The organism is Nonlabens sp. (assembly GCF_051251825.1).
GTDB lineage: Bacteria > Bacteroidota > Bacteroidia > Flavobacteriales > Flavobacteriaceae > Nonlabens.
Genome location: NZ_JBPOGG010000004.1, coordinates 173,015 through 281,267, shown reverse-complemented (window position 1 = coordinate 281,267; position 108,253 = coordinate 173,015). Strand labels below are relative to the sequence as shown.

Below are 108,253 nucleotides of genomic sequence, written 5' to 3'. Positions count from 1 at the left end.
GTAGCGTAGCCCGGTCATCGCGCCTCGTTTGGGACGAGGAGGTCGCAGGTTCGAATCCTGCCACCCCGACAAAAAGCCTTTTAACTTCATTGTTAAGAGGCTTTTTTTATTACTTTTATTTAATATTATGAAAATTGGTTTAGCTCTTTCTGGTGGTGGCGCAAAAGGTATTGCTCACGCAGGCCTAATTAAAGCTTTAAATGAACGCAAAATTCAAGTGGATAAAGTCGCAGGTACTAGTGCAGGTGCATTAATAGGGGCTCTTTTTGCGGCAGGTATAGAAGTTGAAGTTATTTTTGATTTTTTTAAAAGTTCTAACTTATTCCATCCTAGTAAATTTGCTTTTGGACAGCCTGGTTTTATCAAATCAAACGTATTCATTGAGCATATAAGTTCTTACATACCTTTAGATTCCTTTGAATCCTTAAAGATTCCATTAATTGTCACCGCAACAGATCTCAATAATGCTAGATTAAAAGTCTTTGATTCTGGAGAACTATATTATCCTATACTTGCTAGCGCAGCATTTCCAGGTGTATTTACTCCGGTTAGTATTGAGGATAATACTTATATCGATGGTGGCGTTATAAATAATTTTCCTATAGACTTATTAGATGATTGTGATATAAAATTAGGTAGTTACGTTAACAAAGTTGAATTAGTGGATAAAAAAATGAAGCATTCCTATGATGTTGCTGGTAGAGCTTATTCGATAAGTCAATATCATCGTGATTCTTCTAAGTTTCATGTTACTGATTTACTTTTCGAACCAGATAATTTGCACAATTTTGGTCTTTTTAGTTTTCGTTCACTGCGTAAGATTTATGATATAGGATATGAAAATGCGTGTAAAGTATTAGATTCTTCTAATTTACTTAAATAATTTTATCATATCGCTTTCGCGAAAGCGATCAATAAAGTCTCACTAGAATTAATCATTGCAACTATACTTTAATTCCATTATTCCGTAACTTGCGGTAAAGCTTTATGGAATGCAAAGAGATCTGCAAAATTTGAGGAAAAACTATGTAAAAGGAGCCCTTGTTGATGATAAGGTTCCCATGGATCCGTTCCAATTATTTGATCAATGGTTTATAGAAGCCAAAGAACACTTATCGATTGACGAGGCTAACGCAATGAGCTTGTGTACTATTGGGCTTGATGGGTATCCTAAAAATAGAATTGTATTACTAAAAGAAATTGAAAAAGGATGTTTTCTTTTCTACACTAACTATAATTCTGAAAAGGCAATAGCTATGGAAAAAAACCCATCAGTCTCTCTACATTTTTTCTGGCCAGCTCTTGAAAGACAAGTTATTATTAAGGGAGATGTTTCTAAAGTTTCAAGAGAAAAATCTGCAAATTATTTTAAAAGTAGACCACGAGGTAGTCAACTAGGTGCTTGGGCAAGTGATCAGAGCAGTAAAGTACCTTCAAGAGAATTTCTAGAGCAAAAATTATTATCATTTGAGCAAAAATTTGATAATAAAGAAATTCCTCTTCCAGAGCATTGGGGTGGATATTCAGTAACTCCTATTTCATTTGAGTTTTGGCAAGGAAGACCCAATAGGTTACATGATAGGTACTTATTTGAAATTAAAGCTGATAAATGGATTTCTAAACGCCTAGCTCCATAATTTTATGAAAAGACTTATTCTAATAAGACATGGTAAATCCAGTTGGGAACTTAACGTGCGAGATCATGATAGAGTGTTACTAGAAAGAGGAATTAATGATGCACACTTGATAGGTAAGCACCTTGAGACAGTTTCAGTAATCCCAAATGAAATATGGAGCAGTACGGCTGCTAGAGCGCTGCAAACGGCAATTCTAGTTTCAGAATATGTTAATTATAAATTAGACAGATTTAAGTTGAAAAGAGAACTGTATACCTTTGACAGTTCTGAGTTAATTCAACAAATTAAATCTTGTACTAATGATATAGAGTCATTAATGTTATTTTCTCATAACCATGGACTCACTGACGCTGCAAATATCTTAGGTTCTCAATATTTTGATAATGTGCCTACAACTGGGGTAGTCATTATTGAATTTCCAGTTGATAACTGGTCCCAAATTAAAAAAGGTCAGACAATCACCCATTTTTTCCCTAAAAATTTAAAATGATCCAAAAATATTTTAATAGAGAGTTAAGCTGGTTAAGGTTTAATAATCGTGTATTACAAGAAGCAGCAGACGTAAATGTTCCTTTAATTGAAAGGTTACGTTTTCTGGGAATATTCTCAAATAACCTTGATGAATTTTTTAGAGTACGATATGCAACTATTCAACGTATTCTAAGAGCAGGAAAGAACGCCACTAAGTCTTTAGGTGGAATTACTGCAGCAGAACTACTGGATAAAATAACAAGAGAAGTTATCCTAGATCAAACGAAGAGTTTCGAAATTCTCAACCAGTTAGAAGAAGAATTAAGAAATGAAAACATCATCGTTGTAGATGAAACTGAGATTCTACCAGAACATGAGGATTACATTAGAAGTTATTTTAATAATGAAGTCAGTCCAGCACTAGCAACGATAATGCTTAACGATCATACTGAATTCCCAACACTTAGAGATGGATTAGGATACCTAGCAGTACGTATGGTGATGAAGGACAAGAGTCTTCCCGTGAAGTATGCACTCATTGAAAAACCTAAATCCCTTAATCGTTTCATTGAGTTGCCAGCTCTTGAAAATGATGATAAACAATATATCATTCTCCTCGATGATTTGATTAGAGATAGAATGCATTACATTTTCAATATATTTGATTATGAGCACCTTGAAGCTCACATGATTAAAGTAACTCTAGATGCAGAGCTAGATATAGACATAGATCTCAAAAAGAGTTTGATTGAAAAAATAAGTCGTGGTGTAAAGGATCGTAAAGATGGTGATCCAGTGCGATTTGTTTACGATAAATCCATACATAAGGACACGCTGGAGTTTATCATGAAGAAAGTAGAAATCGACGATACTGATTCTATAATTCCTGGTGGACGCTATCATAATAGAAGAGATTATTTAAAATTTCCGTCGTTAGGAAGGAAGGATTTACTTTATGAAAAAAGAATTCCTTTACCTATAAAGGGAATCTCAATGCGAGGTAGTTTACTTGAGATGATTTCTCAGCGCGACATTTTACAATATGCTCCATATCATACTTTTTCAAATACCATTAAATTTTTAAGAGAAGCAGCTCTTGACCCTAAAGTTCAATCGGTGAAAATTACAATTTACCGACTTGCTGAAGTTTCTCAAATAGCTGCATCCCTTATAAATGCTGCTAAAAACGGAAAAGAAGTTACAGTGTCCATCGAGCTGCAAGCACGATTTGATGAACAGGCAAATATTAATTATGCAGAGTTGATGCAGGAAGAAGGCGTAAAACTCATATTTGGCGTGCCAGGTCTCAAGGTTCATTGTAAGGCTTGTGTTATAAATAGGGAAGAAGATGGGAAGTTAGTGCGTTACGGATTTATATCAACCGGTAACTTTAACGAGGCAACGGCCGGAATTTATACAGATTATACTTTATTCACTGCAAACAAGAAGATTCTTAAAGAAGTTGATAAAGTCTTTGATTTCTTTGAAGTGAATTATAAATTGTACAGATACAAGCACTTACTCGTTTCTCCTCATACCTTGAGAAATGGTTTAGAGAAGAAGGTTCGTCGTGAGATCGCTTTCGCGAAAGCGGGAAAAAAAGCACATCTCAGAATGAAATTAAATAGCTTCTCTGATTTTAAAATGATTGATTTATTCTATGAAGCCTCAAACGCAGGAGTTCAAATCGAATTGATCGTGCGCGGAATTTGTTGTTTAATTCCAGGAGTAAAAGGAATGAGTGAGAATATTACAGTCATCAGTATAGTGGATAAATATCTTGAGCATCCACGAGTGTATCAATTTCATAACGATGGTGCTACTGAAGTTTATATTTCAAGCGCAGATATGATGGGAAGAAATCTAGATAGCCGTGTGGAGATTGCCTGTCCTATATACGATGAGGCAGTGAAAAAGGAAATTCTTGAAACCTTAGATATATGCTGGAATGATAATGTAAAGGCGAGAGAAATATGCTCAAATCAAGCAAACTTATACGTCTCTAATGAAAATAAACCAGTAAGATCGCAATTTGCGACTTATGATTATTATAAAAACCAATTGTAATATATGAGCTTTAAAATTCATAAATATGCCGCTATAGATATAGGTTCCAATGCGATACGATTATTAGTAGCATCAGTTACTCTATTTGATAATGAACCACCGGTTTTTAAAAAAACAAGTCTTGTACGTGTGCCTATTAGACTAGGTCAGGATGTTTTTACTACTAAAAATATAGGAGAAGTGAATATAGGAAGAATGCTAGACAGCATGAAATCCTATTCTTTACTCATGGATGTACATAAAGTAGAGAAGTATAAGGCTTATGCCACAAGTGCCATGCGCGAGGCAGATAATGGAAAAGAAGTGGTCAAGCTCATTAAGAAGAAAACGGGAATTGAAATAGAAATTATAGATGGTTCGCACGAGGCTGCCATTATTGCTATGACTGATTTACATTCTATAATAGACAGTAATAAAGTCTATTTATATGTAGATGTAGGTGGTGGAAGTACTGAGTTTACACTTTTTGCAAATGGTGAAGCGCTAGCATCTCGCTCTTTTAAAATAGGAACTGTAAGGTTGCTTAACGATATGGTTACTAAGAAACTATGGTCTGAGGCAGAGGAATGGATTAAAGAAGTCTGTAAGCCATTTCCAAAAATTGAACTCATAGGTTCTGGTGGAAATATCAACAATATCTATAAGTCTAGTGAAAAAGCTACAGGTAAACCTTTATCCTATTTATACCTGTCTAGTTATTATGAAAAACTTCAATCATATACTTATGAAGAACGTGTATATTTCTTAAGCCTTAATCAAGATAGGGCAGACGTTATCATACCGGCATGTCGTATTTATTTAAGTGCCATGAAGTGGAGTAGAGCAAAAAACATACTTGTTCCTAAAATAGGACTTACGGATGGAATCATAAAATCTATTTTTAATGCCGATAATCGATAAAAGCAGAAGTTTTGCTTAAATTTGATTTCTAAATGAATAACTCTGTTAACTTTGTTAACTTAATAAATACAAAATGAACAAATTTTTACTTTTAATCGTTTTTATCACAGCATCAACGATGTCATTTGCACAATCTGGTGATAACGTGCATTACGGATTTAGAACAGGTTTAAATTATTCTTCTCTTGAAGGTGATAATATCGATCTAGACAGCCGTATAGGTTTTCACGCAAGTTTCTTTGGTGACATCGCTGTAAGTTCTAACTTTTCTTTAGTTCCTGAAATAGGAGTATCTGCGCTAGGTGCAAAAGCTGACGAAATTAGATTAGAATCTGGTGATAACGTAAAACTTAAGACCAACTGGTTACAAGTAACTGTTCTTGCAAAAATCAATCTAGGAGATCGTTTGTTTATTCAATTAGGACCACAAGCTGGTGTTAATGTAGGAGAACGTGATAATAATGATTACTATAATTATGACTTTGCTGCCGTTGCAGGATTAGGTTATAATTTTAATGAGAACTTTGCGGTTGATTTAAGATACGGTTATGGTTTATCAAATATTTTTGATAGAGAATTTGGTGAGGTTAACGAAGCGAATAATAGATATTTCCAAGTAGGTATCGCTTACAAACTATAATAACTAATTACATATTATATAAAAAAAAGACCTCAATTGAGGTCTTTTTTTATGCTTATAATTCTAGGTCAAAACCTCTACGCAATAAATCTATCGCAGGATTCTTCTCTACTAGCTTGAGAAATTTCTCATGATCAGTGTAAGCATATTTTTTCTCAACTGCTTTATCTACGTGGATTTCAAGCTCTATGTTATAATTACTTAATGCAGCTTTTACATGCTCTAGAACTTGCCCTTGAGCTTTTTCAAGATCTTCCTTCATAGAAAGATTAGGATAACGTAGGACTAATTTTTCTCCTTCAAGTTTAGGAGTGTCTGCTTCCATTATGGATGCTAGAATTAATTGACCTCTTTCACGCAAATGCGCTGCATAAGAAGACCAAGTGGCTTGTGCTTCTTCCTCAGTAAATTTCTCTTCGGGTAATGACGCTGCATCTACTTCTTTATCTGAATGTTTAACAACATGTGCCTTTTTAGCACTAATGGCCTGTAAGGATAGTCCACTTACTTGGTTTTTACGTTTCTCTAATAAAGCTCTTCGAGCTTCTTCAAGATTTTTAGAACCATTTGAACTTACAGGAGCCGGATTTACAATCACCTTCTCATTAATGGCAGGCGCCGCAGTCTCTATATTCTGTTTCTTATCTACAGGTTGTGCTACAATTTCTTCAGGCTTAACAGCTACAGGAATTTCCTTTTCAGAAATTTCAGGAATTGATGTCGGTGTTTCAGCCTCTTGACTTTGTTGAGGCGTTGTTGCCACTGGACTATTTTCGGCTTTAACAGGTGCTTGATAAGTGCTCGCTTGCTCAGCGGCTTGAGGAACTTGAGTAAAACTAGCCGCGGGAATGATGTAGTTTACATCATTTTTTTTTTCTCCATCGCTAAGGATAGAGGCAAGTTGCATTAAGCAAAGCTCAATGTGTAGTCTAGGATTGCGACTGCCTCGATATTTAAAATCGGCATCATTACTTAGGTTGATGGCTTCTCTTAGGAATTTTAAATCTACTTTGCGAGATTGCTCAGCATATTTAATTTTTACATTATCAGACACGTCTAGTAAATGAAGCGTGCGCTCATCTTTACAAACCATAAGGTCTCTAAAGTGAGATGCAAGACCAGCAATGAAATGATGACCGTCAAAACCTTTAGACATGATCACATCATAGTCCACAAGTAACTGCGGTATATTGCCTTCAATAATTAAATCTGATATATTGAAATATGTTTCTCTATCGAGAACATTTAAATTTTCTGTAACCGCTTGAACCGTTAAGTCTTTACCAGAAAAACTAACCACTCTATCAAATATAGACAACGAATCTCTCAATGCACCATCTGCCTTTTGAGCGATAATGTGCAGTGCCTCATCATCTGCAGTGATTCCTTCTATAGCTGCGATGCGTTTTAAATGACCTCGCATATCTGCCACCGTAATGCGTTTAAAGTCAAAAATCTGACAACGCGATAGGATGGTAGGTATAATTTTATGCTTCTCAGTAGTTGCTAATATAAAAATAGCATGTGCTGGTGGCTCTTCAAGAGTCTTTAAAAAAGCATTAAAGGCAGCCGTGGAAAGCATGTGCACCTCATCAATAATATAAACCTTGAATTTCCCTACTTGTGGTGGAATACGCACTTGTTCAGTAAGACTACGTATATCATCTACAGAGTTGTTTGAGGCCGCATCAAGTTCAAAAATGTTAAAAGCAAAATCCTCATCAGGATCGACCTCTTCATTTTGTTGATTGATTTTTTTGGCTAGAATACGGGCGCAAGTTGTTTTACCTACACCGCGTGGTCCCGTAAATAGAAGTGCTTGTGCCAGGTGATTGCTCGCAATGGCGTTCTCCAGCGTCTTTGTAATAGAGCTTTGTCCTACTACATCTTCAAAAGTCTCGGGTCTATATTTTCTAGCAGATACTATAAATGGCTCCATCGATTCAAAGATAAACGCCTCATTAATTTTGGCACTTATTTATCGCATATTATTTCACAGAATTATCAACAGGGATCTCATAAATTAAAGTAGTTTTGCAATAGCAGGTCGCTCTATCGTTCCGATTTAATCGGGAAGGAAAGTCCGGGCACCATAGGATAGTATAACGGTTAACGGCCGTCATTTTGTTTTCGCTTTCGCGAAAGCGAGATAGGACCAGTGCAACAGAAAGAATGTACAGGTAATGCTGTAGTGAAACCAGGTAAACTCTATACGGTGAAATGTTGCGTATATCAGAGCTTGAGCACGATCCGTGCGATTCTGAAGGGTAAACAGATGGAGGTTGCAAGTAATTGTAATCCTAGATAAATGATAGAGAGTCCCGATCTAATCGGGATTACAGAATCCGGCTTATAGACCTGCTTTTTTACCTTACCCATTGAATCATACCAGGATCGAAGAAATATACGGCAGATCCAGGATAATGGTTGTCTAAGTCCATAGTTAATGTGTCTCCCGAAATTGTAATTCTACTGGCTATAGGTTCCAACATTTGCTGTTGAGTCCACGGATAATAATCAATCAATAGATATTCAGCATTGTTATTAGTACTATCCGTAAAGATTTTATAGTCTAAATTTTCGTTACAATGCCAATCGTAAATCCAACCAGGTTGGTTACCAGGAGTTATACTATTAAAATTAGGTACACATGTCGTAAAGACGCTATCAGCTGTTATAGTCATAACTTGATCACCACGATGATAGTAAAACTCTTCAATATGAACTCTATTTTTATATAAGTGCCATACTCCTTGAATAGGGTGAACTGGTACATTGTTATTTTGTAATCCTGGATCTATAGATTCACTATCACAAGCTATAATGGCCATTAAAATTGGGATGATTAATAAATACTTTTTCATGGTAAATTATTTATATAATGTGAAAGAATCCGGCTTATAGACCTGCTTTTTTATCTTACCCATTGCAGAACTCCAGGATTAATCGCGTAAGACCATTGCGCTGGATATTGATCTATAAGAGTCATAGTTAAAGTATCTCCTGAGATTTCAAATCTTCGTCCGTTTAGAAAATAGGGACCAAGCTGATTGAGTCTATCAAAATCGAATAAAAAATATTCCACATTATTATTGTCTGTAAAAATTTTATAATCTACTTTTTGATCACACCGACCACTATATATTGTATTGAACCCAGTATTAGTACTACTATAAATATTATGAAAGTTGGGAATACAAATTGTAAATACACTATCAGCAGTTATATTCATGACTTGATCTCCTCGATTATAATAATTAATATCATCTAATAATTCATTTTTATATAAGTGCCATTGTCCCTGAATAGGATGAACGACGATATTATTATTTTGCAGTAATCCAGAATCAATCGTTTCATTATCACAAGCTATAATTGCCATTAAAATTGGGATGATTAATAAATACTTTTTCATAATACCGTAATTTCTTATAAAAATAGGATATAACAAATTCATCAACAAGTATTTAATAAAAAATCTCATACCTCATCCCATATCCCTCATATTGTAGACTAAAGACCTATGAAATGTACGCTCACAAAAGTCTTCATACTTTCTACTCAAAACTTAATACTTAATATGATACTTTTGCCACCGCAAAAACTCCATCATGATTACAGTAGAAAATATAGCCGTAGAATTTAGTGGAACCACTCTTTTTAGTGACGTTTCATTTGTGATTAACCCAACAGATAAAATCGCACTGATGGGGAAAAACGGTGCTGGAAAATCTACGATGATGAAGATCATCGCTGGTGAGCAAAAAGCCACTCGAGGTCATGTGCGTACTCCAGGAGACACAGTAATTGCTTACTTACCACAACATCTACTTACTGAAGATGATTGTACCGTTTTTGATGAAACTGCCAAAGCTTTCAAACACGTCTTCTCCATGAAAAAGGAAATGGATGAGCTCAACGAGGCACTAACGGTGCGCACAGATTATGAAAGTGCCGAGTATATGGGAATCATTGAACGAGTTTCAGATCTAGGTGAAAAATTCTATGCACTAGAAGACGTAAACTATGATGCCGAGGTTGAAAAAGCACTCAAAGGTTTAGGGTTTAAACAAGAAGATTTCACGAGACAAACCAGTGAATTCAGTGGTGGATGGCGCATGCGCATTGAACTTGCCAAAATTTTATTGCAAAAACCAGATTTGATATTACTAGATGAGCCTACAAACCATATCGATATAGAATCTGTGATTTGGTTAGAAGATTTTCTTGTCAATAAAGCCGACGCTGTAATGGTGATCTCACACGATAAAGCATTTATCGATAATATCACTAACCGCACTATTGAGGTGACCATGGGACAAATCCATGATTATAAAGCGACGTACTCGCATTACCTAGTATTGAGAGCAGATCGCCGTTCTCACCAGATTAAAGCCTATCAAGAACAACAAAAATTCATAGCCGATACTAAAGATTTCATAGAACGCTTCAAAGGAACTTATTCTAAGACTAATCAAGTAAACTCGAGAGAGAAGATGCTGGAAAAGCTTAAAATCATAGAGATTGATGAAGTAGATACGAGTGCTTTAAAGTTACGTTTTCCGCCATCACCACGTTCTGGAGATTATCCAGTAACGGTTAAAGATGTGTCAAAATCTTATGGAGATAAAGTTGTTTTTCAAGATGCAAATATGTCTATCGCTCGAGGCGAAAAGGTATCCTTTGTAGGCCGTAATGGTGAAGGAAAATCTACGATGATAAAAGCAATTCTCAATGAGATTGAAGTAGAAGGAACTTGTCAACTAGGTCATAATGTAAAGGTTGGTTACTTTGCTCAAAATCAAGCAGCCTTGCTGGACACAGAGCTTACCATATGGCAAACGGTTGACGAAGTTGCTCAAGGTGACGTGCGCACACAGCTTAAAAATATCCTAGGTCGTTTTATGTTTAGTGGTGATGACCTTGAAAAAAAAGTAGGAGTTCTTTCTGGTGGAGAAAAAACTAGACTAGCGATGGTGAAGTTATTGCTGGAACCAGTAAACTTATTGATTCTTGATGAGCCTACAAATCACCTGGATATCAAGTCTAAAGATGTTTTAAAAGAAGCCCTATCTACTTATGATGGAACGTTAATCTTAGTTTCTCACGATAGAGATTTCTTGCAAGGATTATCTGAAAAAGTATTTGAGTTTAAAAATCAGCGTGTGATTGAGCATTTTGAAACTATCGACGCGTTCTTAGAAAGAAATAGAATTAAAAATATCGCCGATATTAATTTGATGGGATAATTAAGTTGTTACTATTCTTCCTCATCAGGATTTTCAAAGAAACTAAACACTGTTCCTCCATACCTACGTGAACTTTCTAACCACTCGTGGCTAGACATATCAGTATGTTTAGAATGTTCCATGATGAAGATACCACCAGGAACTAGAAACTCGCCATTCATGACAAGCGTTGCTATATTGTGAAATTCTTCTTCTTCTAAGCCATAAGGTGGATCAGCAAAAATAAGATCGTAGCTTCCTTTATGCTTCTCAAGAAAACTAAAAACGTCTGCTTTATTAGTGTCTATGGGAAGACTTAATGTAGTTGCTGTTTTTTTAATAAAATCAAGACATGGTTTGTGTTGATCTACAGCAAGAATACTTTTTGCTCCACGACTACCAAATTCATAACTCATATTTCCGCTACCGGCAAATAGCTCTAGTACTTTCATTCCTGGAATATGCGTGCGATGCCTTAGGATATTGAATAAGGCTTCTTTAGACATATCTGTCGTAGGTCTAACGGGTAAGTTTTTAGGCGCTTGTATGCGTCTTCCTTTATGTATTCCAGATATTATACGCATAAGATTTTTTCTGTGTAAGCTTTAGAATCCAGCACATAACTTACATTACGTACATAAGTATAGAGTAGATCATAAAGTGCCTCATCCTTAGATGCTGCGATGAGTTGTAAATCCATTAATTCTGGATCTAGGTTATTATGTTGAGCTGTGAAAAGTGTGTAGTATAAAATATCCTCTGCAGCTTGATGAGGATAGCAATTGTGTAATTTTAAAGTACCTTTTTCAAAAATGGTAATGTAGAAATGACTTTGTTTTATATCTAGTATAATATGGGACTTATCTATAGATGCTTTTTGAGAGTGTTGCAGCAAAGCAAGTGTAGAGTAGTGGTAGTAATTAAAATCTCCATACTTATCAAAAAAGTAATTATTGATATTACTGTAAGCAATATAAACTGTTTTATAATCTAATGCCTCAATAACATCATCTGTACTGATTACATCAGTTTCAAGAATGCGTGTATTGTACTTTAAATAATCGGAGTGGTGATTCTCATCATATATAGATGCTGGAACTCCTGTGAATATGGAATGATGATATACTACGTTTACTTCATCAAATGAATCAGTAAGTAAAGAGTTTTGCTCATAAACCATTTCTATCTCATGCAAAATTTCAATAGGATTAGACTCGTGTTTAAAAGACTTTACTATAGTATGATCGACACCACTTGAGGTATAGATAAAAAAAGAAAGTCCATCTTGATGAATCAAGACGGACATTTTTTTATTATTAACGGACATGTTACTTTTCGTTAAGGGCATATTGTCTAGGCCAGTTACCACTAGTGGTTACTTCACTTAAACTACCTACTACTATTACTTCTCCAGTAACACCTTCAACAGCTTTAGTTCTTAATTCTTGAGCAACTAATCGTTCCGGTTGATCAAATAGAATATCTTCCTTTTTTGCAATTGCTTCAAAAACACTGATAGGATTCTCGTCATCATAGAAAGTTCCTGTTTCAAGAGAGATCTTCCCAGGAGCGTCTATTTTTTCACCTTCGGCATTTTTGAAATCGTAATCTAATAAAGTAGCAATGTTCACTTTACTAAATAAAGAATCTTTTACAGATTTATAACCTAAAGTGTCTGTGATTACTATTTCTTTATAATATCCACCAGACTTAGGGTTAAGACCAAATCTTTTGTTCTTTACTTCATCTGCAACAGAGCTGTCTCTTCTTTGAACAAGGGCAAATTTAGCAGTATCAATAAATTTAGATAGCCTATTGATATCATTAGTATATTTTCCAGTAATTGTTTTATGAGCATTCTCTGCAGTACGCAAGTGAATCAATTGAGTAATCACTTTCTTGTATCGTTCTTCCTTAACTTTTTCAAATTTTACAGGAGCAGCAATAGAATTTACCAGTTTATAACTGAAAAAACCTATTAGAGCCAAAAGTCCCGCAATTACGATAATGTGGAATTTCTTAGGTAGCTTGTTGATTAAAAAAGCTAAACCTACTAATCCTATAATACCTAATACTATAGATGAAATGAGAGCTGTCATATTTCTTTTTAAATTATCTTAGTGTCAAAGCTAACAAATCTACAAAAATTTTTCGCTCATTCTAGCGTCACATTTCAAATTTGCGTTAAGTTTATCATCAGGTTTTCACCATTGATTCATGACGGCAGCAGCATATTACAAAATTATACGTACAGATTTTCCCTTTCAGCCTACGGTTGAGCAAGATAGAGCGCTAGAAAAACTCTCTGAGTTTATTATTGAAAAAGATAAAGACCGTTTGTTTTTATTAAAAGGATATGCAGGTACGGGAAAAACAACCTTAATAAGTGCCATAGTTAAGAATATATGGAAGGCAAAAATGACTTGTGTCCTTCTTGCACCTACAGGTCGAGCTGCAAAAGTGATCAGTAGCTATAGTAATAAAACTGCAAGTACAATTCACCGCGAGATTTATTATCCCAAAGCTCAGGGAAAAGGTGGAAACGTAGAGTTTACTCTTAAACAAAATAAACATCGTAACGCTCTATTTATAGTAGATGAATCCTCCATGATTCCAGACGTAGCGAGCGAGAATAAAATGTTTGGTGGGAATGGATCATTACTTGATGATTTAATTGAATTTGTGTATTCAGGAGTGAATTGTATTCTACTAATAGTAGGTGATACGGCACAATTACCACCTGTTAAGCTTGATGTTTCTCCAGCACTGGAGCAAGACTTACTAGAACAGCGTTATTTAAAAGAAGTTACTTGCATAGAACTGGATGAAGTAAAAAGGCAGGATAAAGATTCTGGAATATTATTGAATGCGACTCGCATAAGAAATCATATTGAGGAGCTGGATTATAATTTTAAATTTGATGTAGAACCATTCATTGATATCAATAGATTGATAGATGGTCATGAGATTATGGACGCTATTCAAACGGCTTATGATACTCAAGGTCATGAAGAAACTGCCATAATCGTACGTTCTAACAAACGAGCAAATTTGTATAATCAACAAATCAGGTCGCGTATCCTTTTTCGCGAAAGCGAACTCGCCTCAGGAGATTATCTTATGGTCGTGAAAAATAATTATCACTGGTTGAAACCTAATAGTGCAGCTGGTTTTATCGCAAATGGAGACATTGTAGAGATACTGGAAATCTATAATTTTAAAAATATTTATGGCTTTAAATTTGCTGAAGTTAAAGTGCGCATGGTAGATTATCCAGATGAAAAACCTTTTGAAACCGTACTCTTACTCGATACGCTCGAGTCTGAGTCGCCTTCACTTACTTATGATGAGTCTAATAAACTCTATCAAGAAGTGCGCATGGATTATCTCAAATTACCTAAATGGAAACAGTATAAGGAGATTAAAGAAAACCCATTCTTTAATGCGTTACAAGTCAAGTTTTCTTATGCCATTACCTGTCACAAATCGCAAGGTGGACAGTGGGAAAATGTGATTGTGGAGCAGCCATATTTGCCAGACGGACCATCTAAGGATTACTTGCGATGGTTATATACTGCTGTGACGCGTGCCAAAACAAATTTGTATCTTATAGGCTTCAACAAAGACTTTTTTATAGAATAATATGGACTGGATTACATCAAATTTTGAAATTTTCGTAAGCATTTGTTTAGGAATAGGACTTTCTGCAAGTGCTGGATTTAGAGTATTTGTCCCGTTACTTTTTTTAAGTATTGCTGCATACATGGATCTCGTACCACTTAATGAATCTTGGGCTTGGGCAGGAAGTTTAACATCAGTAATCATACTAGGAGTAGCCGCGTTTGTGGAACTTATCGCTTATTATATTCCTTATGTAGATAATATGCTGGATACCATAACCGTTCCACTGGCGGCAATCGCAGGAACAGCCGTTATGGTAAGTGTTGTGGGCGATCTCGATCCAGTATATACGTGGACACTCGCGATAATTGCCGGTGGAGGAACCGCTGCAAGTGTAGCCAGTACCGCTGGTGCAGCACGATTAACTAGTACAGCAACCACAGGTGGAATAGGTAACCCTATAATCAGTACTGCAGAGGCTGGTTTCAGTGGTATATTAAGTATTCTCTCGCTCGTAGCACCAGTTTTTGCTGCTATAATAGTAGTCTTGATATTTGTCGCAATTAGAAAACTCTACAAGAAATTATTTAAAAAGAAACCGCTTGCGCGAAAAGAGATAGAATAAAATCACTGCTCAATATTAATATTATGTCTTTAAAAACTATTGCCGTTATTCCAGCTCGATATGAAGCCAGTCGTTTCCCGGCAAAATTAATGCAAGACCTTTGTGGTAAGCCGGTCATAGTGAGAACTTATGAGGCTGCTGTAAATACGCAACTTTTTGAACAAGTCATCGTCGCTACAGATAGTGACATTATATATAATGAAATCATAGCGCACGGTGGTAATGCCGTCATGAGTGTAAAAGAACACGATTGTGGCAGTGACCGCATCGCAGAGGCCGTTGAAAACTTAGAAGCAGACATTATCATTAATGTACAAGGAGACGAGCCTTTCACTAATCAGGCCGACTTACAACAACTTCTAGCTGTTTTTGAAAAGGATGTTAATCAGGAGATAGCTCTAGCTTCATTAATGCATAAACTTGAGGAAGAAGAAGATATTCTGAATCCTAATAATGTAAAAGTAATTACAGATCTTTCTGGAAATGCGATTTACTTCTCACGCAGTCCATTGCCATGTAATAGAGATCGAGAAGTAGATGTTCCCGTTTATAAACATATAGGAATATATGCTTTTAGGAAAGCTGCTTTAATGGATTTTTATAATTCTAGTGCCACACCACTTGAGTTAAAAGAGAAAATAGAATGTTTAAGATATCTTGAACATGGCAAAAAAATAAGCATGATCGTCACAGATCAAGCAAGCATAGGTATAGACACACCAGCAGATCTAGAAGCTGCACGTGAGATGTGGAATAAATAAGGTTTTGGATAATTAAATACTAATCCCTACAGGAAGCATTTCTTTAAATTCGTTACGGTTTTTGCGAACAAAACCTGCAATTTTAGGATGAGTAGGAACCACTTTTATTTCCTTCACGTCTCTTATATCAATAAAAACAGCTCTTAAAAATTCGTTTTGAAAATCCTTATCATCTTCTAGAGATTCAGGAAGTATAAATTTAGTTAAGAAGATTTTACGTTCTTGTTGAGAGTATTCAATTTTTGCAAATTGTCCGTCCTTAGTACATTCATACTGGCGTAAAAATGCGTTGTCAGTAATTTCAATCGTTGTTGTTGATTCCATTTTCATTCTTTTTAACTCCTAAAAAATCATTAGGTTAATTCACTAATAAGATAAGTTTATTGCAACTTTGTGGTTGATTAGCGAAAGCGTAAAAATTGCTCTTTTAACACTGCAAAGGTAACTCTAAATTGTGTTTTACTTAACATTTGTTTTGTTAAAACATTGATACTAAATATATTCTTACAATGATTCCAGTTTATTTCATGCCGGGAATGGCAGCATCTGATTTGATTTTTGAGAATATTAAATTGGATGAAACGCAATTTGATGTTCATTTTTTACACTGGCTTATACCAGAAAAAAAAGAATCACTTGAAGACTATTCTAAAAGATTGATTGAACAAATCCAACATGAAAATCCAGTAATCATAGGAATTTCATTTGGTGGTATTATTGTGCAAGAGATTGCAAAAATTATACAAGTTCGCAAGATTATTATCATATCTAGCGTTAAAAATAATAAGGAATTCCCGCGACGCATGCGATGGAGTAAAGCTACAGGACTTCATAAAATAGTTCCTACTCGTCTTTTTGAAAATTTAGAATCGGTTATGAAATATAGTTATGGAATGGCTCCAAAGCGATTAGATCTTTATAAAAAATACTTAGACGTTAACGATAGGAGATACTTAGACTGGGCGATAGATACTATAATCAATTGGGATCAAAAGAAATCACTAGAAGGTATCGTTCATATCCATGGCAATAAGGACTTAATTTTCCCTTTGAAATATATAAAAGACGCTACGATAGTTAATGGTGGAACCCATATTATGATTATTAATAGATTCCGCTGGTTTAATGATAACTTACCTCAAATCATTTTGCAATAACTGTTTTACACTCAGTTAGATTCATTTATCTTTATAAAAAATATAGAACGCATGAAAAAGATATTATTGGGAGCAGGAATAGTAGTCGTTTTATTGCTAGGCGTGAGTGCTGTGCAACAAAATTCTGGACCAGCAGAACAAGAGCAAAAATCAACTCCAGAACTCAAAGATCCATCACGAGTAGGAGATTACAGTGTTTATGCACTTCAATTGCCTAAAACACTAGATTTTGCAGGAGAATCTGTGCCACTGCACAATCCAGATATTAAAGAACGAGCTGACCGTGAATTTCTAGTAAATACATACTGGCAATCAAACGGAATCATGCTCATTAAAAAGTCTAAAAAGTATTTTCCTATTATAGAACCTATCCTTGCAGAGGAAGGAATTCCAGACGATTTCAAATACCTAGCGGTTATAGAAAGTGGTCTTGATAATGTAAAGTCACCTGCTGGTGCGAGTGGTTTCTGGCAAATTATGAGCGCCACTGGAAAAGAACTCGATCTAGAGGTAAATAGTAACGTAGATGAACGTTATCATCTTGAAAAGGCAACTCGTGCCGCATGTAAATACTTGAAAGATAGTAAAGAGAGAATGGGAACATGGACACTTGCTGCGGCGGCTTATAATGCAGGAAATGCTGGTGTAAATAGAGAACTGGAGCGTCAACAGGCGACTAGTTATTATGACCTATTGTTAGGTCAGGAAACTGGTAGGTATGTTTTCAGAATTTTAGCTTTAAAAGAGATTTTAAGAAGTCCTGAAAGCTTTGGTTTTAATGTAGATCCAGCTCAATATTATTATCAAGTGCCTACAAAAAAGGTTAATGTGGACTATGAGATTGATGATTTAGCTGCTTTCGCGAAAGCGAACTCCATCAACTATAAAATTTTAAAAATTCACAATCCGTGGTTGAGAGAAAATAAACTCAACAATAAATCAGGGAAATTATACCAAATTGAGATTCCTGAAACGGGTTACTACGACTAGAAATGATCAATTGGATTACTGGCAACTGGTTTTTAAGCCTACTGATAGTTAACTATATAGTAGCGATTAGTGCCGCTTTTTTTCTTATAAAAAGTAATCAGAATCCACGTAAAACAGTTTCATCACTACTGTTTCTAGTTGCGTTACCATTTTTAGGTTTAGGGATTTATTACTTCTTTGGACTAGAATATCGCAAATCCAAAATCTTTAAACGTAAAGACCTTAATGCAAACGAGCTGATCCAAAATTGGAATAAACGCCTGCATATCTCTGAAGATGACTTAGATAAGTATGAAGAGACTTTTCTAGTCGATCGATTGAAAATGGTGAAGTTATTGAGGCACAATCAAACGGCACCATTAACATTGCGTAACAATCTTAAAGTTTTATTCAATGGTCGCAATAAGTTTGATGAATTGTTTAAAGACATTAAAAATGCTACTAATCACATTCATCTTGAGTATTTTATAATATGTGATGATCACATAGGGCTTGAGGTCATTAATTTGTTAATTGAAGCAGCTAATCGTGGTGTAGAGGTGAGGATTATCTATGACTCTGTAGGAAGTGACATTTCAAGGAAAACTAAACGTAAAATGACCGATGCTGGGATTGAATATCAATCGTTTATGCCTGTGTTGTTTTCTAAATTCACTCGTAAAGCAAATTATCGCAACCACCGCAAAATCTTTATCATCGATGGATCTATAGGTTATATAGGTGGAGTTAATATCAGTGATGATTATGTAAATGAACCTATCAATTATAATGATACTTACTGGCGCGACACGCATTTACGTATTGAAGGTCATGCCGTTAAAAGTTTACAAGCGCAGTGGTTACTAAATTGGTACTTTGTTAAAAACCAGAAGGATGATTATGAAGTTCCTAAAGCATATTTTCCTGAAATAGACATCGCAGAAAATAAAGCAGTTCAAATTGCTGCTAGCGGTCCAGATACGGACTGGGCAAATATCATGGAAGCTCTTTTTATAGCTATTAATACTGCAGAGGAATGTGTTTACATTACCACACCATATTTTATTCCTAATGAAGCTATTCTAACCAGTTTGAAAAGTGCAGCACGCAGTGGTGTTGAGATTCATATTATGGTTCCTAAAAAAGGTGATAGTTGGGCAGCACGTTATGCTTCTAGATCCTATTTTGAAGAATTACTAGAAAGTGGTATTCACGTTCACTGGTACTGCCGTGGAATGTTGCATGCAAAAACAATGGTAGTGGATCAATTATTTGCAACTATCGGTACTTCAAATATGGATTATCGTAGTTTTGACATTAATTTTGAAATAAACGCGCTCATTTATGATGATGATATTGCCATAGAGTTAAATGAGCAATTTCAAAAAGATTTGGAATATTGTGAAGAAGTATTACCTGATTTGTGGTTTAAACGCGACAAAATGAACAAATTTAAAGAGTCTTTTTGTAGATTGTGGGCTCCTTTATTATAATTATGAAACCTAAGAAAATGACCATAGAAACTATATTACTCCTTTTACTTTTAGGATTACTCGCCGGATTTTTAAGTGGTAGTGTAGGAGTCGGTGGTGGAGTGATTATGGTGCCGCTAGCTATTTGGTTTTTAGGATATAGTCAGCACCAGGCACAAGGAATGAGTCTTGCGGTGCTTGCAGTACCTGTAACATTCCTCGCTGCATATACTTATCATAAAAGCGGTCTAGAGACTAATCAAGGTTTGGACTGGAAGTACGTTCCTTTTATTGCCGTAGCGTTTGTAATAGGTGGTTACTTTGGTTCTAAGCTAGCATTAAGTATTAACCAGCAATTATTGAAAAAGATATTTGGAGTCATTCTTATTATCGTCGCTATAAAAATGATCTTCTTTTCTAGTGCAAAAGCTTAAGTTATTGTGAAAATCATAACAGATAGTTTTATTTAAAAACCTTTATTTTACATAATCATAAATCATTAAAATTAAAATCATGAAATATACATTACTACTTTTTATGTCATTATTTGTAGCTACAAGTGTTAATGCTCAAATAGACGCACCACAACCTAGCCCTAGTGCTATGGCAAAACAAACAGTTGGACTTACCGAAGTTACTTTAGAGTATTCACGCCCAGCGATGAGAGATAGAGATATCTTTGGAGACTTAGTTCCATTTGATAAGATGTGGCGAACTGGAGCAAACGGTAATTCTACCATTACATTTTCTGACGATGTTATGGTCGCTGGTAAAGAATTAAAAAAAGGAACTTATGCGGTTTTTACTAAACCTGGAAAGAGTCAGTGGGACGTTTATTTCTATACAGACTACTCAAACTGGGGAACTCCTAGAGAATGGGATGACGCAAAAGTTGCTGCAATGGTAACTGTACCAGTAAATAAATTAAAAAATGCTCAGGAAAGCTTTACAATGGCAATCAACGAAATTACCATGGACAGTGCACATTTACAAATGATGTGGGATAAAACAATGGTAGCAGTTCCATTTACAGTTCCTACTAAAATGAAGACTCAAGCAAGTATCGATAAAGTGATGGCTGGTCCTGCAGCAAACGATTATTATCAAGCAGCTTCATTTTACATGGATGCCGATGGTGACATGAAAAAAGCACACGACTGGATTACTAAAGCAACTGAAATGCGTCCAGAGGCATTCTGGATGTTCCGTAAAAAGTCTCTTATTGAGGCAAAAATGGGGAACACTAAAGCAGCTATCGCAACAGCAAAGCAATCACTTGCACTTGCTGAAAAAGCTGGTAACGCAGACTACGTTAAAATGAACATGGACAGCCTTAAAGAATGGGGCGTTAAGATGTAATCATTTATATGAATAACGCTTTCGCGAAAGCGTAACTTTAAAAACCACTTAGGAAACTAAGTGGTTTTTTTATGCCTTTCACGCAACCTTCTTACTTTTTTAATACTATTAGAAAAGAACTCATAGTTATGAAGAATTACGTTTTATATTTCGCAGCCTCATTATTTATGCTAACATCTTGTTCTCCAGATGAGATAGAGGACACATCTACTCCAGTGCCTAGTGCTACTTTATCCAAATATGTCAAGTATAATATTGACCTTACAGTAAATCCACCTGTGGCATTAGACTCTACAGTGTATACTATTGTAAATGATCGTTATCAAGAAATAAAAATTCACAATAATTCTGGTTCCACTAAAAGCGCTATTTTCAATTACGTTAATAATAAATTAGATCATATCGATTATTATAACGATGGTGTTCTAGCAGTTAATGATAGAGAAAGGTTCACTTACGGTTTAAATGGATTAGTTTCTGAAAGGATATCTCACAATAGTGTTTTCAATATTTATACTAAAAGTACTTATCAAAAAATAGCTGACACTACCTATGTTGACGTTTTTGAAAGTAATGATGGAATTAACTTTATACAATTGCCTATTTCTAGTAAAGCAGTTACAGATTCTCAAGATAAAGTAACTTATCTAGAACGTAATGATATAAATGGTAATGATCCTTCTTCTTATATTACCTACACTTATGATGCGATGGATAACTTAATTGTTGAAAGTAAGGATAGAGATTATGATGGAAATGGCAATTTGATAAACGATATTACTTTTACAATGACTTATTCAAACATTGATAATCCTATAGCAAGCTTGAGAAATAATACCTATTCCAAATACTTTAATAATATTAATTATTATACTAGAAGCGGCAGTGTGAATTTAACCATAGGACCTGCCATGATATCACCACAACAATTAAATACGTACAGCTATAGTTTATTTGCTGATTTTCCAACTACCATTACTAATCAAACTAATACAGACGGTAACATAGATACAGTTACCTACGTAACAGTAGATCCTGGCGGTGTACCTTACACTTCATTCTCTCAAAAATTCTTTTATCAATAATTAATGAGCTTAGAAAATCTCATAAAAGCTTGTAAAAAGCAGGATAGAAAGGCGCAGGCGCAACTATATCATCATTTTAAGGATACGATGATGGTGCAGTCGCTCAAGTATAGCCGTAATAGAGAACAAGCGCAGGATAATTTACATGATGCTTTCATAGCTATTTTTCAAAACATAGATCGATATAAAGGAAAAGGATCATTTGAAGGCTGGATGAAACGCATAGTAATTAATAAAGCCATCACGCTTTATAAGAAAGAATCATTTATGAATGTTCTCGTAAATGAAGAGATCACTGAGGACGTTACCGTTGATACTGAGGTGCTTGATGAAATAAAATTGCCAGAACTTTTAAAACTCATTCAAGAATTACCAGATCGTTATCGATTAGTATTTAGTTTATATGAGCTAGATGACTATTCTCATCAAGAAATTGCAACGATCATGAACATCTCCATAGGAACATCTAAGTCAAATTTACACAGAGCAAAAGTACTGCTTAAACAAAGTATTAATGATGTGCGACAAGCACGTTTATCAAATTCAAGGATCAATGGGAACTCATAAAAACATAGGAAAAGCAGTAAAGGAAAAGCTCTCAGCTTATACCGATTCTCCAGATGATGCATTATGGGCAAGCATAGAACAATCACTAGGCCCAGAGAAAAAGAAACGTAGAGTTCTCATATGGTGGTGGCTCGCTGGTGGGATTCTGTTAGGGATTATGGGTAGTGTCGGTTATATATCTTTTATAGAAATTAATGAGGAAAATCATTTTATTCCCATAAATGAGATTGTGAATGATCAAAACGACATCACAAATCCATTAAATAATAAAAAATCGTCCACACCTGTTCATGTTGATGAGAATACAGAGTCGTCAGTCATTTCAAATTCTAATTTAGTGGATCATGAAAAGGTCATGAATCCAAATGATGTTGAGAAAGTAAGTAAGAAGACCAGAGCTCAATATCTGACTTCTAATAATAAAACAATTAGCAATGTTTTTAACTCTAAAGAATCCATTGAAAAAGAGTCAATAGATACATTGAAAGCCGGTAATGAGTTAAATGATACTGTAGTGAAGCAAATTGAATCTAGAGAAGTTGCTTTCATAAATAAAACTACAGAATCGTCAACTTCAATATCTGAAAAAACGATACTGAAAAATAGAAGAGATAGTATTAAATCTGTAAACGAAAAGAAACGAGAATTACGTATTGAGGAAAGAAAATTACTAGCTGACCTTAAAAAAGATCTTCCTCAAGACTCTACTGAACTTAAGGACACTAAACAAAAGAAATCAGAATCATCTTGGAGCGTAACTGCAATGGGAATAGTTACGCACTATCAAAATGTGAATAATGGTAATTCCCTTGATAAAGACTTTGATGATTTATTAATTGAAGATCGTGTTAGTCTTAATTACGGTGGATCATTAAACTTCATCACAAATGATTATCTACAATTAAGAATAGGAATTAATCATATGAGATTTAATCAAACTACTAAATCTGTACCAGCAGATTTTAATATAATTAATAACCTTCAATATGTTTCTTACGAAGTAGAAGAAACCGATATAGCAGCCTTTTTAGGGTCTGATAGTGCGAGTACCATTGAAATAGACCACGATTTGAATTATGTTGAAATCCCTTTAGAAGTGCGCCTGCGATTGAATGATGGAGATCTAGAGGTAAGCACCATTTTTGGTATGAGCTATATGATACTTATTGATCAGTATTTTACAGCCCGTAATTCAAATAGCCAACTTAGATTCGGCCGTGCGACCTTTATCAATGATGCAAACTTCAACGTAAACGCAGGTTTTGGACTTAGATACAATCTTTATAAGCGATTTTATCTAAACACCGATTTCATGTTCAAGTATCAAATCAAGACTTATTCACAAACTCGAGATATAGATCCAGCTTACTTTAATATACAAATGGGTATTGAGTATAAATTATAGCTTTTAGCTTACGCTTTCGCAAAAGCGTAACTTTAAAAACCACTTAGTTTCCTAAGTGGTTTTTTTATATTTAAAATATCGAGAACGTCATCAATTGTATTGCTCCAAAAACAAATCTCAAGGTTAGAATAACTGCAATGACTATACCTATCACTTTAAGATTTTTATCTTTAATGCTTAATGCTACAAGCAAAGGAAGTGCGGCAGATAATAAGTTCACGATTCCTAAAAAGACATAGTGATAATCTGAAGAGAAACTATTTCTAAAAATGAAACTAATAAGTCCATTCAGTAATAATGTTGAGAGCCAAATGATTAATGCTGTAATCAACAACTTATCACTTTTAGACTTTTCACCTACTTCAGGTTGAACGTACTGTGGTTGTTGATAAGCGATATTTTGTGATGGAGTAGGTGCTGGTTCAAACAAAGAATCCAATTCTGGAATATTTGATGCAGTACCTGTAAATGTGGTTGCTTCAGTTCTTATTTTAAAGTCAGGACGTAATTTTTTTGTCTTGAGTTCATTTAAAGTAAATGGCCCAAATTCACCGATGCCGTCTGAGAAGTAATATTGTATCATGATTTTATATATAACGTAATTTCTGAATAACAAAATAAAGGAAAAGCAATCCAATAAAACGCTTGAACCGTTTTAATAATTCCTACCTGATGGATAACTATCTTATTTACATATGGTTTTAAAAATTCAAATTCTTCTCGTCTAATTTTGAGATTCTTATTTATAAAGCTTTGAATCAATGGTTTCATCAGGAACTTATTCCAAACGAATAAAAAAAGAAAAGCAATTAATAATTTACCAATTAGGACAATCATTCACTTTCAATAGTTTTTAAATTGTCCGTATTCTTCCCGCCACTAAACTCAATCATCCATGCCAGTCCTACAGTAATAAGCGCTCCTAACGGATTTAACCATAAGAATGGTAACAATTTCACGTCTGGTACAAACTCGTCCACACAGTAGAAAGCAATTACAATAGCCTCAGAAATTATAGCAGCTATGAAAATAGAACGACCACGTACTTTTTTCAAATAGAAAGCCACTAAGAAAATCCCCAAAATAGTTCCATAAAATAATGATCCTATAATATTCACTAACTGGATCAAATTATCAAATAACGAAACCACACTCGCAAAGCAAATCGCAATAATTCCCCACATGAGTGTGAACCATTTACTCATGCGCACATAATGATCATCATCTTTAGAATCGTTGTGATTAAATCTTTTATAGATATCTACAGCAGTAGTAGAACTCAATGCATTTAACTCTGATGCCGTGGAACTCATCGCGGCACTTAAAATCACAGCAAGTAAAAGTCCTATCAAACCTTTGGGTAAATGATGCAGTATGAAATGAATAAATACAAAATCTTTATCGTTAGTCTCTATGCCATCGTCTGCTTTGGCAATTAATTGTCTTGCAGCTTCTCTGTTTTCCTCTTCAGACTGGCGGAAGTAATTCAATCGCGTCTCCAATTTATCTTCAGGAGCGATATACTCATTATTCAGCTTCTTGGCATAATTCTCTTGTATAGCCTGCTTTTCATGCATGATCGAGTAGTGGCGTTCTTGTAGCGCTTCATATTCTCCAGCATACTCACTTTCCATCACTGCTTTCTCAGCAGCTGGATTAAAGTTTAGTGGCGTATCGTTAAACTGATAGAATACAAAAACCATTACACCTACCATGAGTATGAAAAACTGCATCGGTACTTTTAGTAATCCATTGAATAATAAACCTATACGCATTTGTTTAATAGACTTACCAGAAAGATATCGTTGCACTTGTGACTGATCGGTCCCAAAATAACTCAGCATCAAAAAACTAGCTCCAAAAATCGCACTCCACACATTATAACGATCATTCAGCGAGAAATCAAAATCAAGAATCTTCATCTTATCGGCACTTCCTGCCATAGTCAAGGCATTATCAAAAGTGACGTTATCAGGCAATTGAGTAACAATTAATACAAAAGCGGTAATCATACCAGCCATGATCACAATCATTTGTTGTTTTTGAGTGACGTTAACCGCTTTAGTTCCACCAGAAACCGTGTAGATAATTACCAGAATACCTATAATAATATTCAAGTATTTTAATTCCCAATCCAGTACCGCACTTAATATAATCGCTGGTGCATAAATGGTAATTCCCGCTGCAAGTCCACGCTGTATTAAGAATAGGATAGAAGCTAGAGATCTAGTTTCTACATTAAATCTCTTTTCAAGAAACTCATAAGCAGTGTAAACCTTAAGCTTGTGATAAATAGGAATAAATGTCACACAAATAATTACAATCGCAATGGGCAACCCAAAATAGAATTGCACAAATTCTAGTCCATCTGTATAGGCTTGTCCAGGTGTACTTAAAAAAGTAATCGCACTGGCCTGTGTTGCCATAACAGATAAACCTACAGTCCACCATCGAGCGTCTCCACCTTTTATATACTCCTCACTAGTTTGTTTTCCACGAGTTTTATAAACTCCGTAGAGCACTATAAAAGCTAGTGTGGAGACCAGTATGGTCCAATCAATTATTTCCATAAACGGCTGTAATTAAATAAAATATAGCCGCAAAAACGAGATTTGCAACAATGACCAGAACGTAAACACGATTCCACTTTTTAGAACTTTTCACGACGCTTTTTTTTAACAGATTTCTCTTCAACACCTATGCTTATCATATTTGCTAGCAATTTGTATGCACCGCTCACACCAGCTGGTAATTCTCTAAATAGACTCAACCCAGTATAAATAACATGACCTTTTCCATGACGCGCCACGATTAAACTTCCGTTAGTCATTTCCTCGCCTACATCATTCATTCCCAGAATAGGAGTGAAGGCGTTATCCCATTTTTCTGGAAAATACAATCCACGTTCCTGAACCCAATTTTCAAAATCTGTTTGGGTAATTTTGTTTGGATAATTTAGGACAGGATGTTCAGGTACGAGAAATGTTACAGCAGCGTTTTCGTCGGTAACACGCTTTCGCGAAAGCGTTATAGACAGCGGCCCAAGTGCATCTTTATCAATTCTTCTACTCGTATTATATTGCATCATTAACGTTCCTCCATTTTTAACGTAAGTATCTAGACGTTCTTGAAGCGCAGCCATTTCTACAGGAGCCACATTATAAGCACGTATTCCCACCACAACGGCATCATATTTAGATAAATCGGTAGGTACTTCACTAGGTTCAAAACGAAATACTTTACTTCCTATGGCTTCAATAGCGGTTCCTACGTCATCTCCAGCTCCATTGATATAAGCGACAGTTGTAGCTGTGTTTTTAAGATCTGGCTTTACGATTTGTGCTTCGTTATTACGCACCAACTGCTGGTCTGGGATGTGATCGTAATCTATAGAAATAACCTCTTGAGTATAACTCGCATCACCTATTTTAACTAATCCGCTGACTAGTCCACGTGATGCTTTTTTAGGCGGTTTTACTTCAAATTCATAAGTGCGCACGGTGCCCGATTGCATATCATCAAACTTTATTTTAGACGGCTTTATTTTCCAGTCATTAGGTCCACATAATTCTATAGTTCCGGCTTTTAAATCAGCATTTGCGGTCATGCTTACTTGAACCATTTGAGAGTCATTATTAAAAATGTAAACAGGATTTTGTACACTTACTGATACTACTGGCACAATATTCAATGGTTCATGAATTTCTCCACGTACAGGATCATTTGACTTAAAATGAATTTTTAAGTCTCTATACATTTTGATTCCGTTGATGTTGAGTTGGGCTTGTAATCCTATCGGAACTTCGGCTTCGGGTTTTCCTCGTTCATTTTCTGACTTTACCTCATACATTCCTAGTGTTCCTTTTTCCTGTAAATAATATGGAGAAGTAGGTTGAAAATATTGTGGGATAGTAAGTGAGCCTTCAACATTGACACTAGAGTTAGGAGTAGCATCTATAGTTGTGTTATCTATACTAATCATAGTATAGCCAGTTAATGAGACAGAAATACTATTTCTAGAACGATTGGTTACTTCTATATTTAATGGCATAGTCTCACCATCAGTCACGTGCTGATTTCTCGTAGTCGCTTCTAGATAAACTCCAGTAATTTGAAGCATGATGTCTTCTAACTCTTGCAGCTTGATTTTTTTCCAGTGTTCTTCTTTTAGTTTAGAAATGGATTGATGTAAAGATGCTAATGCTGGTAAACTAGCTTCGGGATTTTTAAAGTCATAGCTAGAAAGTATTTTATTAAGTTGTGTTTGAATGGTGGTTCCTCCAGCAACTCGTGACCATGTGGTGTTTATTCCAGAGAATAAATCAGATTTATCCATAGGGAAAGAACCATCTAAGAATTCTAAATATTCAGTCTGCGTACCACGAGATCCACTACTACCGAATCCTTGTGATTTATGTTCACTACGACTAAGCGCTGCAATTTCACTATTTGATAATCCAGACCACGGATAGTAAGTTCCGGCATCGATCTCGAGTAAGTTGGTTTTATCTGCCTTTTCAAATGCTTCTTGGCTGCCATAAAACCACCAGCTGGTATTAAAAAATATACGTTCTGGTTTCCAAGTGTCCAGTTTGTCTAACTGACTTGCATAAATAGTGTTACTTCCTGAGTTTTCAAAAGCGGCCATACTCAACATGGCACTTGTAGTGTGATGTCCATGAGTCGTTCCAGGAGTGCGATGATTAAATCTGTTGATGATTACGTCTGGTTTAAATTGTCTGATTATTAAAACCATGTCTTCAAGAACTTCCTGCTTATTCCATATTTCTAAAGTTTCATCAGGATGTTTTGAATAACCAAAATCATTTGCACGAGTGAAAAATTGCTCGCCGCCATCACGATTTCGTGCCTCAAGTAATTCTTGAGTACGTATCATTCCTAGTTGTTCACGCAATTCTGGACCTATAAGATTTTGACCACCATCACCACGTGTTAAAGAAAGATATCCTGTGCGTGCCATTTTATCGTTGGATAACCAGGAAATTAATCGTGTGTTTTCATCATCAGGATGTGCTGCGATGTATAGAGCTGTTCCTAGAAATCCTAACTTTTCAAGATTGTGATAAATCTCTGCACTGTTTGGCTGTTTAGGGTATAATCGGTTTTCTTGAGCCGTTGCTTTTAAAATTAAAAATAAAGCAAGTATGGATGTAAAAATCTGTTTCTTCATATTGTGTGTGAAGATATAATTTTCAAATCTTAATTTTCTGTAAAGATTTATATCGTTTGTAGGGTTGAACTAATATTCTTAGTTCATCATTGGATTACTTCCTGATAAGCGATATAGTCAGAGTAAGTTCCTCTTCCTTGTATATAAGTAGAAAGCTTTTTGATTTGAAATTCTTTATTTCTGCAACTTCCCAACTATCCAATAATTTATCCAAGACTTCTATGTTGTTATCCTTAGTGAATCGGTAGCTGACTGTTTCAGATTGTAACACATCGCATTCATCACCGGAATACAAGTTAGAAGTTATCTCATCCTCTGTAAATACAAATAAAGACTGTTCTAGGCATGGTATTTTTTTATCTTCATCATCCATACGATCAGCCGTTGGTCCAGAGAAAGTTACGTTATCTAGTTTCCAATCACCTTTTAGATCTGCCAGAGATTGGGCAGTGGTGATGTGAGCCATAAATAGTAATGCAAATGAGAATATGTATATCAGTTTTTTCATTGTAAAAGTGAAGATATAAATTTTATATGAATGTTGATTAAAGATTACATTTTCGCGAAAGCGTAATCACATATCTTAAAAGTTAATAAGTGCCATTTTAATGATCAACTAATCGGAATATTGCGATGTCTCGCACTGAGCAATAAGAATAATCCATAACAACTCAACCCAGCAGCAACGATTCCCATAATAATGGCTCCGTATTCTGCGCTCATGAACTGGAAGGCATCATCTGCTCCTTTAGGCAAATTTTTGAGTCCGTAATAAATGGATCGAAACATCACATAAGAAAAAACTCCAAACACAATTCCACGGCTAAATCTCCCTATACGACCTAAAAGCATCAAATATTTATATTGACGATCTGTTAAATCATCTTTATGTGTCATTTTATCCATCATTACTGAAAAGGAAATCCACCATTCATTAATGGCGCTAACCGCAAGACCTGTGGCAATTATACCTACAATGATTTTTCCCCATATAGATTGTAACAGCATTAGCTTCCATTGAGAATCGCCGTTGTCACTGGATATTCCCAATAAGAATTTTAAACAACTATAAAATAGCAGGCAATATCCTAAGCCATTGATCAAATATGCTAATCGACGGAATGTAGGTTTACCATCGCTTCCATCATAATCTCCATTATTAAAAGTCAAATAGAATCTAGAATATATATAGCCGGCGAGTCCTATAGTCATGAGTAGTAATAGAAACCACCCAAAACTTAAGTGTGAAATCCACTCGAGTACATCATTTCCACCTTTTAATGTATATGTGAGTTGGAATGCTGTAATTAAAGCCATGAAGCCCATTAAAAAAAAGACAGCACCTTTTGTGGCGATACCTATTCTAGCAAATCTTCTGTAATTTTTCAATGAGTTGTTTTTACTCATTCAAAGATAATTCCTGTAAGAGAACTCGTAAAGGAAGTAGTTGAATTATAACAAAACTTTAGTTCTCTATCAACTGTGTGATTTTATTCCACATCTCATCATGAAATAATACAGGAACAGGCTCTTGAGCAGACGTGTCGCCCATGCGTATCACAACCATATTCAAGCTAGGAACTACATCTATAAATTGACCGTTTTTGCCGAGTGCACTTATCATATCATCTGGTCCAGATGGCGTTACAGATGAGGCAACAGGACTTGTAAAACCAGGAAAAACAACAGAGTTCTTTCCATTCAACCACCATAGGTAACCATAAGATTCATTAATATTTTGCGAAGTAGTGGTCATTTCATTAAAGTAAGTGGCATTACCGAGAACTGCATTTCCATCCCAATTTCCTTTATTTAAAGTAAGTAATCCAAATCGTGCAGCGTCTCGAGCAGTGCTAATGTACAGGTTGTCAAAAAGCGCAGTGTCTGTCCACTGACCATTCATGCCTATCTTATTTTCTATAGCAATATCTGTATAAACATTTTTATCCATTCCGGTGGAAATTTCTATGATACTGTGAAGAATTTGATAGGTGCCATTATGGTAGTACCATTGATTACCAGCATCAGTTAAGTAATTGAAACATTCTGCAGAGAAACAATTCTCGTTAGTCACATTATAATCTATTCCGGTAGTTTGAGTGAGATGGTTTTTTATGGTGATAAGATCTTCTTTATCTTGTGGCATATTGGTCCAGCCATTTCCTAGATAGTCAGAGGTTTTACTATTAATGTCTATAAAACCATCTTCTTGAGCTATTCCTATCACAGTTGCCGCCAGCGATTTTCCAGCGCTTGCCCAGTACCAGTTGCTATTCATATCAAAGGGTTGTCCAGCAAGATCGTCGTTCCAATATTCTTCTATCACTATTTTACCATCTACTAGAACTATAAAAGCGCGAGTTTCATTTTGCTCTAGAAAGTTTTTAAGATCAGTTACACGCAACTCGTCCCATTCTAAAGAAGTTGGATTTGTGGTTTCCCATGTGTTTCCTGTGATGGGTGGAAAATACATTTCAACTGCAGCTGTAGTATCATCATCGGTTGAAGAACAAGCTGTTAGAATAGTGAGCGAAAAAACAAGGAGTAAAACTGACTTTATCATATCAAATAATTTCTAATTACAAGGATAAGCTTTTGACTATAAATAAATGTAAAAGTTTAATAGGTGATTATCAAACTCCGCTATCGATTTCGTAATTTTGCAATCCATAAAATGAGAAAATCATAATGCAAGATCAGACTCCATATATTCCAGTAAATAAAGTACGTATTGTAACGGCTGCCAGCCTTTTTGACGGGCATGATGCTGCTATAAATATTATGCGTCGCATCATTCAATCTACCGGTTGTGAAGTAATTCATTTAGGTCACGATAGAAGTGTGGAGGAAGTGGTAAACACTGCTATTCAAGAAGATGCAAATGGAATCGCACTTACTTCTTATCAAGGTGGACACAACGAGTACTTCAAGTACATGCGTGATTTGCTAGTTGAAAAAGGAGCAGAGCACATCAAGATTTTTGGTGGTGGTGGTGGCGTGATTCTTCCTTCTGAGATTCAGGAGTTGATGGATTATGGAATCACTCGCATTTATTCACCAGATGATGGTCGTGCCATGGGATTGCAGGGAATGATTAATGATTTGGTGCAACGATGTGATGTTGCCGTTCCCGCTTTCGCGAAAGCGTTAAAAAGTTCAGAGTTAGGAGTTCAGAGTGATGAGTCTGACCTTAACAAACAAGTAGCTGCTGCTTTAAAGCAAAAACATGTTCCAACAATAGCTCGTTTAATTTCCCTTGCTGAAAATAGACATGAGGAATTTAAGGAGCTTTTTAATTCTGAATTCATAACTCAAAACTCTGAACTTGAAACTCCAGTTCTAGGAATCACAGGAACTGGTGGATCTGGAAAATCATCACTAGTAGATGAATTAATCCGTAGATTTTTAATCGATTTTCCAGAAAAAACCATCGGAGTTATTTCTGTAGATCCGTCGAAGCGTAAGACTGGTGGAGCATTGTTAGGAGACAGAATACGTATGAATGCGATCAACAATGATCGTGTTTACATGAGATCGCTTGCAACTAGACAATCTAACCTTGCTCTTTCTAAACACGTGCAAGAAGCGGTAGATGTGTTGAAAGCAGCAAAATATGACCTGATTATTCTTGAAACCAGCGGAATAGGGCAGAGCGACACCGAAATTCTAGAACACAGCGATGTGTCTTTATATGTAATGACACCAGAATTTGGTGCAGCAACGCAACTGGAAAAAATTGACATGCTCGATTTTGCAGATGTGGTAGCGATTAATAAATTTGACAAACGTGGTTCACTCGATGCACTACGTGATGTGAAAAAACAATACCAGCGCAATCATAATCTTTGGGAAGCAGATCCTGAAACCTTACCAGTGCATGGAACCATAGCAAGCCAATTCAACGATCCAGGAATGAATGCGTTGTATGAAGCATTAATGACTGAGGTGACTGAAAAAACTAAAGTAGATTTCAGTTCCACCAATAGCTTAAACACAGAGCAAAGCGAGAAAATATTTGTAATCCCACCAGCGAGAACACGTTACTTAAGTGAGATTGCAGAGAGTAATAGAGCTTATGATAACACTGCCGCTGCACAATCGGCAGTGGCGCAGAAATTATATGGTGTTTATCAAACGATACTTACGGTACTAGACACTTCGAGTGCCTCAGCGTCCGGACTTAATGCGCATTTCGAGAGCCTCAATGCTCGCACTAATGCGAGGTCTGAGGCTCTCGAAGACCGACTACTCACCGACAAAGGTCTTGACGAAGAAAAAATCAATTCCTTATCCGCTGGAGAAGGCAGGGATGAGGCTGACGGCGACTTTATAAAACTATTAATCGCCCAATTCAACAAATCACTTAAAGATCTTGATCCCTACAACTGGGAAGTGATCACCACTTGGGTTGATAAAGTAAATAAGTACAAACAACCTATTTATGAGTTTCAGGTACGTGATAAAGTCATTAAAATTGAAACTCATACAGAATCACTTTCTCATAAAATGATTCCTAAAGTGGCGCTGCCTAAATACAGCGCTTGGGGCGATATTTTAAAATGGTGTTTGCAAGAAAATGTACCAGGAGAATTTCCATATACCGCAGGATTGTATCCGTTTAAAAGAACTGGAGAAGATCCTACCAGAATGTTTGCTGGTGAAGGTGGACCAGAACGTACTAATAAGCGTTTTCACTACGTGAGTCTGGGAATGCCTGCAAAGCGTTTGAGTACCGCATTTGATTCTGTTACTTTATACGGTAACGATCCAGGATTGCGTCCAGATATTTATGGAAAGATTGGTAATGCTGGTGTGAGCATTTGCTGTCTGGATGATGCAAAGAAATTGTATTCTGGATTTGATTTATCACACGCGATGACATCGGTTTCTATGACTATTAATGGTCCGGCACCTATGTTATTAGGATTCTTTATGAACGCTGCGATTGATCAGAACTGTGAGCGATTCATTTCTGAAAACGGTTTAGGTGATAAAGTAGAGGCAAAGCTCAAAGAAGTTTATGATGATAAAGGTGTAGAACGACCTTCTTATTTAAACGCTCAAGGCGAAAAAGTATATTCTAAAAACGGTACGGTAGACACGAGCAAACTGCCAGAAGGAAATGACGGTCTTGGTTTGATGCTTTTAGGATTAACCGGAGATCAAATTCTAGATCCAGCAGACTATGCTCGTATCAAGCAAGAAACACTAGCTCAAGTACGTGGAACCGTTCAAGCAGATATCTTAAAAGAAGATCAAGCACAAAACACTTGTATTTTCTCTACAGAATTTGCGCTGCGATTAATGGGTGATGTACAACAGTATTTCATTGAAGAGAAAGTTCGTAATTTTTATAGTGTGTCTATCTCTGGATATCACATCGCAGAGGCTGGAGCAAATCCTATCACACAATTGGCCTTTACACTAGCTAACGGATTCACTTATGTAGAGTACTATTTAAGTCGCGGAATGGACATCAATAAATTCGGTCCTAACCTGAGTTTCTTCTTCTCTAATGGAATAGATCCCGAATATTCTGTAATAGGTCGTGTGGCGAGAAAGATTTGGGCCAAAGCCATGAAAAACAAATACGGCGCTAACTCTCGTGCGCAAATGTTGAAATACCACATACAAACCAGTGGTCGTTCACTACATGCACAAGAAATAGACTTTAACGATATACGTACGACTCTGCAAGCGCTTTATGCGATTAATGATAACTGTAATTCGCTACACACCAATGCCTATGACGAGGCGATTACTACGCCTACAGAAGAATCTGTAAGACGTGCGATGGCGATTCAGTTGATTATCAATAAAGAATTAGGACTTGCTAAAAATGAGAATCCTATCCAAGGAGCATTCATCATTGAAGAACTCACAGATCTTGTAGAAACAGCCGTTCTAGAAGAATTTGACCGTATTACAGAACGTGGTGGAGTTTTAGGAGCGATGGAAACTATGTATCAACGCAGTAAGATTCAAGAAGAATCTATGCATTATGAAATGTTGAAACACACAGGCGAATTCCCTATCATAGGAGTAAATACGTTCTTAAGTTCTAAAGGAAGCCCAACCGTTCTTCCAGCAGAGGTCATCCGTGCGACAGAAGAAGAAAAACAAGCTCAAATTGCCACTAAGGATAATCTGCATTCCGCTCACGCGAAAGCACAGCAAGAACAACTTTCAAAAATTCAAGAAGCTGCCGTACAACAAGGCAACATCTTTGAACACTTAATGGAAGCCACAAAGATTTGTACACTAGGACAGATTACTGATGCGTTGTTTGAGGTAGGAGGACAGTACCGCCGTAATATGTAAAATGGCTTTGCCATTTTACATATTAAGGAAATTCCAATTTTTTAAATTCCAAGCTCCAAGTTTGGAACTTCAAAAAGCGCAAATCAATAGGTTTGCGCTTTTTTTGTTTCTCTATTTAAAAAATGATTATTTTTAATATGTACTAAACCAACTTATTATGAATAAAATATTACTTGTCTCATTAATCATTTGTGCTTCTTTCTTTTCACAAGCACAAATTTATCAAGGTGCTCATACTTTTGGTGTCGGTTCTTTTGATTTACCACAAACATCAGCTATTGACGCTGCTGGTAATATTTATTCTGCTGGAAATATCTCAGGTGGTGCTTCATTTGGAACTGCTACGTTTCCATTTAGAGGTGGGAATTTAGATGGTTACTTAGCAAAATATGACCCTATGGGAAATCCGCTGTGGATCAAACCGTTAGCAAGTGGATTTGATGATAATGTTATTGCAATGACGATTTCATCTAGTGGAGATATTTTTCTGACTGGGTATTTTCAGGGAGCAGGAACGCAATCATTTGACGCAGATCCTGGTCCTGGAGTTTTTACTCTATCTCAGCCAGCTCCTATATTAAGTAGAGATTGTTTTATTATTAAATTAAATAGTAATGGTGATTTTGTTTGGGCTAAGCAAATTAGTAACCCAAGCGGTGGAGCAGCCCAAGAAGATAGTTATGATATAGAAGTAAATGAACAAGGCGAAGTATTTGTTGCCGGTAGATTTATATATGCAGATTTTGATCCAGGACCAGGTTCTCAAACTATTTTAACTCCATCAAATGGATTTGAAGGATTTATTGTAAAACTTGACGCAAACGGTGATTTTCTATGGGTCAACCATTTAAAAAACTCTCAAAATGTTGTCAGAGATATTGACTTTGATAGTAATGGTAATATTGTTGCCGTAGGTGAATATAGCGGTACCATAGACGTTTCAGGAGCAACAGCTACCGCGGTAAATTTAACAGCAACCAGTAGCTCAAGTATGTTTATGGTAAAATATGACACTAATGGAAATCACTTGTGGTCACAAAGTACTGGTGGAACAGGAACAACCTTAGTAAATGTACTAGAAAAAACTACTAATGATCGATTTTTAATAGGTGGTTCATTCAATGGCACGATAGATATCAATCCAGACCCAACCATTGCAGTTAACATAACTTCTGCTGGTTCATCTGATGGATTTGTTATGGAAATAGCAACAAATGGTAGATTAAATAGACAGTTCCATTTAGGAGCATCTAGCAGTGACGCAGTGACTGACATTAATGTAGATGTGCCTGGAAAAGTTTTAGTTTCTGGTACGTTCAGTAATGTCGTAGATTTTGATTCAGGTATGACTACAGCGACCAGTACATCATCAGGTGGAACAGACGCTTTCGTGCTATCGGTAACAGATGGTTCTCTAGCTTATGAAACGCATTTCACTTATGGAGGAACTGCAAATTTAAAAAAGACGAGAGCAGAGTTTAATTCAACACTTAGTTTGTTGAGTTTTATAGGTGGATTTAATTTAACTGTGAATTTTGATCCTTTCTCAGGCGTTGATAATAAATCAAGTATGGGATTAGATGATATTTATTTGATGCAATTAAATAGTTCGGTTTTAAGTAATGACCATGTAAACACAGACATATCTATAAACATGTATCCTAATCCTGCAAGCAACTTTATCAACTTAACCGCTGCAAATCGTTTAGAAAGTGCTACTATAATGGATATGAATGGAAGAATGTTATCACAAACTAATTTTACGGGTAACGCTACCGAGCAACGTGTTTCTTTGGAACATCTAAGCTCTGGAATTTACTTTATGACCATAAAAAGTGAAGTAGGGCAAAAGGTAGAAAAGTTAATTGTGGAGTAAACCCAAATTATCTCATTATTTCCAAAAGCGCAAACCACAGGTTTGCGCTTTTTTAATTCATATAATCCACTAAGATTAGAGTATAACACATTTTTATCTTAAAAAATGCTTCAATATTTTTCTATTATATTCTTAACACAACTTTATCGCAATAAATTCTGTTAATAGATTGGTATTTTGTCAATTTGCATTACAAGTAAGTATTATAAAACTTACCATTTAAATTGGCTGAAAAAGAAGAACAACATCAACCTCAGAAAAGAGGAACTAAATTCAGATGGCTGCGCAGGATAGCGCGTGTCATGCTGGGCATTCTTATATTTCTCATTTTGCTGCTGCTTTTTATTCGCAGCCCATGGGGACAAAGCATCATCGTGGATTACGCGGTATCTTATGTACAAGATAAAACTGGAACCGAAGTTCAACTTAAAAAAGCCTTTATCACCTTTGATGGTGATGTAAAGCTAGAAGGACTTTATCTGGCAGATACTCAAAACGACACACTCATTTATTCCAAAAGTCTAGAGGCAAACATCGCATTAATGCCGCTCATAAATGGAACTGGCTTTGAAATAGATGACGTAGAATGGGATGGATTTACCGCAAGAATTAAAAGAGAAGATTCCATAAGTGGTTTCAACTATAAATTTCTAGTGGACGCATTTGCCACTGCGCCAGACACCACTACGTCAGCGCCCATGGATATTAAAATAGGAGATATTCAATTGACTAATTTTGATATCGTTTATCAAGATCAAGTGGATGAGATGGATGCTTCTGCGACTTTTGATGATCTTTTTCTAGAAATGAATGCTATCGACCTTGATAAAATGATTGTTGATGTAGAGGAATTTACTCTTAAAAATGCAGTCATTAATTATGAGAAAGATGTGGTTACCGCTTTCGCGAAAGCAGAACCAGATAAAAATCCTAACAAAGACACTAACCTCGCAGAGGCCATAACCGACAGTGCCGACGACTCGCCATTACCATTTCTCAAAGCTGGAAAAATAAGACTCGATAATGTCGTCTTAAATTATAATTCTGAGCCCGATGGGATAGTTATTAAAACTAATTTGAAAGTCCTTGAAACCGTAATTCCCAAAGCAGATATTCAAAATAATGATATGGAAGTGTCTTATTTCACTCTCGATAATAGCAAGATTGAGGTTAACATGATGGATTCAAATGCTGTCACGACAGATGTTGCAGCAGAATCTACGGTCTTTGAATGGCCAGATATGAATGTAGCGCTCCATCAGTTGAACTTCAATAATAATCATTTCGTTTATACTCTTAATGGCGAGCAACCATCACGTAAGGAGCTCAACCCAAATGCAATCTCACTTTCAAACATTGATATTGATCTTCAGGATTTTAAATTAGGTAACCAGCAAGCGGCAGTTCAAATTAATGAGCTAAAACTAAAAGAGTACTCTGGATTGCGATTGAATAATTTAAAAGGAAACATCTCAGTTACAAATTCTCAAATCGATGTGAATCAGCTACTAGCAAGTGTGAATAATAGTTCTTTAAATGGAGCTATTCAGTTAAGATACAGCAGCATTGATGCATTAATAAACAATCCTGAAACTCTTAAGGTTCAAGCCAATATTCCTCAGTACAATTTTGTACTCAGTGATTTATATGCATTCCAGCCCGACCTGGCACAAAATGAATATGTAGCAAAACTGGCTCAACAACCTTTAAGAGGAACCACTAAAACCAGCGGAAGCACAGCAAATCTTAATCTTGATTCGTTTATTTTAAATTGGGGAAATAATACTTCTATTACAGCTAGTGGCCAATTAAAAAACGTAACTGATGTAGATCAATTATATTTCAATTTACCTAAAATCAACGCAGTAACTACTAGAAATACCATTCTCAACTTTATAAAAGAAGAAGATCTAGGAATCACGTTACCTGAAAACGCACGATTACAAGCAAGTGCGAGCGGTACTCTAGAAAATGTAAAGACAAATGCAAAACTACTGACCAGTTATGGAGCTCTTGCCGTGAATGGTTCTTTTAAAAACGCAGCATCGATTCAGTTTGATGCTCGAGTGAAACTAGATACATTGAATCTCAGTAAAATGCTGACTATGCAAGGAATAGGAGATTTAAGTCTAGAATTAAATGCAAAAGGAAGCGGCAGCGACCTTAAATCGCTTAACGCAACCATAGATGGAACCATCAATAAGTTTTCTTATAATGAGTATCCGCTAGAAGGGATACCTATTAACGGTTCTATGAAAAATGGAGTAGGAGCATTGAATTCAAAATTTAAAGATGATAACATCAATATTGTTCTAGATGCGACTGCAAATCTGGCTAGTGAGTTAACTAAAGCATCTGCAACTATAGATGTGGTAGGTGTGGATTTAAGAGCATTTGGAATCACTTCACAAAATGTGAAAGCCGCAGGAAAAATAGGCGTTACGTATGAAGGAGATGCCAGTAATTATAAGATTAAATCAAACATTGATGATGGGATTGCTGTATTTGATAATCAATCCTATTTATTAGGAAACCTTACGGTGGACGCATTTGTACAACCAGACTCGACGTCGCTAGATATTCATAATAAAATGCTCGATCTTGAGTTACGTTCAAATACAGATCCAGAGAATCTTGCTGGTGCCTTACAACGTCACATCGATCGATACTTGACCACCAGTAAGGCGATGGACACCACTAGACCAGTAGTGATGAAGATTAAAGGAAATGTAAGTCCTGCGCCTATTTTACGTGATGTGATTTTACCAGGTCTTCAAGCATTAGATACTATTAACATTGCAGTCGATTTTAATGAAAAAGATAGAAAGTTAGACAGCGACATCAGCGTTGCTTATCTTAAGTATGCAGACAGTGAGGTTGATAGTCTCGTCATTTCCTCAAGGTCTGATGCTGATAATCTCAAATTCCAATTAGGTTTTAAAAACATTATCGCTGGTCCTGTAAACATACAGCGCACCGCGATGACTGGAACTGTCGCGGGAAATATATTGAATCTAGATTTCACCTCATATGATGATGAGGAACGTTTAATTCACTTTGCGAGCACGCTTTCGCGAAAGCGTGATGAACAAGGCATAGAAGACCTTATTTTTAATCTATCCCTAGAGGATTTAATTCTCAATAAGCAACCATGGACCATACCTGCAAATAATCAAATTGCGGTGCGTGAGAATAGAATACGTTTTACAGATTTTAAACTTACCAATGGAGTGCAAAGTCTAGAGTTGAGAGCAGATCGACCGAATACTGATAAGGATCACATCGCGCTGTTAATTGATAATTTTAGATTGCAAGGATTTTTAAGTTTCTTAAATGCTGATGATAAACTCGCAACTGGAGAAGTAAACGGAGAATTCATAGTGGATGATATCTATGGAGCTACAGGTTTCCTTGCCGATCTTGAAATTAAGGATTTTCATGCCATGGAAACGCCGCTAGGAACCTTAAAACTAGATGCAAAAACTCTTGATGATTCTCGATATGATATGACATTGAGTGTAAAAGGTGATGATGTGGACCTAGTTCTGGATGGTGATTATGAGGCAAATGAGGTTGCGGCGCTATTGAATCTAGATCTGGATATTAATAAAATATCTATGAGCACACTAGCTGGATTATCTGATGGATTTTTAAAAGATGGTAATGGTTCTTTAAATGGAAACTTTAAAGTTACAGGAACAACTCTCGAGCCTAAATATGATGGTGCTTTAAGATTTGATAATGCGAGTGTAAATGTATCCATGCTAGACACCAGCTTTACGCTTAAAAATGAGGAAATTAAAGTTGATAATGCTGGGATTTACATGAATCAACTAGCCATTATAGACGCAAATGGTAATCCGTTTACGATAGATGGTAAGGTAGGAACAGAAGATATTTTTACGCCAACTTTTGATTTAAAATTAAAAGCAAAAAACTTTACAGCACTTAATAGTACTGAGAAAGATAACGAGTTGTATTATGGTAAAGCGACGTTTGATGCACAAGCTAGAATCACTGGAAATTTAGATATTCCTGTCATAGATCTGGAAGTTACGGTTAAAGATGTAACTGATGTTACTTATGTGGTACCAGCAACCGAGTTAGATATCGTACAGCGTGATGGAATTGTTCAATTTGTCAATAAAGAAAATCCAGACGCTATTCTCACACAAACCGAAGAGGAATCTGCTACGTTAACTGGATTTGATGTAACCGCAAATATTAAAGTTAAAAAAGACGCTACGGTCCATATCATACTTGATCCTGCAACTAATAGTGAATTACAAGTTCAAGGTAATGGTGATCTAAAGTTTAGAATGACTCCTAACGGTAGAATGACCTTAACCGGACGCTATGAAATAGCAGATGGTTTTTACAAACTGGATTTATATGAAATTGTTTCTAGGAAATTTGATTTAGTAAAAGGTGGAAGTGTTACTTGGTCAGGAGATCCGTTTGATGCAACTCTAGATGTGAGAGCGCTCTATAAAGTAGAAACCAGTGCAAGCGCATTAATGGCGAGTCAAACCAGTGGAGCAGATATTTCTACTAAAAATAGATTCCGCCAGAAGTTGCCATTTCTAGTGTACTTAAATGTAGATGGAGAATTAATGCAGCCTGAAATCAGTTTTAAAATCGATATGCCTGAGGATGAGCAAGGAGCTGTAGGTGGACAAGTTTTTGGAAGGTTGCAGCAGTTGAATAGTCAGGATCAGGAATTAAATAAACAAGTATTCTCATTACTCGTTTTAAATAAATTTTTCCCAACCAGTGGTGCCGATGGTAGTGATGGAGGAACAGCTACGATTGCTAGAGATAATTTAAATCAAGCGTTGAGCGATCAGTTGAATCAATTTGGTGGTAAATTATTAGGTAATTCTGGTATTGATTTAAATTTTGGTCTCGATAGCTTTACAGATTATCAAGGTGCAAATCCGCAGGAGCGCACACAGCTGGATGTGACAGCAAGCAAGAAATTACTCGATGATCGATTGATAGTAAGTGTAGGTAGTGAGATAGATGTTCAAGGATCTGCTCAAGATGGTCAGCAAACTCCAGTGATAGGAAATGTAAGTTTAGAATATTTATTAACTCAGGCTGGTCAGTGGCGATTGAGAGGTTTCCGTCGCAACCAGTATGATAATGTGGTAGATGGACAGTTAATAGTAAGTGGTATTTCTCTAATTTTCACTAAAGAGTTTAATGAATTTAAAAGCTTATTTGCTAAAACGGTTCAAGAAGAGGTTGATAAACAGAAGAAAAATCAAAACGAAAATCAAAATCAAGAAGAAGAAGAGATAGAGCAAGATCAAAAGCAAAACAAGAAATAAAGATAAAGGACTTACGCATAAGCTGCGATAGGAGATTATAAATAAAAAGTATAAACTAATTGAAATTTAAAAATTACATATCGTCATTCATCATACTGAGCATGTTGCTCATGGTGAGTTCTTGTGCCGTAAAAAAGTATATTCCTGAGGATGAATTGCTTTATACTGGAGCAGATCTTGATATAAAATTAGATACCTTAAGTGATGTAAAACAATTAGACGCCTTACGACTAGAATTGCAACAGGCAATGTCACCACAGCCTAATTCCACGTTCTTAGGAATGCGACCAGGTTTACATTATCATTATAAAGTAAATAAAGATAGTGCAGGATTTATTGCTCGTTTTATGAATAAAAGAATAGGCGAGAAGCCTGTTTATTTATCTGACGTTGAGGAAGAAGCAACTAGAGATTTATTACGTAACAGATTAGAGAATCGTGGTTTTTTCTTCAGCAATATTACTTCCAGAGCTTTTAGAGATGAAGAGGCTAAGGTAGGAAGCGTTACTTATGACATACAGTTGCCCAATCCATATAGAATGAAAACCTATCAAGTAGATAAAGACTCGATACCATTTTATACAGTGTTAGAAAACCAAATCAAGGATTCTCCTATAAATGTAGGATCTAGATTTGATCTCTCAGCTTTAAAATTAGAAAGAGAACGTATCGATAATAACTTGAAGAATAAAGGATATTATAATTTCAATTCTGGTTTTCTCATCTTTCAAGCAGATACAAATCAATATGATAATAGAAGATTTGATTTGTTTTTGAAATTGAAACAAGACGTTCCTTCTAAAGCTGTCAAACCTTATCAGATTCAAAAAGTAAACGTGTTTCCATATAACGTAACTGGTAGTGATTCTACTAAAATGGATACCACGAGGTTTGAAGGTAAAAATTTTATCCAGGAAGATGATTTTTTCAGACCTGATCGACTGGATCCTTTTATAGTTATAGAACCAGGCGATTTATATAATCCTACTAAATCTAAAGCCACCAGCCGTAGATTAGGTTCCATAGGCGCTTACAAGTTTGTAAATATTGAATACAATGAAATAGAAAGTGAGGAGAATGATTCACTTAATTTCCTCGAAGCAAACATTTATTTATCGCCACTGAACAAGCGAGCGATAAGAGCAGAATTACAAGCCGTGACTAAGTCCAATGATTTTACAGGACCAAGCCTAGGATTAACATTTTCTAATCGTAATCTATTTAAAGGTGGAGAAATTTTAAACTTAAAAGCAAATGCTACTTATGAAGTGCAAATCGCAGGAAACAGCGATGCAGGACAGACCAGTACAGAATTTGGTCTAGGAGCAGATTTGATTTTTCCTAGAATGATTGCGCCTTTTAAAGTGGATAGTGATGTGTTTGAATATGCCATTCCTAAGACTAAGGCTAGTTTAAGTGCCGATATTTTAAATAGAAGCAAACTGTATAGTTTACTCACTTTTTCGGGAAGTTTTGGGTATGTGTGGCAAGCAAATAGATATGTGACACATGAGTTAAATCCGGTATCTATCAATTATGTAAACCTTTTAAATCAGTCTGAAGAGTTTGATGCGATTCTAGCAAGTAATGAATTTTTACAAAGCAGTTTTGACCAGCAATTCATATCTGGATTGACATATTCCTTCACCTATAATGAGTTGATTGACGAGCGTAAAAAAGCCTTGTTTTATGTCAACAGTACGCTAGATGTAGCTGGTAACAGCATCAGTTTATTAAGTAAAGAGAATGATGAAGGTAACAATGAATTTCTAGGTCTAGAATATGCTCAATACGCAAAAGCCGATGTTGATTTTAGATTCCATTACTTACTAGGTAAAGAATCCCGTCTAGCAACTCGTTTCTTTGCCGGTTATGGGCTGCCGTATGGAAATAGTGATGTGCTGCCATTCAGCAAGCAGTATTTCTCAGGTGGAGCTTACAGCGTGAGAGCTTTTAGAACGAGATCCTTAGGACCTGGAACCTACACACCAGAGGATACTGACGATCGCTCGTTCTTTGACCAATCTGGTAACGTGCGACTTGAGGCAAACGTGGAGTATCGTTTCCCTATTTACAGCTATTTTAAAGGAGCATTGTTTATAGATGCTGGAAACGTATGGACGACCGCGGGAAATGGACTAGAAGGTGGCGAGTTCAGCAATAACTTCTATAATGAGTTTGGGATAGGCGCTGGACTAGGTATGCGTGTGGACGTTCAGGGATTTGTAATCCGTTTTGATCTCGCAGCGCCATGGCATGATCCGTCTCAACCTGTGAATCAACGATGGAATTTTGATGTCGAGAATCCAGTGTTTAATTTTGGAATAGGATATCCTTTCTAGAATGTGTTGTTAAATCACGCTTTCGCGAAAGCGTAAAAACCACAATTTATCTCATAAAAAGTAGCATAGAATTTTTCCTTACTTATCGGGTTTGATATATTTGCCTTTAATGCAAAAATAGCAGGTTTGAGGTTCTACATTTTCCTTATATTTTTTTCTTTAACGAGTAATCTTCTCACGGCTCAAGACTCTATTCCTGAGGCAAAACCTTCCAACTGGGCATCTTGGGGACGAGTTAGTTTTATTTTTAATCAGAGTGCGTTTAATCCAGAGTGGCAAGGTGGTGGAGTGACAAATATTTCTGGAGATATAGGCTTGAGTTATGACCTGCAATTCAAGCGCAAGAAATTCTCGTGGGATTCACGATTTATTACTGATTTTGGACTTTCTCAAGTAAAGGACCAGCGTTACCTGCGCAAAACGACTGATAGAATTGAGCTCAACAGTATTTTAGGAAATCAAATCAATCAAAGTAACTGGAATTATAGTACGATTTTTAACTTCAAGTCTCAGTATATTTCTGGTTACGAATTTAAGAATGTAGAAGTCACAAATGCTGATGGAACCACGAGTACAGAACAGACGCGTCGTGAAACCTCAGGCGGATTCTCTCCAGCATACTTTCAGGTAGGTATAGGATTGTTGTGGAAAAAGTCTAAAAGCTTTAATATTAATCTAGCACCTGCCACGACTAGATTGATAACTGTTTCTTCAAATTTTACAGATGTTGATGAGACTGATGCAGCTGCCGTGGAGAGCTATAAACCGTTCTTTGGGGTTGAAGCAAATAAAACGGCTCGATGGGAAGTAGGAGCTGCGGTGCGCGGTTATAATAAAGTAGAAGTCGCAAAGAATATTCAAATGGAAAACATTTTAAGTTTATACAGTGACTACTTAGATAACCCAGAAAATATAGATATAGATTTTGCCTTTAATTTATACTTAAAAGTGAATAAGCACATCAGTGGAAATTTTGCTTTTCAAGCTATTTATGATGATAATGCAATTAAAGGATTTCAAGTTCGTCAGGTGATAGGTCTAGGGTTTAAATATGATATAGGAGAAAAACCTAAGAAGAAAGCTTAGGTGTAATAGAGGACTTTTTTTAAATACGCTTTCGCGAAAGCGTATTTATCTCAACTTATTACTTCTTCATTTTATCAAGGATTATCGTTAATTACTTTTAAAAGATTGAATTAAAACCTATTTAATAACTTCTTAAATTACCGGTCTAAATATATAACATGGAAAACACCAACCAACCACAAAACACAGAAGTACGTTCACGTCGCGACAGAGAACCATTCATGCCTGAAACCAATGAACTAGGAATGATGGATGCCGTTAAAAAAGTCTTCAATAATTATGCGAATTTCTCTGGCAGAGCAAGAAGATCTGAATACTGGTACTGGCAACTTTTTAATTTTATAGTTGGGATGATACTTTATGTACCGATGATCATTGGATCAGCTTCAAGAAATCAAGATCTTGCGCTGCCATTTGGAATTCTCTTTTTACTTTATGCTTTAGCAACTTTTATTCCTACTCTCGCAGTATCAGTAAGAAGGTTACATGACACTGGAAGAAGTGGATGGAATTATCTATTTGGTATGATACCGTTTGTTGGCGTTGTTATTTTGATAATATTTTATGTAGAAGATAGTAAGCATGGCGCTAATCAATGGGGCGCAAATCCTAAAGGAATAGGAAATGATGATTTTAATGCAAATCAGTTTTAAATAAAATTGCTTAATAGTTTTAAGTTCTCCAATTTATTGTCTTAATTTTTTGTCAATGATGAAGCGTTTTATGTTAATGCTTTATATCTTGAGAAAAAAATATAATGAATTGGAGAATTATTTTTCAAGTACTTGGATTTATAGCAGCTTTACTAAGCTTGCTTCCACTAATAGCTGCAGATTATTGGTGGATTAGAATCTTTGATTTTCCTCATATTCAGTTAACGGCTTTTACGTTACTAGCCATTCTACTTTACTTCTTTACCTTCAAGCCTAAATGGGTAAATGATTATGCATACATTTCCATTTTACTAGGGTGTTTTGTTTTTCAATTTCTAAAATTTATAGATTACACACCATTGTATCCGGTAGAGTTAAAAGACAGCTCAACAAACGTGTCTTCGGAAAATGTAGTATCCATATATACGGCCAATGTATTGCAGAAAAATAAAGAAGGAGAAAAACTATTTGTAGAAATTAAAGAGAAGCAGCCAGATCTCATTGTATTTACTGAAACAAATCAGCGCTGGAGTGAACAGATCAAATCAGCTATAGGAGATGCATATCCTTATAAAATCGAACAGCCGCAGGACAATACTTATGGAATGCTTGTTTATTCTAAATTAGCATTAAGTGATTCTGCTATTAAATTTCAGGTTGATCCAGAAATACCTTCTATACACACTAAGGTGTCCATGAAAAACGGAGAATTATTTCAACTGTATGCTATTCACCCTACGCCGCCTATGCCGCAGCACAATCCTACAAGCACAGATCGTGATCGAGAATTAATTCTTACTGCCATGGCTAGCAATAAGTCTGAAATTCCAGTAATTGTGTTAGGTGACTTTAATGATGTTGCGTGGTCTGATAGTACTCAATTAACTAAGACCATAGGTAAGTTGTTAGATTTAAGAATAGGTCGTGGATTTTATAATACGTATCACGCTCAATACCCATTATTTAGATGGCCATTAGATCATATTTTATTATCACCAGAATTCCGATTAAAAGACGCAGGAACTGGAGTGGATTTTGAAAGCGATCACTTTCCATCTTGGGCAGTATTAACTTTTGAACCTGAACTTTCAAAAGATCAATCTCCTATAGAACCAACTAAGGAAGACTGGAAACAAGCAAAAAAGCAAATGAAAAAATCTGGAATGGAATCTCTGATTGATATTCCTGAAACAGCAACTAATGCTAAAAGGAACCTTACTCAATAATTACTTTATGGTTAACACAATTAGTTTTGTAATAAAGTAAGAATCGATATAATATTTTAGTTAAATAATAGATAATTTGTTTTGCTTTAACTTATTAGTTGAGATTCTTGAAGCATATTTGAGTGGTAAATTACTCTATATGAAAAAGACAATATTTATAATTTGTATCGTGGCAATTCTTTCAGGTTCAGTTGGTTTTTTTATTCCATCGCCATTCACGACCATACTAAGAGTTGTGTTCCTAATTACTGCCGACATGCTTTTCATTTTATTACTGGCAAAGTTACTTTTTGCAGGAAGTAAAGTAATTAAAAAACGTAACAGTAAAAACAGATTAAAAATGTCTTAATAGGAGCTCAATAGACGTTCCATAGCCATATAACTTATCGCAGCAGCGATTATTCCCAGCACGATACTTAGTAGTAAGTACATGATAGCAGAGGAATAAGCGCCCGATTTTATAAGCATAAAAAGCTCTGCACTGAATGTGGAAAAAGTTGTTAATCCACCACAGAAACCTATTCCCAATAGTATATACCAGTGGTGAGCCATTTGTTCTTTATGAAATGCGGCTAGAAATCCACCTAGTAATAGACAACCTATAATATTTACACTTATAGTAGGAATCCATTTAAGGCTCGTACTATTCTCAACTATTGAGAAGTAGAATCGCAGACAGCTCCCTAATCCGCCACCTATAAAAACAAATAATAATTGCTTAATCATTTGCTATGATAGGGAAATAAATTTCGGTTACGTTGTTAGCTGGATTTGGTGTAAGCGCAGGATCAGTTTTATAAATTTCAAAAGGTGGTTGCTTACTAGGAATATAACCTTGCTGAGCAAGGAATATTTCTCCTTTTTTCCAAGCTTCTTGAAGATGGTCATACGTACCAGTTAAAGTGATTTTAACCGCTCTAGTTGGTTCTATATAAGTACATAACACTGAAGAGTCAGCAGCTGGAATAACACGATCTCTTACTGGTACAGCTGTTGAGAAAATAACAGAATTATTACTGATGTCCATTTTTTCGTAAATACTCATGGGCATTCCAAACATTGAGATATTTTCTTCTTTCATATACTTCATAATATCTTGTAACATGGTTCCCATTTCCTTAGAGAAATTTGCCATATTAGAAGATTTGCTTTTATATAAAATGTATCCACCACCATAATCAACAAGTCCTGGATTGCTTATTTCATACTTCTTCATGGAAGCACTTACATATTCTTCTAGATTAGCCAATCCTTTTTGGTACATAGGTCTAATCTCATTTTCTAGATCTAATCCAAAGATGAAGTTCATTACTTTGTTTTTAAGTCCATCTTCTCCTTTAATATTCCAGACAACTTCAGTTCCATTCTCAACTGGATTTAATGTCATACTCACGATACTTTCAGAATTAGTAAGACTAGTGTGATAATTCATTTGTGCTTGAATACTCTTATCTGGATTAAGTTCTGTGAACGTCATAGAGCCGTTTCCATATTCATCAGTAAATGAATAATTACCATCTATTCCTGTGGTTTGTTCACCAAGTGTATTTGTAACATCTGGAGATGAAGACCATGGATTCCAATTTTGCCAATTTTTAAAATCAGCCAGTTGTTCATAAACTACTGATGGATGTGCTTGAATAGTTTTTTTCTCAGTAATAGAGTAGGAGCCATCTTTGAGAGAAAAGAAAACAGCACCACCTATAAAGGTGATTAAAATAAGCAGAAATAAATACTTAAGCACTTTCATTTAGGGATATATTTAGATTTGAAATCAAATATACAATTAAGTACAAAAAAAACGGTCGGAATAAAATTCCGACCGCAAAGAGAAAGTCTAATCAGGACCTTCTTCCCCCTAAAATATTGTTATAAATGGAATAGCAATAGCTACTCTTCAATAGCTTACTCAAAGTTAAATGTTATTCACTATTCATAAAATACCCGTTAAAGGGTATATTTCTTCAAGTTTCTTTCAATCTTTCAATTTTGTTTTAACTAATGTTAATTAATTAAAATGTTGATGTTTTTGTAATGCGTAACGTAATAATTCACCTTTGCCTTGTAAGCCTAATTTTTGAATGATGTTTTTACGGTGTTTAATAATCGTGCTTACGGCTGTGAATCTGATTTCAGCAATTTCAGATGATGTTTTACCTTGAGCAATGAGTTTTAGAATCTTTTTTTCACTAGGTGAGAGGATTGTTTTTTTGACTGATATTTCAGTATTTTCAACTTCATCAATATTTATTGCTGAATCAAAATAACGTTCACCTTGATAAGCCTTTATAATAGCGGTTCTCACTTCGTTTAAACCACTTGTTTTTAATATGTAACCAGAAGCTCCAGCAGTAATCATTTCTTTCACGGCATCTTCATTATGGAACATTGAGAAAGCAACTACTTTTAAATTTTCTTGTATTCCAATGGCTTTCTTACATAACTCGACACCATTCATACGTGGCATACTCAAATCTGTGAGTAAAACGTGTGGTCTTTTAATCTGTAATTTTTCTAATAACTCTTTGCCATCTCTGGCCGTACCAACCACTTCAATTTCATTATCGTCTTTAAATAATAATTGAAGTCCATCAATGAGCGATTGATGATCTTCGGCAATTAAAAGTCTAATCATACTAATGGAATATCTAGATTAATAGTCGTTCCGTGGTTTTCGTTTGAATCGATTTCCATGGTACCGTCTAAATTTTCAATTCTTTTTTCAATGTTATGTAAACCAATGCCATTATCATTTGCAATTTGAGATTTATTAAATCCTATGCCATCATCTTCTACCATGATATTAATACTGTTTTCATAAGCTGTAAGACTTACAACAGCATTGTGAGCTTGTGCATGTTTGATCACATTACTCATGAGTTCTTGAATAATCCTGAAGATAGTTAATTCTAAACTGTTCTCTAAAGATTGATCAAGTCCATGATGAATAATTTCTACTTTTATTTTACCGCTTTCGGTTATTTTTTGAGCAAGTGATTCTAGGGTGGGAATCAATCCTTTACTCGCTAATACACCGCTATTTCTAGTATGAGACATATTTCTTATTTTCTCATAAGCTTCATCTAGTAGATTCTCAGTGCGATTAAAAACTTCTTGAGAATTATCTTCAGTGAATTGACTTTTAAGATTTTCAAAATAGAGTCTAACGGTAGTAAGAGTGCTCCCTAAATCATCGTGTAATTCTTCGGCCAGTCGTTTGCGTTCTTTTTCTTGCCCAGAAATCATAGCATCTATGGTTGCTAGCTCTTGGTTTTTAAGAATAGCATCGGCTCTAGATTTTTCAATGATTTGTTCTTTTTGAGCGATGAGTTTTTTCTTGCGCTGGTTGTTGTAGACTAATCCACCGAGAAGAAATAGAGAAAGTGCTGCTCCACTGAGTAAATAAATTGTGGAAAGTCTTTGTTGGCTTTCATTTTCTGAAATAAGAAGTTGTTTCTCCTTTTCTGCGGTTTGATATTTTATTTCTAACTCATTTGCAGCTATTGTTTGTTCATTTCGATTGAGCGAATCACTTAGCGAAATTACTTTTTCATAAGTTATAGTTGCGTTCTCATTATCTCCTTTTAGGCTATAAGTTTTTGCCAGATTTTTAAGATAAAATAGTTTGGTACTTAAATCTTCTACTGACAAATCTGACTCGATTGTTTTTAAATGGTATTCTATTGATTTATCAAACTCTTCAAGATTTCTATATAATATAGCGTAATTATTATTCAAATAAGAAATTGTATTAAGATCATCAGTCATTTTCGCTGATTTCATTGACTTTTCGAAGTAAAAAAAAGAAGAGTCCTTATTCTTAGCTTCCATATGAATAGCACCTAAATTAAATATAGCTATTTCCACTTGATCTTTTAAATCGTTTTGAACCGCTATGTTTTTATATTTCCATAAATATTCAAGTGCTTTTTTATTTTGAACTGGATTAGAAACGTCTTTTAATCTACTTAATTTTCTGTATAAGCAATCACATTTGAGCTCTGCGTCGTCAACTTTTGATGCGTATTGACATATTTCTTCAATAAACCCATTTACGTATTTATTGTCAACCTTTAAGTAAGTTGCTGTCGTAGAGAGATATCTATTCATTTCTATAACCATTCTTTCATCTTCATTAACTAAATAAAGGGCTTTAGCTTTTAAATAATTAGAATATGCTTTATCATGTTCATCTCTATGGTAGTAAGAGTCAGCAATTATCGTGAAATAGGTTGCAAGTTCTTTGGATAACAATTGAGTTGTATCCATTGATTTTAGAAGTTCCTCAGCTTTATCAAATTTGTTTTTTTCAATAGCCGCTCTTGCGCTATCTAATTTAGGATGATGGTCATGTGAATAGCAATAGCTAGTAAAAAATAATAATATCCAGATTAAATTTTTCATTTATGGCTTTCCTCCTTTAAGAATTGAACCAGTTGATAAAGGATAGTGTGAATTCCTGGAATCTTTATCGCTACTTATCCTAGGATGATTTTCAGTTGGTTTATGGGAATGATTTTCTTGACCACTTGGATCTGTATGACCTATCTCACAGCCCATAATATCAATCGGTTTAACCTCAGTTATGTCAAAAGAGTGGACGTCGTGTGTCATCCCATTTTTTGTAATAAAGAAATTTTCTTCGAAGTTGAATTCATAACTTTCTTTAGTAGGCGTCCCTTTTTCATATAAATAAGTAAAACTATTATCATCTTTACAAAACATGATACCTGTAGGAATGATTTCAGATTCAGATTTAACATATATAGTAGCAGTTTTTGAGATGTTTCTGTTAGCACCAGACCACATAAAGGAGACTTTTATATTTCTATCAATATCATATTTCAATAAATCATCTTCTTGATCTAAGTCTATAGTCTTAAATACAATTTCTGCAATCTTTTTTTGAGTTTCTGCTGGTTCTATTAATTCTTGTGTCGTTGACTCATCTAATTTATTTTCTTCCTTCTCTTTACAAGAAACAATAAGAATTAATAATAAACTGAGCAGTGATAATTTAAGTTTCATAGGGTTGGTTTTAATATTGGTTTTTATTGATGGTTAAATATCCTTGAATTCATAAGAGAATCAAATACCCCTTAAAGGGTATTTATTAAGAAATTTCATCTTAAAGAAACTCTTTTTAATCGGATTAAACAAATGATAACAAAAAATCCTGCCGCAAGGACAGGATTTAAGTTAAAATAATGAAGAGATTTAATTATCTAAAAACACCGCTAGGAAAGCGCACGATACTTTCTATGCCATCAGCTCCTACAGCCGCAACTCCAAAAAACGAGTTGTCTATTACAATCTCTTTTAACGTATGTTCTGTAACGTTACCTACATATCTAGAATTGTCCCAAGTAGGACTCGTAGTGTCTCTCCAGTAAATTTTATAACCTACCGCATCTTTTACAGCATCCCATTTCAGTTTAGCATGTGCCTCAACAATTCCACCTATTTTTACATTTTGCGGTGGAGTAGGAGCCCAAGCTAGCTGGGCTAGGTTGATGGCGTTAACGGCGGTTAACTTACGAGCATAAGGGAAATTAACATGTTCTACCACGTCACCATAATTGATTCCATTTTCAGTTCTTATGTCTTGATGTTGTTGGGTATAATTCTCATGAGCTTCCATGATACGTATTGCTGGGAAACCTAAGTCTGCAAAAGGTCTGTGATGTCCTCCACGACCAAAACGGTCTAAACGATACACCATCATAGGTTTCATTTCAGGCATGTAATTCTTAACAGATTTGTGAATATAACGTGCGAGTTGTCTTGAGATTCCATCTACTTCACCACCATAAAAGCGACGACCGTTTCTTTCTCTATCGGTCTCTGCTGGGTTAGTAGGTTCTGAGAAGATTCTAAATTCACGATTATCAATCACTCCATCTACACCTTCAATATTTCCTATCATATCATTGTTAAGAAAACCTATGACGTTCCATTGGTTTTTTTGAGCATAATCTGCCAGTCCTTTTCCTCCAAAAAGGCCTTGTTCCTCACCACTCAATCCTACGTAGACGATGCTGTTTTTAAACTTGCGCTTTGAAAGCACTCGTGCAGCCTCGATGGTTCCTGCCATACCACTCGCATTATCATTTGCTCCAGGAGCATCGGTCGTGAAATCCATGGTGTCGCTGGCGCGAGAATCTATGTCGCCACTCATCATGACCATAGCATTAGGATTTTGAGTTCCTCGTTGAATAGCAACGACATTTACTACCCAAGCGTTTTTAGGAATGCGACTTCCCATGTCAGTAGTAACATAATCTTTTTGATAAAATACTTCAAGGCAACCGCCACAATCTGCAGATATTTTATCAAACTCAGCTTTTATCCATCTTCTTGCAGCACCTATTCCTCGAGTATTTGAAATAGTGTCTGAGAACGTGTTTCTTGTACCAAAATCTGCTAGTTTGCGCACATCTTTCTCGATACGGTCTGCGCTCACTTCATTAATGATATTATAAAGATCCAGCTGATTTGTAGATGGAACTTGTGTGAAACCTATGAAGCTCACTAGCAACATGACTATTAAAATTCTCATTTCATTTATTTTATTTAAATATAGTGGTTATCACGCTTTCGCGAAAGCGTAAAACAAAAAAGCCAATCTATATAGACTGGCTTTTATTTATGAATTGAGATTTTATGCTTCTTTTTGAATTTCAACTGCATGAGGATAAGGAATTTCAATGTTTTCTTTATCAAGCACCAATTTAGTGTTTTCTACAGTCCAGAAAAATACATCCCAGTAATGCTCTGGTTTGCAATATGGTCGTACGGCTAGGTTTACAGAACTTTCTGCCAGTTCTTCTACGTTTACAGATGGCGCAGGATCTTCAAGAACCATAGGATTAGACTGAAGCATGGCAAGCAATGCATCTTTTGCCTGTTTCATGTTTTCATTATAACCTATTCCTACCGTGGTATCTACACGTATATTTCCTTGAGTCGTGTAGTTAGTCACGTTACCGTTAGCTAGTGGACCGTTAGGAATAATGACCGTTTTATTACGTGGTGTGAGAATGGTTGTGTTAATAATTTCAATCTCTTTAACATGTCCTATTTCACCTTGCGCTTCTATAAGGTCACCTATTTTAAAAGGTTTTAACATGATGATGAGAAAACCACCAGCAAAGTTTGCCAGTGAGCCTTGTAATGCTAGACCTATCGCCAGCGCAGCACCTGCAAAAATTCCTAATAAACTAGCGGTATCTACTCCTAGAGTAGAAATAACACTGACTACTAAGAATATTTTAAGTGCCCAACTTAGAAGGCTGAGTATAAACTTTTGGATAGAAAGATCCCATTGTTTTGCAAGCATTACTTTATCCAGCTGCTTGATCGCCCATTTAATAATAAAACTACCTATTATAAATATTATGATAGCTTTGAGTATAGGTAATCCATATTCTAAGGTAAGGTCTAGCACTTTTTCAGTGGTCCATACAGTATCTTGTGACATGACGTTTACGTCTACGTTTTCGGCGGTAACTACTGGTTCTTGTAACATTTGTGATATTTAAGTACCAAATATAGTAAGGTTATTTAAAACAGAAATGAAAAAGCCGTTCAGTTATGAACGGCTTATTATCTTAAGAAAAATGAATTTAAGCTTGTTTATGAATCTCAACTTGATGCGGATAAGGTATTTCAACACCTATAGCATCAAGTGTAGGTTTAAAGTTTTGCTGCAAGTAGAAATGTACGGTCCACATGTCTGCGGTGAGTGTATATGGTCTAACTATAATATTTATAGAACTATCTCCATTACCTACCACTTTAACTATAGGTGCTGGTTCTTCTAGTACCAGAGGATGATCAGTACATAATTTAGTTAAGACTTCGAGAACTTTAGGAATATCTGCATCATAACTTACACCTATTTCTGTTTCACATCTCAAAATCCCTTCTGCATCAAAGTTGATAATGTTACCGTTTAATAATGGACCATTTGGAATAATAGCAAGTTTGCGCTGGAAGGTGACAACTTTAGTTTGTAAGATGTCTATCATTTTTACAGTTCCTGTAATACCTTGCGCTTCAATAGTGTCACCGACTTTGAATGGCTTGAATAATAAAAGTAAAACTCCGCCAGCAAAATTAGAAAGCGATCCTTGTAAGGCTAGACCTATTGCTAATCCTGCTGCAGCAAGAATGGCAGCAAAACTTGAGGTTTGAACACCTAATGTTCCCACTATGGTAATAATTAGTAAAATCCATAATCCCCATTTTATCAAATTAAGAAGAAATTTTTCAAGAGTAATATCATAATCTCTAGCGAGCATGATTTTCCTAGTTAGTCTTAATACTCTTTTAATCAACCACCTACCGATGATAAAAATCAAAATAGCCTTAAGCAAAGGCATACCGTATTCTAGAATTAATTTAACTCCAGTTTCAAAATTTAATTTTGCAAATATATCTTCCATAGTTTGCAAAGGTAAAGCTCATAAGGAGATAGCTTGAAAATGATTTGTTAAGATATTTCATACTATATCTTAAAATCTTGAGCCTTGATGCCTAGGTTAGAATTTAGATTGTAACATCTAAGTTTGAACTGTGAAAAACTACTATTTTTTTCTACCCTTTAGTTTCAATAATCCAGCGGCCTGACCTTTCCAATCATCTCTATGGATACGTCCTGGGAAGAACTCTATGAGCATAGTAATGGCCTCAGTATCCTTATCTCGTAGTTTAGAAAGTTGCTCATAGCTATTGATACCTATACTATTTAACTTCTCTTCAACAAACGGACCTATACCTACGATTTTTTGAAAATCATCGGCATTTTGGGGATTACCTTTTCCTAAATACTCTAAGTCTAAGATACTTTCTATAATGTCACTTTTTGCATCATCAGAGAGTTTTCCGGTTCTTTCTCTGGTCTTCATAGCTCGTACTTGTCCAGGTTCATCAATATCTGAGATTTCTACTCGCTTTTCTACACGATCAAGTTTGCGCTTAACATTTTGAACTTCTTCAACTACTTGCTTGACTTCATTGCTAACCTTTTGTTCCTTATTGTCTTGATTACCGAATATATAACCAATTATAAATGCACCGAGCAACATTATAGCTAGAACTATGTACAAACCAAACTGAGAATTAATAAATGATTCCATATTTCTAATTTACAATGATTACCATACCACGATTATTTCCTTGCGCTCCAGAAGGTGTTTCTCCTTTGGACACGGCAACTATTCTTGATGCTGGAATTCCATTCTGAATTAATAAACGTTTGGCCGTGTTAGCATTATCTTTACCTATGTTATAATTATCTGTTGCGTTTCCTACGGTATCTGTATATGCATAGACATAAACTTTTTTACCGCTATTGCTATTTAAATAATTGTTGAGTTCCTTTAAATAATTGGTAAAACTTCTATTACCATAAAATGAGTCTCCTTGATATCCAGTGGTGAATCTTTTATATCCATAAGGACCAGTTCCTTCTATCACGGTAGGTTTAGGAGCTATTACCTGAGGCTTTTCTTTACTTAATTTATTGACGGTATCATGACTCACGTTAGTTAATGAAATATCCACGCCACCTTGAGCAATACCCGATTTAAATGGAATTTTTTTCAATTCTTGTTTTATGATTATTTGTTCCTTTTGTATCCCTAAGTTGGTAAGCAATTTTTTTACATATTGAGCTCTTTTTAATCCCATGTCAGAATCCTCTTCTGGAGAACTGTAACCGTTGATATGCAGTTGAGCGTTTTTACTACCGCTCATCAATTCCTTCAGTTCATTACCATAGTTACGGCATGTATAAGGGATTTTTACTTTTGAGTTGTTTTTATAGATGGTAGTGAACGTCGAGCATTGCGTTAAGGCGTTTCCTTTATCATCTTTAATAACAAAAGTATTTGCCTCATAATTAGTGAGCTCTACCGGTGAAGTCTTAGCTTGTGATGGTTCTGATTCGTCGAGAGCAGTGGTTATACTATCTACAGCAGTTGTATCCATTTCTTCTTGTTGATCTATATCGAGAAGTGGTTGATCAATAGCATTTTTTGCAGCGGCAATAGAATCCAGTTGATCATTAAGTGAGTTTTTAGAATCGCTTAATGTGTCTTCTACAATTACTATTTCTTCCATAAGAGGTTCCTCATCGATAATTTCTGGAACTACCTCAACAGAATCGGTTGTTTGAAAACTATCATTGAATAGATAATTAAATAGCAATAGACACATTCCTGCATAGACTATGTATGCTAGTGTACCTGTAAGAATATTTTTCACTAGAGTTAATTTATGGCTAAATATAAGAAACCTAGACAATTGATTAACAATTGTTTCTTCCTACTTATGAAGGAACTTATCACGAAGTGCTGTTGTAGGAATCATGCAGCTTTCTTCTTTACCAAACCATTTATATCTATTCCTAGCAATGTAATCGTAAATGGTATTTGAAATAAATTTAGGAATGATGATAAAAAGGTAGAGTAGTGGCCATAATCCACTCATTTTTTGAGCGATGCGTAGTGCAGCACTTGCTTTAGAATAAGCTTTTTCACCTCTAATTAATACTATGCTATCAATTTCTTGAGGATCGATATTATGTTTTTTCAAATACATTTTACCTATTTCACTTTGCAAAGCTGCAAAGCGATAATGATTTTTACGATCTCTTTTAATGATAAAAGTTACCGCACCATTGCATAAATTGCAAACACCATCAAATAGAATTACGTCATTTTGTTTTCCCATGATTAGACTTTTTCTAGTTGATCTATTGCAACAATAGTTGTAAACATACCATAATTAATGGTAGCTTTTCCTTTCTCAATTTTATCTATAGTTCCTATAGATCTAGAATTAAGCAATCGTACTCGATCGTCTTTTTTAAAATTCACCTTGGGTTTAGGTTGTTCTACAGGAGCAGGATTTTTCTTTTTTTCTTGTCTTATTTTAGCAACTTTTTGAATGACCTCATTCTCGACTTGCTTCTTTTTCCCTTGTTCTTGTTTGTGCTTCTTAGCTTCTGTCTTTTTAGGTGGTGGCAAGCGTTTTACATTTTCAGTAATCACCATTTTCATTAACTCGTCCACCAGCTGTTTTTTCTTTTTATTCTTAGAGAAATCGCTTGCAAGACCATCAAATTTTTTACCTAGCTGAATGTAACGCTGGTAACTGTCATACATTTCTTGAAAGTCTAGAAGTTTTTGCTGCACGCGATCTTGAGTATCATCCAGTTTATTAACCTTTTGAGTCGCCTTTATCTCACGTTCTCGCAGTGATTCATTATTCTTACGTAAGTTAGAACGTTCTTTTTGCAAAGCAGCGATCGATTTATCAAAGCGTATTTTTCCACGTTCTACTTTCTTTTTGGCTTTATTAATTAAAGAATAAGGAATACCATTTTTCTGTGCTACCTCAAAGGTAAAAGAACTACCAGCTTCTCCTAACTGTAATTGATAAATAGGCTCGAGCGACTGTGCGTCAAAGAGCATATTTGCATTAGTCATCTCAGGCATCTCGTTGGCCAGCATCTTCAAGTTTGTGTAATGCGTAGTGATGATTCCATAACTCTTACGGCTGTAGAGTTCCTCGAGCATACTTTCTGCCAGTGCACCACCTAGTTCTGGATCAGAACCTGTACCAAATTCATCAATGAGGAACAGCGTTTTTTCATCGGCTTTTTTGAGGAAACCACGCATGTTTTTAAGACGATAGCTATAAGTACTTAAATGATTATCTATACTCTGGTTATCACCTATATCTGTTAAAACGTGCTTGAATAAACATACACGACTTTTCTCATGCACCGGAATTAAAAATCCTGACTGAATCATGAGCTGTAATAATCCTATAGTTTTTAAAGTGATAGATTTCCCACCAGCATTAGGACCAGATATGACTATGATACGATTATCTTCTTTCAGTCCTATCGTTTGTGGATAAGTTTTTTCATCACGCGCACGATTTGCGACCAGTAATAATGGGTGATAGGCATCTACTAATTCTAGCTCTCGATTTTCAACCATCATCGGTAAAATAGCGTTGATAGATCGAGCATATCTAGCTCTGGCCGCAATTATATCAGTATGTATTAGATAATCACGATAGATTTTAAAATCTTCTAGAAATGGTCGTAATGATTCTGTAAGGACTTTAAGAATGCGATTGATTTCTTCTTTTTCCTCAACTTCTAGTTCAGCTAGCTTCCGCGAAAGCGTTAAAACACGTTCTGGTTCAATATAGGAGATACTTCCCGTTCTTGAACTTCCCATCACTTTTCCTTTTACCTTGCGGCGGTACATGGATTTTACAGCTAGAACTCGACGGTTTTCTACCACACTTTCTCGTATCTCGTCCAGATAATCTAACTGGGAATAATGACTAAGCGCCTGACCGAAGCTACCGTTGAGCTGACCTTTTACACTATTCATCTCATGTCTCAATACTTTGAGATCAAGAGATGCATCATCTTTTACTTCACCAAAACGATCCAGAACCGCATCTACAGTTTCTGGTATATAATCATTGCGATCTATGGAGTCTAGTCTATAAAAAAGCGAAGGAAATAATAATTGCTGTTTCTTAAAGAACTTGATGTGCTCATTTACAGATTTGGGCAACACCACAAGCTTGCGTATACTTTCCTTATCCAGCGTAGAGTTCTCAATTCCTAGCAGTTGCAGTTCCTTTTCAATAGGTTCAAATCCATGGTTAGGGATGCGGTATTCACTCGAGAATGATTCCACATACTCATGAGTATGACTGAGTGCTTCTTTAACTGCCTTGCGATAGGTGAGCGGTTCAAGTAGAAGCATGTTTTTCTTACCGTCTGTGGTAGTACAATAGGCAGCTGCCTGTTCTAACACGACGTTGAACTCTAAATCTTGAATGGTTTTACTGGAAATTCTACTCATAATGTGATTACAAAAATACACTTAGGACAGTGTAGTAGTCGCAGGTTTTAGAATTAATTATAAGTTGATTCTATTTTGTTTCTCAAATACTAACTTTGAATCATGAACGTAAAAATACACGAGAGCTGGAAAAATGCTTTACAAGCTCAATTTGAGAGCGATTATTTTAAAGAACTGTCTGAGTTTGTTAAGGCAGAATATCAATCACAAACATGCTATCCTCCAGCTTCTAAAATCTTTGCAGCATTTGATGCAGCACCGCTACATCAAGTAAAAGTGGTGATTATAGGTCAAGATCCTTATCATGGTGCTGGACAAGCAAATGGATTATGTTTCTCAGTGGCTGATGGTATTGCTCATCCACCATCATTGAAGAATATTTTTAAAGAACTTCAATCTGATTTAAATATTACTATTCCTGAAAGTGGTAATCTAGATCGATGGGCACAGCAAGGTGTGTTGCTCTTAAATGCAGTTCTCACAGTAAGAGAAAGTGATGCCGGTTCTCATGCAAAGAAAGGTTGGGAACGCTTTACAGATGCCGTTATTAAAACTATATCAGATGAAAGAGAAGATGTGATATTCTTACTTTGGGGTGGTTTTGCAAAAGGAAAAGCAAAACTCATAGATAAAAAGAAACATCATATTCTCACCAGCGGTCATCCATCACCACTAAGTGCTAATCGTGGTTATTGGTTTGGAAACAAGCATTTTTCTCAGGTGAATGAATTGCTTATGGGAATGGGAAAAGAGGTGATTGAGTGGTAAGCTAGGATAAATTCTTTGGTTTACTTGTCATTCTGAACCTGCCTGCTGGTAGGCAGGTTTTATTTCAGAATCTACTTATGATAGAAATGAAAGATTTTATACCTAATAGTTTTAAGACGTTATAAAATGAGAAGCTGAAACGAGTTCAGCTTGACAGGTTTAAGAGATTTATGATTTAATTCGAGTTCAACTTCAACTTCAAGTTCAACTTCAAATTCAAAGGCTATTCTTCCTCATCCAGTTTAGGAAGATCATAAATCAATTCATTTAACTGGACTTTACGATCTATAATTCCTACTGCGGTAAATTCATTATTTATTTTATCAACGGTTGCGTTCCATAATTGGTCGTCACTAAACTCTGTGCGTAGTAACCATTGTTGAACATCACCTACTTGAAGATCGTAATGGGAAGCGATAGTTCGGTCTATGGAAGGAATTTGTTTAAAGTCTGCTGTATAGCGATTGATGACGGCTAGCATTTTTGCGAGCGCTTCTTCTTTCTCTGCAATGCATTCTTGAGTTGCTGCAATGACAAAACTAGGCCATGGAGTAGCAATAGTTTCTAATCTTTTAAAAACACCTTGATCTACGATAGGTTGCGTCATATAACGTTCCCATAAAAAAAGCTGTGCTTTATTATTAGAAAGAGCTTCAACCGCACCGTCAAGTGTATTTACTAATTCAAAGTCTAAATCGCTCGTGTCCCAACCGTGTTTTTTAGCAAGTAAATAGCTCATTAAATGAGAACCACTTCCATATCTACTTATGGCAAATTTACCATCCTCGAGTTGTTGTGTTTTTTCGGCTTCTATATTTCCTGGTGCATGAACGCCCCATAATAGAGGAGAAGCAACATAAACCTGTAAGATACGTGAAGGATTTCCAGCCATGATATCTTTTACAATTCCGTCTGTAAGAATACATGCTACGTCTAGTTCTTTACTGCGTAGTAATTTACTCATGCGGCCAGTTCCTTCTGGTACGTCTTGCCATTGCAAATCGATCCCTTCTTTTTCAAATGCGCCATCTTCAAGGGCAAAATGCCATGGGAGATTGAAATGTTCTGGAACGCCGCCTATTTTTATAGTAATCATGCTGTTTGAAAGTCCTACAAAGATAAAACTCTTTGTTTTAATTTTTATCCAATAGATAGGAATGTATATCTATTTGTGATCTTACTGTTTTAGAATCGGTTGAAGAAACAATTTGATTATCTTCTTTCTCGGTATGAACACGAGCCTTTACATTATCAGCCAGTTGAATATTTAGAATGTCATCTAGCTCTTTGAAAATGTCTTGATCATAAATAGGAGTGAGGACTTCTATTCTGCGATCTAGGTTACGAGTCATCCAGTCTGCACTACCTGTAAACATTAAAGGTTTGCCTAAGTTATGAAATTTATAAATCCTTCCATGTTCTAGGAACTGATCGACTATACTTGTCATGTAAATATTTTCACTTAATCCTTTAACTCCAGGAATCAATCTAGAAAATCCACGTACAATTAATCGGATAGGAACTCCTGCAATGCTCGCTTTATATAAGAGTTTAATAATCTTCTCATCTTCTAACTGATTCATTTTTGCTGTAATGCTACATGGTTTCCCAGCCTTAGCAGCTTCCGTTTCATTTCTAATTAATTCTTCAAGAGTTGCACGAGTCGTGAAAGGAGAAATTAAAAGACGTTTTGCTCGCGGAATGATCATATCACCTTGAAGTACTTTAAAAACACGATGTAATTCTTTGGTGATTTTTTTATGAGCTGTAAATAAACCGTGATCACAATAGAACTTAGATGTTTGAGCATTAAAATTACCAGTTCCTATATAAGCGTATCTTCTAAGTTTCTTTCCTTCTTCACGTAAAATGAGCATTACCTTACTATGCACTTTAATTTTAGGATAGCTGTAGATAACATGAGCACCTTTGTCTTCAAATATGCGTCCCCATTTTATATTATTCTCTTCGTCAAAACGTGCTTTGGCTTCTATAAACACTGTTACTTTTTTTCCATTTTCAAGTGCAAGTAACAACGCATCAGTTAGAGCAGAGTGGTCCGCGACTCGATATAAGGAGATTTTTATTTCACGTACTAGCTCATCAGTTGCCGCCTGATTAATTAAGTTTTGTACATAGTCAAATGACATGTATGGAAAATGAACTAATTGATCCTTTTCTCTTATTACATCAAAATAGTTATCTGCTTCTTGAAAAGCTTTATGTTTTATAGAGCTAAGTTTTTCTGCTTTTAGTTTTTTATTATCTGTAGGTTCAGGGAATTTTATGAAATCGTCAAAATTGTGATAAGCACCACCGGCAACCATATCTACTTTTCCTAATCCTAAGCTTTTTCTCAAGTTTTTGCGCACTTCCTTAGGCATAGAACTGTCATAAAGTAGGCGAGTAGGTTGACCTTCCAGTCGCTGACTCAAGGATTCATAAATTAAATCGGCAAGTGTTTGATCTAGTTCTCCATCTATTTCTTGTTCTAGATACAACTCTGCATCACGAGATAATTTAATAGCAAATGAATTTGTTATTTCTTCCTTAGGAAATAATCCGCCTAATTGCGATTTAAGAATATCATCTATAAAAGCAATCACGTGTTGATCTCCATCTACTTTAAGTTCTACAAATCGTGGTAACTGATCAGAAGGAATATTTACAATACCATATTGCATTGCAGACTTGAAAGTCACTAAAAAATAAAGCTCACTATTTTCAAGAAAAACATCTGAGTTTGTAGAGGCTTTAATCGTATCTATTTTAAGTAGTTCCTTGATATTCTCGTTAAAATAGGACGTTGCCTCTTCTAGGTAAGAAGTGTTGAGCTCTTCAAAAGAAAGTAATTGAATATTATTTTCTTTCAGTTCTGGAATAATAGTGTCAAAGAATATGGCTCCTAATTCTTCTTGTTGTTCATTTACCTTTTTCAAGATTTCTTTAAGAATCTTATTAGGTCTGAAGGCTAGTTTTTTACGGAGCGATTTGTTGACTTTTTTAATTTGGCGTAATTGAGAAACACGCACTCTAAAAAACTCGTCTAGGTTTGAAGAAAATATGCTGACAAACTTTAATCGCTCATATAAAGGATTAGTTTCATCTTTTGCTTCTTGAAGTACTCGATCATTAAAACTAAGCCAGTTTAAATCACGATGTCTGATGGGATAATTGGTTGTTTCTTTCACTCTTGAAAAATACAAACTCTAATAAAATCAAATCGTCAAATCCTTGTTAATTATCTACGATCGCATTTAAAGTAAAACGTATAAGTTCATCTACAGTCTGCTGCGGTTGTGTAGAAAATTTTCCTGTAGCGCGATTTGCGAGTATAGCATTTAAAGAAACAGCTCTGTGGCCTAGAAGCATGGACATGGCGTAGATTCCAGCCGTTTCCATTTCTAGATTGGTTAATTTTTCTCCTTCATATTCAAACGCCTCGATACTGGAATTCAGCTTGTCATGAGCTGGTTTTAATCGCAATTGACGACTTTGTGGACCATAAAAACCTACGTTTGTTATAGTGTTTCCTAGAATCATTCTGTCATATTTGAATAGGCTAGCGAGCGCCATGTCACAGGAAATGGTATAAGGTCTTGCGGCTTGTTGAGAGAGGTGTAGTTGTTCTTGTACCACTTTCGCGAAAGCAATATCACCACCATCATTTTCATACCAGTGAAACAAAGAGTCAAAACCGATGCCTCGTTGAGACAGTAAAAATGAATCCACAGGAATATCTGCCTGCACCGCACCAGATGTACCGATACGTATGAAATCCAGCTGCGTCAATTTCTTCTTAATCTCGCGAGTTTCAAAATCGATGTTTACCAGCGCATCGAGCTCATTAAAAACGATGTCAATATTATCAGTTCCTATACCGGTAGAAACCACACTGATGCGTTTGCCCTTTAAAGTTCCTGTATGAGTGTGGAATTCACGCTTTCCCACTCGATGTTCTATGTGGTCAAAGTGCTTAGAAACGTCACTCACACGATCTGGATCACCTACCGTAATGATCGTGTGCGCCAGTTGATGTGGTTGTAAATTGAGATGGTAAATACTACCATCATCGTTTAAAATCAATTCTGATGCTGCTATGGCCATATTAAAAAGTCATTGCGATTACAGAGATTTCTACGTTCACGTATTTAGGCAAGTTTGCGACTTCTACCGTTTCTCTCGCTGGAGCCGTAGCTTCATTAAAGTAACTTCCATAAACTTCATTTACGGTAGCAAAATTCCCCATATCGCTTAAGAAAATAGAAGACTTTATGACATTCTCAAAAGTCATGTCCACTTGTTTTAAGAGACTCTCTAAGTGTTTCATCACTAGATGAGTTTCCTCTTTAAGATCATCTATTTTAAGTTTTCCAGTAGCTGGATCAATAGCGATCTGACCACTTGTGTACAGTGTTTTTTGCTGTGGAGTGTCTACTAAAACTGCTTGGTTATACGGCCCGATAGGACTAGGCGCAAGGTCTGTGTAAATGATTTTTTTCATGAGATAAATATAAAGGAAAAACAAAACTTAAATCTAAACTTAAACTAAAATCAAAATGAAAATCAAAAATAAAATCAAGACACTATACAAAAGACACAAGAAACGAGAAACAAGAATAATGACGCTAGGCTGGGTGGAATATTCAAGGTATGGTTTTATCAAGTTTTTTTATCAAACTGGAAGGCGTATCCATACTGTTCAGCGAAGTCTGAGGTTCTTGAAGACTGACTTATTTAAACCTAAATCTAAACTTAAACTTAAATTGGAATGCGTATTCATCCTATTCGGCGAAGTCTGAGGTTCTCGAAGACTGACTTATTTAAACTTAAACTTAAATCTAAACTCAAACTTAAAAAACCCCATTGTTCCTAGAAGTTTTCATTTTAGCAATAGGTAATAGGCAATAGGCAATTCTAAAATTGAGGATCTGGTTGTTTACGTTGATCCCATTTAATATCACTCAATGCTCCAGACTTGATTCCTATAAAGAAGAACCAGCTGTTTTGTGGACCTATAGGAGTCCAGTTAAAACTTAATCTCCAGCTTTCTAGATCTCGGTTAAAACGTAATGTGGTAAAAGAAACTCCTTTATTTGCAAAGTCATATCCTGTATTTCCACCTACACTCCAGCGTGGTGATAATTCCACGTCACCAGATACCATAAGTGATTGTCGATTGATCTCGTTTTGTCGTTGTGCATTATTATAGGTCATGGTGTAGGCAAAATTCAAATTCCATGGAATTTTAAACCTGTACCTAGTTTTATCAATATCTACACTTTCTTTTTCGGGCTCTTGATTAAAAGTGGTACCATCTGCATAATCTACTGATGCGCCGAAGAGATCGTCCTCACGTCCACCATTTTGTAAATTTCTATTTTGTAATGGGTCATCAGGTTTTTTATTGTCGCCGTCTTTGGCTTTTTCAAAATCTGTATTGCTCAATCTGAAGTTAAAACGAGCACCAGCACGAGTTAATCTGAATAAACTACCACCATTATCTACATTAAATCTATCGATACGCTGGTTGTTATTATCCAGCGCATATGGATCTAGATTTGCGTCCAGATTTAAGTCTATATTCTTAAAAATAGGAATTACACCTCTCAGTTGTAGCGGACTCCAGTTTAAGGAGTCACCAGCTAGATTGTAAGATGTATTCACATTAAAAGATTTAAGTAGAGATATTTTCTTTAACTCGGTTTTTGTGGAATCTCGATCACGTACTTTGGCTTCTAGCGTGTTTTGAATCCCTATTCCTAAACTACTAGAATAAACTCTTCCAGGAGCATTAAAAAGTGTTCCTTCAAAACGGCTATAGAAACGTTCCTCTTCTGATATGTCTAATCCTTGTTCATCTAGTAAACGCTCATAATATTGATCAAAACTAGGATTTGCACTATAAGAAACGCTAGGTCGCATCACATGGCGTATTGCTTGAATCTTTGAATCTTTGTTTGAAGATTTCCAGTTACCATATACAGTGGTTCCTATACTAGCTCCATAGTTGTAAGTTCTATAAGCGTCAAATCCAGGAACCGTATCTCTTACCGTTTCAATACTACCATTATCATTTACTTCTAGAAACTGGTCGATAGTTTCAAAAACCCATGACTCATCATAACTGGCATTTAACCCAACTGAAAAATAATTTGCTATTTTAAAGTTTGTAGAAATAGGAATAGAATGTCGCAATCCAGCAACAGCATTATCAAACATCTTACCTGTCAGGAAATCCTCATCATTTGTCGTGAGCCGATTTTCTCCACGCAAATTATATTGCATGTTGATATTTTGCAGCACACCTTTCTTAACACCTTCTTTAGGAGCAAAAGGAAATACTCTTGAAACACTTGCTTGCAGAGTAGGCAAGGTTAAATTAACAACGTTTGTGTTTGTGTTTTGATTATGTGAGACCGTTGTACTCACATTTACTTGCGGTTCACCAGTAAAGGTTTTAGAATAAGAAATGGACGAACTCAAATTATTAACAAGCGTAGCACTTTGATTCACTTGATTAAATGATTGTCTAAAAAACTGACTACTTCCTAAGTTTACACTTGCACTGAAACGGCTGTTAGGATTACTCTTTGCATCCTGACTGTGTTGCCAGTTAATGTTATAGCGATTAGTTTGTTGAAAATCTGAAAAGCCTCGTTCACTCTGAATTTGATTCTCATAAAGGAATCTAAAACTACCACTAAACGCATATCTTTTTCTATAGCTACTTTCTATCCTAGAACCCCAACTTCCATTTGTGAAGTAATCACCCAGTACAGTTAAATCGACATAATCATTAATGGCAAAGTAATAACCACCATTCTGTAAAAAGTATCCTTGATTGTTATTATTACCAAAAGACGGAATGATTACACCACTTTTACGCTCATTAGTCATAGGGAAATAAGCAAATGGCAATCCTATAGGAGTAGGGACATCTGCTATATACATGTTCACTAAACCAGTAACGATTTTCTTTCCAGGTACAAATTTAATTTTGCGAGCTAGGAAATAGTAATCAGGATTATCTGGATTATTAGAAGTTGTAAATCTGGCACGTTTCATAAAGTAAACAGAATCATTGACACGTTTTGTCACCTCAGATTTTACTTTAAATTCTCCTTCTTCAGTATTTGCGCCATAAATTAACGCCTTACGACTGTCTTTATTAAATATAATAGAGTCGGGTTTTACCACGCTGCCGCCTTGAGAAAAGACAGGTTTTTGTGAATAAACATCAGCCGTATCTACAACTCCATAGGCAAATACATCACCCGTATTCATATTCATAATAATTTTACCAGCCTCAAGTGTGATGTCTCCGTACTCGATTTTTGCCTCATTATATAAGGTGATAATATTATTAATACGATCTATCTCTTTATAATCTTTAGCACTAGAAATAAGCTTGTGTTCAAGTATAGGCTTGCGTTTAGTAGAGTCTATAGGCTTTTGTAATTGTAGAGAATCGGGTGTGATTACTAAAGTTTCTGCTGGTTCCTGTGGTTTGTTTTCGGGAGTTTTTTCAGGAACTTCTTCTGCTGGAATTGTAGAACCAGAAGACGGCAGCTCTTGCGCCCAACTTGTAAGGCTAGCTGTTAAAAAGACTATTGATAAAATGATATACCTCTTCAAGTAATGCAATCTACAGTAAACTATATTCGTTAATAGAAATGGTCTGGTTTTTGAAACGTCAAAACTACGTATAATTTTTAAGCGTTTTTGTGTAATTACGCTTTCGCGAAAGCGGATTTATCAAAACCACCTTAACACCTATGAACACTGTAATGAAAACGTATATACTTTTAATTATTGCATTAATAGCTTTTCCTGTTGTAAGTCAGGCAAATAAGCCTATAGATTCTACTGTAGTAAACAGCAAAACTTTTACTATTGTTCTCGATGCTGGACATGGTGGAACTGATCCAGGAAAAAAAGTGGGCTCTGTTAACGAGAAGGATATCGCGCTTAAAGTGGTCAAGAAAGTAGGAGCAATGCTGGAAAAACATCCTGAAATTAAAGTGGTGTACACACGTACGACTGATAAATTTCTAGAATTACATGAACGCGCATCTATTGCAAATAAGGCAAAAGCAGATCTTTTTGTGTCTGTTCATTGTAATGCTGCCGCAAATAAAAGTGCCAAAGGAAATGAAACTTGGGTGCTAGGTTTGCACCGTAGTGATGATAACCTAGAAGTGGTACAAAGAGAGAACTCTGTGATACTATTAGAAGACAACTATGAAGAGAAATATGCAGGTTTTGACCCTAATGATCCATCATCGTTTGCAGCGAGTTTGTTAACTCAAGAAGATTTTCTAGATAATAGTATAGAAATGGCTGCCGCAGTTCAAACTAAGTTTGAGGCTGCCTTAAAACGTAAAAATAGAGGTGTGAAACAAGCAGGTTTTGCCGTTTTAAGATTGTCTTACATGCCTAGCGTACTTATTGAAACTGGATTTATTACTAATAAAGAGGAACGAGACTTTTTAAATAGCAAGGCAGGACAAGATAAGGTTGCTGCTTCTATTTTTAATGCAATCCTAGGATATCAAAAAGATAGAGATATTAATAATTTTGAGGTGACACCTATAGATATTGAAGAAAATAATCAAACTGAAATCATTGCACCTCAAAACGGAGTAGAAAGTGCTGTCATTTATAAGGTTCAAATAGCAGCAAGTTCTGGTGCTGTAGCTCCTAAATCATATAACTTTAAAAAACTACCAGAAATCTCTAGAGAAAAACATGGCGGTATTTACCGATATTTCACTGGAAATTTTACAGACGTAAAAAAAGCTATTACTCTCAAAGATAAAGCTCTAGCCGTAGGATACGACGGTGCTTTTATCGTCGTGGTAGAAAATGGTGTTACCAGACGATTATAATGTATTGCTAAATTTGCATATATGTAGCTACAAAATACATAGCTTTATCTAAATTTGTCAAAACACCATATCTGTGAAGTTCTCAAAAGAAATTAAAGTCGGTATTCTAACAGTCGTTGCTATAGCGTTGTTCATATTTGGTTACACCTATTTAAAAGGAAGTAACCTTCTAGAAGATAATCGTGTATATTATGCGGTCTATAATAATGTAGAAGGGCTCACTAAATCTGCTCCAGTAACCGTTAACGGTTTGCGAGTGGGAAATATAGATGATATTAAATTCCTAGACGGTAATGGTAGGCTCATTGTTAAGTTTCATGTAAACGGTGACTTTGAATTCTCTTCAGAAAGTACTGCTAGTGTTTACAGTACAAGTCTTATAGGTGGAAAGGCACTGGCGATTGTTCCTAATTTTGAATCTACAGCACCACCAGCAAAATCTGGTGACACGTTGTCTTCTAAACTTGATAAAGGACTGCAAGGAGAAGTTATGGATCAATTCATTCCATTAAAAGATAAAATGGAACACATGATTGTAAGTGCAGACAGTGTTCTGGTTGCCGTTAATAAAACATTGAATCCTGAGACTAGAAAAGCAATATCAGCATCTCTTGTAGAACTTAATAAAACACTAGTTGAATTTCAAGGTTTATCTCGCAATGCAAATTCCTTACTCGCAGATAATAAAGAAAGTCTAGGTCGCACTATTAAGAACCTTGATACTACTACAGAAAACTTTGCAAAAATATCAGATACGCTAGCGCAAGTACAAATTGCTGGAACAGTAAAACAACTTGAAGAAACTATCAGTAACTTTAATACGGTTATTGAAAAAGTGAATAATGGAGAAGGTTCTCTAGGAAAACTCATGACTGATGATGAGTTATACACTAACCTTACCAGAGCATCAGAACAAGCTGCAGATTTATTGCAGGACATGAAGCTCAATCCTAAACGATACGTACATTTCTCTGTCTTTGGAAAAAGACCAGGAAAGTATGAAGAACCAGAAGATCCAAACAGATAATTTTACAATATGGAATACATTCCACAAGTCATTTTTGCGCTCTTATTAATTGCTGGTATAGGTTACTTTGCCAGTAACATACGTAAGATGATACGCAATATCAAATTAGGTAAAGAAGTAGACCGCTCTGATAATAAAAAAGAACGCTGGGCTCAAATGGCGCGCATTGCATTAGGGCAATCTAAAATGGTACGCAGACCTGTTGCTGGATTTTTACACGTCGTAGTCTATGTAGGATTTGTAATTATTAATATAGAAGTATTAGAAATTATCATTGATGGACTATTTGGAACTCATAGAATATTTGCTCCTTATTTAGGAGGCGTTTATGACTTTTTGATAGGAACCTTTGAAATACTCGCTTTATTAGTCTTGGTAACAGTTGTTGTTTTTTGGATAAGAAGAAATGCCATGAACATCAAGCGATTCACAATGGGTGAGTTGAAAGGCTGGCCTAAAAATGATGCGAACTATATCCTTTACTTTGAAGTGGTTTTAATGTCATTATTTTTAATAATGAACGCAACAGACTTTATACTTCAAACTCGTGGAGTAGAAGGATATGCTCATGCAGGTGAGATCTTTGGATCATTTCCAGTTTCTCAATATGTAGCTGTGTTTTTTGAAAACATGGCAGACAGCACATTAATAATCATTGAACGTGCCGCATGGTGGATTCACATTGTAGGAATCTTAATTTTCTTAAATTATCTCTACTGGTCTAAGCATTTACATATCATGCTTGCATTTCCTAATGTTTACTTTGCTAAGTTGACTCCTAAAGGTCAACTTACAAACATGGAAGCCGTAACAGCTGAGGTGAAACTAATGATGGATCCAGACGCAGATCCGTTTGCGGCACCAGATCCAGCAGCAATGGAAGAAGAACCAGCCGCTTTAGGAGCAAATGATATCTTTGATTTAAATCAGGTCCAATTATTAAACGCATACACATGTACAGAATGTGGTCGTTGTACCTCAGAATGTCCTGCAAATATTACAGGTAAAAAATTGAGTCCGCGTAAGATCATGATGGACACACGCGATCGACTGGAAGAAGTAGGTAGCGTGATTGATAAAGAAGGAGAATGGAAAGATGATGGTAAAACCTTATTGAACGATTACATTACTACTGAGGAATTATGGGCTTGTACTACATGTAACGCTTGTGTAGAAGCTTGTCCTATAGGAATTGATCCATTGAGTATCATCATGGAAATGAGAAGATATCTTGTACTAGAAAATAGTGCAGCACCTACAGATTTAAATAACGCATTAACTAACATAGAGAATAACGGTGCACCATGGCCTTATAACCAGATGGACCGATTAAACTGGGCAGACGAACTTTAACATGAAAGAAGAAAACGATTATCTAGAAGCAAAAAACGAAGACGGATCCTTAGCAAGTCCTATATTACCTGAAGGTGTTAAGAATTACCTTATTGACATAGATGGAACTATTACTGAAGATGTTCCTAATGAAGAGCCAGAACGCATGGCAACTTGCGAGCCGTTTCCAGATGCTTTAGAAACGCTCAACGGCTGGTTTGATGATGGACATGTCATTTGTTTTTTCACCTCAAGAACTGAGGAACATCGTGAGGTAACAGAGCAATGGTTAAAAAAACATGGGTTCAATTACCATAGTTTGTTAATGGGAAAACCTCGTGGAGGAAATTACCACTGGATTGACAACCACATGGTGCGTGCTACACGATATAAAGGTAAGTTCACAAACCTCGTGGAAGAAAAAGTGACTATAGAAGTATTTAAGAAATAGAATGATGTGGTTTACGCTTTCGCGAAAGCGTGATACATACATCTCAACAATACAATTATGAGTGAATTGATAAAAGTGCCTACTGCAGCTGAGTTTATAGCACAAGGTAAGACTCCAGAAGTTTTATTTTGGGTAGGTTGTAGTGGAAGTTTTGACGATCGTTCCAAAAAGATAACCAAAGCATTTGTAAAACTCTTGAACAAAGCAGGCGTAGAGTTTGCCGTTCTAGGAGCAGAAGAAAGCTGTACTGGTGATCCTGCAAAAAGAGCTGGTAACGAATTTCTTTTTCAAATGCAAGCCATGATGAACATAGAGGTTCTCAACGGTTACGGCATTAAGAAAATCGTTACTGCTTGTCCACATTGTTTCAATACACTTAAGAATGAATATCCAGATTTAGGTGGAAAATATGAAGTGATTCACCATACCTCATTTCTTAAAGATCTTATCGCAGATGGTAAATTAACCATATCTGGAGGGAAATTTAAAGGTAAAAAAATCACATACCACGATCCATGCTATCTAGGTCGTGCAAACGAGATTTATGAAGCACCACGTGAGCTTATAGAAAAACTCGACGCGGCGCTTGTAGAAATGAAACGCAGTAAACGCAACGGATTATGTTGTGGAGCTGGTGGTGCACAAATGTTTAAAGAACCAGAACCAGGAACTAAAGACATTAACATTGAGCGTACTGAAGAAGCTCTAGACACTGGAGCAGATATTATCGCGGCAGCTTGTCCATTCTGTAACACTATGATGAGTGATGGAGTTAAAGGAAGTGAGAAAGAAGGAAAAGTTGAAGTTCTAGACCTTGCAGAAATGATTGCAAGCGCTGAGGATTTATAGATGAAAAGCGAACCATCCAAAGTACCATGGAAAAATCGCATATTGCTTGGACTCATCGCTGGACTAGTATATGCAGGACTCATGGCGGCTTTTGATTATGCCAGTGGCTTGCCATTTCATGAAGTAAAATTTGTTTTCAGTACAATTGTATTTGGAACATTTATGGCCATCGCTACAATGTGGATGGTGAAGAAAAAAAATAATTAAACATGCACGCAAATTTTAAAGACCTTCCAGAAGACGCTAGAGTATGGATCTATCAAGCAAATAGACCTTTCACGACAGACGAGCTCAACGAGCTCAAGCCACAAATGGATAATTTTTTACAGCAGTGGACTGCACATGGTAAAGACTTAAAAGCTGGTGTAGAGTATCCTTATAACCGTTTTATAGTGATAGGATTAGATCAGCATATGGCTGGAGCCACAGGTTGTTCTATAGATGCGAGTGTGCGTTTTATTCAATCCATCGAAAAGTCATTTAGAATTGACTTAATGGACAAGATGAATGTGACTTTTAAAAATGGTCCCTATGTAGCTCATAAAGAATTAAGTGACTTTAAAAAAATGGCTAAAGCCAAATCAGTATCTGCAAATACGATTGTTTTTAACAATTTAGTGGCTACTGTAGGTGAGTATCGTGAGCACTGGGAAGTTCCTGCGAGTGAAAGCTGGCATTCTAGATTTTTTTAAAATCAAAGGCTATGAGGATTATTGTTGTTTGTATTCTTTTATCAATTTTCTTTTATTCATGTGCGCCTAAACAACCCGTATGGGAAAATGGTAAATGCCATCGTTTTGTGAAGAACGATTTTGGTTCTATCACAGAAAGAAAAACGTATCAATTAATAAATAATGATACCATTATAGCGACCGAGGTTAAATTTGAGTGTGTTTTTAACCCTTTTACTACCCAAAAAATGATGTTTGATAATTTTGGGAAGTGGAATGAATTCTTAACACCTAATGACAGAGATCACGGAAAAGTTTTAAAATGGGATAATGTCCAGCTTTTTGAAAATGACACTAAGAAGTTTACAGTGCTTGCAGATTGTGTTGAAAATCATCAAACTATGTACGCCTCGATTCTAGTTATCGATGAGAATGGTAATGATATGCTAGACTCCTCTTCTGTGTATAAAGATAAATTGATTGAATTCTTTTCTCAAAGAATTAGAGCAAACAAGAGTAATGACGATGATTTTGAAGAATTATATTGGACAACTTTTGATCCAGAAACTTGGCAAACTATCCTAAAACAAAAGCGTCAAATTTCAGAATCTAATCTTCGCGAACGTAAAAAAGAAAAAGCTGAAAGGGAGAAAAAAAGGAATAACTATTTGAATAATGGTAAAATTGAGTAGTTGATTAAACTTAAAATATTTAAGTTCTCTAGTTAATAAATTCGTTTAAAAGTCCGCTAATATTTATGCTTTATTAACTAAAGTTCAGACATGAAGTCTCTATCTTGTTGCTTTAGGAATGGTTATTGAAACAGGTTCCTTATATGCTACTTAATACTATGAATAGGACTTTATTACAAGGATTTGTTTTGATATTTGCTTTCGCGCAAGCGTTAACTTCACAAGCACAATTCTCCTCACACGACCCGTTAGTTACAAATGATTCTCTCGCTCAGGTAAAATGGGTAGATAGCGTTTATAATAGTTTAAACAACCGTGAGAAAGTAGGACAGTTATTTATGGTAGATTTGTTTTCTAACAAAGGAAAAGCGCATGTCGCTGCCGTTAGAAAATTAGTTGAGGAACAAAAAATAGGTGGAATCATCTTCTCAAAAGGTGGACCCGTTCAACAAGCTCATTTAACAAACGAATTACAGTCCAAATCTAAAACTCCTATGCTAATAGCTATGGATGCAGAATGGGGCTTGAGTATGCGACTAGATAGTACGTATGCTTTTCCATGGAACATGACGCTAGGCGCGACGCCTCAAACACAATCTAGTTTTGATGTAGGACGCCGAATAGGGCAGCATTGTAAACGATTAGGTGTTCACATCAACTTTGCACCAGACGTAGATATCAATACAAATCCTGATAATCCCATTATCGGGAATAGAAGTTTTGGTGAGGATATGTTTAATGTGACAGATAAGTCTCAAGCTTTTATGAAAGGAATGCAAAGCACGGGAACACTTGCATGTGCAAAACATTTTCCTGGACATGGAGATACAGATCAGGACAGTCATAAAACGTTACCTACGGTAGATTTTAGCGCAGAGCGCATAGATAGTGTGGAGTTATATCCTTACCGTAAACTCTTTAAGGAAGGAATGGCTAGTGTAATGGTAGCTCATTTAAATATTCCTAGTCTCGAGCCTAGACCTGGTTATCCTACAAGTATCAGTGAAAAAGTGGTAACAGATTTATTAAAAAACAGAATGGGTTTCAAAGGACTCATTTTTACAGATGCATTGAATATGAAAGGTGCTTCTAACTTTAGTGAACCTGGAGAGATTGATTTACAAGCTTTTAAAGCAGGAAATGATGTGCTCTTAATTTCAGAAAATGTACCTAAGGCTATTGATAAAATTATTGCTGCATGGGTGAAAGGTGATATTACTGATGAACGTATCGAGCATTCTGTAAAGAAGATTTTAAAAGCAAAATATGCGTCAGGATTACATAATTATAGACCTATAAGCACATTCAATCTCATAGCAGATTTGAATACTGAAAGTGATGAAGTTGTTTATGAACGAGCGATATCGCAAGCTGTAACTGTATTAAAAAATAAAGATTCAATACTACCATTTAAAAATCTAGAACTTAAAAAGATAGCTTATGTGGAGCTAGGTGATGCTAGTGGTGAAGTCTTTTTAAAAGAGCTTAATAAATATGCAAATGTCACTCAGGTAAAAGCCACGAAACTAAATGAGTTACTCAAAAAACTAGAAACTTATAATACCGTAATTGTTGGGTTGCACCGAAGTAATGAAACCCCATGGAAAGGTTATCAAATCAAATCTACGCAACTCACTTGGTTGTATGAAATAGCGAGAAAGCACGATGTTGTTTTTGATGCTTTTGTAAGACCATACATGCTGGCACAACTCAATACGGTTGAGAATTTTGAAGGTGTGATTATGAGTTATCAAAATAGCGAATGGAGTCAGAAGGTAAGCGCTCAGATTATTTTTGGTGCTCGCCCTGCAGTAGGTAGATTGCCAGTAAGCGCAGGTAGCCAGTTTCAAGTAAATGATGGAGAAGATACTCCATACTTACGGCGGCTAGCTTATGGTAGCACACCATCGAGTGTAGGTTTTGATAGTTACAAGCTGTCAAAAATTGATAGTGTTGCAAATCATACGATTAATAATAAAGGTGCTCCAGGAATGCAAATTCTCGTCGCGCGTAGGGGAAAAGTGGTGTATCAGAAGAACTTTGGATATCATACATATTCTAAGGAGCAACCTGTTCAAGATGAAGATATTTATGATATCGCATCGCTTACTAAAATTATGGGTACGCTACCGCTAGTTATGGAACTTGAAGAGCAAGGTGTAATAGATTTGGAAGACTCTGTAGGTAGTTTAATACCAGCATTATCTCAATCCAATAAAAAAGATATTACGGTAAAATCCATGCTATCACACTATGCAAGATTACAAGCTTGGATTCCTTTTTATAGATATACACTGGATAGTATTACCACTAAACCGATGTCTCAATATTATCGCAATTCAAAATCATCTATTTATAACATAGAAGTAGCACAAGGACTCTATGCAAATGGTATCGTAAAGGATACTATTTTTAATCGCATTGCAAACAGTGAGTTGAGAGAACGTCAAGAGTATAAGTATAGTGATTTGCCTTATTATATTTTAAAAGAATACATTGAAGATCGATCTAAGAAGTCATTACATGAATTAACGGCAAATCATTTCTATAAAAGAATGGGAATGAATTATATGGGGTATTTACCATTACAGCGATTCTCAAAAGATCAAATCGTTCCTACTGAAAATGATATGGCCTATAGAGGTCAACTTATACAAGGTTATGTTCACGATCAAGGAGCTGCGATGCAAGGCGGAATAGGTGGACATGCAGGATTGTTTTCAAATGCAAATGACATTGCCAAAATGATGCAAATGTATGTTCAGGATGGCTTTTATGGTGGAATTAGTTATTTTCAACCAGAAACACTATCCAAGTTTAATACCTGTTATTATTGTGATCAAGACGTGCGTCGTGGTGTAGGTTTTGATAAACCGCAACTCGATGAAGTAGGACCTACTTGTGGTTGCGTGAGTATGACCAGCTTTGGGCATAGTGGTTTTACAGGAGCTTACACCTGGGCAGATCCAGAATCTGAGATTGTGTATGTATTTCTATCTAATCGTATTTTTCCAAGTGCAGACAATAGATTTCTCTTATCTGAGAATATAAGAACTAACATCCAGCAAATCATATATGATGCTATAATTGATTAGTTTTATCAAAGACATTTAAAAGATTCTTAATGAAAATTGCCATAGTATGTTATCCCACCTTTGGTGGTAGTGGAGTAGTAGCAACCATGTTAGGAACTGCACTAGCACAGCGTGGACATGAAATCCATTTTGTCACTTATAAACAACCTGTACGATTAGAATTACTCGCAAAAAATATATTCTTTCATGAAGTTAACGTAGAGGAATATCCACTGTTTCATTATCAGCCATATGATCTTGCCTTGTCAAGTAAATTAGTAAATGTAGTTCAAGAACATGGAATTGAATTATTACATGTTCACTATGCTATACCGCATGCATATGCCGGATATATGGCGCAACAAATGTTGAAGGATTTAGGTATATCACTTCCCATGGTAACGACTTTGCATGGTACAGATATTACACTGGTAGGGAATCACCCAGTTTATAAACCTAGTGTGACTTTTAGTATTAATAATAGTGATGTAGTTACTTCAGTATCTGCTAGTTTAAAAAGAGATACGTTAGATTTATTTGAAATCAGTAAAGAGATTGATGTAGTGCCTAACTTCATTGACATGTCTAATTATAAGACAGAATTCACAGATTGTGATCGCACCGTCATGGCTTTTCCTGAGGAACGTATCATAACTCATGTAAGTAATATGAGGCCTGTAAAACGTATTATGGATGTGGTTAAGATTTTTGAAAAAATCCAAGAAAAAATCCCTGCTATATTAATCATGGTAGGTGATGGGCCAGAACGTTTTGAAGCAGAGGAATATGCAAAATCTAAAAAACTCCAGCTTCAAATTAAATGGGTAGGAAATAGTACTGAGATTGATCGCATTTTATGTTTCACAGATTTATTCTTATTACCGTCTGAGAAAGAGAGTTTTGGGCTTGCTGCACTTGAAGCGATGGCAAATAAAACTCCAGTGATCTCTTCAAATACTGGTGGATTGCCAGAGGTTAATGAAGATGGTGTGACTGGTTATACAAGCAACGTAGGAGATATAGATGAAATGGCGGCAAGAGCTATTCATATCCTTGAGGATGATGATCGCTTGTTAGAATTTAAGAATAACGCTTTCGCGAAAGCGAAACAATTTGACATACAATTAATAATACCACAATATGAGAAATTATATAACAATGTGCTCGCTACTGCTTCTCGCAGTTAGTACGGTTGCAATAACAGGTTGTAAAGGAAAGAAAATGGATGAGCCAGAAAAGGTTTTTGGGCTGCAGTCATATTATGAATTAATTCATGAGGGCAGTAATAGTAATCATGAGATTAAGGAAGTTATAATTGTGAATTCTCAAGAAGAATTATTAGCACAATTTGCTCAAATTAATAGTACACGTAAACCTGGATTAGAGATTCCTGAAATTAATTTCAAGAGAGAAACAGTAGTATTTGCGTATGGTGGTCAGCAAACTACAGGTGGTTACTTTATTGACATTCCAGAGATTGAAGATGAAAAGGATCTTACTCACTTCAACTTTGAATTAAAGAGAGAAAAAGGTGATATGGTAACTATGAGTCTTACCACACCGTTTAAGATTATCAAAGTGAAACATGATGACAAAAAAATAACGGCTTCCTTTTAAGAAGCCGTTATTCTAATGTGTTTTACTTATTGGTTAGAATTGGTATCTCAATCCTAAGCTTAATCCTAGACTTAAGTCATTTCTCAAGTCTCCAAAACCTAATTCAGGTCTTGTATCAATAGAGATTTGTAATGGAAAGTCAAAGCTATATTCAATACCTACTTGACCAGCAGCATACAAGAATGTTTCACTTGTATCTCTACCATCTAGGCCGTCAAAATCATTGTCATAATCTACACTTCCTACACCACCACCAGCACCTGCGTACCAGTTAAAGCTACCATCGATATTCCATACCCATTGATAGATTCCAGTAAGTTTAAAGGCAGTAAAATCATCGTCAGATTCTAATCCTAAATCAACTTCAAGTCTGTTGTTATCTCCTAATGCACGTTGATAAGATACCTCAGTACCTAATCCATTTGCACTACCGAAACGGAGTCCAATTGCGTTTTTAGAAATATCTTGTGCACTTGCTATAGTTGTTATACTTAGTACAGCAACTATAAATAATAATGATTTTTTCATAATTTTTAATTTTAATCAAAAATATAATTACTTAGATTGTGGAAATCATAATATTTGTTAATTATACATAGTATTTCTTAATTTTTTAAGACTATCCTTCAAATTCATCATCGCCACCACCATCACGGTTAGAATTACGCTCGTTACGTTTCTTTTGATTAAATCTGTAAACGAAAGCAACAGTAAATTGTCGCTGTCTAAATTGATATTCACTATCAGTAATAAATGAAATTTCTTCCTGCATGGTAACATCGTTAAACGCTGTACCAGTTGTAGTGCCTTGTCTTTTACGACTATTGAAAACGTCACTTAGGTTTGCAGTGATTGTAGCTCGTTCATTAAACAAATCTTTACTTACTGCTAGATTTAATGAAGCAATTCCATCATTTGTACCTTGCGCATCCTCAGAGGCTCCACGGTAATTGAAATTTGCCTGAAAATCGTAATTAGATGGTAAGGTTACTTTTTGATTCAAGCGAGCAAAGTAAGTTGTGTTGACAAAATCAAAACTTTGCCCTCCAAAATCTCCATCAGTTTCTACTCTATAAACATTCAAGTCAGAGTTAATGGTCCACCATTTAAATGGTCTGTAGGTAAGTGTTAATTCATAACCCAAACGATCTTGCGTTGATAGGTTTACTGGAAACCTGCGTATGATAGGGTCTCCATTATCAGTAACTTGTCCTGTATCTTCTTGAATATATTGCCAGTTATCTGTACTGCGATTGAAATAAACAGATGTACTTAAAGTTACTTTTTTCCATCTCTTTAAATAACCTAGATCTAGAGAATTTGCAAAGGAAGGGTTCAAATCCACATTTCCTTGAAAAATATTAGATTCACTAGAACGACTCGGGAATGGATTAAGAGACCTACCTCGTGGTCTTCTTATTCTTCTATTGTATCCTAGAGTTATATTCTCACCATCAGCAATTTCATAACCTAAATTTATAGTAGGGAAGAGGCTGCTGTAGTTTTTCTTAGTTTTTGAATCTGTTGTTTCTTGAGAAATGGTAACATCTGTTTGTTCAAAACGTAAACCAGCAAGAAGCGAGAATTTATTAATTTCTCTTCCATACTGACCATAAACTGCATTAACTAATTCTTGATAAACAAATGTATTATTAAGCCCTAAATCAGGAACGAGCGGTGAGTTTAGGTCTGCAGCTTCGGCAAGGTAGAAAGCGTTTGATATATCCCTATAATTTCCACGATAACCAGCCTCATATTGAACATCTTCTCCTACTGGTAATTCATAATCTATCTGGACTAAAGCATTGCGTTCATCTTCATTACCTTCTGTAAATTCTACATCATTTACTACGTTTTGGACCGTTTCAGTTTCTAATATATCAGCTAGCTCTTGTTCAAGTGATATGGAATATTGCATGCTAGCGGTTAGTTTTTGCCCATTTTCATCCAGATCGTTTTTATAATCTAGTGTGAATTGTACGCGATCTTCATTTTCAGACTCTTCCTCACGACGTAAGGTAGCTTCATTAAGATTTCTATTATCATCAAATCGGTTTATAGTATTTGTGCTTACATCATCATCATTACCATATCTATAAATAGCGTTTGCAACGATGCTGGATTTTTGATCTATATAATATTCTGCACCTAAACTAGTGAAGAAGTTTCTACCTAATCTGTCAAAAATTCTTGTTTCATCAACAAATCTATTCTGAGCATTATTTGTAAAAAACTCTGTGTTTGTAGTTGCGTTTCCTGGACGTTCTCTATAATTAAATCCGGTATTGGTAAATAGGTTGAATTTTTCAGTCCTATAATTCCCATTGAACGATAGCCCATGATTCTCTGGATATCCAGTATTAGCTTGCAGTGAACCGTTAAAACCAACTAATTTATTCTTGCGTAAAATTATATTGAGAATTCCGGCAGTACCTTCAGCGTCATATCTGGCACTAGGTGAAGTAATAACTTCTATTTTCTCGATGGCCTCAGCTGGAATTTGTCTTAGCGCATCTGCTCCATTAAAACCTACTAATGCACTCGGGCGACCATCTATTAATATGGTAACATTATCATTACCTCTTAAAGCCACATTTCCTTCTACATCTACAGATACTGATGGTACGTTATCAAGCACATCACTAGCCGTTCCACCTCGTACAGTAAGATCTTTACCTATATTATATATTTTTTTATCAAGCCTTATGTCAACTGTAGTTTTTTCAGCAATAACGATAGCTGCATCAAGTTCTGCAACATCGATCTCTAACTCCATAATCCCATAATCCTTGTCGCCCGTAATTACTTCACCTTTTTTAATAATAGTTTTAAAGGTGATGTATTCCCATTTCACATCATAAGTTCCAGGAATTACTTTAATACTGTATTTACCATCTAAATCTGTAATTCCACCTTGAGGTAAAGCACCTGGAGCAGTACTAATTAAAGAAACTGTAGCAAATTCTAACGGTGTTTTTGTAGCCTTATCAATGAGCGTTCCAGTGATTGTAACTTGATCTTGCTTCTTAGAAGCTTGAGAAAATGCTATTATAGGAATAAATAGCAGGATAAGAGTTAAGTGAAATAGTTTCATAGCAGTCTTTAGTTTTTAACTAAGACTACAAATCTAGCTTGCGGTTTAAACGTCAAATACTAAAGTTACGTTAAGCTTAAAGTTCTTTTTTATTTAATTTACCCTGAAATGTTTTAATGAAACCTAGTCATAACAATGCTTACAGCTGGTCAGACGGTTTTTCTTGTCCGCTCTCCATTAAGTAAGCTTTAAGAAACGCATCTATGTCTCCATTCATGACAGCATCTACATTTCCAGTCTCATGAGCCGTTCTTACATCTTTAACTAGTTTATAAGGATGCATAACGTAATTACGTATTTGCGAGCCCCATTCTATTTTCATCTTTCCAGATTCTATTTCATCACGAGCAGCATTTCGTTTTTGTAATTCAATTTCAAACAGCTGTGATTTCAACATTTGCATTGCTTTCTCACGATTTTCTAGCTGTGAGCGAGTTTCAGAATTATGTATGATAATACCAGACGGATGGTGCGTAAGAATCGCTTTGGTTTCTACCTTATTTACGTTCTGTCCACCAGCACCACTGGAACGTGCAAAATCCCATTTAATATCTGCTGGATTGATATCAATCTCGATGGTATCATCTGCAAGTGGATATACATATACAGATGCAAAAGATGTATGACGTTTTGCATTTGAATCAAATGGTGAGATACGTACTAGTCTATGAACACCATTTTCTCCTTTTAACCAGCCGAAACTATAATCACCTTCAATCTCAAGAGTCACCGTTTTAATACCAGCTACATCACCAGCCTGAAAGTTGAGTTCTTTTACTTTATAATCATTCTTTTGCGCCCACATCATGTACATTCTCATCAACATCTCAGCCCAGTCGCAAGATTCTGTTCCACCAGCACCTGCAGTGATTTGAATTACTGCGCTCATATCATCACCTTCATTAGAAAGCATATTTTTAAACTCAAGTTTTTCAGTAATATCAAGAGCCGCATTATACTTTGCCATTACATCTTCCTCAGTGGCGTCGCCTTCTTTGTAGAATTCAAAAAGAACTTCGGCGTCTTCAGCTAGAGTAGTGGCTGTGGCAAAATCTGTGGTCCATTGCTTTTTATTACGCAACTCCTTCATGATCAACTCGGCAGCTTTAGAATCATTCCAGAAATCAGGTGAAAAGGTCTTCTCCTCCAGATTTGTAATCTCAATCTCTTTAACTTCAATTTGAAGATATTCTCTTAAAGCAACGACGCGTTCTTGCAGGGTTTTTACCTGATCTACTGTAATCATGTATAAGTTCAGTTAGAACACAAAAATAGGATTTAAATCCGTGATGGCTGTCATCAGTTTAGGAGTATAAATATGCATATAGGTTAGGATAGTATATATAGGAGTGTTTATTTTTAACTCGATGTAATTTAATTACGCTTTCGCGGAAGCGTCATAAAACAATCCCATGATAGATTTAAGGAGTGATACGGTTACCAAACCTACTGCAGGAATGCTCGAGGCGATGATGAATGCGCAAGTAGGTGATGATGTCTATAAAGAAGACCCGACGGTTAACGAGTTAGAAAGGCGAGTGGCTGACATGTTAGGAATGGATGAGGCGTTATTTTTTCCTACTGGAAGCATGGCAAATCAGGCCGCTATTAAACTACATACACAACCTGGTGAACAATTAATTTGCGATAAATATGCTCACGTTTTTAATTATGAAGGTGGCGGCGTTTCTTTTAATAGCGGTGTTTCCTGCAAGTTAGTAGATGGGAATAGGGGAATGATTACTGCTCAACAGGTAGAAGAAAATATCAATCCACCAGATTTTTATCACAGTCCATTAACTAGTTTAGTATGTCTGGAAAACACGACTAATAAAGGTGGTGGAGCTTGTTATTCAATTGATACTTTTAAGGAAATTAAAGCAATAACAGATAAGCATGATCTAGGATTACATCTTGATGGCGCTCGATTGTGGAATGCACTAGTTGCAACTGGTCAGGACTCAAAAGAATACGGTAGCATATTTGACACGGTTTCTATTTGTTTTTCTAAAGGTATGGGAACACCACTAGGAACTGTTCTTGCTGGGAAAAGCAAACTTATGAAAAATGCCATAAGAGTGCGCAAAGTCTTAGGTGGAGGAATGCGACAAATAGGTTTTATGGCTGCTGCTGGATTACATGCTATGGATCATCATTTACCATTATTAAAAGAAGACCATAAAAAAGCACAAGAACTAGGAAAATTACTGAGTGAAATGAGTTACGTGTCTCAGGTTGAACCTGTAGAAACCAACATCTTAATTTTTAAAGTAGTTGATGAAATAGCTTTTAAAAACTACCTCGATAAGAATAAAGTTATTTATAGTGATATGGGACATGGCAAACTTAGATTAGTTACTCATTATGACTATACAGATGAGATGCATGAACAAATGTTGGGTATATTAAGAAAATTTTAATATCTTTAATGTTGTACAAGGTGTTTATTCTGTTGTTTAACGATGATTTATGTCATTTTAACAAACTGTTGTTAAATACTGCTATAATTTTTATTGAGTAACTCTAGAATTAGATGACCTTTGCAAAATATATTTTTAACTAATTAATTATTACCTCAAATGAAAAAATTAATACTTTCTCTAGTAGCTGTTGCTACTGCGGCAGTAGGTTTTGCACAAGATCTACCTTCTAATCCAGAGCCAGGAAAATGTTACGTACGTTGTACTACACCAGATGTGTATGAAAACGAAACTGTATCTATCCAGTCTACACCTTCTTACAAGAAGTTAAGTGTAGTTCCTGCAACTTATGAAACTGTAACTGAAAGAGTTCTTGTAAAAGAAGCTTCTAAAAAGTTACGTGTAATTCCTGCAACTTATAAAACAGAGACTCGTACTTATGTTAAGAAGCAAGCAGGTTCTACAATTACTATTTCTCCAGCATCTTTCGGTAAGTCTACTGAGACTATCGAAGTGAAGCCAGCTTATGCACAATGGGAAATGAGTTCTGTACCACCAGCAGAGTGTACTTCTTCTAACCCAGATGACTGTCGTTACTGGTGTTACAAAGGTTACCCAGCTGAGTATACTACTGTATCTGTAACTACTCTTGCAAATGATGCAAGTTTTAACAGAGTTCCTGTAGCTGAGCAGTCTGGTACTTACACAGTTCGTGTTATTGATCAACCAGCTCGTGTTGAAGAGATTGACGTACCAGCAGAATATGCAAATATTACTCGTACTATCCTTAAGTCTGATGCTGCAACTTCTGAGTCTGTAGTTCCTTCAACTTCTCAAACTATTTCTCGTGAGAGATTAGTTTCTAAAGGTGGTCTTACTGTATGGTCTGAAGTTGATTGTGCTCTTGTTGAAGAGAACAACCTTCAAATCAACTGGGCAACTGGTAGCTCTACATTAACTAGCGCTGACAAGGCTGAAATCGATGCTAAATTGCTTTCTGTTCTTAATGCTACTGCTGGTTCTAAAGTAGAAGTTGCTTCTCACACTGACTCTAGAGGTTCTAAGACTTCTAACCAAGCATTATCTGAAAGACGTGCACAGTCTGTTGCAAACTACCTTATTTCTAAAGGTATCAACAACTCTCGTATCGTTGCAAATGGTTACGGTGAAAACCGTCTTAAAAACCGTTGTGCAGATGGTGTTTCTTGTACTGAGCGTGAGCACAAATCAAACCGTCGTACTACATTCCGTTTAATCAACAACTAATCACTGATTAGTAGTCGATAGACAATCAATTATAAAAAATCCCTTCTAGTTTTCTAGAAGGGATTTTTGCTTTAATAAAGATTCCATTCCGTACTTGATGCAGAATCTGCAAATTATGGAAGGTAATATTTATGCTACCTCGTTTTCCACAAACTATTATTCTCAGCCAGCAGACTGAAGTCTGCCTCTAAGAATGTAATCTGTCGCCTGCGGCGTTCTTTTATTGCGTCGACTGAAGTCGGCTTTTTAGATGGTAGAAATTAATAACAAGTATAGAATAAGAATGATTCTCGTCTGTTACTCAAACTCAAATTTCATTTCTTTTAACTCACCAACGAGACTGTAGACTGAGGTCTAAACAGCTGAGGACGTAAAGAATGCGGACTATTTAAACATATCCATTCCTGGAATGTTAGGCATACCGTCTTTTGCTACTGCAGCAACTTCATTCTCATAGATTCCTTCGGCTTTATTTAATGCTTTATTGAGGACAAGTATCAAATAATCTTCTAGCTGTTCTTTATCTTCAAGTAGGGAATCATCTATAGTTATACTTTTTATAGTTCTACTTGCGGTAACAGTTGCTTTTAATAAATTGTCACTAGAATTCTCATCTATAAGAACAGTTTCCATTCTTTTTTTAGTCTCTTCTACTTTTTGCTGGGTTTCTTTAAGTTTCCCCATCATTCCCATCATATCTCCAAACATAATTTTTGTATTTAATTGTTTGAAACAAAATTATAACATCTGTGAAAGCTCTCCTAAATAACAGTGTGGTTTTATATCTTGCATCGGTTTTTTAAATCGCATTAATGAAAGCGCAACAAGCACCTATTGCAAAGAAAATAGCTCACGTTCATGAAGCTCATGGACATCAACGTATTGATAACTATCACTGGATGATAGAGCGCGATGCTCCTGAAGTTTTATCATATCTCAAACAAGAAAATGAGTACTATGATATAATGACTTCCCATACAGATCAGTTGAAAGAGGATCTTTTTGAAGAGATAAAGAGTCGTATTAATGAAGACGATGAGTCTGTTCCATATAAATGGAATGGATACTGGTATTATACAAAGATGAAGAAAGGAATGAGCTACCCTTTTTATTATCGTAAAAAAGAAAGTTTAGAAGCTCATGAAGAATTATTATTTGACGTAAATGAAATGGCGACCGGTCATGAATTTTTTCAAATAACTGGAATGAGTGTTTCTCCAAATAATAAAATGGTTTCTTATGGAGTCGATACTGTAGGTAGAAGACAGTATACGATACACTTTAAAAACTTAGAAACAAATCAAGTGAATTCTCATGCGTTAGAGTTAACAACCGGTGGAGCCGTTTGGGCAGCAGATAATAAGACACTGTTTTTTGTGAGAAAAGATGAGCAAACTTTAAGAGCTCATCAAATTTATAAGTATAGACTGGGAGAAGACCCTTCTACAGCAACTATTATTTATCAGGAAGATGATGAGATATTCAACTGCTACGTTTACAAATCTAAATCCACAGAATATATAATGATAAAATCTTCGTCAACACTTACTGACGAAGTTAGATTTATAAAGTCCGATGCACCCGATAATGACTTTACAATAATTCAACCTCGTACAGATGATTTAGAGTACAGTGTATTACATTACGGTAATCATTTTTATATCATGACAAATAAAGATGAAGCGACTAACTTTAAAGTAATGAGAACATCTATTGAAACTCCCGAAATGGAGAATTGGGTAGACCTCATACCGCATCATCCTGATGTTCTCATAGAGGATTTTGAGATTTTTAATAAGTATCTAGTCATCTCAGATCGTTTCAACGGTTTGAATAGGATAAGAGTTAAATCTTGGAATGACACCGTTGATTATTTTTTACCATTTGATAATGAAACCTATACAGCTTTTACTGGTGGCAATTTTGAGTTTGATACTACTAAACTAAGATATCAGTACAACTCTTTAACTATGCCGCCGTCAGTAATAGAATTTGATATGGACAGTAGGGAAGAAGTAGTTCTTAAAACTCAAAAGGTTCAAGATCCCAACTTTAATCCAGACGACTATACATCAGAACGTGTCTGGGCAAAAGCAGCAGATGGAGTCAAAGTCCCTATAAGTTTAGTTTATAAAAAGTCATTAAAGAAAGAAACTGGAAATCCATTATTACTTTATGGTTATGGTAGTTATGGTTCTACGATTGATCCTTATTTTTCTATTTCTAGATTGAGTTTGTTGAATAGAGGATTTATTTATGCTATAGCACACGTGAGAGGTAGTGAGTACTTAGGAAGACCGTGGTATGAAGCTGGTAAAATGTTTAAAAAGCTTAACACTTTTTCAGATTTTATAGCGTGTAGCGAGCATTTAATTAAAGAAAACTACACAACGCCTGCTCATTTATATGCAAGTGGTGGATCTGCTGGTGGTTTGTTAATGGGTGCGATTATGAACATGGCTCCACAACTATATAATGGAATATTGAGCGCAGTTCCATTTGTGGATATAGTATCAACCATGCTGGATGATTCTATTCCATTAACTACTGGAGAATATGATGAATGGGGAAATCCTAATCATAAGGACAGTTATGAATACATGTTGAATTATTCACCTTATGATCAAGTTACTAAACAAGATTATCCTAACGTGCTGGTAACTACGGGATATCACGATTCACAAGTACAATATTGGGAACCAGCAAAATGGGTAGCAAAACTGAGAGAACTTAAAACAGATCATAAAGTTTTACTATTTAAAACCGATCTTACTAGTGGTCACAGTGGCGCGTCGGGTAGGTATGATGCTTTGAAAGAAGTGGCAATTGATTATGCATTCCTATTAGATTTAGAAGGAATAAAAAGCTAGTAAAATTTTATGTAAATTTGCAAAGTTTTTGGAATGCTTTGTGCATTATAAAAATTAAATCCCATTTATGAATAAAGACATAAAAGCTTACGATAGTGTGCTAGAGCTCATAGGTGATACTCCACTTATTAAACTATCCACTACAACAGCTGATTTTACAGGAGAATTCTTTGCTAAGGTTGAAGCCTTTAATCCAGGTCACTCTTCTAAAGACAGAATCGCTCTACATATCATTGAAGAAGCAGAACGTAAAGGTATTTTAAAACCTGGCGACACCATTATAGAAACAACCTCTGGTAATACAGGATTTAGCATTGCGATGGTAAGTCGTATTAAAGGATACGAGTGTATTCTTGCAGTAAGTTCTAAATCTAGTGCCGATAAAATAGACATGCTTAAGTCTATGGGAGCAAAGGTTTATGTTTGCCCAGCAAACGTAAGCGCAGACGATCCTCGTAGTTATTATGAAGTTGCAAAAAGACTTCATGAAGAGATAAAAAATAGTATCTATATCAATCAATATTTTAATGAATTGAATATAGAAGCTCATTACAGAACTACTGGTCCAGAAATATGGGAACAAACTGGTGGCCAAATCACGCATCTCGTGGCTTGTAGTGGAACAGGTGGAACGATCTCTGGAACAGCACGTTTTTTAAAAGAACAAAATCCTAACATTGAAATCTTAGGAGTTGATGCTTACGGAAGCGTTCTTAAAAAATATCACGAGACTCAAGAATTTGATTCTGACGAGATCTATCCTTATCGTATTGAAGGATTAGGTAAAAACTTAATTCCTACTGCGACAGACTTTGATAGCATCGATTATTTTGTGAAGGTTAAAGATGAAGACGCTGCTCACATGGCACGTAAGATTTCTCAAACTGAAGGTCTCTTTGTAGGTTACACCAGTGGTGCTGCAATGCAAGCCGTTAAACTTCTTAATGATGAAGGGCGTTTTGATAAGAATTCAAAAGTAGTTGTGATTTTTCCTGATCATGGATCGCGCTACATGAGTAAAATATATAATGACCAGTGGATGCAGGATCAAGGCTTTTTTGACTCTAAATCTACTGCTACTAAGCAGCCTATAGAGTATATAAAGTAAAATTTATAGGAATATTTAACATAGTATAAACCGCTGTTCTTTAGTTAGATAGCGGTTTTTTTATACGCTTTCGCGAAAGCGTAATTCCTTTCACAACTTAACTACCTATTTATCAACAGATTGTTGTTATCAACTTGTATCCTGTGCATGCATAAGGAATAGACATTTTGCGATTAGAATCGTATCTTTGTGCGGTTAAAATTTTCTTATGAAAGATTTATTTGATAAAATATACAAGGACAAAGGACCGCTAGGTAAATGGGCGTCTGTGGCTGAAGGTTATTTTGTATTTCCTAAGCTAGAAGGACCTATTGCAAATCGCATGCGTTTCAAAGGTAGAGAAGTAATCACCTGGAGTGTGAACGATTATCTAGGTCTAGCAAATCATCCCGAAGTACGTAAAGTAGATGCTGAGGCTGGTGCTGAATTTGGTAGTGCTTATCCTATGGGAGCACGTATGATGAGTGGTCATACAGATCTTCATGAACAATTACAGAATGAGCTTGCAGCATTTGTAGATAAAGAAGCCGCTTATTTATTGAATTTTGGTTATCAAGGAATGGTATCTACTGTAGATGCTCTAGTTTCTAAAGATGACGTAATCGTTTATGATGTGGATGCACATGCATGTATTATCGATGGTGTGAGATTGCACCATGGTAAACGTTTTACTTACAAGCATAACGATATTGAAAGCATAGAAAAGAACCTACAGCGTGCTACAAAAATAGCAGAACAAACCGGTGGAGGAATTCTGGTAATTTCTGAAGGTGTATTTGGTATGCGTGGTGAGCAAGGTCGTTTAAAAGAGATCGTTGCACTTAAGAAAAAGTATAACTTCCGTCTTTTTGTTGATGATGCCCACGGATTCGGTACTCTAGGGAAAACCGGTGCTGGAGCAGGAGAAGAGCAAGGTGTACAAGATGATATCGATGTTTATTTTGCAACATTTGCAAAGTCACTTGCGAGTACAGGAGCATTCATAGCTGCCGATAAAGAAATTATAGACTACCTTAAATACAACTTGCGTTCTCAAATGTTTGCAAAGTCACTACAATCACAATTAGTGGTAGGAGCTTTAAAAAGACTTGACATGTTACGTACCATGCCAGAACTTAAAGAAAAGTTATGGGAAAACGTAAACGCTTTACAAAACGGTTTGAAAGATCGTGGTTTTGACATAGGAACTACACAATCTTGTGTAACTCCAGTATATCTTAAAGGTAGTATTCCAGAGGCCATGGCGCTGGTAAAAGATTTACGTGAGAACTATGGTGTATTCTGCTCTATTGTAGTGTATCCTGTAATCCCTAAAGGATTGATTCTTTTAAGATTGATTCCTACGGCGTCACACACTATGCAAGATATAGATGAAACTCTAGCTGCTTTTGAAGCAATACGTGAGCGCCTTGATGGTGGTGTTTACAAGAGATTAAGTGCCGCAGTTGCTGCAGCGTTTGAATAAATAGAATAATATCGCTATTGCGAAAATGATATTAAAAAAGCTCTAGGAAACTAGAGCTTTTTTTGTTTCTATAAATTACTCCTTATACAAAACCGCCTTCTGCATTACGGAAAGCGGATAGTTTTTTACAATAGCGCTCTCGGCATTACCGGTCATGGATGTGTCTTGAACTCTTGACATGGTTATCATAAACTCCATATAATCGTCATGGAACACCTCTGTACAATTTAATAAATTTCCCATGACTTCATAGGTGCTGAATAATGTCTTATCAGCATAAGCGGTTTCTAGAACGATACCATTATTTTCATCTACTAAATAGAGATTAGGATTATGAGTTTTCTTTAAATTATAAGCCCTTTCAGAACGTTCTGCGCCATAGAAAATCTTATACTCATAATTTGTACTATCATTTGTTTCAAGTAAGTGAAACTCCATAGGAATGGCTTCTTTACCTTTCATAGTGGTAATGTTGAGATTACCTTTATATATTCCTAGATAATCATTAGGGAATATTTTTGCTTCACCGAGAACATCTTCCAAAGGCGATTTTGAAGCAGTTTCGATTTCTATTGATGTAGGTTCTATTACTGTTTCTGCAGGTTGTTTGCAGGAAATGATTAATAATAATAGGAGTAGTGTAAGTTGTTGTTTCATTTTTTAAAAATAGTCATAAATGAGGAAATCCCGAGTTGTCAAGACGACTTCTCAGGATTTCCCACTAACCAACCAAAAAACTTTATGAAAGTTTAATTACTCTAATAATTACTTTCACTTATTATATTTCAAATTGCGTGCCAAACTATTATGCATGCATAATTAATACTTATAACATTATAGCTAAAATGAAGAATTCCCAAGAGCAAAGATGCATCTTGAGAATTCTTACTAACCAACCAAAAAACTTTTATGAAAAATAATTACTCTTGATAATTATCTTCAATTACTATATTCCAAATTGCGTGCCATAAATGGAACTATACAATATAGTTAGCTTCGTTGTATATGTCGATAAAAGCTAGAATTCATTACATGATCTCTAGTAATTTTTAATGCCTGTTATCGCATTGAATATAGACTGGTAGTTCCTTACTATCTAAGAAATCAATAAAAGGACAACCAAAACTAGTGTAATACAAACCAAATATAACTGGTGGCTTGTTTTCAAATAAAAGTCCAGAATAATGAACAGGTTCAGTAGAGGATGTTTGAAGATTATCACTTAGATAGATTGATGGACTGTAGCCTTCAGAGTCACCTATTTCAGTTTTATATAATAATTTACCTGATTTTGCAATAACGATTATGTAATCCACAATATATTCTTTGTTGTCAAAACTAGCACGCATATAATAGTAGTTGTTCTCATCTATAATGTCGTGATAGGCGAGTAGAACTTCATAGTTTTTACTCTTATAAAAGTTCCCATATTCTAGTTCTACCTTAGGCATTTTTTCAATATCAGTTTTTTTCCATTCTATGGCACTTATACCAGCTTCCTTAAATGGATTTGTAGTACCTATATGTGCAAATGAGTTATAGTATGAATTAGTAGAAGTATCGATAATTCCTTGAACGTCAAATCCGGTCAGGTAATCAGGTCCACCATAAATACTTTCATGAGATAAAAGTGGCACATCCTTTACCTCAACTACTTTTAAATTATCGTTTAGGTAATTATAAATGTATAAATTATCAGTTTCCTTTATTTCTCTGTTAGATAGGAATTGAGTTCTTTCTTTTCCTTTAAGATAATAGACTAGTTCTTTAGAATCCTGATTTTTATTGTTCTCGTTTTCATACTCTGCAAGTACTTTAGGAAATCTATTATTCCAGTAACCATCAGTTAATGAGATAAATGCTGCAATATCATGATCGCCTATCTCGTAGCCATTAACAGTCATAATACTTAAGTCATTTACATATTCTTTATGTGCTACGTCAACATAATCGTCACTTAGAAAACCGTCAAATACATAACCTATCGCTTTATGAACGCCTACTTTTACCCAGTTTCCTTGAATCCTTTTTCCGTTATCTTCAATAGTTTTAATAAACCCAGTTGATTCGATTATTTCCACTCGAGTATTTAATGGGAATTTGCCCAAAACTTCACCATCAGGAACATCTCTAAAGTTTAAACCAGATGGTGCATTAACATACTTAAAGACTGGTTTTTGAAATTCTGCAGCCTTGACATTCTTAATACTATCTAATTCCTGTTGAGAAAGAGGCGTGTTAATTTTCTCTACCAGTTGCTCAATCGCCGCGTTTTCTTCGGTAGTGGTAGATGGTTTTTCTTTACAACTAGTAATAATTAGAAATGCAATGAAATAGGTTAGTTGTCTAAACCCAATAAATGATTTTACAGCCATTTTTTCCACTTAAAGAAACTTATAAGAGTAACGAAAATTATGACATTTATAATCCAAAAATACTGATATCCGTGTTCCCAAGTGAGTTCCGGAATGTATTCAAAGTTCATCCCGTAAATACCTGCGACAAAGGTCATAGGAATAAAAATAGATGATACTATAGTAAGCACTTGCATGATTTGGTTCATTTTATGACTCACACTAGATAAATACATATCTTTTAAGCCAGTATTTATTTCTCGATAAGACTCAATCGTTTCTGTAATTTGAATGCAGTGATCATAAGCATCGTGGAAATAAGTAACAATTTTAGGATCTATTAAATCATTTTGTTCCTTTAATATTTTACTAATAGATTCTCGCAAAGGATAGATAGCACGCCTTAAACTAAGCAGCAACCTTTTATTGCGTTGCACTTTATTTAAAGATTCTTTATCCGGTTCCTCAAAAATCTCATCTTCTAGATCATTCAGGTATTCACCTATTTGCTCAACGGCTATGAAGTAGTGATCTATAATACTATCTATTAATGAGTAAAACAAATAATCGTTGCTACTAGTTCTTATCCTACCACGGCTACTCTCTATACGTTCTCTTATATTTTCAAATACATCTCCAGTTTTCTCTTGAAATGTTATGACAGAGTTTTTAGTCAATAAGATTGAGACTTGTTCTTCATTGAGTTCATGCTCTGCAGCATCATAAGAAATCATCTTAATGCTCTGGAATATACACTCGTCAAAAAACTCAGTTTTTGGTCGTTGAGTCGTATTTGCAATATCCTCTACTAGTAAATGATGTAAATTAAAATCCTTTCCTAATTGCTCTAGTAACTCAATATCATGAACTCCATCTATATTGAACCAGTGAACCAGTTCTTTTTTTAAGTCATTGAGATGTATGTTTTCAAACTTCTCATAGGATTGCTCGTTATAGATAATCGTCTCAGTAGCAACATTACCTTCTCGCTCAATTCCCACATAAGATATCGTTCCAGGTGGCTGAAAAACAGAGTTTCTCGACTTAGGTGTTGCTTTACGTTTGCGCTTACGAGCCATATTTTTAGAATATATTATATAGTAAACTTACAGAAAAATATTATTGTATAGAATTAGTTTTGAATTACGCTTTCGCGAAAGCGTGTAAAACAATCCTACTTCAACTTCTCAGCAATATGTGGTGCAGTGATACTCTTCTTGATTTTAGCAACTTCCTCAGGCGTGCCTGATGCGGTGAGATAACCACCATTCATTCCGCCGTCGGGACCTAGGTCTATGATGTGGTCTGCACATTTTACTAAGTCCATGTTGTGCTCAATAACTATAACAGAATGACCTTTTTCTATCAAAGCATTAAAACTGTCGAGTAATTTATTTACATCGTGAAAGTGTAATCCAGTGGTAGGTTCATCAAATATAAAAAGCGTCTTGTCTGCAGTGGTTCCTTTTACTAAGAAACTGGCTAGTTTAATACGTTGCGCCTCGCCACCTGATAGAGTAGAAGAGCTCTGGCCCAAAGTGACATAACCTAATCCTACATCTTGTAGTGGCTTGAGTTTTCTCGTGATTTTTGCAATTTCGGCTTCTTTAAAAAAGTCAATCGCATCATCGATGGTCATGTTTAATAAATCATCGATGTTTTTATCCTTGAACTGAACCTCGAGTACATCTTTTTTGAAACGTTTTCCATTACAGGTTTCACAGGTTAATGTCACGTCGGCCATGAACTGCATTTCTATGGTTACCTCGCCATCTCCTTTACAGGTTTCACATCTTCCACCTTCTACGTTAAAAGAGAAATGCTTCGGTTTATAATTACGGATTTTTGCAACTTTCTGGTCAGCATATAAGTTACGTATGTCATCATAAGCCTTTACGTAAGTTACTGGATTAGAACGAGAGCTGCGACCTATAGGGTTTTGATCTACAAATTCAACCGTTTTAATATTTTCAAATTTCCCATCTATACTGGTAAATTGTCCTGCTTTTTTACCGTAACCACCTAACTTTTTAAGAATAGCTGGATAGAGTATTTGCTTTACAAGCGTACTTTTTCCGCTACCAGAAACACCTGTCACCATAGTGAGCACACCTAGAGGAAAACGCACATCTATGTTCTTAAGATTATTCTGTCTCGCACCGATGATATCAATATAATGCTTGTAGGTTCTACGTTTTCGCGGAAGCGGTATCTCCAAACTGCCGTTCAAATAACGTGCTGTAAGACTTTTTGATTTTAAAATTTCATCTAGAGTTCCAGCGGCAACGACCTCGCCACCATGAGTTCCTGCTTCTGGACCTATATCTATAATCATGTCTGCAGCTTGCATGATTTCCTCATCATGTTCCACGACGATTACCGTATTTCCTAAATCACGCAAATTTTTGAGCACTTTAATGAGTCGCGCCGTATCACGAGGATGCAGTCCTATACTAGGCTCATCGAGAATATACATACTACCGACCAGACTACTTCCTAACGAAGTCGCGAGATTGATGCGTTGTGATTCTCCACCAGAAAGTGAGTTGGACTTTCTATTGAGTGTCAAATAATCTAGTCCTACGTCTGACAGGAAATTGAGACGGCTTTGAATCTCAGCAAGTAATCTTTTTGCGATTTTGAGGTCTTGTTCTGAGAGCTCGATATTATCAAAAAACTCTTTTAAATCCTTGATAGGTTGATTTACCAGATCTGAGATAGAAACTCCTGCGATTTTAACATAATTAGTTTCTACACGCAGTCGTTTCCCTTTACAAACGCTACACTTGGTCTTACCGCGATAGCGAGAAAGCATGACACGATTTTGAATTTTATAAGCTTTGGCCTCAAGCTCTGCAAAGAAATCGTTGATTCCTTCAAAGTATTTATTTCCTGTCCAGACCAGATCTTTTTGAGCATCAGTCAACTCAAACCACGGTCTGTGAATCGGGAAGTCAAATTTACCAGCACTTTTTATGAGTTGGTTTTTATAAAAACTCATATTCTCACCACGCCATGGAAAAACGGCGTTTTCATAAACAGATAAAGCAGTATTAGGAATAACCAATTCTTCATCTATTCCTATAACGTCTCCATAACCTTCACAGTTAGGACAGGCTCCATAAGGATTATTGAAACTAAACAAATGCGGATTAGGCTCTAGAAATTCCATGCCGTCGAGTTCAAACTTATTTGTGAACTCGCGACCAGCAGTACCATCCATGTGTTCAATCATACAAACTCCTTTTCCTTCAAAGAATGCGGTGTCAATAGCGTCTGCAAGGCGATTGTAGAAATCCTCATCATCTCGTTTGATAATACGATCTATGACTATAGAAACGGTATCATTCTTTTTAAAACTATAATCGAGTCCTTCTATACGTTCTACGGTATCATTAATTTTAATACGTGTAAAACCTTGTTGTAAAAGAACGTCGAGCTGGTCTTGAACCTCTCGTTTTCCTTTAACGATAAGTCGAGTAAGTAATAAGAGTTTAGTTCCTTCTTCTTGTTTCTTTACGTAATTAACGACATCTGTAACGGTATCTTTTTTCACTTCGTTACCTGAAATAGGCGAGTAGGTGCGACCTACACGGGCAAAAAACAATTTGAGATAATCATAAATCTCTGTAGTGGTTCCTACGGTACTGCGTGGATTTGTGGAATTTACCTTTTGCTCTATAGCGATTGCTGGAGCGATACCTTTTATGTATTCAACTTTGGGTTTATTGAGACGACCTAGAAACTGTCGCGCATAGGAAGAAAGACTCTCTACGTAGCGACGTTGACCTTCTGCATATAAGGTGTCAAAAGCCAGCGAAGACTTACCGCTACCTGATAAACCTGTAATTACTACTAAATTATTACGTGGAATTACAGCATTAAGATCTTTTAAATTATGTAATCCAGCTCCTTTAATAAGTATGTTGTCTTTGGGACTGAGCTCATCGATATTTGCAAATAGGGTATTCTCCTTCATATGCTACAAATATAAACCGCTCAACGACCATTAAAAACACTGTATTATATTTTAAATGTTAAATATTTGGACTGATTTTGCGATTGTGGAATAAATGTTGTTATATTTATCCCGTTACTAATTTCAAATCAAACTGCGTATAGCTATACTATTACTTTAAATCAAGATCTTAAACCTTATGATAAGGTCTTAAAGTTGTTATAGTTATGAAGTTAGAAAACCCTACTACAGATGCGTTACTGGTAAGCCAGTACCTAAAAGGTAATGAGAGCAGCCTAGAAGTTCTTATCACACGACACAAGCAAAGAATTTATAGTTTTATCTATTCCAAAGTACTGGATAGAGATACTACTGAAGATATTTTTCAAGATACGTTCATTAAAGTGATCCGTACGTTGAAACGTGGTAAGTATAATGAGGAAGGTAAATTTTTACCTTGGGTGATGCGTATTGCTCACAATCTTGTGATCGACCATTTCCGTAGAAATAAGCGCATGCCTAAGTTTTCTTCCAGCAACAGCGACTTTGATATTTTTGATGTGATCAGTAATGGTCAAGAAAGTACAGAGAACGAGATGATATCAGATCAAGTACGTCACGATATTAAAAGAATTATCGAGGAACTTCCAGATGATCAAAAAGAGGTTTTAATTATGCGCATGTATAAGGACATGTCATTTAAAGAAATCGCAGAATGTACTGATGTGAGTATCAATACAGCTCTGGGAAGAATGCGTTATGCACTAATCAATTTACGTAAGGTGATTGATAAGCATAATATCATATTGACAAATTAAAGGCTTGAAATTATAATAAAGTTAGAAATGTGTCGTTTATATTGAAAATAAACACACAACATGGCAAAACTTTACAATGAATCAATACCTGAAAGAGTGGCTCCACTAGGACCTAAAGATGACACGGTGAAATTCCTGCTCAACTTTTCAAAAGCATTGAGTGTTATGAAGATACAGAACATGACGTTTGAGACGCTCAACAATTAATTTTTGTTTTCAGCTTTAAAAACCCATTGAAATCTATTGATTTTAATGGGTTTTTTGTTTTTGCAAATAATCTCGAAATATTGTTTTCGTAAACATCCATCCCAACCTTCCTTCAAAGGAAGGAGTTTATTTATTACTTTAAAATGTCTTTTCATCTTAAAAGAAAAAAGTCGCTTTGAAGAGATATTTAAAGGAATGTAGTTAAATATTCATGGATAAATGTGAATTAATCTACTTCTCATCGAGTATCGTTTTCTTTCATTATAGTATTTTAATTCACGGCTTCTCCGTTTTTATTATATCTCTGATGGCATTCTTCACAGTTATAACCTTTACTTAAATAATCATTATAACTTTTATAATCTTTAAACGGCGTAATCATGTAAGAGCAATTAACGCACTGTCTTCTGTTCATTTTTCCCACCATCGGAATGGTAAATTTTCTAGGTATATAAATGAAAAAGAAAATTATAAGTGCAATTGCAAAAACTATAATTACATATTCCATCACTTCTTCAACTTCTTATAATACTCATCAAGCACCGTTTTTCTTCCCACGGTTTTAGTAATAATATCTTTATCAAGATCCCAACCTCGTGCAGGACTGTATTCACGACCGTACCAGATGATTTGTAAGTGTAAATCGTTCCATTTTTCTTTAGGGAATAGTCTTTTTGCGTCTTTTTCTGTTTGAACTACGTTTTTACCATTGGTAAGATTCCAGCGGTACATCAATCTATGTATATGAGTATCTACAGGAAATGCTGGTATTCCAAAAGCTTGAGAAAGTACCACAGCCGCTGTTTTATGTCCTACCGCAGGCATGGCTTCTAGTTCTTCATATGTTTGTGGAACTTTACCGTCGTGTAAATCTATAATCATGTAAGAAAGCCCGTGAATTCCTTTTGCCTTCATAGGTGAAAGACCTACCGGTTTAATAATTTCACGTATTTCATCTATAGACATTTTAATCATGTCATAAGGATTATCTGCTCGTTCAAATAGTAGCGGTGTGATTTGATTCACACGCACATCAGTGCTTTGAGCACTCATTAAAACAGCGATTAATAAGGTGTAAGGATCTTTATGATCGAGCGGTACAGGTATCTCTGGATATAATTCTTCCAGTTTATTTATGATAAAATTGACCTTTTCCTCTTTATTCATGTTTTAACTTTATACTTTGAACAAAAATACAACTATGACCACATTAAAAACAGGAGATAAAGCACCAGATTTTTCAGTAGTAAATCAAGATGGAAATACCGTATCCTTATCAGATTTTAAAGGAAAAAAGCTAGTGTTGTTCTTTTACCCTAAAGCGAGTACACCAGGCTGCACGGCCGAGGCTTGTAATCTGAGAGATAATGTATCACGCTTTCGCGAAAGCGGATACGAAATCCTAGGTGCTAGTGCTGACAGTCCTAAAAGACAATTAAATTTCAAGAATAAATATGAGTTGCCATATGATCTACTTGCCGACGAGGATCATACTTTATTGAATGCATACCAAGTTTGGGGTCCTAAGAAATTCATGGGAAAGGAATATGACGGAATCCATAGAACGACTTTTGTAATTGATGAAAATGGAATCATTGAAGATGTGATTACTAAGGTAAAGACCAAGGATCACACAGCACAAATTCTATAATTAGGATTTATATAATAAAAAAAAAGACCGCAATAGTTGCGGTCTTTTTTTGTTACCTATATTGTTTAATTACGTGATTCTAATAATGTATCAGTATTACACCCAAAAAGATTTTGTTCATCAATAATTTCTGCAATTCCTGGTGGTAGCATTTCTCTCCATCCTTCATCACCGTCAGCTATCATGCGCAATACTTCTCTAGAAAATATGTGCATGACTTCTTCATTATAATCCTCAATATCAATCACACGGCCATTGTATTTAAAGAATTTATATAATTCCTTCATGCGTGGATGTACTTTAAGATTCTCACTATTAGTCAGTTCTCCAGTTTCGTGATTGATCATAGGGTAGAGGTAAACTCTCAAATCTTTAAAGAATAATTTCCCAAATGCTTCCAGAATTCCACCACTTAAATGAGTATAGTACTTAGTATCAAATATATCTACAAGGTTATTTACACCCATCACAAGACCTATACGTTCTTTAGTATAATTATTAAAGTATTCTACAAGTCTGTAATATTCCTTAAAGTTTGAAATCATTACCGTTTGACCTAGTGAACATAAAAGTTCTGCACGGTGCATGAAATCTTCTTCATCTATTTCTCCTTGGGCTTTAAGGTTAGATAAGGTAATTTCAAAAATAGTCTCCAATTTATCTTCTTGAACCTTACCAGATTTGATGAACATGGCCTTGGCCGTTTCATACATATCCATGTTTACTTTAGTAACAGGTCTAAAACTACCTCTAAGCGCCAGTACATTTTTCTTATAAAGAATGCGAGCACTTAAAATGTTATTTCCATCTGGGCCAAACATTACCGCTTCGGTCATATCATTACGTAATAACTGTAAAGACATCAAGCGGTTATCTACATGAGCAAAACGTGGACCGTCAAAGTTGATCATATCAATCTCAATCTTATCCTTATCAATATGGTCATATAGATATTTAAGTAACTTCTTAGGCTGGTCGTGCTTGTAAAACGCACCATAAATAAGGTTAACACCTAAAATTCCAAGAGTTATTTGTTGTAAACGAGCATCAGTCTCTTTGAATCTTACATGCAGTACAATTTCAGAATACTCTTCCATAGGTGCGGCCTGGAATTTAATTCCTACCCAACCATGTCCTTTATATTTTTTTGCAAAATCAATAGTAGCCACGGTGTTTGCATAAGTGAAGAACATCTTTTCTGGATGTTTTTCTCTAGCGATACGTTCTTCAATTAGGTTAGACTCATGTTGTAACATGCGTCTTAAACGTGCCTCAGTCACATAACGACCGTCATCTTGTATACCATAAACAGCGTCTGAGAAGTCCTTGTCATAAGCACTCATGGCTTTGGCAATTGTACCAGAGGCACCACCAGCTCTAAAGAAATGACGAACCGTTTCCTGTCCTGCGCCTATCTCAGCAAACGTTCCATAGATATTGCGATTAAGGTTGATTCTAAGCGCTTTACTTTTTAATGATGGAACTGATTCAAAATCATTATCTCCAGGTAAGGTAACTCCCATAATGGTGTTGTTATATCGTTTACACAAAGGTAGCAAACCACAACGTAGAACAAAAAAATATGGCTATTTTTAACCTAAAATAGTTCAAGTGAAAATTACCATTTTAGGAACAGGAACTTCGCAAGGTATTCCAGTGATAGGAAGTAACCATCCAGTTTGTAAAAGCACCGACTCAAAAGATAAACGATTGAGAGTAAGTGCAATGGTAGAATTAAATGAAAAACGGTTAGTTATAGATTGCGGTCCAGACTTTAGACAGCAAATGTTGAAACATGACGTACAACAACTCGATGGCGTTCTTTTTACTCACGAACATGCAGATCATACCGCTGGATTAGATGATTTAAGGCCCTTTTTTTTCAGACAAGGAGAGATTAATTGTCACATGACCTCTAGAGTTCACCTTGCATTACAAGACCGTTTTAGTTACATGTTTGCTACTGAGAATAAATATCCAGGAGTTGCAGATCTCACTGTTCATGAGTTTGATAATGAGGCTTTTGATGCAGCAGGAATTCAAGTGATTCCAGTACTAGCAAGTCATGGCTTTATACCAGTTCATGGTTTTAGAATAAAAGATTTTGCTTACATGACTGATGTTAAATCGATTGTTCCTCTAGAAAAGGAAAAATTAAAAAATCTGGATGTATTAATCCTTAACATGCTCCGTGAAGAAGTTCACCATTCTCATTTAAATCTAGAAGAAGCACTTGAGTTAGTAAGGGAACTGAATCCTAAACGTACTTACTTTACACATATAAGTCATCACCTAGGATTCCATGAAGAAGTTGAAAAAAACTTGCCAGATGGTATTTTTCTCGCTTATGATAATTTAGAAATTAATTTATAATATGAAACAGAGTCTTTATTTATACCTATTTATTTTTGCATGTTTAATTGCACTTATTTTATACGTTAACGGTAGAAATATTCAAGAATCACAGGATAAAGCCTATGTAACTCTTGAAGAAAAATATAATGCTACTCAAGCTCAGCTTGAAGCTGCACAAATGTCTGGAAGTGATACTAATTTATTTTCACTAGAAAATAATGAAGAAGCTTACAATTATTTTGCATCTACCGGTTTAGATAGAGATAATATAGAGTCATTTTTAATGGATCACCTACTGGAACTCAATATTAAAGAAGGAGGAAATCCGCTGGTTGATTACATAGGTGCAGGACGCGGATATCAAATTAATGATATGCAAGTGCTTAATCATAAATGGTTAATCGCCAACTTTACTGATAATGAGAATTGGGGAGAAGTCTTGATACAGTACGATTTTGATAAAGACAACAAGCTGTCTATGCAAACTATAAGAACAGTGCTTTATAATAAGTATCGTTAATTAAAGTTCTTTTTCCAGCCATGCTTTCATGTCATAAAAATTATCACGCGCCACGCCGTGACCTATAGGATAATCTTTAAATACATGATTTAGTTCTAGCTTTTTTAAGAAATCAGGAGCTTGTTTTGCCCAGGCATAAGGAACTACTTGATCTACCGTTCCATGTGAAATGAAGTAGGATGGTTTGTTCTCGCTTTCGCGAAAGCGAGATTCCAGTTCCTCAGGGTTTTCAATCATTTCTTCATTTAAATATCCACTCATACATACCACTTTATCAAATAGTTGTGGATAAGAAAGACTCAGTCCATAGGATAAAATAGCGCCTTGACTAAAGCCTAGGATATTTATTTTATCTTGAGAAATAGGGTAGGACTTCTTTAATTCTTCTATGAATTTAACGAGCAGTTGAATACTTTCCTTTGCTTGCTCAACGTCGCTAAATTTTCCTCCAGTTGCATCAAAGTTGATGGCATACCACGCAGCACCATAGGGTTGCATGTCATATGGAGCGCGAGCAGAAACAATAAAAAATTCTTGAGAAATCTCTGGAGCAAAAGAAAATAAATCGTCTTCATTACTGCCATAACCGTGAAGTAAAAGAAGTAAAGGTGCGTTTTCTTTTTGAGCAGGTCTTATAACGTGCTGTAGTGATAAATTAGTGAGCGCTTTCATTATTTAATAAAATTGAACCATTTCTGGAATAGTGGACCTACGATAGGAAGCTCGTCGGTTTGATTTCTTAAAGCACTTATTAATCCTAAAACGGCAAGTAGTACAAAAAAAGCAGTCATTAAAACAGCTATAATTCCTGTAGGAATAACACTTGCAAAAACACTTACAATTATAGCTGAAACAATGATTCCAAACATTTGTCTAATGTGAAATGAGGCAAACGGCTGGTTTTTTCCATTATTCATAATGAGAGCAACTCCAAATATCGCGATGCAAACTAAGAGATGAAAGAATAAAAATATAGCACTCGCATATGCGATGATCGCTAGATTCTTTCCTGCTGGTTCTTTATCCATTCCAAACGACCTTTTTATTATTTATAATTCCGTAGGCTTTTCCTTTTAGTTTTTTACCTAAATGAGCGCTATTTTTAGAAGAAGAAAAGATGTTTTCTTTTTCAAACGTATATTTTTCTGTTGGGATGAAAAGACTCAAGTTTGCCATTTCATCTTCTTTAATTTGTGGCTTTTCTAAACCAAATACTGCATAACCAGAAGTGAGAACTTCAATCGCTTTTTCAGTTTCTAGCACAGATTGCACAACACCATAAGCACTTTCTAGTCCCAAACTACCATAACTGGACTGATCAAATTCTACAGCTTTGTGCTCAATATTCAACGGAATATGATCTGAAGTAACAGTATCAATAACTCCGCTTTTTAGTGCTGATAGTAAAGCATTATTTTGCTTTTCATCGCGTAGTGGTGGTTGTATTTTAAAATGAGTATTAAAATCTTCTAGTGCGGTAGTGTTTAAAAACAAGTGATTTGTAGAAACACTACAGGTAATGTTGCTGTATTTCTTTTTGGCGTCCTTAATCAATTGTACACTTGCTGCTGTTGTGATCGTAGGAATATGTAATCTTGCTCCTGTGTAAGCAGCAACTTGAATATCTCTAGCGATTTGAACCTCTTCGGCAATGGCAGGTGTGGTTTTAATTCCTAAATGAATAGTTGTCTCATCTTCATTTACCATTCCTTTTCCTGCGAGATGATTATCCTGTGGATAGGATTGTATGATTCCTCCAAAAGATTTTACGTATTGCAATCCTACTTTGAGCAGATTTGTATTAGTAATAGATTTTTTAAAATCATAGAAAGAAACCGCACCAGCTTGTTGCATGTCATACAATTCTGCTAGATGTTCACCATCTTGTTGTAATGTAAAATTACCTACCGGTAAAACGGTTACCGCTTCACTGGCAGTTTTACCTTTTAAATAATTAATTCCAGACTCGTCTTGAGGATTAGGTTGATTGTTAGGGTTCAACATAATGGTTGTAAAACCACTTCTAGCTGCAGTTTCTAGACCATTCTTGAAGGTTTGTCGTTCTTCAAAACCTGGTTCTCCAAAACTAACACTACTATCAAACCAGCCTATCGAAACATGAAGATCTTCTTTTTCAATAAGTCGAGCTTCGTCGTTTTTAATGTTTGTAGCTATTTGAGCAATCTTCCCATTTTTGATAAGAAGATCTCTTTTTTTAAGATGGAGTTTAGAACCAGCATCTACGATTGTAACGTTCTTTAATAGTATCATTTCAAAAACTTTAAAATCAATAATTCACAGATGAGAAAAAATAGAGCGCCCATCACAAAATACTTCCAGAGGCTTAAAATCCCTTCTTCTTCACCTAATTTATAAACTAAATCTTCAATAGAGTAGGATATATTCTTGCCACCTAGCTCTGAGGAAGTGAAATAGTTTAGTTCATTCTCAAACCTATTTGTATTAAAACTTAGCGCTGTAATGAGTTCATCTTTTTTAGAAACATCATAGTTCCCAGCTTCCTTTAATTCATCATTAATTTCAAGTAATACAAAGGAATCAAACGCGCGCTGCTGCGGTATTATAGATTGAGTATCGTTACTGAGTTGTAAAATCTCATCATTTGAAATCGATGCTGGTATAGCTATCATATTGCTTGTTCCAGTATTGTAATATAATTGAGCAACTGGTAAACTATTTCTTCCCATGTTGTATAATACAGGAACAATTAAAGGCGAATTCTTAAAATTAGAATTGGTATCATTTAAAGGTGCTGTGAACTGGTAAATGTTATTCTTTTGATACAGGAAACTAGTTCCATCTTCATATTTCAATACTGGATTTAAAGCGGCAATATTGTTAGCGCTTGAATTTACTTTAGGATATTGGAAATTTGAAACTCGTTTGTTAAAAACACCTTTAAGTAATGGATGGTTAAAATTGATTTCAGTGATGCGTTTTTCAGTTTCACTTATATCATCTGCACTTTGAACTTGGTTAATGGCATCATAACCTGATTGTTCTAATGCAGGAATAATCACTAAATGTCCACCATTTCTAAGATAGGTATTCATTTCTTGTGCTAGATTACCAGAGATATTATTAAGCTCATTAAGTATAACTAGATTATGATCTTTTAAAAGATTGAAATTAAGATCTCTTGCTTTTACGGCAGTAAATTCAAACTCGTCTGCAGTATAGATGCGCTTTAAGAAATCACCATCCACTTGGTTAACTGCTAGAACCTTGATTTTACGTTCATTATTATTAGTTATAAATAACTCATTATCAAAACTAAGGCTACTGTCTTCTAGATATATACGACCATTAAGAGATTCTGCACTTGCATAATTAAAAACTGCTGTATTGCTGTTTTTACTTAAATCTAAGCTAGTCTTAGAAACTAGAGTTCCGTTATTATCCAGACTAACAGTCACTGGTTTATCGATAGCTTGATCACTTGAAACGGTGACACTTATCTCAATGGATTCAACAGTTCTGTTGCTTATAAATGCGGTATCTATGGAAATATTATTTGAATCTTGAGATTCTAGAAAAACGAGTTCACGTTTCAAACCGCTAATTGTATCTGGAAATGATTCTATATTTTTTTGAAAATCAGATATGATTACCAGTTCTTTCCTTTTATTCTTATCATTTAATAAGGAGTTTGCTTTGAGCTGTATTTGCTCATAAGAAAGTGATTGAGAACTATAACCAGAACTCAGTAAATCATTTGCAATTTCTTGCTTAGTGACATCTTTAAAAGTATTGTCATTAGTAAAGAGATTGATTTTTTGATTATTGGGTAATTTATCTAGTAGTTCAGTCACGGCAGTTTTATACAGTTCTCCTTTAGAACCGCTAGCTTGCATAGAATACGAATTGTCGAGATAAATAG

92 protein-coding genes and 1 other RNA gene (1 of these 93 only partly in view) are annotated in these 108,253 nt (G+C 35.6%); 49 read left to right on the top strand and 44 right to left on the bottom strand.

Features of this window, described 5'->3' with window-relative positions:
* The first annotated feature begins 127 nt into the window (after positions 1-127).
* The 6 genes from ACSHWW_RS07615 to ACSHWW_RS07590 all read left to right on the top strand — a co-directional run bounded on the left by ACSHWW_RS07615 (position 128) and on the right by ACSHWW_RS07590 (position 5,715).
* The gene (locus ACSHWW_RS07615; RefSeq protein ID WP_435681834.1) at positions 128-883 is read left to right on the top strand and encodes a patatin-like phospholipase family protein; all 756 of its coding nucleotides are present in this window, start codon (positions 128-130) and stop codon (positions 881-883) included.
* A 109-nt stretch (positions 884-992) separates the two neighbouring features.
* Positions 993-1,637 (top strand): pyridoxamine 5'-phosphate oxidase, encoded by a 645-nt coding sequence (pdxH, locus tag ACSHWW_RS07610; protein ID WP_435681833.1) that lies wholly within the window; start codon positions 993-995, stop codon positions 1,635-1,637.
* A gap of 4 nt (positions 1,638-1,641) precedes the next feature.
* A complete protein-coding gene (locus ACSHWW_RS07605) occupies positions 1,642-2,127 on the top strand; it encodes a SixA phosphatase family protein (protein WP_435681832.1) in 486 nt (161 codons plus the stop codon).
* On the top strand, positions 2,124-4,175 hold the full coding sequence (gene ppk1, locus ACSHWW_RS07600) for a polyphosphate kinase 1 (RefSeq protein WP_435681831.1): 2,052 nt from the start codon (positions 2,124-2,126) through the stop codon (positions 4,173-4,175). Before ACSHWW_RS07605 ends, ppk1 (ACSHWW_RS07600) begins: the two co-directional genes overlap by 4 nt.
* Positions 4,176-4,178: 3 nt before the next feature.
* Positions 4,179-5,075 carry a Ppx/GppA phosphatase family protein gene (locus tag ACSHWW_RS07595; protein ID WP_435681830.1) on the top strand — a complete coding sequence of 299 codons (897 nt, stop codon included), beginning with the start codon at positions 4,179-4,181 and terminating at the stop codon, positions 5,073-5,075.
* Positions 5,076-5,148: 73 nt separating this feature from the next.
* On the top strand, positions 5,149-5,715 hold the full coding sequence (locus ACSHWW_RS07590; protein ID WP_435681829.1) for a porin family protein: 567 nt from the start codon (positions 5,149-5,151) through the stop codon (positions 5,713-5,715).
* 55 nt (positions 5,716-5,770) lie between these two features.
* Here ACSHWW_RS07590 and dnaX read toward each other — a convergent pair whose 3' ends face one another.
* On the bottom strand, positions 5,771-7,654 hold the full coding sequence (gene dnaX / locus ACSHWW_RS07585) for a DNA polymerase III subunit gamma/tau (RefSeq protein ID WP_435681828.1): 1,884 nt from the start codon (positions 7,652-7,654) through the stop codon (positions 5,771-5,773).
* Positions 7,655-7,754: 100 nt separating this feature from the next.
* Here dnaX and rnpB point away from each other — a divergent pair.
* An RNA gene (gene rnpB, locus ACSHWW_RS07580) (RNase P RNA component class A) lies at positions 7,755-8,084 on the top strand.
* Here the strand turns inward: rnpB and ACSHWW_RS07575 are convergent.
* Together ACSHWW_RS07575 and ACSHWW_RS07570 are read right to left on the bottom strand one after the other, a co-directional pair.
* The gene (locus ACSHWW_RS07575; protein WP_435681827.1) at positions 8,082-8,546 is read right to left on the bottom strand and encodes a hypothetical protein; all 465 of its coding nucleotides are present in this window, start codon (positions 8,544-8,546) and stop codon (positions 8,082-8,084) included. The genes rnpB and ACSHWW_RS07575 overlap by 3 nt on opposite strands.
* An 83-nt stretch (positions 8,547-8,629) precedes the next feature.
* Positions 8,630-9,130: a hypothetical protein gene (locus ACSHWW_RS07570; protein WP_435681826.1), complete on the bottom strand. Its 501-nt coding sequence runs from the start codon at positions 9,128-9,130 to the stop codon at positions 8,630-8,632.
* A 196-nt stretch (positions 9,131-9,326) separates the two neighbouring features.
* Between ACSHWW_RS07570 and ACSHWW_RS07565 the strand changes: the two genes are divergently transcribed.
* Positions 9,327-10,964: an ABC-F family ATP-binding cassette domain-containing protein gene (locus tag ACSHWW_RS07565; RefSeq protein WP_435681825.1), complete on the top strand. Its 1,638-nt coding sequence runs from the start codon at positions 9,327-9,329 to the stop codon at positions 10,962-10,964.
* Positions 10,965-10,975: 11 nt separating this feature from the next.
* Here ACSHWW_RS07565 and rsmD read toward each other — a convergent pair whose 3' ends face one another.
* The 3 genes from rsmD to ACSHWW_RS07550 are packed head-to-tail and all read right to left on the bottom strand — an operon-like array spanning position 10,976 to position 13,042.
* Entirely contained in the window at positions 10,976-11,527 is a 552-nt protein-coding gene (gene rsmD / locus ACSHWW_RS07560) for a 16S rRNA (guanine(966)-N(2))-methyltransferase RsmD (protein WP_435681824.1), read from the bottom strand.
* Positions 11,518-12,249 carry a DUF3822 family protein gene (locus ACSHWW_RS07555; protein ID WP_435681823.1) on the bottom strand — a complete coding sequence of 244 codons (732 nt, stop codon included), beginning with the start codon at positions 12,247-12,249 and terminating at the stop codon, positions 11,518-11,520. The genes rsmD and ACSHWW_RS07555 overlap by 10 nt, the downstream gene beginning before the upstream one ends.
* 22 nt (positions 12,250-12,271) lie before the next feature.
* Positions 12,272-13,042 (bottom strand): hypothetical protein, encoded by a 771-nt coding sequence (locus ACSHWW_RS07550; RefSeq protein WP_435681822.1) that lies wholly within the window; start codon positions 13,040-13,042, stop codon positions 12,272-12,274.
* 118 nt (positions 13,043-13,160) lie between these two features.
* On the opposite strand from ACSHWW_RS07550, the gene ACSHWW_RS07545 reads away from it, so the two are divergent.
* The 3 genes from ACSHWW_RS07545 to kdsB are packed head-to-tail and all read left to right on the top strand — an operon-like array spanning position 13,161 to position 15,950.
* Entirely contained in the window at positions 13,161-14,585 is a 1,425-nt protein-coding gene (locus tag ACSHWW_RS07545) for an ATP-dependent DNA helicase (protein ID WP_435681821.1), read from the top strand.
* 1 nt (position 14,586) lies between these two features.
* Positions 14,587-15,189 (top strand): DUF4126 domain-containing protein, encoded by a 603-nt coding sequence (locus tag ACSHWW_RS07540; protein WP_435681820.1) that lies wholly within the window; start codon positions 14,587-14,589, stop codon positions 15,187-15,189.
* A gap of 23 nt (positions 15,190-15,212) precedes the next feature.
* Positions 15,213-15,950 carry a 3-deoxy-manno-octulosonate cytidylyltransferase gene (gene kdsB, locus ACSHWW_RS07535; protein WP_435681819.1) on the top strand — a complete coding sequence of 246 codons (738 nt, stop codon included), beginning with the start codon at positions 15,213-15,215 and terminating at the stop codon, positions 15,948-15,950.
* Between the two features lie 12 nt (positions 15,951-15,962).
* Here kdsB and ACSHWW_RS07530 read toward each other — a convergent pair whose 3' ends face one another.
* On the bottom strand, positions 15,963-16,274 hold the full coding sequence (locus tag ACSHWW_RS07530; RefSeq protein ID WP_435681818.1) for an N-acetyltransferase: 312 nt from the start codon (positions 16,272-16,274) through the stop codon (positions 15,963-15,965).
* A gap of 185 nt (positions 16,275-16,459) precedes the next feature.
* Between ACSHWW_RS07530 and ACSHWW_RS07525 the strand changes: the two genes are divergently transcribed.
* The 8 genes from ACSHWW_RS07525 (at position 16,460) to ACSHWW_RS07490 (ending at position 23,964) form a co-directional block, all read left to right on the top strand.
* On the top strand, positions 16,460-17,107 hold the full coding sequence (locus ACSHWW_RS07525) for an alpha/beta hydrolase (RefSeq protein WP_435681817.1): 648 nt from the start codon (positions 16,460-16,462) through the stop codon (positions 17,105-17,107).
* Positions 17,108-17,158: 51 nt separating this feature from the next.
* A complete protein-coding gene (locus ACSHWW_RS07520; protein WP_435681816.1) occupies positions 17,159-18,097 on the top strand; it encodes a lytic transglycosylase domain-containing protein in 939 nt (312 codons plus the stop codon).
* A gap of 2 nt (positions 18,098-18,099) precedes the next feature.
* Positions 18,100-19,569 (top strand): cardiolipin synthase, encoded by a 1,470-nt coding sequence (cls, locus tag ACSHWW_RS07515; RefSeq protein WP_435681815.1) that lies wholly within the window; start codon positions 18,100-18,102, stop codon positions 19,567-19,569.
* Between the two features lie 17 nt (positions 19,570-19,586).
* Positions 19,587-19,982: a TSUP family transporter gene (locus tag ACSHWW_RS07510; RefSeq protein WP_435681839.1), complete on the top strand. Its 396-nt coding sequence runs from the start codon at positions 19,587-19,589 to the stop codon at positions 19,980-19,982.
* Positions 19,983-20,061: 79 nt separating this feature from the next.
* Positions 20,062-20,907 carry a DUF2911 domain-containing protein gene (locus tag ACSHWW_RS07505; protein ID WP_435681814.1) on the top strand — a complete coding sequence of 282 codons (846 nt, stop codon included), beginning with the start codon at positions 20,062-20,064 and terminating at the stop codon, positions 20,905-20,907.
* A 128-nt stretch (positions 20,908-21,035) separates the two neighbouring features.
* Positions 21,036-21,992, top strand: a complete 957-nt coding sequence (locus ACSHWW_RS07500) for a hypothetical protein (RefSeq protein WP_435681813.1) — start codon at positions 21,036-21,038, stop codon at positions 21,990-21,992.
* Between the two features lie 3 nt (positions 21,993-21,995).
* The gene (locus tag ACSHWW_RS07495; protein WP_435681812.1) at positions 21,996-22,559 is read left to right on the top strand and encodes an RNA polymerase sigma factor; all 564 of its coding nucleotides are present in this window, start codon (positions 21,996-21,998) and stop codon (positions 22,557-22,559) included.
* Positions 22,510-23,964 (top strand): hypothetical protein, encoded by a 1,455-nt coding sequence (locus tag ACSHWW_RS07490; RefSeq protein ID WP_435681811.1) that lies wholly within the window; start codon positions 22,510-22,512, stop codon positions 23,962-23,964. Before ACSHWW_RS07495 ends, ACSHWW_RS07490 begins: the two co-directional genes overlap by 50 nt.
* Positions 23,965-24,034: 70 nt before the next feature.
* Here ACSHWW_RS07490 and ACSHWW_RS07485 read toward each other — a convergent pair whose 3' ends face one another.
* The 6 genes from ACSHWW_RS07485 to ACSHWW_RS07460 form a co-directional block, all read right to left on the bottom strand.
* Positions 24,035-24,547: a hypothetical protein gene (locus ACSHWW_RS07485; RefSeq protein ID WP_435681810.1), complete on the bottom strand. Its 513-nt coding sequence runs from the start codon at positions 24,545-24,547 to the stop codon at positions 24,035-24,037.
* A gap of 250 nt (positions 24,548-24,797) precedes the next feature.
* Complete coding sequence (locus ACSHWW_RS07480) at positions 24,798-26,534, bottom strand: sodium:solute symporter (RefSeq protein ID WP_435681809.1); 1,737 nt, start codon at positions 26,532-26,534, stop codon at positions 24,798-24,800.
* Between the two features lie 80 nt (positions 26,535-26,614).
* Complete coding sequence (locus ACSHWW_RS07475) at positions 26,615-29,155, bottom strand: PIG-L family deacetylase (protein ID WP_435681808.1); 2,541 nt, start codon at positions 29,153-29,155, stop codon at positions 26,615-26,617.
* Between the two features lie 94 nt (positions 29,156-29,249).
* Complete coding sequence (locus ACSHWW_RS07470) at positions 29,250-29,663, bottom strand: hypothetical protein (RefSeq protein ID WP_435681807.1); 414 nt, start codon at positions 29,661-29,663, stop codon at positions 29,250-29,252.
* Between the two features lie 104 nt (positions 29,664-29,767).
* Positions 29,768-30,544: a DUF1206 domain-containing protein gene (locus tag ACSHWW_RS07465; RefSeq protein ID WP_435681806.1), complete on the bottom strand. Its 777-nt coding sequence runs from the start codon at positions 30,542-30,544 to the stop codon at positions 29,768-29,770.
* Between the two features lie 76 nt (positions 30,545-30,620).
* Positions 30,621-31,718, bottom strand: coding sequence for a serine hydrolase domain-containing protein (locus tag ACSHWW_RS07460; protein ID WP_435681805.1), 1,098 nt, complete (start codon positions 31,716-31,718; stop codon positions 30,621-30,623).
* Between the two features lie 125 nt (positions 31,719-31,843).
* Between ACSHWW_RS07460 and ACSHWW_RS07455 the strand changes: the two genes are divergently transcribed.
* The 8 genes from ACSHWW_RS07455 to ACSHWW_RS07420 all read left to right on the top strand — a co-directional run bounded on the left by ACSHWW_RS07455 (position 31,844) and on the right by ACSHWW_RS07420 (position 48,341).
* Complete coding sequence (locus tag ACSHWW_RS07455) at positions 31,844-35,476, top strand: methylmalonyl-CoA mutase family protein (RefSeq protein WP_435681804.1); 3,633 nt, start codon at positions 31,844-31,846, stop codon at positions 35,474-35,476.
* A gap of 157 nt (positions 35,477-35,633) precedes the next feature.
* The gene (locus tag ACSHWW_RS07450) at positions 35,634-37,352 is read left to right on the top strand and encodes a T9SS type A sorting domain-containing protein (RefSeq protein WP_435681803.1); all 1,719 of its coding nucleotides are present in this window, start codon (positions 35,634-35,636) and stop codon (positions 37,350-37,352) included.
* Between the two features lie 224 nt (positions 37,353-37,576).
* Positions 37,577-42,685, top strand: a complete 5,109-nt coding sequence (locus ACSHWW_RS07445) for a translocation/assembly module TamB domain-containing protein (RefSeq protein ID WP_435681802.1) — start codon at positions 37,577-37,579, stop codon at positions 42,683-42,685.
* 110 nt (positions 42,686-42,795) lie between these two features.
* The gene (locus ACSHWW_RS07440; protein WP_435681838.1) at positions 42,796-45,027 is read left to right on the top strand and encodes a BamA/TamA family outer membrane protein; all 2,232 of its coding nucleotides are present in this window, start codon (positions 42,796-42,798) and stop codon (positions 45,025-45,027) included.
* 126 nt (positions 45,028-45,153) lie between these two features.
* Entirely contained in the window at positions 45,154-46,113 is a 960-nt protein-coding gene (locus ACSHWW_RS07435) for a DUF3078 domain-containing protein (RefSeq protein WP_435681801.1), read from the top strand.
* A 158-nt stretch (positions 46,114-46,271) separates the two neighbouring features.
* Positions 46,272-46,766: a DUF805 domain-containing protein gene (locus ACSHWW_RS07430; protein WP_435681800.1), complete on the top strand. Its 495-nt coding sequence runs from the start codon at positions 46,272-46,274 to the stop codon at positions 46,764-46,766.
* A gap of 104 nt (positions 46,767-46,870) precedes the next feature.
* Positions 46,871-47,992: an endonuclease/exonuclease/phosphatase family protein gene (locus ACSHWW_RS07425; RefSeq protein ID WP_435681799.1), complete on the top strand. Its 1,122-nt coding sequence runs from the start codon at positions 46,871-46,873 to the stop codon at positions 47,990-47,992.
* 139 nt (positions 47,993-48,131) lie between these two features.
* Positions 48,132-48,341 carry a hypothetical protein gene (locus tag ACSHWW_RS07420; protein WP_435681798.1) on the top strand — a complete coding sequence of 70 codons (210 nt, stop codon included), beginning with the start codon at positions 48,132-48,134 and terminating at the stop codon, positions 48,339-48,341.
* Here ACSHWW_RS07420 and crcB read toward each other — a convergent pair.
* The 12 genes from crcB to ACSHWW_RS07360 all read right to left on the bottom strand — a co-directional run bounded on the left by crcB (position 48,338) and on the right by ACSHWW_RS07360 (position 60,894).
* The gene (gene crcB, locus ACSHWW_RS07415) at positions 48,338-48,718 is read right to left on the bottom strand and encodes a fluoride efflux transporter CrcB (RefSeq protein WP_435681797.1); all 381 of its coding nucleotides are present in this window, start codon (positions 48,716-48,718) and stop codon (positions 48,338-48,340) included. The two genes, ACSHWW_RS07420 and crcB, sit on opposite strands and share 4 nt — an antisense overlap.
* Positions 48,711-49,742: an SRPBCC family protein gene (locus ACSHWW_RS07410; protein ID WP_435681796.1), complete on the bottom strand. Its 1,032-nt coding sequence runs from the start codon at positions 49,740-49,742 to the stop codon at positions 48,711-48,713. The genes crcB and ACSHWW_RS07410 overlap by 8 nt, the downstream gene beginning before the upstream one ends.
* A gap of 258 nt (positions 49,743-50,000) precedes the next feature.
* Positions 50,001-50,627 (bottom strand): response regulator, encoded by a 627-nt coding sequence (locus ACSHWW_RS07405; protein ID WP_435681795.1) that lies wholly within the window; start codon positions 50,625-50,627, stop codon positions 50,001-50,003.
* Positions 50,624-52,396 (bottom strand): ATP-binding protein, encoded by a 1,773-nt coding sequence (locus tag ACSHWW_RS07400; RefSeq protein ID WP_435681794.1) that lies wholly within the window; start codon positions 52,394-52,396, stop codon positions 50,624-50,626. The genes ACSHWW_RS07405 and ACSHWW_RS07400 overlap by 4 nt, the downstream gene beginning before the upstream one ends.
* Positions 52,397-53,020: a hypothetical protein gene (locus ACSHWW_RS07395; protein ID WP_435681793.1), complete on the bottom strand. Its 624-nt coding sequence runs from the start codon at positions 53,018-53,020 to the stop codon at positions 52,397-52,399.
* Between the two features lie 193 nt (positions 53,021-53,213).
* Positions 53,214-54,533, bottom strand: a complete 1,320-nt coding sequence (locus tag ACSHWW_RS07390; RefSeq protein WP_435681837.1) for a M28 family peptidase — start codon at positions 54,531-54,533, stop codon at positions 53,214-53,216.
* A 120-nt stretch (positions 54,534-54,653) separates the two neighbouring features.
* Positions 54,654-55,520, bottom strand: coding sequence for a mechanosensitive ion channel family protein (locus ACSHWW_RS07385; RefSeq protein WP_435681792.1), 867 nt, complete (start codon positions 55,518-55,520; stop codon positions 54,654-54,656).
* Between the two features lie 97 nt (positions 55,521-55,617).
* Entirely contained in the window at positions 55,618-56,439 is an 822-nt protein-coding gene (locus tag ACSHWW_RS07380) for a mechanosensitive ion channel family protein (protein WP_435681791.1), read from the bottom strand.
* A gap of 141 nt (positions 56,440-56,580) precedes the next feature.
* Entirely contained in the window at positions 56,581-57,132 is a 552-nt protein-coding gene (locus ACSHWW_RS07375) for a hypothetical protein (protein ID WP_435681790.1), read from the bottom strand.
* Positions 57,133-57,136: 4 nt separating this feature from the next.
* Positions 57,137-58,261 carry an OmpA family protein gene (locus ACSHWW_RS07370; RefSeq protein WP_435681789.1) on the bottom strand — a complete coding sequence of 375 codons (1,125 nt, stop codon included), beginning with the start codon at positions 58,259-58,261 and terminating at the stop codon, positions 57,137-57,139.
* A 60-nt stretch (positions 58,262-58,321) separates the two neighbouring features.
* Positions 58,322-58,729, bottom strand: a complete 408-nt coding sequence (locus ACSHWW_RS07365) for a thiol-disulfide oxidoreductase DCC family protein (RefSeq protein ID WP_435681788.1) — start codon at positions 58,727-58,729, stop codon at positions 58,322-58,324.
* A 2-nt stretch (positions 58,730-58,731) separates the two neighbouring features.
* Positions 58,732-60,894 (bottom strand): endonuclease MutS2, encoded by a 2,163-nt coding sequence (locus ACSHWW_RS07360; protein WP_435681787.1) that lies wholly within the window; start codon positions 60,892-60,894, stop codon positions 58,732-58,734.
* A gap of 102 nt (positions 60,895-60,996) precedes the next feature.
* On the opposite strand from ACSHWW_RS07360, the gene ung reads away from it, so the two are divergent.
* Complete coding sequence (gene ung / locus ACSHWW_RS07355; protein ID WP_435681786.1) at positions 60,997-61,662, top strand: uracil-DNA glycosylase; 666 nt, start codon at positions 60,997-60,999, stop codon at positions 61,660-61,662.
* Between the two features lie 223 nt (positions 61,663-61,885).
* Here the strand turns inward: ung and ACSHWW_RS07350 are convergent, their stop codons facing one another.
* The 5 genes from ACSHWW_RS07350 to ACSHWW_RS07330 all read right to left on the bottom strand — a co-directional run bounded on the left by ACSHWW_RS07350 (position 61,886) and on the right by ACSHWW_RS07330 (position 69,300).
* Positions 61,886-62,758, bottom strand: a complete 873-nt coding sequence (locus ACSHWW_RS07350) for a substrate-binding domain-containing protein (protein WP_435681785.1) — start codon at positions 62,756-62,758, stop codon at positions 61,886-61,888.
* 37 nt (positions 62,759-62,795) lie between these two features.
* Positions 62,796-64,853, bottom strand: coding sequence for a polyphosphate kinase 1 (gene ppk1, locus ACSHWW_RS07345; protein WP_435681784.1), 2,058 nt, complete (start codon positions 64,851-64,853; stop codon positions 62,796-62,798).
* 46 nt (positions 64,854-64,899) lie between these two features.
* Positions 64,900-65,769, bottom strand: coding sequence for a nucleoside phosphorylase (locus ACSHWW_RS07340; protein WP_435681783.1), 870 nt, complete (start codon positions 65,767-65,769; stop codon positions 64,900-64,902).
* A gap of 1 nt (position 65,770) precedes the next feature.
* On the bottom strand, positions 65,771-66,166 hold the full coding sequence (locus tag ACSHWW_RS07335; protein WP_435681782.1) for a Rid family detoxifying hydrolase: 396 nt from the start codon (positions 66,164-66,166) through the stop codon (positions 65,771-65,773).
* A gap of 413 nt (positions 66,167-66,579) precedes the next feature.
* Positions 66,580-69,300 carry a putative LPS assembly protein LptD gene (locus ACSHWW_RS07330; RefSeq protein WP_435681781.1) on the bottom strand — a complete coding sequence of 907 codons (2,721 nt, stop codon included), beginning with the start codon at positions 69,298-69,300 and terminating at the stop codon, positions 66,580-66,582.
* 152 nt (positions 69,301-69,452) lie between these two features.
* On the opposite strand from ACSHWW_RS07330, the gene ACSHWW_RS07325 reads away from it, so the two are divergent.
* The 11 genes from ACSHWW_RS07325 to ACSHWW_RS07275 all read left to right on the top strand — a co-directional run bounded on the left by ACSHWW_RS07325 (position 69,453) and on the right by ACSHWW_RS07275 (position 80,266).
* On the top strand, positions 69,453-70,553 hold the full coding sequence (locus ACSHWW_RS07325) for an N-acetylmuramoyl-L-alanine amidase family protein (protein WP_435681780.1): 1,101 nt from the start codon (positions 69,453-69,455) through the stop codon (positions 70,551-70,553).
* Positions 70,554-70,626: 73 nt separating this feature from the next.
* Positions 70,627-71,580 (top strand): MlaD family protein, encoded by a 954-nt coding sequence (locus ACSHWW_RS07320; RefSeq protein ID WP_435681779.1) that lies wholly within the window; start codon positions 70,627-70,629, stop codon positions 71,578-71,580.
* 9 nt (positions 71,581-71,589) lie between these two features.
* Positions 71,590-72,933, top strand: coding sequence for a 4Fe-4S dicluster domain-containing protein (locus ACSHWW_RS07315; protein ID WP_435681778.1), 1,344 nt, complete (start codon positions 71,590-71,592; stop codon positions 72,931-72,933).
* A gap of 1 nt (position 72,934) precedes the next feature.
* Positions 72,935-73,363, top strand: coding sequence for an LNS2 domain-containing protein (locus ACSHWW_RS07310; protein WP_435681777.1), 429 nt, complete (start codon positions 72,935-72,937; stop codon positions 73,361-73,363).
* Positions 73,364-73,420: 57 nt separating this feature from the next.
* On the top strand, positions 73,421-74,212 hold the full coding sequence (locus ACSHWW_RS07305) for a (Fe-S)-binding protein (RefSeq protein ID WP_435681776.1): 792 nt from the start codon (positions 73,421-73,423) through the stop codon (positions 74,210-74,212).
* Complete coding sequence (locus tag ACSHWW_RS07300; RefSeq protein WP_435681775.1) at positions 74,213-74,419, top strand: hypothetical protein; 207 nt, start codon at positions 74,213-74,215, stop codon at positions 74,417-74,419.
* A 2-nt stretch (positions 74,420-74,421) separates the two neighbouring features.
* Complete coding sequence (locus tag ACSHWW_RS07295; RefSeq protein ID WP_435681774.1) at positions 74,422-74,904, top strand: ABC transporter ATPase; 483 nt, start codon at positions 74,422-74,424, stop codon at positions 74,902-74,904.
* Between the two features lie 11 nt (positions 74,905-74,915).
* The gene (locus ACSHWW_RS07290; RefSeq protein WP_435681773.1) at positions 74,916-75,575 is read left to right on the top strand and encodes a hypothetical protein; all 660 of its coding nucleotides are present in this window, start codon (positions 74,916-74,918) and stop codon (positions 75,573-75,575) included.
* A 158-nt stretch (positions 75,576-75,733) separates the two neighbouring features.
* A complete protein-coding gene (locus ACSHWW_RS07285; RefSeq protein ID WP_435681772.1) occupies positions 75,734-78,670 on the top strand; it encodes a glycoside hydrolase family 3 N-terminal domain-containing protein in 2,937 nt (978 codons plus the stop codon).
* Positions 78,671-78,699: 29 nt separating this feature from the next.
* Positions 78,700-79,836, top strand: coding sequence for an N-acetyl-alpha-D-glucosaminyl L-malate synthase BshA (gene bshA / locus ACSHWW_RS07280; protein ID WP_435681771.1), 1,137 nt, complete (start codon positions 78,700-78,702; stop codon positions 79,834-79,836).
* The gene (locus tag ACSHWW_RS07275) at positions 79,790-80,266 is read left to right on the top strand and encodes a protease complex subunit PrcB family protein (protein ID WP_435681770.1); all 477 of its coding nucleotides are present in this window, start codon (positions 79,790-79,792) and stop codon (positions 80,264-80,266) included. The genes bshA and ACSHWW_RS07275 overlap by 47 nt, the downstream gene beginning before the upstream one ends.
* Before the next feature lie 33 nt (positions 80,267-80,299).
* Here ACSHWW_RS07275 and ACSHWW_RS07270 read toward each other — a convergent pair whose 3' ends face one another.
* The 3 genes from ACSHWW_RS07270 to prfB all read right to left on the bottom strand — a co-directional run bounded on the left by ACSHWW_RS07270 (position 80,300) and on the right by prfB (position 84,606).
* Positions 80,300-80,794: a hypothetical protein gene (locus ACSHWW_RS07270; protein ID WP_435681769.1), complete on the bottom strand. Its 495-nt coding sequence runs from the start codon at positions 80,792-80,794 to the stop codon at positions 80,300-80,302.
* Positions 80,795-80,885: 91 nt separating this feature from the next.
* A complete protein-coding gene (locus tag ACSHWW_RS07265) occupies positions 80,886-83,360 on the bottom strand; it encodes an outer membrane beta-barrel protein (protein WP_435681768.1) in 2,475 nt (824 codons plus the stop codon).
* Positions 83,361-83,499: 139 nt separating this feature from the next.
* The gene (prfB, locus tag ACSHWW_RS07260; protein WP_435681767.1) at positions 83,500-84,606 is read right to left on the bottom strand and encodes a peptide chain release factor 2; all 1,107 of its coding nucleotides are present in this window, start codon (positions 84,604-84,606) and stop codon (positions 83,500-83,502) included.
* A gap of 166 nt (positions 84,607-84,772) precedes the next feature.
* Between prfB and ACSHWW_RS07255 the strand changes: the two genes are divergently transcribed.
* Positions 84,773-85,780 (top strand): threonine aldolase family protein, encoded by a 1,008-nt coding sequence (locus ACSHWW_RS07255; RefSeq protein WP_435681766.1) that lies wholly within the window; start codon positions 84,773-84,775, stop codon positions 85,778-85,780.
* 159 nt (positions 85,781-85,939) lie between these two features.
* Entirely contained in the window at positions 85,940-87,046 is a 1,107-nt protein-coding gene (locus ACSHWW_RS07250) for an OmpA family protein (RefSeq protein ID WP_435681765.1), read from the top strand.
* A 384-nt stretch (positions 87,047-87,430) separates the two neighbouring features.
* Here the strand turns inward: ACSHWW_RS07250 and ACSHWW_RS07245 are convergent, their stop codons facing one another.
* Positions 87,431-87,754, bottom strand: coding sequence for a YbaB/EbfC family nucleoid-associated protein (locus ACSHWW_RS07245; RefSeq protein WP_435681764.1), 324 nt, complete (start codon positions 87,752-87,754; stop codon positions 87,431-87,433).
* 104 nt (positions 87,755-87,858) lie between these two features.
* Here ACSHWW_RS07245 and ACSHWW_RS07240 point away from each other — a divergent pair, with 104 nt between their 5' ends.
* The 3 genes from ACSHWW_RS07240 (at position 87,859) to ACSHWW_RS07230 (ending at position 92,489) form a co-directional block, all read left to right on the top strand.
* The gene (locus tag ACSHWW_RS07240) at positions 87,859-89,916 is read left to right on the top strand and encodes a S9 family peptidase (protein ID WP_435681763.1); all 2,058 of its coding nucleotides are present in this window, start codon (positions 87,859-87,861) and stop codon (positions 89,914-89,916) included.
* A gap of 67 nt (positions 89,917-89,983) precedes the next feature.
* Positions 89,984-91,024 (top strand): PLP-dependent cysteine synthase family protein, encoded by a 1,041-nt coding sequence (locus ACSHWW_RS07235; protein ID WP_435681762.1) that lies wholly within the window; start codon positions 89,984-89,986, stop codon positions 91,022-91,024.
* 208 nt (positions 91,025-91,232) lie between these two features.
* Complete coding sequence (locus ACSHWW_RS07230) at positions 91,233-92,489, top strand: aminotransferase class I/II-fold pyridoxal phosphate-dependent enzyme (protein WP_435681761.1); 1,257 nt, start codon at positions 91,233-91,235, stop codon at positions 92,487-92,489.
* 75 nt (positions 92,490-92,564) lie between these two features.
* Here ACSHWW_RS07230 and ACSHWW_RS07225 read toward each other — a convergent pair whose 3' ends face one another.
* The 4 genes from ACSHWW_RS07225 to uvrA form a co-directional block, all read right to left on the bottom strand.
* Entirely contained in the window at positions 92,565-93,146 is a 582-nt protein-coding gene (locus tag ACSHWW_RS07225) for a hypothetical protein (protein ID WP_435681760.1), read from the bottom strand.
* A 392-nt stretch (positions 93,147-93,538) separates the two neighbouring features.
* Positions 93,539-94,864 carry an SH3 domain-containing protein gene (locus tag ACSHWW_RS07220; protein ID WP_435681759.1) on the bottom strand — a complete coding sequence of 442 codons (1,326 nt, stop codon included), beginning with the start codon at positions 94,862-94,864 and terminating at the stop codon, positions 93,539-93,541.
* A complete protein-coding gene (gene corA / locus ACSHWW_RS07215; RefSeq protein WP_435681758.1) occupies positions 94,855-95,922 on the bottom strand; it encodes a magnesium/cobalt transporter CorA in 1,068 nt (355 codons plus the stop codon). Before corA ends, ACSHWW_RS07220 begins: the two co-directional genes overlap by 10 nt.
* 95 nt (positions 95,923-96,017) lie before the next feature.
* Positions 96,018-98,822 (bottom strand): excinuclease ABC subunit UvrA, encoded by a 2,805-nt coding sequence (gene uvrA / locus ACSHWW_RS07210; RefSeq protein ID WP_435681757.1) that lies wholly within the window; start codon positions 98,820-98,822, stop codon positions 96,018-96,020.
* A gap of 206 nt (positions 98,823-99,028) precedes the next feature.
* Between uvrA and ACSHWW_RS07205 the strand changes: the two genes are divergently transcribed.
* Positions 99,029-99,619, top strand: a complete 591-nt coding sequence (locus ACSHWW_RS07205; protein WP_435681756.1) for an RNA polymerase sigma factor — start codon at positions 99,029-99,031, stop codon at positions 99,617-99,619.
* Positions 99,620-99,679: 60 nt separating this feature from the next.
* A complete protein-coding gene (locus tag ACSHWW_RS07200) occupies positions 99,680-99,826 on the top strand; it encodes a hypothetical protein (RefSeq protein WP_435681755.1) in 147 nt (48 codons plus the stop codon).
* 507 nt (positions 99,827-100,333) lie between these two features.
* On the opposite strand, the gene ACSHWW_RS07195 is transcribed toward ACSHWW_RS07200, so the two are convergent.
* A complete protein-coding gene (locus tag ACSHWW_RS07195) occupies positions 100,334-100,993 on the bottom strand; it encodes an endonuclease III domain-containing protein (RefSeq protein ID WP_435681754.1) in 660 nt (219 codons plus the stop codon).
* A 34-nt stretch (positions 100,994-101,027) separates the two neighbouring features.
* Here ACSHWW_RS07195 and bcp point away from each other — a divergent pair, with 34 nt between their 5' ends.
* Positions 101,028-101,477 (top strand): thioredoxin-dependent thiol peroxidase, encoded by a 450-nt coding sequence (gene bcp, locus ACSHWW_RS07190; RefSeq protein ID WP_435681753.1) that lies wholly within the window; start codon positions 101,028-101,030, stop codon positions 101,475-101,477.
* A gap of 65 nt (positions 101,478-101,542) precedes the next feature.
* On the opposite strand, the gene ACSHWW_RS07185 is transcribed toward bcp, so the two are convergent.
* The gene (locus tag ACSHWW_RS07185; protein ID WP_435681752.1) at positions 101,543-103,000 is read right to left on the bottom strand and encodes a TonB-dependent receptor; all 1,458 of its coding nucleotides are present in this window, start codon (positions 102,998-103,000) and stop codon (positions 101,543-101,545) included.
* Positions 103,001-103,088: 88 nt separating this feature from the next.
* Here ACSHWW_RS07185 and ACSHWW_RS07180 point away from each other — a divergent pair, with 88 nt between their 5' ends.
* Together ACSHWW_RS07180 and ACSHWW_RS07175 are read left to right on the top strand one after the other, a co-directional pair.
* Positions 103,089-103,850: an MBL fold metallo-hydrolase gene (locus ACSHWW_RS07180; protein ID WP_435681751.1), complete on the top strand. Its 762-nt coding sequence runs from the start codon at positions 103,089-103,091 to the stop codon at positions 103,848-103,850.
* Between the two features lies 1 nt (position 103,851).
* The gene (locus ACSHWW_RS07175) at positions 103,852-104,352 is read left to right on the top strand and encodes a hypothetical protein (protein ID WP_435681750.1); all 501 of its coding nucleotides are present in this window, start codon (positions 103,852-103,854) and stop codon (positions 104,350-104,352) included.
* On the opposite strand, the gene ACSHWW_RS07170 is transcribed toward ACSHWW_RS07175, so the two are convergent.
* The 4 genes in view from ACSHWW_RS07170 to ACSHWW_RS07155 are tightly spaced (each overlapping or abutting the next) and all read right to left on the bottom strand, a layout consistent with a single transcriptional unit that may run on beyond the window.
* Complete coding sequence (locus tag ACSHWW_RS07170; protein ID WP_435681749.1) at positions 104,353-105,024, bottom strand: alpha/beta hydrolase; 672 nt, start codon at positions 105,022-105,024, stop codon at positions 104,353-104,355.
* Positions 105,024-105,380 (bottom strand): hypothetical protein, encoded by a 357-nt coding sequence (locus ACSHWW_RS07165; RefSeq protein ID WP_435681748.1) that lies wholly within the window; start codon positions 105,378-105,380, stop codon positions 105,024-105,026. Before ACSHWW_RS07165 ends, ACSHWW_RS07170 begins: the two co-directional genes overlap by 1 nt.
* Positions 105,373-106,623, bottom strand: coding sequence for a dihydroorotase (locus ACSHWW_RS07160; RefSeq protein WP_435681747.1), 1,251 nt, complete (start codon positions 106,621-106,623; stop codon positions 105,373-105,375). Before ACSHWW_RS07160 ends, ACSHWW_RS07165 begins: the two co-directional genes overlap by 8 nt.
* A protein-coding gene (locus ACSHWW_RS07155; RefSeq protein ID WP_435681746.1) for a BatA domain-containing protein crosses the window boundary here: on the bottom strand, positions 106,620-108,253 show its 3' portion. It continues 271 nt past the right edge of the window; 1,634 of the gene's 1,905 nt are visible here — the last part of the coding sequence; its start codon lies beyond the right edge, outside the window; the stop codon is at positions 106,620-106,622. Before ACSHWW_RS07155 ends, ACSHWW_RS07160 begins: the two co-directional genes overlap by 4 nt.

Bases quoted from the DNA above. Each gene is read 5' to 3' on its own strand.
- ACSHWW_RS07615 (WP_435681834.1), top strand. From the start codon at position 128: ATGAAAATTGGTTTAGCTCTTTCTGGTGGTGGCGCAAAAGGTATTGCT.
- pdxH (WP_435681833.1), top strand. From the start codon at position 993: ATGCAAAGAGATCTGCAAAATTTGAGGAAAAACTATGTAAAAGGAGCC.
- ACSHWW_RS07605 (WP_435681832.1), top strand. From the start codon at position 1,642: ATGAAAAGACTTATTCTAATAAGACATGGTAAATCCAGTTGGGAACTT.
- ppk1 (WP_435681831.1), top strand. From the start codon at position 2,124: ATGATCCAAAAATATTTTAATAGAGAGTTAAGCTGGTTAAGGTTTAAT.
- ACSHWW_RS07595 (WP_435681830.1), top strand. From the start codon at position 4,179: ATGAGCTTTAAAATTCATAAATATGCCGCTATAGATATAGGTTCCAAT.
- ACSHWW_RS07590 (WP_435681829.1), top strand. From the start codon at position 5,149: ATGAACAAATTTTTACTTTTAATCGTTTTTATCACAGCATCAACGATG.
- dnaX (WP_435681828.1), bottom strand. From the start codon at position 7,654: ATGGAGCCATTTATAGTATCTGCTAGAAAATATAGACCCGAGACTTTT.
- ACSHWW_RS07575 (WP_435681827.1), bottom strand. From the start codon at position 8,546: ATGGCCATTATAGCTTGTGATAGTGAATCTATAGATCCAGGATTACAA.
- ACSHWW_RS07570 (WP_435681826.1), bottom strand. From the start codon at position 9,130: ATGAAAAAGTATTTATTAATCATCCCAATTTTAATGGCAATTATAGCT.
- ACSHWW_RS07565 (WP_435681825.1), top strand. From the start codon at position 9,327: ATGATTACAGTAGAAAATATAGCCGTAGAATTTAGTGGAACCACTCTT.
- rsmD (WP_435681824.1), bottom strand. From the start codon at position 11,527: ATGCGTATAATATCTGGAATACATAAAGGAAGACGCATACAAGCGCCT.
- ACSHWW_RS07555 (WP_435681823.1), bottom strand. From the start codon at position 12,249: ATGTCCGTCTTGATTCATCAAGATGGACTTTCTTTTTTTATCTATACC.
- ACSHWW_RS07550 (WP_435681822.1), bottom strand. From the start codon at position 13,042: ATGACAGCTCTCATTTCATCTATAGTATTAGGTATTATAGGATTAGTA.
- ACSHWW_RS07545 (WP_435681821.1), top strand. From the start codon at position 13,161: ATGACGGCAGCAGCATATTACAAAATTATACGTACAGATTTTCCCTTT.
- ACSHWW_RS07540 (WP_435681820.1), top strand. From the start codon at position 14,587: ATGGACTGGATTACATCAAATTTTGAAATTTTCGTAAGCATTTGTTTA.
- kdsB (WP_435681819.1), top strand. From the start codon at position 15,213: ATGTCTTTAAAAACTATTGCCGTTATTCCAGCTCGATATGAAGCCAGT.
- ACSHWW_RS07530 (WP_435681818.1), bottom strand. From the start codon at position 16,274: ATGGAATCAACAACAACGATTGAAATTACTGACAACGCATTTTTACGC.
- ACSHWW_RS07525 (WP_435681817.1), top strand. From the start codon at position 16,460: ATGATTCCAGTTTATTTCATGCCGGGAATGGCAGCATCTGATTTGATT.
- ACSHWW_RS07520 (WP_435681816.1), top strand. From the start codon at position 17,159: ATGAAAAAGATATTATTGGGAGCAGGAATAGTAGTCGTTTTATTGCTA.
- cls (WP_435681815.1), top strand. From the start codon at position 18,100: ATGATCAATTGGATTACTGGCAACTGGTTTTTAAGCCTACTGATAGTT.
- ACSHWW_RS07510 (WP_435681839.1), top strand. From the start codon at position 19,587: ATGACCATAGAAACTATATTACTCCTTTTACTTTTAGGATTACTCGCC.
- ACSHWW_RS07505 (WP_435681814.1), top strand. From the start codon at position 20,062: ATGAAATATACATTACTACTTTTTATGTCATTATTTGTAGCTACAAGT.
- ACSHWW_RS07500 (WP_435681813.1), top strand. From the start codon at position 21,036: ATGAAGAATTACGTTTTATATTTCGCAGCCTCATTATTTATGCTAACA.
- ACSHWW_RS07495 (WP_435681812.1), top strand. From the start codon at position 21,996: ATGAGCTTAGAAAATCTCATAAAAGCTTGTAAAAAGCAGGATAGAAAG.
- ACSHWW_RS07490 (WP_435681811.1), top strand. From the start codon at position 22,510: ATGTGCGACAAGCACGTTTATCAAATTCAAGGATCAATGGGAACTCAT.
- ACSHWW_RS07485 (WP_435681810.1), bottom strand. From the start codon at position 24,547: ATGATACAATATTACTTCTCAGACGGCATCGGTGAATTTGGGCCATTT.
- ACSHWW_RS07480 (WP_435681809.1), bottom strand. From the start codon at position 26,534: ATGGAAATAATTGATTGGACCATACTGGTCTCCACACTAGCTTTTATA.
- ACSHWW_RS07475 (WP_435681808.1), bottom strand. From the start codon at position 29,155: ATGAAGAAACAGATTTTTACATCCATACTTGCTTTATTTTTAATTTTA.
- ACSHWW_RS07470 (WP_435681807.1), bottom strand. From the start codon at position 29,663: ATGAAAAAACTGATATACATATTCTCATTTGCATTACTATTTATGGCT.
- ACSHWW_RS07460 (WP_435681805.1), bottom strand. From the start codon at position 31,718: ATGATAAAGTCAGTTTTACTCCTTGTTTTTTCGCTCACTATTCTAACA.
- ACSHWW_RS07455 (WP_435681804.1), top strand. From the start codon at position 31,844: ATGCAAGATCAGACTCCATATATTCCAGTAAATAAAGTACGTATTGTA.
- ACSHWW_RS07450 (WP_435681803.1), top strand. From the start codon at position 35,634: ATGAATAAAATATTACTTGTCTCATTAATCATTTGTGCTTCTTTCTTT.
- ACSHWW_RS07440 (WP_435681838.1), top strand. From the start codon at position 42,796: ATGGTGAGTTCTTGTGCCGTAAAAAAGTATATTCCTGAGGATGAATTG.
- ACSHWW_RS07430 (WP_435681800.1), top strand. From the start codon at position 46,272: ATGGAAAACACCAACCAACCACAAAACACAGAAGTACGTTCACGTCGC.
- ACSHWW_RS07425 (WP_435681799.1), top strand. From the start codon at position 46,871: ATGAATTGGAGAATTATTTTTCAAGTACTTGGATTTATAGCAGCTTTA.
- ACSHWW_RS07420 (WP_435681798.1), top strand. From the start codon at position 48,132: ATGAAAAAGACAATATTTATAATTTGTATCGTGGCAATTCTTTCAGGT.
- crcB (WP_435681797.1), bottom strand. From the start codon at position 48,718: ATGATTAAGCAATTATTATTTGTTTTTATAGGTGGCGGATTAGGGAGC.
- ACSHWW_RS07410 (WP_435681796.1), bottom strand. From the start codon at position 49,742: ATGAAAGTGCTTAAGTATTTATTTCTGCTTATTTTAATCACCTTTATA.
- ACSHWW_RS07405 (WP_435681795.1), bottom strand. From the start codon at position 50,627: ATGATTAGACTTTTAATTGCCGAAGATCATCAATCGCTCATTGATGGA.
- ACSHWW_RS07400 (WP_435681794.1), bottom strand. From the start codon at position 52,396: ATGAAAAATTTAATCTGGATATTATTATTTTTTACTAGCTATTGCTAT.
- ACSHWW_RS07395 (WP_435681793.1), bottom strand. From the start codon at position 53,020: ATGAAACTTAAATTATCACTGCTCAGTTTATTATTAATTCTTATTGTT.
- ACSHWW_RS07390 (WP_435681837.1), bottom strand. From the start codon at position 54,533: ATGTTGCTAGTGAGCTTCATAGGTTTCACACAAGTTCCATCTACAAAT.
- ACSHWW_RS07385 (WP_435681792.1), bottom strand. From the start codon at position 55,520: ATGTTACAAGAACCAGTAGTTACCGCCGAAAACGTAGACGTAAACGTC.
- ACSHWW_RS07380 (WP_435681791.1), bottom strand. From the start codon at position 56,439: ATGGAAGATATATTTGCAAAATTAAATTTTGAAACTGGAGTTAAATTA.
- ACSHWW_RS07375 (WP_435681790.1), bottom strand. From the start codon at position 57,132: ATGGAATCATTTATTAATTCTCAGTTTGGTTTGTACATAGTTCTAGCT.
- ACSHWW_RS07365 (WP_435681788.1), bottom strand. From the start codon at position 58,729: ATGGGAAAACAAAATGACGTAATTCTATTTGATGGTGTTTGCAATTTA.
- ACSHWW_RS07360 (WP_435681787.1), bottom strand. From the start codon at position 60,894: ATGAGTAGAATTTCCAGTAAAACCATTCAAGATTTAGAGTTCAACGTC.
- ung (WP_435681786.1), top strand. From the start codon at position 60,997: ATGAACGTAAAAATACACGAGAGCTGGAAAAATGCTTTACAAGCTCAA.
- ACSHWW_RS07350 (WP_435681785.1), bottom strand. From the start codon at position 62,758: ATGATTACTATAAAAATAGGCGGCGTTCCAGAACATTTCAATCTCCCA.
- ACSHWW_RS07340 (WP_435681783.1), bottom strand. From the start codon at position 65,769: ATGGCCATAGCAGCATCAGAATTGATTTTAAACGATGATGGTAGTATT.
- ACSHWW_RS07335 (WP_435681782.1), bottom strand. From the start codon at position 66,166: ATGAAAAAAATCATTTACACAGACCTTGCGCCTAGTCCTATCGGGCCG.
- ACSHWW_RS07325 (WP_435681780.1), top strand. From the start codon at position 69,453: ATGAAAACGTATATACTTTTAATTATTGCATTAATAGCTTTTCCTGTT.
- ACSHWW_RS07315 (WP_435681778.1), top strand. From the start codon at position 71,590: ATGGAATACATTCCACAAGTCATTTTTGCGCTCTTATTAATTGCTGGT.
- ACSHWW_RS07310 (WP_435681777.1), top strand. From the start codon at position 72,935: ATGAAAGAAGAAAACGATTATCTAGAAGCAAAAAACGAAGACGGATCC.
- ACSHWW_RS07305 (WP_435681776.1), top strand. From the start codon at position 73,421: ATGAGTGAATTGATAAAAGTGCCTACTGCAGCTGAGTTTATAGCACAA.
- ACSHWW_RS07300 (WP_435681775.1), top strand. From the start codon at position 74,213: ATGAAAAGCGAACCATCCAAAGTACCATGGAAAAATCGCATATTGCTT.
- ACSHWW_RS07295 (WP_435681774.1), top strand. From the start codon at position 74,422: ATGCACGCAAATTTTAAAGACCTTCCAGAAGACGCTAGAGTATGGATC.
- ACSHWW_RS07290 (WP_435681773.1), top strand. From the start codon at position 74,916: ATGAGGATTATTGTTGTTTGTATTCTTTTATCAATTTTCTTTTATTCA.
- ACSHWW_RS07285 (WP_435681772.1), top strand. From the start codon at position 75,734: ATGAATAGGACTTTATTACAAGGATTTGTTTTGATATTTGCTTTCGCG.
- bshA (WP_435681771.1), top strand. From the start codon at position 78,700: ATGAAAATTGCCATAGTATGTTATCCCACCTTTGGTGGTAGTGGAGTA.
- ACSHWW_RS07275 (WP_435681770.1), top strand. From the start codon at position 79,790: ATGAGAAATTATATAACAATGTGCTCGCTACTGCTTCTCGCAGTTAGT.
- ACSHWW_RS07270 (WP_435681769.1), bottom strand. From the start codon at position 80,794: ATGAAAAAATCATTATTATTTATAGTTGCTGTACTAAGTATAACAACT.
- ACSHWW_RS07265 (WP_435681768.1), bottom strand. From the start codon at position 83,360: ATGAAACTATTTCACTTAACTCTTATCCTGCTATTTATTCCTATAATA.
- prfB (WP_435681767.1), bottom strand. From the start codon at position 84,606: ATGATTACAGTAGATCAGGTAAAAACCCTGCAAGAACGCGTCGTTGCT.
- ACSHWW_RS07255 (WP_435681766.1), top strand. From the start codon at position 84,773: ATGATAGATTTAAGGAGTGATACGGTTACCAAACCTACTGCAGGAATG.
- ACSHWW_RS07250 (WP_435681765.1), top strand. From the start codon at position 85,940: ATGAAAAAATTAATACTTTCTCTAGTAGCTGTTGCTACTGCGGCAGTA.
- ACSHWW_RS07245 (WP_435681764.1), bottom strand. From the start codon at position 87,754: ATGTTTGGAGATATGATGGGAATGATGGGGAAACTTAAAGAAACCCAG.
- ACSHWW_RS07240 (WP_435681763.1), top strand. From the start codon at position 87,859: ATGAAAGCGCAACAAGCACCTATTGCAAAGAAAATAGCTCACGTTCAT.
- ACSHWW_RS07235 (WP_435681762.1), top strand. From the start codon at position 89,984: ATGAATAAAGACATAAAAGCTTACGATAGTGTGCTAGAGCTCATAGGT.
- ACSHWW_RS07230 (WP_435681761.1), top strand. From the start codon at position 91,233: ATGAAAGATTTATTTGATAAAATATACAAGGACAAAGGACCGCTAGGT.
- ACSHWW_RS07225 (WP_435681760.1), bottom strand. From the start codon at position 93,146: ATGAAACAACAACTTACACTACTCCTATTATTATTAATCATTTCCTGC.
- ACSHWW_RS07220 (WP_435681759.1), bottom strand. From the start codon at position 94,864: ATGGCTGTAAAATCATTTATTGGGTTTAGACAACTAACCTATTTCATT.
- corA (WP_435681758.1), bottom strand. From the start codon at position 95,922: ATGGCTCGTAAGCGCAAACGTAAAGCAACACCTAAGTCGAGAAACTCT.
- uvrA (WP_435681757.1), bottom strand. From the start codon at position 98,822: ATGAAGGAGAATACCCTATTTGCAAATATCGATGAGCTCAGTCCCAAA.
- ACSHWW_RS07205 (WP_435681756.1), top strand. From the start codon at position 99,029: ATGAAGTTAGAAAACCCTACTACAGATGCGTTACTGGTAAGCCAGTAC.
- ACSHWW_RS07200 (WP_435681755.1), top strand. From the start codon at position 99,680: ATGGCAAAACTTTACAATGAATCAATACCTGAAAGAGTGGCTCCACTA.
- ACSHWW_RS07195 (WP_435681754.1), bottom strand. From the start codon at position 100,993: ATGAATAAAGAGGAAAAGGTCAATTTTATCATAAATAAACTGGAAGAA.
- bcp (WP_435681753.1), top strand. From the start codon at position 101,028: ATGACCACATTAAAAACAGGAGATAAAGCACCAGATTTTTCAGTAGTA.
- ACSHWW_RS07185 (WP_435681752.1), bottom strand. From the start codon at position 103,000: ATGGGAGTTACCTTACCTGGAGATAATGATTTTGAATCAGTTCCATCA.
- ACSHWW_RS07175 (WP_435681750.1), top strand. From the start codon at position 103,852: ATGAAACAGAGTCTTTATTTATACCTATTTATTTTTGCATGTTTAATT.
- ACSHWW_RS07170 (WP_435681749.1), bottom strand. From the start codon at position 105,024: ATGAAAGCGCTCACTAATTTATCACTACAGCACGTTATAAGACCTGCT.
- ACSHWW_RS07165 (WP_435681748.1), bottom strand. From the start codon at position 105,380: ATGGATAAAGAACCAGCAGGAAAGAATCTAGCGATCATCGCATATGCG.
- ACSHWW_RS07160 (WP_435681747.1), bottom strand. From the start codon at position 106,623: ATGATACTATTAAAGAACGTTACAATCGTAGATGCTGGTTCTAAACTC.